101 protein-coding genes, 1 tRNA gene and 2 pseudogenes (2 of these 104 running past the window's edge) are annotated in these 115,343 nt (G+C 69.8%); 44 read left to right on the top strand and 60 right to left on the bottom strand.

What is annotated here, in order from left to right:
- Positions 1–1,466, bottom strand: partial view of an aa3-type cytochrome oxidase subunit I gene (gene ctaD / locus KALB_RS06080; RefSeq protein ID WP_042220272.1) — the 5' portion only. 250 nt of this gene lie to the left of the window's left edge; the window shows 1,466 of its 1,716 coding nt (coding positions 1–1,466); its start codon is at positions 1,464–1,466; its stop codon lies off the left edge, out of view.
- 130 nt (positions 1,467–1,596) lie between these two features.
- Between ctaD and KALB_RS06075 the strand changes: the two genes are divergently transcribed.
- The 8 genes from KALB_RS06075 to KALB_RS06040 all read left to right on the top strand — a co-directional run bounded on the left by KALB_RS06075 (position 1,597) and on the right by KALB_RS06040 (position 9,803).
- A complete protein-coding gene (locus KALB_RS06075) occupies positions 1,597–2,442 on the top strand; it encodes a phosphotransferase (RefSeq protein WP_025354833.1) in 846 nt (281 codons plus the stop codon).
- Positions 2,439–3,428, top strand: coding sequence for an asparaginase (locus KALB_RS06070; protein ID WP_025354832.1), 990 nt, complete (start codon positions 2,439–2,441; stop codon positions 3,426–3,428). Before KALB_RS06075 ends, KALB_RS06070 begins: the two co-directional genes overlap by 4 nt.
- Positions 3,429–3,433: 5 nt before the next feature.
- Positions 3,434–4,447 carry an SMP-30/gluconolactonase/LRE family protein gene (locus tag KALB_RS06065; protein ID WP_318296822.1) on the top strand — a complete coding sequence of 338 codons (1,014 nt, stop codon included), beginning with the start codon at positions 3,434–3,436 and terminating at the stop codon, positions 4,445–4,447.
- A 115-nt stretch (positions 4,448–4,562) separates the two neighbouring features.
- Positions 4,563–6,143: a sensor histidine kinase gene (locus KALB_RS43660; protein ID WP_025354830.1), complete on the top strand. Its 1,581-nt coding sequence runs from the start codon at positions 4,563–4,565 to the stop codon at positions 6,141–6,143.
- 17 nt (positions 6,144–6,160) lie between these two features.
- Complete coding sequence (locus KALB_RS06055; protein WP_025354829.1) at positions 6,161–6,808, top strand: response regulator; 648 nt, start codon at positions 6,161–6,163, stop codon at positions 6,806–6,808.
- Between the two features lie 122 nt (positions 6,809–6,930).
- Positions 6,931–7,293 carry a hypothetical protein gene (locus tag KALB_RS06050; protein ID WP_025354828.1) on the top strand — a complete coding sequence of 121 codons (363 nt, stop codon included), beginning with the start codon at positions 6,931–6,933 and terminating at the stop codon, positions 7,291–7,293.
- Between the two features lie 244 nt (positions 7,294–7,537).
- Complete coding sequence (locus KALB_RS06045) at positions 7,538–8,692, top strand: MinD/ParA family ATP-binding protein (protein ID WP_025354827.1); 1,155 nt, start codon at positions 7,538–7,540, stop codon at positions 8,690–8,692.
- 151 nt (positions 8,693–8,843) lie between these two features.
- Complete coding sequence (locus KALB_RS06040) at positions 8,844–9,803, top strand: LysR family transcriptional regulator (protein ID WP_025354826.1); 960 nt, start codon at positions 8,844–8,846, stop codon at positions 9,801–9,803.
- Positions 9,804–9,825: 22 nt separating this feature from the next.
- On the opposite strand, the gene KALB_RS06035 is transcribed toward KALB_RS06040, so the two are convergent.
- Both KALB_RS06035 and KALB_RS06030 read right to left on the bottom strand, forming a co-directional pair.
- Positions 9,826–10,575 (bottom strand): thioesterase II family protein, encoded by a 750-nt coding sequence (locus KALB_RS06035; RefSeq protein ID WP_025354825.1) that lies wholly within the window; start codon positions 10,573–10,575, stop codon positions 9,826–9,828.
- A gap of 187 nt (positions 10,576–10,762) precedes the next feature.
- On the bottom strand, positions 10,763–13,549 hold the full coding sequence (locus KALB_RS06030; protein WP_042220271.1) for an AAA family ATPase: 2,787 nt from the start codon (positions 13,547–13,549) through the stop codon (positions 10,763–10,765).
- 900 nt (positions 13,550–14,449) lie between these two features.
- On the opposite strand from KALB_RS06030, the gene KALB_RS06025 reads away from it, so the two are divergent.
- Positions 14,450–15,112 (top strand): 4'-phosphopantetheinyl transferase family protein, encoded by a 663-nt coding sequence (locus KALB_RS06025; RefSeq protein WP_025354823.1) that lies wholly within the window; start codon positions 14,450–14,452, stop codon positions 15,110–15,112.
- Here KALB_RS06025 and KALB_RS06020 read toward each other — a convergent pair.
- The 6 genes from KALB_RS06020 to KALB_RS05995 all read right to left on the bottom strand — a co-directional run bounded on the left by KALB_RS06020 (position 15,103) and on the right by KALB_RS05995 (position 21,143).
- Positions 15,103–15,747, bottom strand: coding sequence for a response regulator transcription factor (locus KALB_RS06020; protein WP_025354822.1), 645 nt, complete (start codon positions 15,745–15,747; stop codon positions 15,103–15,105). The two genes, KALB_RS06025 and KALB_RS06020, sit on opposite strands and share 10 nt — an antisense overlap.
- Before the next feature lie 5 nt (positions 15,748–15,752).
- A complete protein-coding gene (locus KALB_RS06015; protein ID WP_025354821.1) occupies positions 15,753–16,889 on the bottom strand; it encodes a sensor histidine kinase in 1,137 nt (378 codons plus the stop codon).
- Positions 16,890–17,128: 239 nt separating this feature from the next.
- Entirely contained in the window at positions 17,129–17,797 is a 669-nt protein-coding gene (locus tag KALB_RS06010) for an ATP-binding cassette domain-containing protein (protein WP_158510717.1), read from the bottom strand.
- Between the two features lie 318 nt (positions 17,798–18,115).
- Positions 18,116–18,862: a thioesterase II family protein gene (locus tag KALB_RS06005; RefSeq protein WP_025354819.1), complete on the bottom strand. Its 747-nt coding sequence runs from the start codon at positions 18,860–18,862 to the stop codon at positions 18,116–18,118.
- Between the two features lie 27 nt (positions 18,863–18,889).
- On the bottom strand, positions 18,890–20,323 hold the full coding sequence (locus tag KALB_RS06000) for an acyl-CoA carboxylase subunit beta (protein ID WP_025354818.1): 1,434 nt from the start codon (positions 20,321–20,323) through the stop codon (positions 18,890–18,892).
- A 190-nt stretch (positions 20,324–20,513) separates the two neighbouring features.
- Entirely contained in the window at positions 20,514–21,143 is a 630-nt protein-coding gene (locus tag KALB_RS05995; protein ID WP_025354817.1) for a pyridoxamine 5'-phosphate oxidase family protein, read from the bottom strand.
- A gap of 354 nt (positions 21,144–21,497) precedes the next feature.
- Between KALB_RS05995 and KALB_RS05990 the strand changes: the two genes are divergently transcribed.
- Positions 21,498–25,529 carry an nSTAND1 domain-containing NTPase gene (locus tag KALB_RS05990; protein ID WP_025354816.1) on the top strand — a complete coding sequence of 1,344 codons (4,032 nt, stop codon included), beginning with the start codon at positions 21,498–21,500 and terminating at the stop codon, positions 25,527–25,529.
- On the opposite strand, the gene KALB_RS05985 is transcribed toward KALB_RS05990, so the two are convergent.
- Together KALB_RS05985 and KALB_RS05980 are read right to left on the bottom strand one after the other, a co-directional pair.
- Entirely contained in the window at positions 25,508–26,272 is a 765-nt protein-coding gene (locus KALB_RS05985) for a glycosyltransferase family A protein (protein ID WP_025354815.1), read from the bottom strand. The two genes, KALB_RS05990 and KALB_RS05985, sit on opposite strands and share 22 nt — an antisense overlap.
- The gene (locus KALB_RS05980) at positions 26,272–27,018 is read right to left on the bottom strand and encodes a glycosyltransferase family 2 protein (RefSeq protein ID WP_025354814.1); all 747 of its coding nucleotides are present in this window, start codon (positions 27,016–27,018) and stop codon (positions 26,272–26,274) included. The genes KALB_RS05985 and KALB_RS05980 overlap by 1 nt, the downstream gene beginning before the upstream one ends.
- Positions 27,019–27,104: 86 nt before the next feature.
- On the opposite strand from KALB_RS05980, the gene KALB_RS05975 reads away from it, so the two are divergent.
- Positions 27,105–27,620 (top strand): DUF2165 domain-containing protein, encoded by a 516-nt coding sequence (locus tag KALB_RS05975; RefSeq protein ID WP_025354813.1) that lies wholly within the window; start codon positions 27,105–27,107, stop codon positions 27,618–27,620.
- 326 nt (positions 27,621–27,946) lie between these two features.
- Positions 27,947–29,029, top strand: coding sequence for an IS110 family RNA-guided transposase (locus tag KALB_RS05970; protein ID WP_025354812.1), 1,083 nt, complete (start codon positions 27,947–27,949; stop codon positions 29,027–29,029).
- 31 nt (positions 29,030–29,060) lie between these two features.
- On the opposite strand, the gene KALB_RS05965 is transcribed toward KALB_RS05970, so the two are convergent.
- Positions 29,061–29,657, bottom strand: a complete 597-nt coding sequence (locus KALB_RS05965; RefSeq protein ID WP_025354811.1) for a TetR/AcrR family transcriptional regulator — start codon at positions 29,655–29,657, stop codon at positions 29,061–29,063.
- A gap of 82 nt (positions 29,658–29,739) precedes the next feature.
- Between KALB_RS05965 and KALB_RS05960 the strand changes: the two genes are divergently transcribed.
- Together KALB_RS05960 and KALB_RS05955 are read left to right on the top strand one after the other, a co-directional pair.
- On the top strand, positions 29,740–30,681 hold the full coding sequence (locus KALB_RS05960; protein WP_025354810.1) for a patatin-like phospholipase family protein: 942 nt from the start codon (positions 29,740–29,742) through the stop codon (positions 30,679–30,681).
- 46 nt (positions 30,682–30,727) lie between these two features.
- A complete protein-coding gene (locus KALB_RS05955; RefSeq protein ID WP_025354809.1) occupies positions 30,728–31,585 on the top strand; it encodes an SDR family oxidoreductase in 858 nt (285 codons plus the stop codon).
- On the opposite strand, the gene KALB_RS05950 is transcribed toward KALB_RS05955, so the two are convergent.
- A complete protein-coding gene (locus KALB_RS05950; protein ID WP_025354808.1) occupies positions 31,560–32,837 on the bottom strand; it encodes a sensor histidine kinase in 1,278 nt (425 codons plus the stop codon). The genes KALB_RS05955 and KALB_RS05950 overlap by 26 nt on opposite strands.
- A 40-nt stretch (positions 32,838–32,877) precedes the next feature.
- Positions 32,878–33,825 carry an acyl-CoA desaturase gene (locus tag KALB_RS05945; RefSeq protein ID WP_025354807.1) on the bottom strand — a complete coding sequence of 316 codons (948 nt, stop codon included), beginning with the start codon at positions 33,823–33,825 and terminating at the stop codon, positions 32,878–32,880.
- Between the two features lie 133 nt (positions 33,826–33,958).
- On the opposite strand from KALB_RS05945, the gene KALB_RS05940 reads away from it, so the two are divergent.
- Positions 33,959–34,885, top strand: coding sequence for a catalase family peroxidase (locus KALB_RS05940; protein ID WP_025354806.1), 927 nt, complete (start codon positions 33,959–33,961; stop codon positions 34,883–34,885).
- Between the two features lie 736 nt (positions 34,886–35,621).
- Here KALB_RS05940 and KALB_RS05935 read toward each other — a convergent pair.
- The 3 genes from KALB_RS05935 to KALB_RS05925 are packed head-to-tail and all read right to left on the bottom strand — an operon-like array spanning position 35,622 to position 36,824.
- Complete coding sequence (locus tag KALB_RS05935) at positions 35,622–35,945, bottom strand: DUF1707 SHOCT-like domain-containing protein (protein ID WP_025354805.1); 324 nt, start codon at positions 35,943–35,945, stop codon at positions 35,622–35,624.
- Positions 35,932–36,252, bottom strand: a complete 321-nt coding sequence (locus tag KALB_RS05930) for a transcriptional regulator (protein ID WP_025354804.1) — start codon at positions 36,250–36,252, stop codon at positions 35,932–35,934. The genes KALB_RS05935 and KALB_RS05930 overlap by 14 nt, the downstream gene beginning before the upstream one ends.
- Positions 36,249–36,824 carry a hypothetical protein gene (locus tag KALB_RS05925; RefSeq protein WP_148309367.1) on the bottom strand — a complete coding sequence of 192 codons (576 nt, stop codon included), beginning with the start codon at positions 36,822–36,824 and terminating at the stop codon, positions 36,249–36,251. The genes KALB_RS05930 and KALB_RS05925 overlap by 4 nt, the downstream gene beginning before the upstream one ends.
- 201 nt (positions 36,825–37,025) lie before the next feature.
- Between KALB_RS05925 and KALB_RS05920 the strand changes: the two genes are divergently transcribed.
- Positions 37,026–38,579 carry an alpha/beta hydrolase gene (locus tag KALB_RS05920; protein WP_042221718.1) on the top strand — a complete coding sequence of 518 codons (1,554 nt, stop codon included), beginning with the start codon at positions 37,026–37,028 and terminating at the stop codon, positions 38,577–38,579.
- 54 nt (positions 38,580–38,633) lie between these two features.
- Here the strand turns inward: KALB_RS05920 and KALB_RS05915 are convergent, their stop codons facing one another.
- From KALB_RS05915 to KALB_RS05855, 13 genes are all read right to left on the bottom strand, one after another.
- Complete coding sequence (locus tag KALB_RS05915; protein WP_030107838.1) at positions 38,634–40,037, bottom strand: GH1 family beta-glucosidase; 1,404 nt, start codon at positions 40,035–40,037, stop codon at positions 38,634–38,636.
- Positions 40,038–40,061: 24 nt separating this feature from the next.
- Complete coding sequence (locus tag KALB_RS05910; RefSeq protein WP_030107839.1) at positions 40,062–41,057, bottom strand: ABC transporter ATP-binding protein; 996 nt, start codon at positions 41,055–41,057, stop codon at positions 40,062–40,064.
- On the bottom strand, positions 41,050–41,940 hold the full coding sequence (locus tag KALB_RS05905) for an ABC transporter permease (RefSeq protein ID WP_025354801.1): 891 nt from the start codon (positions 41,938–41,940) through the stop codon (positions 41,050–41,052). Before KALB_RS05905 ends, KALB_RS05910 begins: the two co-directional genes overlap by 8 nt.
- A gap of 3 nt (positions 41,941–41,943) precedes the next feature.
- Positions 41,944–42,924: an ABC transporter permease gene (locus tag KALB_RS05900; RefSeq protein ID WP_025354800.1), complete on the bottom strand. Its 981-nt coding sequence runs from the start codon at positions 42,922–42,924 to the stop codon at positions 41,944–41,946.
- Positions 42,921–43,901 carry an ABC transporter ATP-binding protein gene (locus KALB_RS05895; RefSeq protein ID WP_025354799.1) on the bottom strand — a complete coding sequence of 327 codons (981 nt, stop codon included), beginning with the start codon at positions 43,899–43,901 and terminating at the stop codon, positions 42,921–42,923. Before KALB_RS05895 ends, KALB_RS05900 begins: the two co-directional genes overlap by 4 nt.
- A gap of 1 nt (position 43,902) precedes the next feature.
- A complete protein-coding gene (locus KALB_RS05890) occupies positions 43,903–45,561 on the bottom strand; it encodes an ABC transporter substrate-binding protein (RefSeq protein WP_025354798.1) in 1,659 nt (552 codons plus the stop codon).
- A 144-nt stretch (positions 45,562–45,705) separates the two neighbouring features.
- Positions 45,706–46,554 (bottom strand): carbohydrate ABC transporter permease, encoded by an 849-nt coding sequence (locus tag KALB_RS05885; RefSeq protein WP_025354797.1) that lies wholly within the window; start codon positions 46,552–46,554, stop codon positions 45,706–45,708.
- Positions 46,551–47,432: a carbohydrate ABC transporter permease gene (locus tag KALB_RS05880; protein WP_025354796.1), complete on the bottom strand. Its 882-nt coding sequence runs from the start codon at positions 47,430–47,432 to the stop codon at positions 46,551–46,553. The genes KALB_RS05885 and KALB_RS05880 overlap by 4 nt, the downstream gene beginning before the upstream one ends.
- Positions 47,432–48,718, bottom strand: a complete 1,287-nt coding sequence (locus tag KALB_RS05875; protein ID WP_025354795.1) for an ABC transporter substrate-binding protein — start codon at positions 48,716–48,718, stop codon at positions 47,432–47,434. Before KALB_RS05875 ends, KALB_RS05880 begins: the two co-directional genes overlap by 1 nt.
- Before the next feature lie 75 nt (positions 48,719–48,793).
- Positions 48,794–49,789: a hydroxyacid dehydrogenase gene (locus KALB_RS05870; protein ID WP_201771884.1), complete on the bottom strand. Its 996-nt coding sequence runs from the start codon at positions 49,787–49,789 to the stop codon at positions 48,794–48,796.
- Positions 49,786–50,424 carry a ThuA domain-containing protein gene (locus KALB_RS05865; RefSeq protein WP_236650184.1) on the bottom strand — a complete coding sequence of 213 codons (639 nt, stop codon included), beginning with the start codon at positions 50,422–50,424 and terminating at the stop codon, positions 49,786–49,788. Before KALB_RS05865 ends, KALB_RS05870 begins: the two co-directional genes overlap by 4 nt.
- Complete coding sequence (locus KALB_RS05860; RefSeq protein WP_025354792.1) at positions 50,421–51,839, bottom strand: aldehyde dehydrogenase family protein; 1,419 nt, start codon at positions 51,837–51,839, stop codon at positions 50,421–50,423. Before KALB_RS05860 ends, KALB_RS05865 begins: the two co-directional genes overlap by 4 nt.
- A gap of 781 nt (positions 51,840–52,620) precedes the next feature.
- Positions 52,621–53,820: an ROK family transcriptional regulator gene (locus tag KALB_RS05855; RefSeq protein ID WP_025354791.1), complete on the bottom strand. Its 1,200-nt coding sequence runs from the start codon at positions 53,818–53,820 to the stop codon at positions 52,621–52,623.
- 126 nt (positions 53,821–53,946) lie between these two features.
- Here KALB_RS05855 and KALB_RS05850 point away from each other — a divergent pair, with 126 nt between their 5' ends.
- From KALB_RS05850 to KALB_RS05840, 3 genes are all read left to right on the top strand, one after another.
- Entirely contained in the window at positions 53,947–55,167 is a 1,221-nt protein-coding gene (locus tag KALB_RS05850; protein WP_025354790.1) for an ROK family transcriptional regulator, read from the top strand.
- Between the two features lie 231 nt (positions 55,168–55,398).
- On the top strand, positions 55,399–56,625 hold the full coding sequence (locus tag KALB_RS05845; RefSeq protein ID WP_030108784.1) for a glycoside hydrolase family 16 protein: 1,227 nt from the start codon (positions 55,399–55,401) through the stop codon (positions 56,623–56,625).
- A gap of 63 nt (positions 56,626–56,688) precedes the next feature.
- Positions 56,689–58,041: a chitinase gene (locus KALB_RS05840; RefSeq protein WP_025354788.1), complete on the top strand. Its 1,353-nt coding sequence runs from the start codon at positions 56,689–56,691 to the stop codon at positions 58,039–58,041.
- 41 nt (positions 58,042–58,082) lie between these two features.
- Here the strand turns inward: KALB_RS05840 and KALB_RS05835 are convergent, their stop codons facing one another.
- Positions 58,083–58,433: a hypothetical protein gene (locus tag KALB_RS05835; RefSeq protein WP_025354787.1), complete on the bottom strand. Its 351-nt coding sequence runs from the start codon at positions 58,431–58,433 to the stop codon at positions 58,083–58,085.
- A 240-nt stretch (positions 58,434–58,673) separates the two neighbouring features.
- Here KALB_RS05835 and KALB_RS05830 point away from each other — a divergent pair, with 240 nt between their 5' ends.
- From KALB_RS05830 to KALB_RS05810, 6 genes are all read left to right on the top strand, one after another.
- A complete protein-coding gene (locus tag KALB_RS05830; protein WP_148309366.1) occupies positions 58,674–59,048 on the top strand; it encodes a hypothetical protein in 375 nt (124 codons plus the stop codon).
- A 27-nt stretch (positions 59,049–59,075) separates the two neighbouring features.
- Positions 59,076–60,257, top strand: a complete 1,182-nt coding sequence (locus KALB_RS47485) for an MAB_1171c family putative transporter (RefSeq protein WP_052360433.1) — start codon at positions 59,076–59,078, stop codon at positions 60,255–60,257.
- Entirely contained in the window at positions 60,257–60,676 is a 420-nt protein-coding gene (locus KALB_RS47480; RefSeq protein WP_025354784.1) for a lipocalin-like domain-containing protein, read from the top strand. Before KALB_RS47485 ends, KALB_RS47480 begins: the two co-directional genes overlap by 1 nt.
- Before the next feature lie 121 nt (positions 60,677–60,797).
- Positions 60,798–62,720 carry a GTP-binding protein gene (locus tag KALB_RS05815; protein ID WP_035971140.1) on the top strand — a complete coding sequence of 641 codons (1,923 nt, stop codon included), beginning with the start codon at positions 60,798–60,800 and terminating at the stop codon, positions 62,718–62,720.
- Positions 62,721–62,827: 107 nt separating this feature from the next.
- On the top strand, positions 62,828–62,953 hold the full coding sequence (locus KALB_RS49760) for a hypothetical protein (protein ID WP_268872238.1): 126 nt from the start codon (positions 62,828–62,830) through the stop codon (positions 62,951–62,953).
- Between the two features lie 35 nt (positions 62,954–62,988).
- The gene (locus KALB_RS05810) at positions 62,989–65,916 is read left to right on the top strand and encodes a helix-turn-helix transcriptional regulator (protein ID WP_042220267.1); all 2,928 of its coding nucleotides are present in this window, start codon (positions 62,989–62,991) and stop codon (positions 65,914–65,916) included.
- 343 nt (positions 65,917–66,259) lie between these two features.
- On the opposite strand, the gene KALB_RS05805 is transcribed toward KALB_RS05810, so the two are convergent.
- Positions 66,260–67,948: an SWIM zinc finger family protein gene (locus KALB_RS05805; RefSeq protein ID WP_158510716.1), complete on the bottom strand. Its 1,689-nt coding sequence runs from the start codon at positions 67,946–67,948 to the stop codon at positions 66,260–66,262.
- Positions 67,949–69,348: 1,400 nt separating this feature from the next.
- Here KALB_RS05805 and vanH point away from each other — a divergent pair.
- The 4 genes from vanH to KALB_RS05790 all read left to right on the top strand — a co-directional run bounded on the left by vanH (position 69,349) and on the right by KALB_RS05790 (position 73,322).
- Positions 69,349–70,389 carry a D-lactate dehydrogenase VanH gene (vanH, locus tag KALB_RS05800; protein WP_081789209.1) on the top strand — a complete coding sequence of 347 codons (1,041 nt, stop codon included), beginning with the start codon at positions 69,349–69,351 and terminating at the stop codon, positions 70,387–70,389.
- Positions 70,382–71,416 (top strand): D-alanine--(R)-lactate ligase, encoded by a 1,035-nt coding sequence (gene vanA / locus KALB_RS05795; RefSeq protein WP_030107855.1) that lies wholly within the window; start codon positions 70,382–70,384, stop codon positions 71,414–71,416. The genes vanH and vanA overlap by 8 nt, the downstream gene beginning before the upstream one ends.
- Before the next feature lie 2 nt (positions 71,417–71,418).
- Positions 71,419–72,027, top strand: a complete 609-nt coding sequence (gene vanX / locus KALB_RS44790) for a D-Ala-D-Ala dipeptidase VanX (protein WP_063750690.1) — start codon at positions 71,419–71,421, stop codon at positions 72,025–72,027.
- A 185-nt stretch (positions 72,028–72,212) separates the two neighbouring features.
- Positions 72,213–73,322, top strand: a complete 1,110-nt coding sequence (locus tag KALB_RS05790) for a UDP-N-acetylglucosamine--N-acetylmuramyl-(pentapeptide) pyrophosphoryl-undecaprenol N-acetylglucosamine transferase (RefSeq protein ID WP_025354779.1) — start codon at positions 72,213–72,215, stop codon at positions 73,320–73,322.
- Here KALB_RS05790 and KALB_RS05785 read toward each other — a convergent pair.
- Together KALB_RS05785 and KALB_RS05780 are read right to left on the bottom strand one after the other, a co-directional pair.
- Positions 73,317–74,408 carry a sensor histidine kinase gene (locus KALB_RS05785; protein WP_025354778.1) on the bottom strand — a complete coding sequence of 364 codons (1,092 nt, stop codon included), beginning with the start codon at positions 74,406–74,408 and terminating at the stop codon, positions 73,317–73,319. The genes KALB_RS05790 and KALB_RS05785 overlap by 6 nt on opposite strands.
- Positions 74,401–75,096 carry a response regulator transcription factor gene (locus KALB_RS05780; RefSeq protein WP_025354777.1) on the bottom strand — a complete coding sequence of 232 codons (696 nt, stop codon included), beginning with the start codon at positions 75,094–75,096 and terminating at the stop codon, positions 74,401–74,403. The genes KALB_RS05785 and KALB_RS05780 overlap by 8 nt, the downstream gene beginning before the upstream one ends.
- Positions 75,097–75,279: 183 nt before the next feature.
- Between KALB_RS05780 and KALB_RS05775 the strand changes: the two genes are divergently transcribed.
- From KALB_RS05775 to KALB_RS05770, 3 genes and pseudogenes are all read left to right on the top strand, one after another.
- Positions 75,280–75,672 carry a M15 family metallopeptidase gene (locus KALB_RS05775; RefSeq protein WP_236650182.1) on the top strand — a complete coding sequence of 131 codons (393 nt, stop codon included), beginning with the start codon at positions 75,280–75,282 and terminating at the stop codon, positions 75,670–75,672.
- Positions 75,673–75,856: 184 nt separating this feature from the next.
- Positions 75,857–75,979 carry a hypothetical protein gene (locus tag KALB_RS49755; RefSeq protein WP_268872237.1) on the top strand — a complete coding sequence of 41 codons (123 nt, stop codon included), beginning with the start codon at positions 75,857–75,859 and terminating at the stop codon, positions 75,977–75,979.
- Between the two features lie 73 nt (positions 75,980–76,052).
- A pseudogene (locus KALB_RS05770) lies at positions 76,053–76,786 on the top strand (DUF2637 domain-containing protein).
- Between the two features lie 2 nt (positions 76,787–76,788).
- Here the strand turns inward: KALB_RS05770 and KALB_RS05765 are convergent.
- The 5 genes from KALB_RS05765 to KALB_RS05745 form a co-directional block, all read right to left on the bottom strand.
- The gene (locus KALB_RS05765) at positions 76,789–79,401 is read right to left on the bottom strand and encodes a phospholipase D-like domain-containing protein (protein WP_025354775.1); all 2,613 of its coding nucleotides are present in this window, start codon (positions 79,399–79,401) and stop codon (positions 76,789–76,791) included.
- Complete coding sequence (locus KALB_RS05760; protein WP_025354774.1) at positions 79,394–80,863, bottom strand: hypothetical protein; 1,470 nt, start codon at positions 80,861–80,863, stop codon at positions 79,394–79,396. Before KALB_RS05760 ends, KALB_RS05765 begins: the two co-directional genes overlap by 8 nt.
- A gap of 4 nt (positions 80,864–80,867) precedes the next feature.
- A complete protein-coding gene (locus KALB_RS05755; protein WP_025354773.1) occupies positions 80,868–83,099 on the bottom strand; it encodes a DEAD/DEAH box helicase in 2,232 nt (743 codons plus the stop codon).
- 283 nt (positions 83,100–83,382) lie between these two features.
- Positions 83,383–83,790: a hypothetical protein gene (locus KALB_RS05750; RefSeq protein WP_025354772.1), complete on the bottom strand. Its 408-nt coding sequence runs from the start codon at positions 83,788–83,790 to the stop codon at positions 83,383–83,385.
- Between the two features lie 17 nt (positions 83,791–83,807).
- Positions 83,808–87,212, bottom strand: a complete 3,405-nt coding sequence (locus tag KALB_RS05745; RefSeq protein ID WP_268872264.1) for a DUF6531 domain-containing protein — start codon at positions 87,210–87,212, stop codon at positions 83,808–83,810.
- 165 nt (positions 87,213–87,377) lie between these two features.
- Here KALB_RS05745 and KALB_RS45090 point away from each other — a divergent pair, with 165 nt between their 5' ends.
- Positions 87,378–87,593: a hypothetical protein gene (locus KALB_RS45090; RefSeq protein ID WP_081789206.1), complete on the top strand. Its 216-nt coding sequence runs from the start codon at positions 87,378–87,380 to the stop codon at positions 87,591–87,593.
- 123 nt (positions 87,594–87,716) lie between these two features.
- On the opposite strand, the gene KALB_RS43655 is transcribed toward KALB_RS45090, so the two are convergent.
- The 11 genes from KALB_RS43655 to KALB_RS46300 form a co-directional block, all read right to left on the bottom strand.
- Positions 87,717–88,958 (bottom strand): WXG100 family type VII secretion target, encoded by a 1,242-nt coding sequence (locus KALB_RS43655; protein WP_025354770.1) that lies wholly within the window; start codon positions 88,956–88,958, stop codon positions 87,717–87,719.
- Positions 88,959–88,985: 27 nt separating this feature from the next.
- The gene (locus KALB_RS05735; RefSeq protein ID WP_148309363.1) at positions 88,986–89,576 is read right to left on the bottom strand and encodes a DUF3558 domain-containing protein; all 591 of its coding nucleotides are present in this window, start codon (positions 89,574–89,576) and stop codon (positions 88,986–88,988) included.
- Positions 89,577–89,594: 18 nt separating this feature from the next.
- Positions 89,595–90,002, bottom strand: coding sequence for a hypothetical protein (locus KALB_RS05730; RefSeq protein WP_025354768.1), 408 nt, complete (start codon positions 90,000–90,002; stop codon positions 89,595–89,597).
- Positions 90,003–90,105: 103 nt separating this feature from the next.
- Entirely contained in the window at positions 90,106–90,882 is a 777-nt protein-coding gene (locus KALB_RS43650; protein ID WP_025354767.1) for an ESX secretion-associated protein EspG, read from the bottom strand.
- Positions 90,883–90,978: 96 nt separating this feature from the next.
- Positions 90,979–91,251, bottom strand: a complete 273-nt coding sequence (locus tag KALB_RS05720) for a hypothetical protein (RefSeq protein WP_148309362.1) — start codon at positions 91,249–91,251, stop codon at positions 90,979–90,981.
- Between the two features lie 154 nt (positions 91,252–91,405).
- Positions 91,406–91,825 carry an NUDIX hydrolase gene (locus KALB_RS05715; RefSeq protein WP_025354765.1) on the bottom strand — a complete coding sequence of 140 codons (420 nt, stop codon included), beginning with the start codon at positions 91,823–91,825 and terminating at the stop codon, positions 91,406–91,408.
- Positions 91,822–92,973: a hypothetical protein gene (locus tag KALB_RS05710; protein WP_025354764.1), complete on the bottom strand. Its 1,152-nt coding sequence runs from the start codon at positions 92,971–92,973 to the stop codon at positions 91,822–91,824. Before KALB_RS05710 ends, KALB_RS05715 begins: the two co-directional genes overlap by 4 nt.
- A 65-nt stretch (positions 92,974–93,038) precedes the next feature.
- On the bottom strand, positions 93,039–93,257 hold the full coding sequence (locus tag KALB_RS05700) for a hypothetical protein (RefSeq protein ID WP_025354763.1): 219 nt from the start codon (positions 93,255–93,257) through the stop codon (positions 93,039–93,041).
- Positions 93,258–93,318: 61 nt separating this feature from the next.
- Positions 93,319–94,128 (bottom strand): SAM-dependent methyltransferase, encoded by an 810-nt coding sequence (locus KALB_RS05695; RefSeq protein WP_158510715.1) that lies wholly within the window; start codon positions 94,126–94,128, stop codon positions 93,319–93,321.
- A gap of 603 nt (positions 94,129–94,731) precedes the next feature.
- Positions 94,732–95,094, bottom strand: a complete 363-nt coding sequence (locus KALB_RS46305; RefSeq protein ID WP_148309361.1) for a hypothetical protein — start codon at positions 95,092–95,094, stop codon at positions 94,732–94,734.
- The gene (locus KALB_RS46300; protein ID WP_148309360.1) at positions 95,087–95,335 is read right to left on the bottom strand and encodes a hypothetical protein; all 249 of its coding nucleotides are present in this window, start codon (positions 95,333–95,335) and stop codon (positions 95,087–95,089) included. Before KALB_RS46300 ends, KALB_RS46305 begins: the two co-directional genes overlap by 8 nt.
- A gap of 178 nt (positions 95,336–95,513) precedes the next feature.
- On the opposite strand from KALB_RS46300, the gene KALB_RS45085 reads away from it, so the two are divergent.
- Both KALB_RS45085 and KALB_RS45080 read left to right on the top strand, forming a co-directional pair.
- Positions 95,514–96,713: a helix-turn-helix domain-containing protein gene (locus tag KALB_RS45085; RefSeq protein WP_081789203.1), complete on the top strand. Its 1,200-nt coding sequence runs from the start codon at positions 95,514–95,516 to the stop codon at positions 96,711–96,713.
- A gap of 17 nt (positions 96,714–96,730) precedes the next feature.
- On the top strand, positions 96,731–97,270 hold the full coding sequence (locus KALB_RS45080; RefSeq protein ID WP_081789820.1) for a flavoprotein: 540 nt from the start codon (positions 96,731–96,733) through the stop codon (positions 97,268–97,270).
- 17 nt (positions 97,271–97,287) lie between these two features.
- Here the strand turns inward: KALB_RS45080 and KALB_RS46295 are convergent, their stop codons facing one another.
- The gene (locus KALB_RS46295) at positions 97,288–97,707 is read right to left on the bottom strand and encodes a hypothetical protein (protein WP_148309359.1); all 420 of its coding nucleotides are present in this window, start codon (positions 97,705–97,707) and stop codon (positions 97,288–97,290) included.
- A 3-nt stretch (positions 97,708–97,710) separates the two neighbouring features.
- On the opposite strand from KALB_RS46295, the gene KALB_RS47475 reads away from it, so the two are divergent.
- Both KALB_RS47475 and KALB_RS05685 read left to right on the top strand, forming a co-directional pair.
- A complete protein-coding gene (locus KALB_RS47475; RefSeq protein WP_158510714.1) occupies positions 97,711–97,854 on the top strand; it encodes a hypothetical protein in 144 nt (47 codons plus the stop codon).
- A gap of 239 nt (positions 97,855–98,093) precedes the next feature.
- Positions 98,094–98,783, top strand: a complete 690-nt coding sequence (locus tag KALB_RS05685; protein WP_025354759.1) for a cysteine hydrolase family protein — start codon at positions 98,094–98,096, stop codon at positions 98,781–98,783.
- 289 nt (positions 98,784–99,072) lie between these two features.
- Here the strand turns inward: KALB_RS05685 and KALB_RS05680 are convergent.
- From KALB_RS05680 to KALB_RS05670, 3 genes are all read right to left on the bottom strand, one after another.
- Positions 99,073–99,145 (bottom strand) — tRNA-Ala (locus KALB_RS05680).
- Between the two features lie 176 nt (positions 99,146–99,321).
- Complete coding sequence (locus tag KALB_RS05675; RefSeq protein ID WP_025354758.1) at positions 99,322–100,119, bottom strand: DsbA family protein; 798 nt, start codon at positions 100,117–100,119, stop codon at positions 99,322–99,324.
- A gap of 105 nt (positions 100,120–100,224) precedes the next feature.
- On the bottom strand, positions 100,225–101,154 hold the full coding sequence (locus tag KALB_RS05670; RefSeq protein ID WP_025354757.1) for an alpha/beta hydrolase: 930 nt from the start codon (positions 101,152–101,154) through the stop codon (positions 100,225–100,227).
- A gap of 102 nt (positions 101,155–101,256) precedes the next feature.
- On the opposite strand from KALB_RS05670, the gene KALB_RS05665 reads away from it, so the two are divergent.
- From KALB_RS05665 to KALB_RS43645, 5 genes are all read left to right on the top strand, one after another.
- A complete protein-coding gene (locus tag KALB_RS05665; RefSeq protein ID WP_025354756.1) occupies positions 101,257–101,967 on the top strand; it encodes a VIT1/CCC1 transporter family protein in 711 nt (236 codons plus the stop codon).
- Positions 101,964–104,405, top strand: a complete 2,442-nt coding sequence (gene hrpB / locus KALB_RS05660) for an ATP-dependent helicase HrpB (protein WP_042221704.1) — start codon at positions 101,964–101,966, stop codon at positions 104,403–104,405. The genes KALB_RS05665 and hrpB overlap by 4 nt, the downstream gene beginning before the upstream one ends.
- Before the next feature lie 16 nt (positions 104,406–104,421).
- Positions 104,422–104,940 carry a DUF2127 domain-containing protein gene (locus KALB_RS05655; RefSeq protein WP_025354754.1) on the top strand — a complete coding sequence of 173 codons (519 nt, stop codon included), beginning with the start codon at positions 104,422–104,424 and terminating at the stop codon, positions 104,938–104,940.
- Positions 104,941–105,020: 80 nt separating this feature from the next.
- Positions 105,021–105,845: a glutamate ABC transporter substrate-binding protein gene (locus tag KALB_RS05650; RefSeq protein WP_025354753.1), complete on the top strand. Its 825-nt coding sequence runs from the start codon at positions 105,021–105,023 to the stop codon at positions 105,843–105,845.
- Positions 105,846–105,957: 112 nt separating this feature from the next.
- Complete coding sequence (locus KALB_RS43645; RefSeq protein ID WP_148309358.1) at positions 105,958–109,791, top strand: glycoside hydrolase family 2 TIM barrel-domain containing protein; 3,834 nt, start codon at positions 105,958–105,960, stop codon at positions 109,789–109,791.
- A gap of 55 nt (positions 109,792–109,846) precedes the next feature.
- Here KALB_RS43645 and KALB_RS05640 read toward each other — a convergent pair whose 3' ends face one another.
- The 4 genes from KALB_RS05640 to KALB_RS05625 are packed head-to-tail and all read right to left on the bottom strand — an operon-like array spanning position 109,847 to position 114,201.
- Positions 109,847–110,461, bottom strand: coding sequence for a TetR/AcrR family transcriptional regulator (locus KALB_RS05640; RefSeq protein WP_236650181.1), 615 nt, complete (start codon positions 110,459–110,461; stop codon positions 109,847–109,849).
- A gap of 10 nt (positions 110,462–110,471) precedes the next feature.
- Positions 110,472–111,707, bottom strand: coding sequence for a glycosyltransferase (locus tag KALB_RS05635; protein WP_236650180.1), 1,236 nt, complete (start codon positions 111,705–111,707; stop codon positions 110,472–110,474).
- Between the two features lie 11 nt (positions 111,708–111,718).
- Entirely contained in the window at positions 111,719–113,311 is a 1,593-nt protein-coding gene (locus KALB_RS05630) for an ABC transporter permease (RefSeq protein ID WP_025354750.1), read from the bottom strand.
- Complete coding sequence (locus tag KALB_RS05625) at positions 113,308–114,201, bottom strand: ABC transporter ATP-binding protein (RefSeq protein WP_025354749.1); 894 nt, start codon at positions 114,199–114,201, stop codon at positions 113,308–113,310. Before KALB_RS05625 ends, KALB_RS05630 begins: the two co-directional genes overlap by 4 nt.
- Before the next feature lie 92 nt (positions 114,202–114,293).
- On the opposite strand from KALB_RS05625, the gene KALB_RS05620 reads away from it, so the two are divergent.
- Positions 114,294–114,788 (top strand): GbsR/MarR family transcriptional regulator, encoded by a 495-nt coding sequence (locus KALB_RS05620; RefSeq protein WP_025354748.1) that lies wholly within the window; start codon positions 114,294–114,296, stop codon positions 114,786–114,788.
- A 21-nt stretch (positions 114,789–114,809) separates the two neighbouring features.
- Here KALB_RS05620 and KALB_RS49060 read toward each other — a convergent pair whose 3' ends face one another.
- Entirely contained in the window at positions 114,810–115,106 is a 297-nt protein-coding gene (locus KALB_RS49060; protein ID WP_236650444.1) for a hypothetical protein, read from the bottom strand.
- 55 nt (positions 115,107–115,161) lie between these two features.
- Between KALB_RS49060 and KALB_RS49055 the strand changes: the two are divergent.
- A pseudogene (locus tag KALB_RS49055) lies at positions 115,162–115,314 on the top strand (DUF3761 domain-containing protein); the annotation flags it as partial.
- Here the strand turns inward: KALB_RS49055 and KALB_RS05610 are convergent.
- Positions 115,311–115,343, bottom strand: the final stretch of a protein-coding gene (locus KALB_RS05610) for a TIGR03086 family metal-binding protein (protein ID WP_025354746.1). Its footprint extends 522 nt past the window's final position; only the last 33 of its 555 coding nucleotides appear in the window; the start codon falls outside the window, past its right edge; it ends in the stop codon at positions 115,311–115,313. The pseudogene KALB_RS49055 and the gene KALB_RS05610 overlap by 4 nt on opposite strands.

The raw sequence follows: 115,343 nt of genomic DNA, 5'->3' as shown, positions 1-115,343 counted from the left end.
ATGAACGGCAGCGTGGAGGCGCCCAGCACGTACGCACCGATGGTGGACACCGTGTTCAGCGCGGTGAACCCGTCCATGTCCAGGTAGTCGGCGTAGCGGCGCGGGAAGCCGTTGGCACCCAGCCAGTGCTGCACCAGGAAGGTGGTGTGGAAGCCGATGAACGTGGTCCAGAAGTGCAGCTTGCCCAGGCCCTCGTCCATCATCCGGCCGGTGATCTTCGGGAACCAGAAGTAGATCCCGGCGTAGGTGGCGAACACGATCGTGCCGAACAGCACGTAGTGGAAGTGCGCCACCACGAAGTAGGAGTCCGACAGGTGGAAGTCGATGGCCGGGGCGGCCAGCAGCACACCGGTCAGACCACCGAAGAGGAAGGTGATCAGGAAGCCGACGCTGAACAGCATCGGGGTCTCGAAGGTCAGCTGCCCCTTCCACATGGTGCCGATCCAGTTGAAGAACTTCACACCGGTCGGGACCGCGATCAGGAAGGTCATGAAGGAGAAGAAGGGCAGCAGCACGGCGCCGGTGGCGTACATGTGGTGCGCCCACACGGTCACCGACAGGGCCGCGATGCCCAGGGTGGCGTAGACCAGGCCCTTGTAGCCGAACATCGGCTTGCGGCTGAACACCGGGAAGATCTCCGACACGATGCCGAAGAAGGGCAGCGCGACGATGTAGACCTCGGGGTGGCCGAAGAACCAGAACAGGTGCTGCCACAGGATCACACCGCCGTTGGCGGAGTCGAACACGTGGGCGCCCAGGTGCCGGTCGGCCACCAGGCCGAACAGCGCGGCGGTCAGGATCGGGAAGGCCAGCAGCACCAGGATGCTGGTCACCAGGATGTTCCAGGTGAAGATCGGCATCCGGAACATGGTCATACCGGGGGCCCGCAGGCAGACGATCGTGGTGATCATGTTCACGGCGCCGAGGATGGTGCCGAGACCACCGACGATCAGACCGCAGATCCACATGTCGGCGCCGACGCCCGGCGAGTGGATCATGTCCGACAGCGGGGTGTAGGCGAACCAGCCGAAGTCGGCGGCGCCACCCGGGGTCAGGAAGCCCGCCACCACGATGATGCCGCCGAACACGTACAGCCAGTACGAGAAGGCGTTCAACCGGGGGAAGGCCACGTCGGGCGAACCGATCTGCAACGGCATCACGAAGTTCGCGAAGCCGAACACGATCGGGGTCGCGTACAGCAGCAGCATGATCGTGCCGTGCATGGTGAACAGCTGGTTGAACTGCTCCTGGGACAGGAACTGCAAACCAGGTGCGGCCAGCTCGGTACGCATCAGCAGCGCCATCGCCCCGCCCACCATGAAGAAGGCGAACGAGGTGACCAGGTACAGGATTCCGATCTGCTTGTGGTCCGTCGTGCGGAACATCCGCAGCAGGAAGGAACCCTTCACCGTCGTGCGCGCCGGGTAGGGGCGCGTAGCGATCGGCTGCGGGGCTACGGCCGTCACGATGCCTCCAGCAGTGTCACTTCGGGAACGCTCCGGATCGTAGACCGCCGGGTTCCGGTCAGCTTGCTTGGGCCGCCCCTGATCGATACTCAGGTGACCACCGTCACCGCACGTGACAGCATTTGCGGGCATGGAAGCCGCCATTCGGACAGTCCTGCGGTTCGCCGCCGGGCACGGCGTGCGGTGCTCCGACCCCGCGGTGCTCAAGGACGGCAGCAACCTCCTGCTGCACCTGCGACCCGCCCCGGTGGTGGCCCGGATCGCCGCCACCACGGCCCTGGTCAGGCAGAACGTGCGGCCCTGGTTCGCCCGCGAGGTCGCACTGGCCGGGTACCTGGCCGGGCGGGGCTGCCCGGTGGTGCCGCCCAGCGCGGAGCTGCCACCCGGACCGCACGAGGTGGACGGCGTGGTCTTCGGCTTCTGGACGCACGTCGCGCACACCGACGCGGTGCCCGCACCGGGTGAATTCGCCCAGGCGATGGCCCAGCTGCACCTCGCGCTGCGTGACTACCCCGGCGAACTGGCCGCCTGCGGGCCGCTGGTCGACCTGAGCCTGGGCGTCGACCTGGTCGGCGGGCGGCACGCGGGGCTCATGCGGGCCGAGCGCGACCGGCTGGCCGCCGAGCTGGACCGGCTGGACCCGCCCCGGCAGGCACTGCACGGGGACGCGCACCCCGGTAACACCCTGCGCACCGCCCGCGGCCTGGTGTGGAACGACTTCGAGGACACCTGGTGCGGCCCGGTGGAGTGGGACCTCGCGGTGCTCGCGGGCACCAGCAGGCTGGACGGGGCGGCCGCGCTGGCCGCCTATCCGCTGCCGGTGAACCCCGAGGCGGTGGCCGTGTGCAAACGCTTGCGAACCTTGCAGGGACTGGTCTGGGTGCTGGCTTCCGCGCAACGAGCACCCGAACGCGCGGCGGAGGCCGACTCCGTGCTGGCTCGCTGGCTGGCAGATGTGGTACGCCACAAGGTGTGACCGAATTCGTGTCGGTGATCTCGATGGGCGGCACCATCGCCATGACGCGGCCGAACGGGGGTGAGACCGGGGCGGTACCCGCCCTGGACGCCTTCGACCTGCTCGACGCGGTGCCCGAACTGGACTCCGTTGGCGTGCAACTGCGCGCGCGGGCGTTCCGCTCCCAACCCGGCGCCAACCTGGGCTTCCGGGACCTGGCCGAGCTGGCGGCGCTGATCACCGAGGAGGTGGACCGGGGCGCCAGGGGCGTGGTGATCACCCAGGGCACCGACACGATCGAGGAGACCGCGTTCTACCTGGATCTGTCCGTGCTGGAGAGCGTGCCGGTGGTGGTCACCGGGGCGATGCGGCACGCGGGCATGGCCGGGGCGGACGGGCCCGCCAACCTGCTGTCGGCGGTCCGGGTGGCCGCCTGCGAGCAGGCCGGGGGCATGGGCTGCCTGGTGGTCATGTCCGACGAGGTGCACGCGGCCCGCTACGTCAGCAAGGTGCACACCACGAGCACGGCCGCCTTCGTGTCCCCGGGCAGCGGCCCGCTCGGCTACGTGGTGGAGGGCGTGCCCCGGCTGCTCAACCGGCCCGAGGACGTGCTCAAGGTGTACGTGCCGCCGGGTGCGCCGGAGCCCAGGGTCGCCCTGCTCACGGTCACGCTGGGTGAGGACGGCGCGGTGCTGGACTGCCTCGGCGACACCGTGGACGGGCTGGTCGTCGCCGCGTTCGGGGCCGGGCACGTGCCCGTGGCCCTGGTGGAGCCGCTGGCCAAGCTGGCCGAACGGGTTCCCGTGGTGCTGGCCTCCCGCACCGGGGCCGGTCCGGTGCTCACCTCGACCTACGGCTTTCCCGGCTCCGAGCAGGACCTGCTGCGCAGGGGCCTGGTCGGCGCCGGTTTCCTGGCCCCGGTCAAGGCGCGCATCCTGTTGCGCCAGCTGCTCGCGGCCCGTGCGGGCACCGAGGACATCCGCAAGGCGTTCAACGGCGAGGAGTAGCCCCCGTGCAGCGTCCCCCGATCCAGCCCGTGATGTGGCAGCCCCCGACCGCGAGCCCGCGCGCGGCACAGCGGCTGAGCACCCCGCCGATGGACCGGCCCCGGCTGCTGCCGGTGACCGGGGTCGGCACCGAGGACGTGGTGCTCGACCACGAGGGCCACGTGGTCACCGGCGTGGCGGACGGCGGCATCCTGCGGGTCAGCCCGGACGGCCGGACCGTGACGCGGGTGGCCGAGACCGGGGGCCGCCCGCTGGGGGTCGAGCTGCTGGCCGACGGCAGGCTGCTGGTCTGCGACGCCTACCGGGGGCTGCTCGCGGTGGACCCGGTCGGCGGCGGGGTCGAGGTGCTCGCCGCGGGCGCCGAGCGGGTCGCGGGCAAGCCGCTGGTGGTCTGCAACAACGCGGCGGTCGGCTCGGACGGCACGATCTACTTCACCGACTCCTCGCAGCGGTTCGGCCTGGAGCACTACACCGCCGACCTGCTGGAGCACAGCGGCACGGGCCGCCTGCTGCGCCGGGACGCCAGCGGGGAGGTCACCGAACTGCTGGGCGGGTTGCAGTTCGCCAACGGGGTGGCGCTGGCCCAGGACGAGTCCTACGTGGTGGTCGCCGAGACCGGGGCGTACCGGCTGCGCCGGGTCTGGCTGACCGGGCCGAGGACCGGGCAGGACGAGGTGCTCGCGGAGAACCTGCCGGGCTTCCCGGACAACCTGAGCACCGGCACCGGTGGCCGGATCTGGGTGGCGCTGGCCAGCCCGCGCAACCCGGCGCTGGACTGGGTCGCCCCGAAGCATCCCGTGCTGCGCAAGGGGATCTGGGCGCTGCCGCCCGCGCTGCTGACCCGCCTGGAGATCAGGACCAGCTGGGTGCTCGCCGTGGACGGCACCGGGCAGGTCGTCTGCGACCTACAGGGCGACGGCTCGCGGTTCCACATGGTGACGGGCATGCGCGAACACGAGGGCAAGCTCTACCTGGGCAGCCTGCGCGAGCGCGCGGTCGCGGTGATCGACCTGTCGTGAAAGTGCCGTTCGTGGCACCTGACACAACGAACGGCACATGACACCGAACTTTCGACACGGCCGCGCCGACTTTCTGCGGTCGCCGCCCGCCGCGGGCCGTTCCTATGATCGCGCCATGCTCGAACGCCTGCTGCGGCTTTGGGGCGTGACGGGCTGGCGCCAGGTCGTGCGCGAGGTCGTGCTGATCACGCTCACCGTGCTGACCACCCCCACGCTGGAGACCGACCCGACCTGGCCCGCCTACCTGGCGGTCGGCGTGCTGGCCGTGGTGCTGCGACTGCGCTTCCCGACGACCGCGCTGGTACTGGTCGGGCTCGGCTCCTACCTGCCGCTCGCGGTGGTCAGCTACTGGGCGGGCCTGCGGGTGCCCGCGATTCCCCGGCTGCTGGGCGGCCTGCTCGGGCTGCTGGTCAGCAGCGGGATCTACCTGGCGGTCAGCCAGCAGATGCCGCACGACTTCGGTACGTGGAGCCTGCTGCTGGCCTTCGCCCTGTTGCTGGTCGTCGTGCCGGTGGTGATCGGCCGCAACGTGGCGCAGCGCCGCCTGCTGGTGACCGCCCTGCGCGACCGCGCGTTCCGGCTGGAGCGCGAGCGGCGCTCGATCGTGGCGGAGACCAGGATGCGCGAGCGCACCCGGATCGCCGTGGACATGCACGACACGCTGGGCCACCAGCTGACCCTGATCTCCCTGCACGCGGGCGGGTTGACCGTGGCCACCGAACCCGGGTCCGAGCAGGCGCAGACCGCGGTGGTCCTGCACGACACGGCTCGCCGGGCGATGGCCGAGCTGCGCGGCATCGTGGGCGTGCTCAACGAGGGGGCCCAGGACAGCCGCCCGCACGAGGCGAAGGGCCTGGCGCACCTGCCCGAACTGCTGGAGACGGCGCGGTCGGCGGGCGCGCACGTGGAGTACACCGAGATCGGCGACCGGGTGTCGGTCGGCAGCAGGTCCGAGCACGCCGTGTACCGGGTGCTTCAGGAGGGCCTGACCAACGCGCTGCGGCACGCACCGGGCGCGCGGGTGCGGGTCCGGCTGACCTTCGAGCCGGACGCGGTGATCGCCGAGGTGACCAACACCGCCCCGCTGGTGCCGCCGCTGCCCGCCGAGGGCGGCGGCAAGGGACTGGTGGGCCTGCGCGAGCGCGCCCGGCTGGCCGGTGGCGTGCTGCACCACGCGGCCACCGAGGACGAGGGCTTCCGGCTGGCGATCGTGCTGCCCTACAACAGCGAGGCGCTGCCCGCCACGGACGAGCCCGAGCAGGTGGTGCCCGAGGAGCCGGGCGCCGACCTGGCGCCGGGCACCACCGACGTGGCCACGCTGATCAAGTCGCTGCGACCGCGCACCAGCGTGCTCACCGCGTGGATCGTGGCGCTGCTCGCGCTGGCGGTCGCCCTGATGACCGGGTTCATCGCGGTGCAGGCCCTGTGGCACGGCACCAGCGAGGTCGACGCGAGGACCCTGGACGCGCTGCACGTGGGCCAGTCCGAGCAGGACGTGCTGGCCGCGCTGGACGACCCGGCGACCGCCGAGCAACACCGGCTGACCAAGCTGGCCGACCCGCACAGCGCCCAGTGCGACGTGTTCGCCGCGAGCAACCCGACCGATCCCGAGCCGCGCTACGGCTACCGGTTGTGCTTCGCTGACGGTGTGCTGACCGAGAAGCGCCGGTTCGACATCCCCGTGCCGCCGCGATGAGCCGTGAGGAGGGTGCGGTGGTCCGCGTCGCCATCGCCGACGACGAGCCCCTGGTGCGGGCGGGCATCAAGCTGGTGCTCTCGGCCTCGCCGGACATCGAGGTGGTCGCCGAGGCCGGTGACGGGCGGGCCGCGGTGGAGGTGGTGGGCAAGCACTCGGTGGACGTGCTGCTGCTGGACATCCGCATGCCGGGCATGGACGGGCTGACCGCGCTGGGCGAGGTGGCCAGGGTCGCCCCGTCGACCAGGGTGGTGTTCCTGACCACCTTCGGGGAGGGCGAGTACATCACCAGGGCGCTGGACGGCGGCGCCGCGGGCTTCCTGCTCAAGGACTCCGCCCCCGAGGAACTGGGCCGCGCGGTGCGGGTGGTCGCCGCGGGCGAGTCCTACCTGTCCCCCTCGGTGACGACCTGGGTGATGAAGCGGGCCCGGTCCGCGGCCCCGGTCAGCGCGGCCTCGGCGCACAACAGGCTGGCCTCCCTGACCGAGCGGGAGACCGACGTGCTGCGGCTGCTGGCGCAGGGCCTGTCCAACGCCGACATCAGCAGCCGGCTGCACGCCAGCGAGGCCACCGTGAAGATGTACGTCAGCCGAGTGCTCACCAAGCTCAACTGCACCAACCGGGTCCAGGCCGCGATCATGGCCCACGAGGCGGGCCTGCGCTGAGGGCACGAGGTCCCGCGAGAACTCGACTTTCGTCAGCGTGGAATCGCCTTTCGAACGCTGGGGCAACCCCGCCCGGGTCAGTAACGTCAGAAGGGCGTTGCCGAACAGGGAGAGGGGGCATCGTGCGCATCGCGGTGCTGGTCATCGGCTTCTGCCTGACCCTGACCGGCGCGGCCTGGCTACTGCCCAAGCCCGCGCCGAGGACCGCCGTGTCCGCGTCCACCTTCGATTCGATCCACCGCGGTCAGACCGAGTCCGAGGTGCTGCGGCGCCTGCCCTCGGCGAGTCTGAGCCTGCGCGGCAACGGCGGGCGGCAGCCCGTCGGCTCGCACTGCCGGTTCTACCGCGCCAGCCAGGCGGGCAGCGGTTACCGGCTCTGCTTCCTGGGCGGCAAACTGATCGAGAAGAAGCCGTTCACCCATCGCAGGGGCACCCACGGCGGCACCGGCAGCCCCCGGCCCCCGGCGATCCGCACCGCCCGCTGACTTTGTCGCCCCCGCACAAATAGATCAAGCGGTGCTGGCACGAATGCGCCAGAAATGCTGTTCCCACAATTGACCCGAGCATTGTGACCCACGTCTCCAGTTTCCGTTCCGGCCCGTGGTGGACGACCCCGGAACGGTCCCTGAGCAGGGCGTGGACACAAACTGCCGGTGGCGCGTCCACCACTCGCGTGGCGTAATGGCGGCAACCAGCAGTCGGATCCTTGTCCTAGTCCAGGGAGGGCAAGTGGGGAACGACCCATCGGTCAGCAACGGCGTCGCACAGCACCCGATCGGCAAGCACAGCAGGCCGCCGGACACCGTGCTCGCGGGCACCCTGCCGGTGCGGTGGCCCGCGCCCACGCAACCGCCGGTGCAGCGCACGCCGCCGCTCTGGCACGGGCACACTCCCCCGCTGCCGCCCACCCCGGCGCCGCCGCCCGTCCTGCCAATGCCGCCCGCCCTGCCGCCGACCACGGCGGACCTGCTGGCCTCCCGTCCGCAGCGCAACGCGCTCGGCCCCGCCGAGTGGGGCTGGCAGGGCAAGGTCCGCAAGCTGACCGGTGGCCGGATCACGCCGAGGATGTCCGAGCACGAGCGGGTGCACCGCGAGTCGGTGCTGTCCGTGCAGCGCTCGCTGGACGGCCCCAAGACCGTGGTCGTGGTCAACCCCAAGGGCGGGGCCAACAAGACCGTCGCCACGTACCTGCTCGGCGCGACCTTCGGCGTGTTCCGCGGCGGCTGGACCCTGGCCTGGGACAACAACGAGACCCGGGGCACCCTGGGCTGGCGCGCGCAGGCGGCCCGGCACTCCAACACCGCGCTCGGCCTGCTGCGCGACCTCGACCGGTTCACCGACCTGCGCTCGGCCCGCGTCGGCGACCTGGACAACTACGTGCGCGGTCAGGGCGAGGCCCAGTTCGACGTGCTCGCCTCCGACGAGGACCCGACCTCGGCCACCGTGCTCGACGGGGCGGCCTTCCAACGGCTGCACCGGGTGCTGGCCCGCTTCTACCGGGTCATCGTCGTGGACACCGGCAACAACATGCGGGCCCCCAACTGGTTGGCGGCGCTGGAGTCCGCCGACCAGCTGGTGATCGTGTCCACCGTGCGCGAGGACACCGGGGCCTCCGCCGCCTGGCTGTGCGACGGGCTGCACAACGCGGGCCACACCGCCCTGGTGCGCAACGCCGTCACCGTGCTGTCCGCGCCCGACCCCAAGCCCGACCCCCGGCTGTCCGCCGCGCTGCGCCAGCACTTCGGGCAGCTCACCAGGGCCGTCGTGCCGGTGCCGTACGACCCGCTGCTGGTGCCCGGTGACCGGATCATCTACCGGGCGCTGTCCAGCTCCACCCGCGGCGCCTGGCTCCGTGTCGCCGCCGCCGTGGCCAACGGCCTGTGACGTGAAGGTGGCTTTCACCGCGCTGGACGCAGCGAAAGCCACCTTCACGGCGCTTCGCCTGCCCCGTTCGGCCGGTCGCTAACAGGGATTGGGCCGAAAATCTGTGAAGCGCACCTTCACCGGGCGCTGGCACGCCCGTAACGTCCGGAGGATGCGCCTGGAACTGCGGCACCTGCGGGCGGTGTGCACGATCGCCGACACCGGCAGCGTCTCGAAGGCGGCATCGGTGCTCGGCATAGCCCAGCCCGCGCTGACCGCACAGCTGCAACGGATCGAGTCCACGCTGGGGGCACCACTGTTCGAGCGCGACCGGCGGGGCGTGCGGCCGACGCAGCTGGGCCAACTGGTGCTGGAGCGGGCACGGGTGGTGCTGCCCGCGGTGGACGGCCTACAGGAGGAGGCGAGCCGGATCGCGGAGCAGGAGCGGGCGGTGCCGCGCTACCGGGTCGGCTCGGTGAACGGCCCCTTCCTGTCCGGGCTGGTGCAGCGGCTCACCGAGGCGGAGCCGCAGGCCGAGGTGATCACGCAGGTGTCCTGGTCGGCGAAGGAGCTGGCGGAGGTGGTGTTCGAGGGCGGCGCGGACTTCGCGCTGATCGGCACCTGCGGGGACGCGGACGCGCCGAGCGAGCGGCCGCTGACCTGGACCACGCTGGCCCTGGACCCGGTTTTCGTACTGCTGGCGGAGTCGCACCCGCTGGCCGGGCGCTCGGAGGTGGCGCTGGCCGAGCTGGCGGACAGCCGGTGGGCGGTCACCCCGGGGGACGGCTGCTTCGGCGACTGCTTCGCCAGAGAGTGCGCCAGAGCGGGGTTCAGCCCGCGCGCGGTGTACGAGGTGGACGTGGCCTCCTGCGTGGGCATGGCCCAGGACGGTCAGGCGGTCGTGTTGTGCCAGGCGACGTTCCGCTACACGCCGGGGCTGGTGGTGATGCCGCTGGCGGGGGCTCCGTTGAGCTGGCGGCACCAGCTGGGCTGGCGGCCGGGCAGCGTGTCGCCGGACCTGGTCGAGCGGTTGAGCGGGCACGCCCTGCACGCCTATCGCGAATCCGTTGGCCGCAACGACCGTTATGAGAGCTGGCTCATCGAACACCCGGAATTCGGCCCGCAGCGGTAAGCGCCATCCCGGGAATCATCGATCAGCGGCGGGCCACCGCGTTGTCCTGCAACAGCTGGCCGCTGATCGCCTCGGCGACCTCGAGTCGGCAGGAGTCGAAGTAGAAACGACCGCCCGGGTAAACCTGGAAGTCGAAGGCCCCGGTGGTGTGCTCGCTCCAGGAACGGCCCTGGGCCACGCCAACGGCCGGGTCGCGATCACCGAGCAGGGCGGTCACCGGGCAGCTGACCCCGCCGCCCGTGGGCATCCGGTAGGCCAGCACGGCGGCGTAGTCGGCGCGGATGGCGGCCGAGGCGGTGCGCTGCACGCAGCGGCCACCGCGCGGGGCGCGCTCCACCATCAGCAGGTCCTCCAGCAGGCCGTAGTCGCTGCCGGTGGTCGGGAACGCGCAGGGCCCCGGGCTGCCGGAGGCGAACAGGGCCACGGGCACCACCTGTGACCTGCGCTCCAGCCGCATGGCCACCTCGAAGGCCACCAGTGCGCCCATGCAGTGGCCGAACAGCGCCAGCGGCCGGTCCAGCCAGCCGGTCAGCTCCTCGTAGAGCGAGTCGGCCAGCGCGGACAGCTCGGTCAGACAGGGCTCGTGCACCCGGTCCTGGCGGCCCGGGTACTGCACCGACAGCACCTCAATGCGCGGGGAGAGCAATTCGGACATCGGGTAGAAACAGTTGGCGGTGCCCCCGGCATGCGGCAGGCACAGCAGTCGGACCGCGCTGTTCGGCGAGGGGTGGAATCGCCGTATCCAGCGGCTGTCGAGCGTGTGTCCAGCCATGGCGGTGGTGTGATCCTCTCCGGTGCCGATACCGGAATCGTACTGGTGCGAATTGATCATCAGCACCCCTATTCCCCGATGAGTCACCCGGGAAAACGAGGAAATGTGGCCCACAACACGTGTTACCGAACTGTTCGTGAATTGTGCGCGCCGGTGGTGGCCCGGGGGCGGTACCCCGGGCCACCGCTCACGCCGAATTCGCGATGGTCAGCTGCAGCCCGGCGGGCAGGTCCTTGCGCCGGTTGACGTTGAGCTTGCGGTAGACCCGGGTCAGGTGCTGCTCGACGGTGGACACGGTGATGTAGAGCTTGCCCGCGATCTCGCGGTTGGTGTGCCCCACCGCGGCCAGCGCCGCGACGCGCCGCTCCGCCTCGCTCAGCGCCGTGATCGCCTCGGCGTCGGCCACCTCGGCCTGCTCCACCGGGGTGGGCAGTTCCTCGGTGTTCCAGTTCGGCAGCAGGGTTTCGGCGCGGCAGCCCTTGGCGACGTGCCAGGCGCGGCGGGCGGCCATGCGGGCGCGGCTGGGCTCGCCCAGTGCCTGGTGCACGGTGGACAGGTCGGCCAGGGCGCGGGCCAGTTCCAGCCGGTCACCGGCGGCCTGGAGTTGGTCGACGGCTTCCTTGAGCAGGGCGGGGCGGTGGGGTTCCTCGCTGGTGGCGGCCTTGAGCCGCAGCGAGATGCCCCGGCTGCGGGAGGGCCCGGCGGCGAGCATGCCCAGCTGTTCCTCGACCAGGTCGCGGGCCTGGTCGCGTTTGCCCAGCCGCAGGTAGACCTCGGCCGCGCTGGTCCGCCACGGGACCAGGGCGGGCAGGTCCAGGTCCCAGGCGCGCATGAGTTCCCCGCAGTACAGGAAGTCCCCGAGTGCGGCGTGCAGGCGGTTGGTGGCCAGGTGGTAGTGGCCGCGGGCGTGCAGGTAGTGCAGGCCGTGGCGGGTTTGCAGCATGGCGGGGGGCACGGGCTGGGTGAACAGGGCCGCGGTGTCCTCGAGTTTGCCCATGGCGGTGGTGGCCATGAGCAGGGTGGCCAGGGGCACGCCGATGGCCACGCCCCAGGCTTGCGGGGACATGTGGTCCAGTGCGGCACGGGCGTGTCGTTCGGCCTGGGGCAGGTCGCCCTGGCGGATGCAGATCTCGGCGCGGATCGCGGCGAAGGGGGCCTGCCAGCCGGGTGCGCGGCGGGCGGCGGCTTCCTGCAGGAGCAGGTCGCACCAGGGCGCGGCCTTGTCCAACCGGTCCGCGTAGATCAACGCCAACAGGGCGCACTTGAGGGGTTCGAGGGTCGTGGCGTCCAGCCGGGTGGACTGCAGCACCTGCTCGGCCCCGGAGATGGCCTCCTCGGTGGCCCCGTGGGTCAGCACGGTGGTCAACGCCAGCGCGGCCTGCAGGCGCGGGTCCGAGCAGACCGCGGGCGCGAGCTGCACGTGCGGCTCGATCGGGGGTACCCGGTTGCGCAGGGTGGGGTAGGAGGCGGACAGCCACAGGGCGGTGATGTGCTGCTCCTCGGCGCCGTCCAGCAGCTCCAGCATGTCCCCGGCGTCGTCCATCCGGCCGTGCCACAGCAGGTTGCGCACCAGGGTGCTCGCGTCGGCGCCGGCCAGGTGGCCCGCGCGCATCGCCGCGGTCAGCCGGTTGAGGTGCCGCGCCCCGCTGGCCGGGTTCAGCCGCCACTCCAGCCCCGACAGCTGCGTCGTGATCGACGCGCGCTGCGGCCCGTCGGCGCAGACCTTCGTGGTCAGCTCCAGGCAGTCCACCGCGGGCTGCACCTGGTCGGCTACCAGCGCCTGCTCGGCGGCCTCGCGCAGCACCTGCACGCCCCACGGGTCGTCGGCGCGACCCGCGGCGACCAGGTGGCGGGCCACCGCGGCAGCGGGCTCGCCCCGGTCGTGCAGCAGACCGGCGACCCGGTGGTGCAGGTCCGCCAGCACCCGGGCCGGCATGTCCTCCACCACGGCGGCCACGGCCTGCTCGTGCCGGAACTCGCCGTCCGCGGTGAGGATGCCCGACCAGGCAAGGACTTCCAGTGCGTTGGCGACCGTGTCGGTCTCCACGTCCAGCAGCTGCGAGAGCACGGTGACGGGCGTGTCCGGGCCGGTCACGGCCAAGCCGCGGGCCACCTCCAGCAGCACCGGGTCGCCGCGGCGCAGGCAGCTGACCACCGCGCGCCCGAAGGTCTTGCCCACGGCGGGCCGCCCCGCCGGGTGCTTGGTGGCGTTCTCGTGGTCCTCGACCAGCGCGCGCACCAGCAGCGGGTTGCCCCCGCTGATCCGGTGCACGGCCCCGGCCAGCCCGGTGTCGATCCGGCCGCTGAGCAGCCGCTCGACCCCGGCCTCGGTCAGCGGGGCGACCTGCACACGGCGGAACCGAGCCTGGCGGGTCAGCTCCCCGTGGAACAACGGACGGGCCTGCACCGGACCCACCCCCTCGGCCAGCACCACACCCACCCGCGCCGTACGCACCCGCCGCACCAGGAACAACAACAACTGCAACGAGGGCACATCCACGTACTGCAAGTCATCCACCACGATCACCAGCGGACGCCCACCCGCGACCTCCACCAGCGCCGAACACAACCCGTTGACCACATTCGCCCGGACATGCTCCACCGTCTCCGACTCCGGATCCGACAGCGCCGCGGTGAACATGCCCTCCTCCAACAGGACCGTCACCCGCTCCCACACCCCAGCCGGCACCGCCACCGAGTGGAACAACTGCGACACCACCCCCAACGGCAGCGTCCGCTCCACCCGCGACCCCGTCGCCGTCACCACCACCGCCCGCTCGGCAGCCCGCTCGGCGAACGCGTACAACAGCTCCGTCTTGCCCGTCGCCACCCCACCGGCGACCAGCACCACCCCACCCCGGCCGTCCGCACAATCACGCACCAGGCAGTCAAGATGATTCAGTTCCGCGTCGCGCTCGACCAATTCCAATGGTGACGTGTCAGTCAGGTCGACCAATTCAAAAGGCAGCGCCATAGCAGTGTCCTCACCCCCCGGCAAGCCAGGGTCGCGACCGACACGGTCCCTGAGCGGCCGACAGCCAGGGCAGGTGAACACCGACACGCGGCGACACCGGCAACCCCGGCCGCGGCCACCGGGAACCCCCAGCCGTCCCCAGGCAGCACACCAATGCGGTCCGGGGCTAATTTATCGACCGACCAGATAGCCCGCAACCGGCTACGGCGGGCAGGGCCGTAAAACACTGCCCTCGCATACACCGTCGGTACCCGCCCAGGCACCGGTCGCAAGGGCCACCCGGCCCAGTCCGTACCTGCGTTTGGACACGCAAAGTAATAATCACCACAGGTGATCGGGTGATGACGCCTCGCCAAGCAATGAGCAAAGACACAGCTCAGCACCTGTGACAAAATCAGACATGGCCCAGGTTGTCGATCACCGGTGGCGGTTGGACCACTGCGTGACGTAGTCAAATCCCGGGCAGATCGATGCCAATCGGACAATGCCCCGCCACACACCCGGGAGCGCACGGACGGGCACGTGCACACGCGGTGAAGTCACGTGTGACCGGTCTCCATGCGCAACCGGAGCAGCACTCGTGGTGCTCATGCCCCAGTACGTTGGACTGAATGGCCGCAGCCACCTGGACGAGGTCCACTCACAACCGGGCCGACATGTCAAGGAAATGTGCGGGACTCTTGCCCGAACCTCGCCGTGCGCCGAAACATCCATGAAACGTCAAGGACTCTTGCCGCTCACGAGAGAGCATGGTATGACCAGTCACGCTTTCTCGGAATGTGAATTCAACCCAGTGTGAATCGCAAGCGTCCGACAGGGGTACGCGCCTCGACTTTGCCGGTTGCGTGTCGTGATCCACACGCAATAGCGTCGAAGTCCGAGCCGATGCATGGAGCAATCGTGATCGAGGACATACTGCCCGCCGAGGTCGCCTGCGCGGAAGCGTTCGACGACTCCGAGCAGGGCGAGCTGTTCGCCGAGGAGCTGGCCGTGCTGGGCGCCAGCGTGGACAAGCGCCGCCGGGAATTCACCACCGCGAGGTTGTGCGCGCGCAAGGCGATGGCCGAACTCGGCCTGCCCGCCAGCCCCGTGCTGCCCGGGGACCGCGGCGCCCCGCAGTGGCCCGAGGGTGTGGTGGGCAGCATCACGCACTGCGCGGGCTACCGGGCCGCCGTGCTGGCCCACGCGCGCGACCTGCGCACGGTCGGGGTGGACGCCGAACCGAACGAGCCGCTGCCCGAGGGCGTGCTGGACGCGGTGTCCCTGCCCGAGGAGCGGATGTGGCTGCGCCGGTTGGCCGCCGCCGACCGGAGCGTGCACTGGGACCGGCTGCTGTTCAGCGCCAAGGAGAGCGTGTACAAGGCCTGGTTCCCGCTGGCCCGCAGGATGCTGGGCTTCGAGGAGGCCAGCCTGCTGGTGGACCCCGAGGACGGCACGTTCACCGCGCGGCTGCTGGTGCCGGGGCCGCGGGTGGCGGGCCGCGAGCTGACCGGGTTCGCCGGGCGCTGGCAGGTGCGCGGCGGCCTGGTGCAGACCGCGATCGCGGTCCCGGCTCAGTCCTGAGCCAGGCCCTCCCGGTAGGCGTAGCGGATCGCCTCGCCCCGGCTGCGGGCGCCGATCTTGGCGAACGCGTTGTTGATGTGCGTCTTGACGGTGGTCTCGCCGATCACCAACCGCTCGGCGATCTGCCCGTTGCTCAGGCCCTGCGCGATCAGCGTGAGCACCTCCGCCTCGCGGGCGGTCAGCCCGTCCGGCGCGGGCCGCTTCGGTGCCGGTCGCGGCGCGGCCAGCGCGGCGACCAGCCGGCGCGAGACCTCGGCGTCGAAGGTGGACTGCCCGGCCGCCGCCGAGCGCACCGCCGCCGCGATCTCCACCCGGCCCGCGTCCTTGGTCAGGTAGCCGCGCGCCCCGGCCAGCAGGGCCGCGCTGATCGACTCGTCGTCGGCGTAGGTGGTCAGCACCACCACGGCCACCTCCGGGTACCGCTTGGCCAGCAGCCCGGTTGCCGCCACCCCGTCCAGCACCGGCATGCGCAGGTCCATCAGCACCACGTCCGGCCGCTCCTGCGCGACCAGGCGCAGCGCCTGCTCCCCGTCCGCGGCGGTGCCCAGCACCTGGACGTCGGCCAGCAGCTCCAGCAGCGCGACCAGTCCCTCGCGGATGAGCTGCTGGTCGTCCACCACGAGCACCTTGATCAACTCGATCATCCGGGCACCTCCGCCGTGACCAGCCAGCCGGTACCGCCCGCACGCGGCCCGGTGGTCAGCGTGCCGCCGGCCAGGGTGAGCCGTTCCCGCATACCGACCAGCCCGTGCCCACCCGGCTCGGCCTCGGGCGCCCGCGCGGGCGGGTCGTTGCCGACCTCCAACCGGAGCAGGCCGTCCAGGAAGCTCAGCCGCACCTCGACCGCCGCGCCGGGGGCGTGCCTGGCGGCGTTGGTCAGCGCCTCACGGGCCGTGCGCAGCAGTGCGACCGCGGCCGGTGAGCCGATCGCGCGCTCCGGGCCCACGGTGGTGAACCCGGCGCGCACCCCGTGGTCACGGCCGTGCTCGGCGACCTTCTCGGCCAGGGCCTCGGCCAGCGCGGGCACGTCCTCGCGCAACGCGGTCACCGCGCTGCGCGCCTCGACCAGCCCCTGCACCGCGAGCTTGCGCGAACGGAGCACCAGCTTGCGCGCCGCCTCGACGTCCCCGCGCTCGCTGAGCACGGCCTCGGCGACCTCCAGCTGCACGGTCAGCGCGCCCAGCGAGTGGGCCAGCACGTCGTGTAGTTCCCTGGCGATGCGCGCGCGTTCGTCCAGTGCCGCGGCGCGGGCGTGCTCGGCCTGCGCCAGGCGCGTCTGCTCCACCAGTTCCCGGCTCTGCCGCACCTGCACCAGGTACAGCCTGCGGTTGAGCCCGAGCAGCGCGACGATCACCAGCGCGGCCAGGTCGGCCACCAGCGACTCCAGCTCCTGAGTGCTGGTCCACCAGCTCAGGGTGGTCACCGCCAGCACGGTGAGCAGCAGCAGGACGATCACCGGCAGGCGGATCTCCGCCAGCGAGGCGAAGGCCGTCATGCCCAGGCAGGCCAGGATCACCGGCGTGCCCTCCGGCGCCGGTCCGATCAGCGCGGCGGCCAGCAGGGCGTTGGCCACGAGCGCCGACCTGGCCACCAGCGGGGCGCGGTTGTCGCCCAGCACGAAGACGAGCCAGAGCACGGCGCACAGCCCGTAGCCGATCCACAGCCAGTATCGGTCCCCCACCCGCGCGGTGGCCAGCGTGCCCGCGAGGAACGCGGTGCCCAGCGCCCACATGGTGAACCAGAGCGAGGTGGGCCACCACCGGGAGGACTGCCGCACAACCGGTCAGCGTAGTGGGCTGGCAACGAAGAACGGGTGGACTCCGCGGAGTCCACCCGTTCTGCCGGATGTCCGATTTTGAGTCGGTACCCGGTCCGCCCGGCTGGCGATTTTGAGTCGCTGCCCTCGCGGTGCGTTGCCGCAGACACTATGTCCACCCGATCGGGTACACAACCCCTATCCATCCCCCTGTTGCGTGACCATGACGATCCTCACCCCGGTCCTCGCGGGTGACGCGCTCAGGCGGGCAGGATTCGCTGCCCGGTCAGCCTGCCCCGGTCCAGCACGGCCAGGTGCGTGCAGGTCCGCTCGGCAAGTGCCCGCGAGTCGGTGGCCAGCAGCACGGTCCGGCCCGCCGAGACGTACCGGCGCAGCAGGGTCGTGATGATCTCCACGTCGTGCGCGCCCGCACCGGCGAAGGGATCGTCCAGCACCAGCAGGCGCGGGAAGTGCGGCATCGCGGCGGCCACCGCAAGGCGCTGCCAGGTGCCCGCCGGGCTGTCCGCGATCACCCGGTCGGCGACCTCGCCGAGCGCGAAGGCGTGCAGCAGCTCCTGGGCGTGCCTGGCGGCAACCTCGGCCTCCAGCCCGCGCCGGGTGCCCGCGCGGACCAGCAGCTCACGGGCGGTCAGCGCGGCCAGTTCCGGGGTGCGCCTCGGGGAGGAGCCGACCAGCCCGGTCACCGCGGTGGGGTCGCTGGACGGGTCGACGCCGAAGACCCGGACCCGGCCCGAGGTGGGCTGGCGCAGCCCGGCGGCGATGTCCAGCACGGTGCTCTTGCCCGCGCCGCGGGGGCCGAGCAGCCCGTACAGGGACCGGGTCGGCACGCTCAGCGTGAGGTGCTCCACCGCGGTGGTCCCGTCGTAGCGGTGCAGCACCCTGGACAGCACCAGGGCCGGCCGGATCACGGCCACACCGCCGTTCGGATCGCGTTCCCCCACAGCGCGCAAAGTCCGTTCTGCGTCGTGCCCCCCGCGGGTGCGGACCGCGCACCGACCTGCCAGGGATGCGGGGGGTTGCATGAGACGAGCCAGTACACGCCGGTTCACGGAACTGAGGTTCACGCGAACCGGCATAGCCCCGGCACATTTCCGCATGCAGCGGATTCAATCGCCGGGGACCGTTGCCGCGCCAGTCCACGAAGGTCGGCGATATGGCTGACCAAAGTGCGACGAGGGACGCCCCGCAGCGACTTTCGTCTAGGCGGGGCGGCCCGAACGGCCCACTCAGCCCAGCTGGGCGGAGATCACGCCGAGCACCTCGGCCTGGCGGGAGGCCAGGTAGAAGTGCCCGCCCGGGTAGACCTTCAGCTCGAAGTCCCCGGTGGTGTGCTCCTGCCAGGCCCGCGCCTCGGCCAGGTCCACCTTCGGGTCCGCGTCGCCAACCAGCACCGTGACCGGGCAGCTCAGCTTGGGCCCCGGCTGGTAGCGGTAGGTCTCGGCGGCCTTGTAGTCGCCGCGGATGGCGGGCAGCACCATGCGCAGCACCTCCTCGTCGCCGAGCACCTTCGAGTCGGTGCCGCTGAGCTGCTTGAGCTCGGCCACCAGCCCGTCGTCGTCGCGCAGGTGCACGAACTCCTCGCGGTGCGCCGAGGGCGCTCGCCTGCCCGAGGCGAACAGGGCCACCGGCACGCGGCCCAGCCGCTGCTCCAGCCGCAGCGCCACCTCGAAGGCCAGGGTCGCGCCCATGCTGTGGCCGAAGAAGGCGAAGGGCTGCTCGGTCTGCGGGACCAGCTCCTCGTACACCCGGTCGGCCAGCTCCGCGATGGAGTCGATGCAGGGGTCGGCCCTGCGGTCCTGGCGGCCCGGGTACTGCACGGAGATCACGTCCAGCTTCGGCGCCAGTGCCTTGGACACCGGGAAGAAGAAGCTGGCCGAGCCGCCCGCGTGCGGCAGGCAGACCAGGCGCACCGCGCCCGGCTCGGCGGGGTGGTACCTGCGCAGCCACAGGCCGCTGTCCAGTTGGGTGGTCATGGCTGTGGTTTTCCTCTTGATCGGCGGTCAGAGCGGGATGTTGCCGTGGTGGCCCCGGCCCGCTGGCGCGGTCGCCAGCGCCTCGGCCAGCCGGTGCCTGGTCTGCGCGGGCTCGATCACCTCGTCGATCACGCCGATCTCCATGCCGCGCTCCACCCCGCCCGCGATGCGGGTGTGCTCGGCGATCAGCTCGGCGCGCAGCGCCTCACGCTCCGACTCTGGCACGGCCGCGAGCTTCTTGCGGTGCAGGATGCCCACCGCCGCCTCGGCGCCCATCACGGCCACCTCGGCCGCGGGCCAGGCCAGCACCGTGGTGGCGCCCAGCGAGCGGGAGTTCATCGCGATGTAGGCCCCGCCGTAGGACTTGCGGGTCACCAGCGTCACCCTGGGGACCACGGCCTCGGCGAAGGCGTAGAGCAGCTTGGCGCCGCGCCGGATGACCCCGCCCCACTCCTGGCCGACCCCGGGCAGGTAGCCGGGCACGTCCACGACCACGGCCAGCGGGATGCCGAAGCTGTCGCACAGCCGCACGAAGCGGGCCGCCTTCTCCGCCGACAGCGAGTCCAGGCAGCCGCCCTTGCGCATCGGGTTGTTCGCGATGACGCCCACGGTGCGCCCGGCGAGGCGGCCCAGGCCGATCACCACGTTGGCCGCCCACTTGGCCTGGAGCTCCTCGAAGACCACCCCGTTGATGTCGGTGTCGAGCAGTTCCCGCAGCAGCACGCGCACGTCGTAGGCGCGGCGCGGGTTGTCCGGCAGCAGCGCGGACAGGTCGGTGCCGGTGTCCGCGGCGTCCTTCAGGTCGAACACGCCGGGCCGGGCGAACATGCCCACGATGCGCCGGGTCCTGGTGAACGCCTCCTGCTCGGTGGCGGTGGTCACGTGCACCACCCCGGAGCGCTTGCCGTGCGCCTCGACACCGCCGAGGCCGGGCATGTCGATCTCCTCGCCGGTGACCGTGCGGACCACGTCCGGGCCGGTCACGAACATGCGCCCGGTCTCCGACATGATCACCAGGTCGGTCAGCGCGGGACCGTAGGCGGCGGCACCGGCGGCGGGCCCGAGCACCACGGAGATCTGCGGCACCTTGCCCGAGGCACGGGTCATGGCCGCGAACATCTGGCCCACCCCGTCCATGGACAGCACGCCCTCGGTGAGCTTGGCCCCTCCGGAGTGCCAGACGCCGATCACCGGCACGCGGTCGTGCACCGCCCGGTTGATCGCGTCCACGATGTGCATGGCGTCGCCCCAGCCCAGCGCGCCGCCCACCCGGGTGGCGTCCGAGCAGTACGCGATCACCGGGCTGCCGTCGATACGCCCGCGCACCACGTGAATGGTGCTGGAGTCGCGCGGCTTGAGGTCCTCGATGGACCCCACGTCGAGCAACTGTCCCAGCCGGGCGAGTGGATCACGCGGGTCCAGTTCGCCGGTGACCTCCGGTTGACCAGCGAGGACAGTCATCCATCCCACCCCTTCAGGATGAGAAACAGCATTCGGGCAGCTGTTCCAGACCGGCAGAAACAATGCGAGGCTAACCAGCACGGCAGGGGTCAACAACCCCTATCTTCGCACGTGGGAGCCCCTACGAATGTCTTATCGGCCCAATATGACTGTCAAGAGATGCGGTCAGGTTTCGAGTGAATTCCCAAAATCAGCCGTACAGCTTCGACGCGTAGTCGGGGCCGTAGTAGGACTCCAGTTCGGCCAGCGAGTCCTCGGGCCGCTCCAGCAGCTTGGCGATGACCGCACGGCTGGGCACCTGTCCGGCACCCCAGGTCTCCGGCCGCCACAGGGCCGACCGCAGGAACGCCTTCGCGCAGTGGTGGAAGACCTCCTCGATCTCCACCAGCACCGCCAGCTCGGGCCGGTGCCCCTTGACCACCATCCGGTCGAAGAACGGGGCCTCGCGCAGCAGCCTGGCCCGGCCGTTGACGCGCAGCGTGTCCCCGCGGCCGGGCAGCAGGTAGATCAGGCCGATGTGCGGGTTGGTCAGCAGGTTGTGGAAGCCGTCGGCCCTGCGGTTGCCGGGACGCTCGGGCAGCACGATCGTGCGCTCGTCGAGCACCAGGGTGAACCCGGGCGGATCGCCCTTCGGGGACACGTCGCAGCTGCCGTCCGCGGCGGAGGTGGCGACCAGGCAGAACGGCGAGTGCGCCAGCCAGGCGCGGTCCACCTCGTGCAGGTGGTCACGGCCCTTCTCGGCCACCCGCTTGATCGGCAGGCCCACCACGCTCTCCAGCTCGTCGCGCGTGGTGATCTCGACCAGTCCGGTTGTGTCCACGAGTGCCACCGCCCCCTCTTGTCGAGCGGGCACTACACAGGGGGAGGACCCGCCGCGCCGCGGGTCTTCCTCCCCCCGGTGGCCCCCTCCTGACGACCGGGAACCCTCTGCTGAGGAAACCCCTCTGTTCCTCAGAAGCTACTGGACTCCAGGCCGTCTCGTGCCGCCGTTCCGGCTCCGGTTTCCCCACCTCGACGCTGTCCCCGCGGCACGCAGAGATGATGTCAACGACCGGCGGGGACCCCACCCGACGGGCCCGTCCGGAGCCCGTAAAATGCCTGATCAGCTGTAGTTCCGGAGTTTTCCGGTCCGGATCCGCGCACCAGGTTCGCAGGAAGGACGGCAGGCCAGCCGATGGGTACTCCCGCTCCCGGCAAGGGTCCTCGCGGGATGTTCGCGGAGCGGTTCGCGCTGCTCTACGCCGAGGCGGGCGACCCACCCCTCAAGCGGGTGACCGAGTCGGTGGCCAGGGCGCGCAGGGTCGACGAGCGGGGCAGGCCGCTGCGGGTGCCCGCCCAGCGGGTCAGCGACTGGCGGCGCGGCCGCAACGTGCCCGCCCGGTTCTCGGCGCTGGCCGTGGTGCTGGAGGTGCTCGTCGGCGAGGCCCGCAAGCTGCGCGCCCAACCCGTGCTGGACGGCCTGTACGACCTGGACGACTGGCGGGTCCTGTGGGAGCAGGCCCTGGCCAGTCCGGCCGTGGCCGAGGCCGGTAAGGCTGCCGGGCCCGAGGTGCAGCCGCCGCCCGCCGAGGAGCCCGCCGAGGATGTCAGTGCCTGCCCCTACCGTGGACTCGCGGTGTTCCGGCAGGAGGACACGCGGTGGTTCTTCGGCCGGGAGCGCAGCACCTCGGCGCTGGTGGCCCGGCTCGGCGCGGCCTCGGACACCGGCGGCATCGTGGTGCTGGTCGGCGCCTCGGGTGCGGGCAAGTCCTCGCTGCTGCGGGCGGGGTTGCTGCCCGCGCTGACCGAGGGCGGGTCCGGGCGGGCGGTGGTGCTGGTGACGCCCACCGCGGACCCGGTCAAGGAGCTGGCCAGGGCGGTGCCCGAGCTGGGGGCGGTACTGGGTTCGACGGCCGAGGACGGGGAGGAGGGGTTCACCACAGACGAACGGTTCACCAGCGGTGTGCGCGAGGCACTGACAGCCTTCGGCGCGCGGACCTGCCCCGGTGGCCCACGGCCGGTGCTGGTGGTCGACCAGTTCGAGGAGACCTTCACGCTGGCCCAGGACGAGGCCGAGCGGCGGGCCTACGTGGAGCTGCTGCACGCGGCGAGCACGGCGGCGGTGCCCGGCGGGGTGGCGCCCGCCCTGGTGGTGCTGGGCGTGCGCGCGGACTTCTACGGCCGCTGCCTGGACTACCCGGTGCTGGCCGAGGCGTTGCAGGAGCGCCAGATGGTGCTGGGCGCGATGACCTCGGCCGAGCTGCGGGAGGCGGTGGCCCGCCCGGCGCGGGCGGTCGGCCTGCAACTGGAGAGCGGGCTGGTCGACCTGATGCTGCGGGACCTGGGCGTGAGCACCGGGCGCGGGCGGGTCCGGGCCGGTCAGGGGGCCTACGACGCGGGCGCGCTGCCGCTGCTGTCGCACGCCCTGCTGGCCACCTGGCAGCGCAGGCAGGGCGGCCGGCTGACCGTGGCCGGGTACCGGGCGGCGGGCGGCATCCAGGGCGCGGTGGCCGCCACCGCCGAACGGGCCTGGGCCGACCTGGACAGGGCCGGGCAGGAGGCGGCCCGCCTGGTGCTGCTGCGGCTGGTGCACGTCGGCCAGGACAGCCAGGACACCCGGCGCAGGTCCACCCGCCAGGAGGTGATCGGCCAGGCGGTCAGTCCCCGGCCCGCGGAGTCGGCGCTGGAGGTACTGGCCAGGGCCCGGCTGGTGACCCTGGACGCCGAGTCGGTGGAGATCACCCACGAGGCGCTGTTGCAGGCCTGGCCCCGGTTGCGCGGCTGGATCGACCGCGACCGCGCGGGCAACGTGCTGCGGCAGCGGATCGAGGAGGACTCGGCGGGCTGGGACGCCGAGAACAGGGACAACTCCCTGCTGTACCGGGGTGGGCGGCTGGAGACCGCGTTGCAGTGGTCCCAGCAGGCGGGGGCCGCCGCGCTCAGCGCCGTGGGCCGCGACTTCCTGGGCTCCTCGGCCCGGCACCGCAGGCGGATGAAGTGGTTCACCCGCAGCGCGGTGCTGCTGCTGGTGGTGTTCGCCCTGTTCGCGGCGACCATGGCGGCGGTGGCCCAGCAGCAGCGCGATGAGGCGCAGTACGCCCAGGTGGTGGCCGAGGCCGACCGGCTGGCCGCCACCGACCCCTCGCTGTCGGCCCAGCTGGACCTGGTGGCCCGCCGACTGCGCCCCGAGGACCAGGCCGTGCGCAGCCGGGTGCTGTCCACCCAGTTCACCCCGCTGTCCAGCACCCTGGCGGCGCACCGGGGCGCGGTGTACCTGACCACGTTCAGCCCGAACGGCAAGGTGCTGGCCACCGCCAGCTACGACAACACGGTGCGGCTGTGGGACGTGACCGACCGTTCCGCGCCCACCCCGATCGGTGAGCCGATCACCGGGTTCAGCAGCTGGGTCAGCTCCGCGGTGTTCAGCCCGGACGGCACGGTGCTGGCCGCCGCCGGGGACAACCACCTGATCCGGCTGTTCGACGTCTCAGACCCGGCGCACCCCCGCGAACTGGGGCAGCCGCTGGGCGGCACGGACGGCACGATCTACCTGGTGGCCTTCAGCCCGGACGGGCACACGCTGGCCAGCGCCGACGAGTTCCACGACGTGCGGCTGTGGGACGTGCGCGACCCGGCGCACGCGGTGGCCTACAGCCCGCCGTTCGGCAGCAGGACCACCCCGGTGCGCTCGGTGGCGTTCAGCCCGGACGGCCACCTGCTGGCCGCCGGCGGGGACGACAAGTCCGTGCAGCTGTGGGACGTGCGCGATCCCGCGAACCCGGTCAAGATCGGGGAGCCGATCGGCGGGTTCGGCGGCACCGTGCACTCGGTCGCCTTCAGCAGGGACGGCCGGATGCTGGCCAGCGGCTGCGAGGACGGCACGATCCGGCTGTTCGACGTGACCAACCCGGGCCAGGTCGGCGCACTGGGCCTGCCGCTGGCCCCGGGCGCGGGTCCCGTCTGGTCGGTGGCCTTCGCCAGTACCGAGCCGGTGCTGGCCAGCTCGGGGTCCGACGGCGCCGCCCGGCTGTGGAACATCGCCGACCCGACCGAACCCGAGCAGCTCGGCCCCGCACTGGCCTCGGGCTCCAGCCAGTTCGCCGTGGGCTTCAACCCCGACGACAGCCTGCTGGCGGTCGGGGCCAACGAGGGCACGGTGCGGCTGTGGTCGCTGCCCGAGCAGGTGCTGGTGCGGCACGGCCGGGGCCCCGGCCCGATCGTGTACCAGCCGGGTGGCAAGCTGCTGGCCACCGGCTCGCCGGACGGCACCGTGGGGCTGTGGGACACCAGCGACCAGCGGGACCCCAAGCCGCTGGGCCCGCCGCTGGCCACCGGCGCGGGCGGGGCCGACAAGCTGGCCTTCAGCCGGGACGGCCGCCTGCTCGCGGCGACCACCTCCGACAAGCAGCTCCAGCTGTGGAACCTCACCGACCCCGTGCACCCCACGCGCTGGGCCCCGCCGATCCCGCTCGGCACCCGGTACTCCTCCTCGCTGGCGCTCAGCCCGGACGGTCGCCTGCTGGCCGCCGACGTGGACGACGCCAACGTGCAGCTGTGGGACATCAGCGACCGCACCGCGCCGAGGAAGGTCGGCGCCCCCATGCCCAGCAGGCACGGCTACATCTACGCCGCGGCCTTCAGCAGCGACAGCCGCACCCTGTTCACCGGGTACGCGGCCAACGACATCCAGGCCTGGGACCTCAGCGACCCGACGCACCCCCACCCGCGTGGCCCCTCGATGCGGGCACACGGCGGCGGGGTGCTGGCTTTCGCGCTGTCCCCGGACGGCCGGGTGCTGGCCACCGGCGGCGAGGACAAGCAGGTGCGGCTGTGGGACGTGACCGACCCGACCCGGTTGCGGCCGCTGGGCCCCTCGCTGGACGGCTACACCAAGGGCATCCCCTCGCTGTCGTTCAGCGCTGACGGGCACGTGCTGGCCACCGGCTCCGGTGACCAGTCGATCCGGCTGTGGGACGTGTCGAACCCGGCCGCTCCCGCGCCGATCGGCTCCTCGCTGGCCGCCCGGCCCGGCACGTACTACACGGTGGCCCTCAGCCCGGGCGGCGGCACCGTGGCCAGCTTCGGCGAGGACAAGGCCGTGCGGCTGTGGGACCTGGACCCCGCGCACGCGGAGAGCCGGATCTGCGCGGTCACCCGCGGTGTGCTGACCGAGCAGGTGTGGCACCTGCACCTGCCACAGCTGGCCTACAACCCGCCCTGCGGCTGAGCCGCGCCCAGTCGCAGGCCGACCGAGCGCTGGGCGGCCAGGCGTTGGTGCACCATGGCCACCGAGGCCGCGCGCAGCCGTCGCCAGCCCTCGCCGCGCGTGGTGCGCCGCTCGTGCTGGCGGATCAGCCAGGTGATCTCCGGGGTGATCCAGCCGGGGGTCAGCTCGGCCATCGCCGTGAACAGGGCCACGTCCTCGGAGCAGGGGTTGGCCGCGTACCCGCCGAGCGCGCGCAGCGTGGCCGTGCGCGCGGTCAGCCCGGCGCAGGAGATCGGCGGCTCGTCGTGCTCGGCGGTGAACGTGTTGATCTCACCTGCCCGCACGTAGCCGGTGCGGAAGGCCAGCGGGTAGGGCACTCGCGTGCCGTCGGGCATCAGGTCGTCGGCCTGCGCCGCCACCCAGTGGATCTCTGGGTGCCGCTCGAAGGCCGCCAGCGCCGTGGCGAGCGCGCCCGGCAGCAGCAGGTCGTCGGAGTCCAGCACGTGCACGAGCTCGCCGGACACCCTGGTCAGCGCCAGGTTGCGGGTCATGGCGATGCCGAGCTGGCCGTTGTTGGTCCACAGCCGGGCGAACACGAACTGCCCGAGGACCTCGGCCAGGTGCGGGCTCGGACCGTCCTCCTGGACAACCCACTCCAACCGCCAGCCGATCGGGAGTTGTTGCGCGGCAAGGCTTTCCCCGGCCGCCGCCAGCAGCGGGCCGCGTCCGGCGTGGGCCGCGGTCAGCACCGAGAGCACCGGCATCAGTCGGACCCGAGCCGCAGTCCCAGCTCGCGCAGCGCGGCGATGCGCTGGCGCACCATGTCCAGGGCCACCGGCAACCGGTTCGCCCACACCTGCGTGCGGCTGGTCTGTCGTTCGTGCTGGCGGTACAGCCAGGTCACCTCGGGGGCGTAGTAGCCGGGGGTCAGCTCGCCCAGTGCGGCCAGCACCATGGTGTCCTCCCCGTTGGGGGTGGCCGACCAGCCGCCGAGAGCGCGCAGCGTGGTGGTGCGCACGGCCAGGGTGTTCGGCAGGAACGGGGCGCGGTCGGTGCTGAGCAGGTAGTCGTTGACCGCACCCGGCGCGACCGGGCCGGTCGGCGAGATCGGGTCGAAGGCCACCCGGCTGCCATCGGGCATCAGGTTGTCCGCCTGACCGGCGAACCAGTGGATCTCCGGGTGCCGCTCGAAGGCCGCCAGGGCCGTGGCCAGTGCGTCCGGCAGCAGCAGGTCGTCGCAGTCGAACACGTGGGTCAGTTCACCGGACACCCTGGTCAGCCCGAGGTTGCGCGTGCTCGTCGTGCCCAACTGCTGGCCGTTGGCCTGGTAGCGGGCGAACTCGAAGCGGCCGACCACCTCGGCCAGCACCGGCTCGTCCCCGTCCTCCTGCACGACCCACTCCAACTGCCAGCCCTCGGGCAGCCGCTGCGCGGCCAGGCTCTCACCGGCCAGCTCCACGTACTCGGCCCACTGCCCGATGGCCGCGGTCAGCACGGAGAACAGCGGCATCGGTTCGCTCCCGTTCGGACGGCACTAGTGGAATCCCCTGCTCAAACTGCCTCGCAGTCACGAACTCCCTGCGTAGAGTACCCGCCATGCGTGTTCTTTCCGGGCTCGGCAGCCTGCGCTTGGCCGTGGCGGTGCTCACCGCGATCAGCACCGTGCACCTCGGTCTGATCGCGTTCGGCAACCTCACCGACTACGAGACCAACCACGCCTTCGTGGAACACGTGTTCGCCATGGACACCACCTTCAAGTCCCCGGCCATGATGTGGCGCGCGATCACCAGCCCCGGACTGGTCACCACCGGCTACGTGCTGATCATCGCCTGGGAGGCGCTCGCCGCGCTGGTGCTGCTCGCCGGGCTGGTGGCCTGGCTGCGCCGCAGCCCGGTCGCGCCCAAGCTGTCCGCGCTGGGCTGGCTGATGGAGCTCGCGCTGTTCGCGGGCGGGTTCATGGCCATCGGCGGTGAGTACTTCCAGATGTGGCAGTCCTCGAAGTGGAACGGCATCGCCTCCGCGCTGCCGCACGTGATCATCTCCGGGTTGGGCCTGGTGCTGGTGCACCTGCTCGGCAGCAGGCGCGAGGCCGAATCCGCAGCGGTGTCCTGAGGGGCACACCTTCGCGGCATCGCCGAGACGTGCTGCGAAAGTGCCTTTCGCTGCGTTCAACGCAGTGAAAGCCACAGTGATGATGTGTGTGGATGGCGAGCGTGGGGAGTCTGTCCCGGAAAGCCACTGACGCCGGCCCCCTGCGGGGGTGGGCTGTCTTGTGAGGGATCCGCCGACCCCCGTGCTCGCCCTCCACGCACGTCACCAGACCAGGGGATGTGACCTGATAGGAGCCTGTGCCAGCAGGACACCCATCACTGTGCCGTCCACCCCACCGGCCCGGTGCGTGCCACCCCGAACCCCACACAGGGATGGCAGAGACCAGAATGACCGACCAGCACACCCCCGTCGACACCAGCCACACAGACCTGGTGACCGGCGGAGTCGACACCCACAAAGACACCCACACCGCCGCCGCGCTCAACGCCCTGGGCCAACTCCTGGGCACCCAGACCTTCCCCGCCACCCACACCGGCTACACCGCCCTGACACGCTGGCTGACCGGCTTCGGCACCCTGGAAGCGGTCGGGGTGGAAGGCACCCATTCCTACGGCACCGGGCTCACCAGCCACCTCACCGACCACGGCATCCAGGTGATCGAGGTCAACCAGCCCGACCGGCACACCCGCCGCCGCAAGGGCAAGACCGATACCCAGGACGCGATCAACGCCGCCCACGCGGTCCAGTCCGGCAGGGCCACCACCACCCCCAAAACCAGCACCGGCCCCGCCACCAGCACCGCCGTCCTGCGCACCGTGCTCACCAGCGCGGTCAAAGCCCGCACCGCCGCGCTCAACCAGCTCGACAGCCTGATCGTCACCGCCCCCACCACGCTGCGCGAACACCTGACCGGCCTGCCCCGGCGGGCACTGATCACCACCTGCGCCCGGCTCCGCCCCACCCACGACCTGACCTGCCCCACCGCGGCCACCAAGACCGCGCTGCGCCGCCTGGCTCACCGGATCCACCGGCTGACCACCGAGATCGACCAGGCCAAGGCCGAACTCACCGCCGTGCTCGACCGGGTCCTGCCCCGCACCACCGCCCTGCCCGGAGTCGGCCCCGACACCGCGGCACAACTGCTGATCACCGCCGGGGACAACCCCCACCGCATCACCACCGACGCCGCCTTCGCCCACCTGTGCGGCACCGCCCCCATCCCGGCCAGCAGCGGCCGCCGCGACCGTCACCGCCTCAACCGGGGCGGTGACCGCCAAGCCAACGCCGCGCTCTACCGCGTGGTCATCGTCCGCCTGCGCCACTGCCCCCGCACCCGCGCCTACCTCGCCCGACGCACCGCCGAGGGCCTGCCCAAACGGCACATCATCCGGTGCCTCAAACGCTACGTCACCCGCGAGGTCTTCCACGCCCTGACCACAGACATGACCCACCTCGCAACCACCACTTGACTTCTATAGGAGCATCCTTCACGGCACGCCTTCAGGACATCGCCGGGCGCACGAAGGCTCTGGCGGCGTCGGTGAGCAGGCTGGGCTTGGCGTCGGGGTTGACCGAGCGCTGCAAGCCGAGGCCGGTGCCGACGGCGAGCAGGATCGGGGCGAGGTCCTCGGCGGGCAGCGCGAGCGTGATCGCACCGGCGGCCTCCTGCGCGCGGAGCAGTTCGGTCACGACGTGACAGAAGGCGGCGTCCCGCCGGGCGAGCTGGGCGCGCAGCTGGTCGGACAGGTGTGCGGCGGCGATGGCCGCCACGCCGAGCACGGTCCAGCTCGGGCTGCCGAGCACGCGCTCGGCCCAGACCTGCAACGCCGCCAGCTTGCTCTCGAAGTCCCCTGGCGGGGCGAGCGCGTCGAGCAGCTCGGCGTACTCGCGACGCTGGATCTGGTCCAGCACGGCGAGGCAGAGCTCCTCCTTGTTGCGGAAGTTGGAGTAGACCGCTCCCTTGGAGAACCCCGCGGCCTCGGCCACTCGCTCCAGCGAGGTCTGGTGGTAGCCCTCGGCGAGGAACAGCCCGCGCGCGGTCTCCACGAGCGCGGCTCGGGTGCGGGCCTTGCTCTCCTCCCTGGTCAGCCTCGGCATGGCGGACATCGTACGTATTGACCAAACCGACGCTCTCGTGATTCTCTCGGTACTCGAATATCGTCGGTATCCGGGAGGCGCCGTGACGAGCCGTGGTCTGGTCATCGGGGCGGGCGGGGTGCTCGGCGCGGCCTGGTCGGTGGGCGCGCTGGCGGCGTTGCGCGAACACCTGGACTGGGACCCGAGGTTCGCCAGGGCACTGGTCGGCACCTCAGCGGGCGGCCTGCTGGTCTCCCTGCTGGCCGCAGGCGTCAGCGTGGACGAACTCGTTGCGTGGCAAGCAGATGGCGCGCAGGACTCGGTCCGCTTCGAGCACGGCGTGGCGACCGGCGGTGCGCTGCCCCCGGTGCCGTACCCGGTGCCTGGCTCGCTGGGGCTGGCCGCGCGCGGACTGCCGTGGCGGCGTCACCGCGTGGCGCCGATGACCGCGCTGAGCGGGCTGCTGCCCCGTGGTCGCGGCGATCTGTCGGCCTTCGCCGAGGCGATCGACGCGGTGGTGCCGGTTGGCCAGTGGGCGCCGCACCCGGCGGTGTGGGTGGTGGCCTGCGACCGCGTCACGGGCGAGCGGGTGGCCTTCGGCGCACCGGGCGCGCCACCGGCGGCGCTGCGGGACGCGGTGCGCGCCTCCTACGGGGTGCCGGGCTGGTTCCCCGCCACCCGGATCGGCGGCAGGGACTACGTGGACGGCGGCGTGGCCTCGCCGACCTCGGCGGACCTGGTGGCGCCGCTGGGCCTGGACGAGGTGGTCGTGCTGTCCCCGATGACCTCGGCGGAGCCTGGACCGGCTCGCGGGGCGGCCCGGGTGGAACGCCTGCTGCGCCGGGCCATGAACCACCGGCTGGACACGGAGGTGGCGGCGCTGGAACGGGCCGGAACCAGGGTGGTGCGGCTGGACCCGTGCGCGGAGGACCTGGCCGCGATGGGGCCGAACCTGATGGACCCGAGGCGGCGGCTGGCGACCTTCCAGACCGCGCGGCGCACGGTCGCCGCCGCACTGACCGGGAACGAGGTGGTCCTGCGATGAGCGAATTCGGCACGATGCCCACGCGAAGCGCCAGCGACGTGCTGCGATGAGCCTGTTCAGGCGCTACCCGGCGCTGCGGCCCGCCGACACGATCGTGGCGATCACCGGAGGGGCCAGGGGCATCGGCCTCGCCACGGCACGGGCCTTTTCTCGAGTCGGGGCGAAAGTCGCGATCGGCGACCTGGACGGCCCCGCGGGCATCGCCGCGCTGACCGAACTCGGCCGGTCGGCCCGCGCCTTCGCGGTGGACGTGGCCTCGCGGCAGTCCTTCGCCGACTTCTTGAACCAAGTGTCGAACGAACTCGGTGCGGTGGACGTGCTGGTCAACAACGCGGGCATCATGCCCTCGGGGGCCTTTCTCGCCGAGCCCGAGGCGATCACGCGCACCCAGGTGCAGGTGAACCTGCTCGGGCCGATCCACGGCATGCAACTGGCGGTGCCCGGCATGGTGACGCGGGGTCGCGGCCACGTGGTCAACATCGCGTCCATGGCGGGCAAGCTGCCGATCCCCGGGCTGGCGGTGTACTGCGGCACGAAGTTCGGCGTGGTGGGCCTGAGCTCGGCGGTGCGCGCGGAACTGGCGGGCAGCGGGGTGAGCGTGAGCGCCGTGCTGCCCAGCGCGGTGCGCACCGAGCTGGCCTCGGGCTTCGACCTCGGTGCGGGCATGCCCACGGTGGACCCGGAAGACGTGGCCGCCGCCGTGGTGCGCACGCTGCGCACCAGGGCGGCGGAGGTGTCGGTGCCCGGCTGGGTGCGGCCGGTGGGACCGCTGGCGGCGCTCACCCCGGAACCGGTGCTGCGCCTGGCCCACCGGCTGCTGAACTCCGGCAGGGCGCTCACCCCGGACACCGCGGCCCGCGCCGCCTACGTCCAGCGGATCACTGAGCAGGCTGCGGACCGGTGAGCAGTTCGCAGGGCAGGGTGACGAACAGGGTGGTCGGGCCGCCGACCGGGCTGGTGACCATCAGCGTGCCGTCGAAGGCGGCCAGCCTGCGCTCGATGCCGTGCAGCCCACCGCCCGGCGTGATCGAGGCGCCGCCCTTGCCGTCGTCCCCGATGGAGACGCCCAACCTGCCGTCCTCGTAGGACATCCGGATCCAGCCGGTGGTGGCCCCGCTGTGCTTGAGCATGTTCGCCAGCGCCTCGGCCACCGCGAAGTACACCGCCGACTCCACCGGGGCCTGCGGCCTGCCGGGCAGTTCCCCGGTGACCTCCACGGGCAGCGGGTTGGCCAGGGCCAGTGCCCGCAGCGCGCCGTCCAGCCCGCGGTCGGCCAGCACCGGTGGGTGGATGCCGCGCACCAGGTCACGCAGCTCGGACAGTGCCTTGGAGGTGGACTGCCTGGCCTCGGCGAGCAACTCCCTGGCGGCGGCCGGGTCCCCGGCGACGGCCTCCTCGGCCATGCCCAGGCTCATGCCCAGCGCCACCAGCCTGGCCTGCGCCCCGTCGTGCAGGTCGCGCTCGATGCGGCGCAGTTCGGCGGCGTGGGTGTCCACCGACTCCGCGCGGGACTCCGACAGCTCCTGCACGCGCAGCGCCAGGCGCGTGCGCTCCGTGGGTGCCAACAGGGACTTGGCCACGTGTGCGTTGGCGCGCAACAACTTCGGGGCGCCCCACCACCACAGCGCGACCAGGATCATGCCGGCGGGCACCGCGCGGAAGGACTCGCCGAAGGTGCTCATCGAGATGACGCCCAGCAGCATCGGGTCGATGTCGTCCGCGTGGAACAGCGGCCACCAGAACGGGAACGTGAGGTAGAACAGCGAACCGGCGAGGAAGGACACCACCGTCACACCGGAGACCAGGCCGGTCACGGCGTTGACGATCAACCACAACAGGTCGCGCCAGGTCGCCGGGTCGGTGAACACGGTGCGGATCTTGCCGAACCAGCCGCCCTCGGGCAGCGGCAGGTAGGGGCGCTGGATGGGCTGGCCGAGCACGGTGCCCGAGATGGTGCGGTGCAGGTCGGTGAAGTACCGGCACAGCGCGATGGACCCGGCCAGCAGCGGGAAGCCGATCCAGACCGGGATCAGCGAGATCGACACCACCTGGAACACGAACACGGCGATGCCGAGTTGGCTGAGCAGCGCCAGCGACAGTGCCAGTCCAAGCAGTGCCGGCCGTCCCGTGAGCGGGCGCGTCGCAGTGGTGGTCACGGCCGGTTCTCCTCTCGTCCTCGTAAATTGTGCCGGGTGCTCAGGCGGCCCGGTGCGTGGTGTGGTCGATCCTGCGCGCTGCCAGCCGTTCCTGGTTGGGCCAGCGCACGTCGGTGACCCAACCGAGGCGTTCGAATGCCCTGATGACCGCGGCGCTGGGGTCGATCTGGCCGGGCAGGGCACCGTGCCTGGCGCAGGTCGGGTCGCTGTGGTGCAGGTTGTGCCAGGACTCGCCCATCGAGGGGATCGCCAGCCACCACACGTTGCGGGACTTGTCGCGCACCTCGAAGGTCTCCTCGCCGAAGGTGTGGCAGATCGAGTTGATCGACCAGGTGACGTGGTGCAGCAGCGCGATGCGGACCAGCGAGCCCCAGAAGAAGGCGGTCAGCGCGCCCTGCCAGGACATGCTCCACAGGCCGCCGATCACCGCGGGCAGCAGCAGGGAGGCGACCACGAACCAGGTGAAGCGGTCGTGCACCCAGCGGACCCGGCGGTCGGCGAGCAGGTCGGGGCAGAACTTGGCGGCCGAGGTCACCTCGGTGTCGAACATCCAGCCCACGTGGGCGTAGGCCAGTCCCTTGGTCAGGGCCTTCCAGTCCGAGCCGAAGCGCCACGGCGAGTGCGGGTCGCCCTCGCGGTCGGCGTACTTGTGGTGGCGGCGGTGCGTGGCCACCCAGTCGATCACGCCCATCTCCAGTGCGAGGCTGCCCGCCACCGCCAGCCCCACCCGCAGCGCGGGCTTGGCCTTGAACGAGCCGTGGGTGAACAGCCGGTGGAAGCCGACCGTGACGCCGAACCCGGACACGAAGTAGAAGACCACGCCGATCACGATGTCGTGCCAGCCCAGCCCCCAGCCCCAGGCCAGCGGCACCGCGGCGAGCAGGGCCAGGAAAGGCACCACCACGAACACCGCGAGCAGCACCTGCTCGACCGCGCCCTTGGGTTGCGGGTCGATGTCGGGTCTCGCGAGTGCCGGTTGAACGGTCATGCCGCCACCTCCAGGGACGTTCGTGCTGTCATAGGTGACTCTGCCGTCCCACAACGGGCTGGTCAGGAACCCTGGAACCTCGAAGTGGGGTAGGTCTAGCCCCACCTCGTGCGACACCAGGATTGGACCTCCCATGACTGCACAACCACCACTCGCGGTCGAGATCGTCGACAACATGGAAAAGGCGAGCGGCAAGTTCCCCGGCTACCGGCGGGCCCACGCGAGGGGCGCCTGCTTCCAGGCGACCTTCGAGCCCACCGGCAAGGTGGCCGAGCTGACCACGGCCGCGCACCTGACCGGCGAGCCGGTGGCGGCCACCGTGCGCTTCTCCAACGCGGGCGGCAGCCCGCACGTGCCCGACGGCTCGCGCAGCGGACGCGGCATCGCGGTGAAGTTCCACCTGGCCGACGGCACCGACACCGACCTGGTCGGGGTCAACCTGCCGGTGTTCATCGCCGCCACCCCCGAGCACTTCCTCAAGCTGCTGGCGGCACTGACCCCGGGCGAGGACGGCCAGCGCGACCCGGCCAAGTTGCAGGGCTTCCTCGCCGAGTACCCCGAGGCCGTACCGGGTTTCCAGGCGGTGGGCACCATGCCCATCCCGACCAGCTACGGCACCGCGCGCTACTGGGCGATCCACGCCTTCACCTGGGTCAACGCGCAGGGGCAGCGGCAGTCGGTGCGCTACCGGTGGGAGCCGGACCTGGGCGAGCAGTCGGTGACCGAGCAGGAGGCCGCCGACTGGGACGAGGCCTACCTGACCGAGGAGCTGGAGCGCAGGCTGGCCGACGGCCCCGTGCGGCTGACCCTGCACGTGCAGCTGGCCGAGCCCGGTGACCCGACAAACGACTGCACGAAGGCCTGGCCCGCCGACCGGCCGGAGCTGGTGGTCGGGCACCTGACGATCAAGGCCCCAGTGGCCGACCAGGCGTACTGGGCCGGGCAGGTGTTCGACCCGACCAGGGTCACCGCGGGCATCGAGCTGTCCGACGACCCGGTGCTGGCGATCCGCAAGGCCGCCTACGCCGTGTCCTACGAACGGCGCAGCCACGACGCCTGAGCCCGCGACACGCCGGGGGCTGTGACGGCCCCCGGCGTGTCACGTTCGGTGGTGCGCGAGTTCCGCTGTCGGGTGCGTGAGTCCCGGTCGCTGGCGCGCGAGTTCCGCTCGGCCGTGCGCCAGTCCCAGCCAGCCGTAGGCGAGTCCCGGCCGCTGGTGCTCGAGTCCCGCCCAGCCGTGCGCGAATCCCGCTGTCAGGCGCACCAGTCCCGGCCACCGGCACGCGAATCCCGCTCTGCCGTGCGCGAGTCCCGCCCACCGGCACGCGAATCCCGGCCACCAGCGCGCGAATCCCGCTTTCCGGCGCGCCAGTACCGCCGACCAGCGCACGAGTCCTGCTCAACCGCAAGCGAATCCCGCCCAGCAGTAGGCGAGTCCCGCCCACCGGCACGCCAGTCCCGCTGTCAGGCACGCGAATCCCGCCCACCAGCGCCCGAGTCCCGGCCGCTGGCGCGCCAGCCCCACTCTGCCGTGCGCGAATCCCGGCCACTGCGCCCGAATCCCGCCCACTTGCGCACGAATCCCGCTCTACCGTGCGCGAATCCCGCTCTCCGACGCGCCAGTCCCGGCCACCGGTGCGCGAATCCCGCGCTGCCGTACACGAGTCCCGGCCGCTGGCGCGCCAGGCCAACTCTGCCGTGCGCCAGTCCCGCCCACCGGTACGCGAGTCCCGCCCACCAACGCGCGAATCCCGCCCAGCGGCAGCCGAGTCGCACCAGCGCCCGGCCCACACCGCTCACCCACTGTGGCGCCGCCACTTCATCAGCGCGTAGATGACCGGCCCGGCCACCAGGTACACCGGGTACAGGCCGGTCGTCGTGGCCACGATCATCGCCGTGACACCGACACCGGCCAGGACGTAGACCGGAACTCGTTGCTGGACAACGGGTTCTGGCAACCCAGGCAGGTCGACGAAGACCGGCGCGAGGTCCTCCTCGGTGGTGGCGACCATGACCGCCACCGAGCGGTCGCCGTACTCCTCGGCACTGAGCCGTCCGTCGGCGAGATGCCGGTCCAGCGCCTCACGTGCCTGTTGTCGCTCGGATTCACCTATCCGCAATGCCTTCCCCCTCCTGCTGACCGGCCAGCAACGCGCGCAGGCCGTCGGTGTACCGCTCGAACGCCGCCCGGCCGGAACTGGTGACGGCCACGTGCGTGACCGGGGTGCGGCGCTCGTGCGTCTTGCTGATCCGCACGTACCCGGCCTCCTCCAGCTTGCGCAGGTGCGTGGACAGGTTGCCCGCCGTCATGTCCAGGAGTTGTTGCAGGCGCGGGAAGGTGAGCTGGTCACCGGGTCGCAGCCCGCACAGGGCCACCATCACCCGCAGCCGGGCCTGGGCGTGGATCACCGGGTCGAGTTCGGTCATCGCCTGCCCCGCAGCGCCAACCACCCGGCCTGCACGAGCATGCCGCCGCCACCGGCCAGTGACAGCACCAGGAAGTTGCCCGGCGACCCGAGGTGCACGCTGATCGCCGCGAACAGCAGCACCCACAGGCCCAGCAGGTACTGCGAGAGGTCACGCCACAGCATGCCGCCCGCCAGGTAGAGCAGGCCCACCATGAACATGGCGCTCGCGGTCCACGGCACCGTGCCGGCCCCGAGCCCGGAGTTGATCGCCGACAGGGCGAGCGGACCGGCCACCCAGCTCAGCCCGTACATCAGGCCCAGTTGCCGGGACGGGCCCCGCACCCCGCTGGCCGCCCGCGCTCCCCGCACGATCGGCACCACGACGGCCACCGCGACCAGCACCCCCAGCACCAGCCCCGCGAGCAGCCAGGGCAGCAGGCCGGTCGCGGCCAGGTAGCAGGCCCCGAACCCGGCGAGCCAGGCCAGTCCCCACGCGGCGAAGGTCGGCACCGGGCTCACCGCCCTGCGTCGGCCGAGCTCGGCTCGTTCCTGCGCGATGAGCGCCAGCATCTCTTCCGGCGAGTCTCCCACCTGCAACTTTGTAACACAAAGTACCGGCTGCCGCAAAGTGCTTTGTTCTCAAATCCCTCCGTTCGTCGCTTTTGCCCGCGCGTGCGCTCTGTGAGGCTCGATACCTACTCGAGTGAGGGGTGCGATTTGCAAGGGAACTCCACCAGCAGACGTGGTTTGGTGCTGACCGTCGCCGCGCTGGCCGCGGGCGCGAGCCTGGCGATGCCCGCCACGGCCACCGCCGCCCCGGCCGCCACCTCGGTCCCGGCGGTGTCCTGGGGCGCCTGCGCGGCCGCCGATCTGACCGCCGTGCCCGCCGCGGACAAGGACAAGTACACCTGCGCGGTCTACGCCGTGCCGTTGGACTACAAGCACCCGGACGCCGGTTCGATCAACCTCGCCCTGATGCGCAGGGCCGCCAACGACCAGGCACACCGGATCGGCTCGCTGTTCCTCAACCCCGGCGGCCCGGGCGGTTCCGGCTACAAGATGCCGATCAGCGGTGCGGCGCGCTACTTCACCTCCGAGGTGGCCGACCGCTTCGACATGATCGGGTTCGACCCGCGCGGTGTCGGCCGCAGCACCCCGCTGCGCTGCTTCAACACCCAGGAGGACTACGACCGGGTCTTCGCCAAGGCCGCCTCGGTCCCGGTCAGCCGCCAGGAGGAGAAGGACACCCTCGCCGTCTACGACGAGTACGGCGATTTCTGCAGCCGCATCGCGGGCCCGCTCAAGGAGCACATGAGCACCGCCGACGTGGCGCGGGACCTGGACCGCATGCGCGCGGCCGTGGGTGACACCAAGCTGAACTACGTCGGCTTCTCCTACGGCACCCTGCTCGGCGCCACCTACGCCAACATGTTCCCGAACAACGCGCGCGCCATCATCATCGACGGCAACGTGGACCCGAAGCTGCGGCTGTCCGACGGCCTGGAGTACGACCGCCAGCGCACCAAGGGCTTCGAGTTCGCGCTGGACGCGCTGCTCAAGCGCTGCGACGCGGCCGGTGCGGCCTGCGCCTTCTCCGGTGGGGCCCGCGCCAAGTTCGACGACATGCGCGACACGCTCAAGGCCAAGGGCCCGGTGACCCTGGCCAACGGCACCAAGATCGGCTACCCGGAGCTGGTCAACACCACCGCGAGCACCCTGTACCGCCCGGCGCAGCTGGAGTCGCTGACCAAGCTGTTCCAGGACGTCTACCAGGCGGTGCACCCCAAGCCCGCGCTGGCCGCGCAGGCGCTGTCGGTTCAGTCCACTGAGGACACCTCGGCGCTGGTGGCCGACGCCAAGCTCAACCGCTTCGACGTGCTGCCCGACGCGCTCTACACCGCCGACGACTCCTACTACGGCGTGAACTGCTCGGACAAGCCGTTCAGCCAGCCCGCCTCGCAGACCCCGCGTATCGCGGCCCAGTGGGAGAAGCAGATGCCCACCTTCGGCCGCGTGCAGGCCTGGGCCGACCCGGCGGTGTGCCCGAGCTGGCCGGTGGACAACCCGGTTCCCTACGAGGGCCCGTGGAACAAGAAGACCACCAACCCGGTGCTGGTCGTGGGCAACTACTACGACCCGGCCACGCAGTACGAGTTCGCCAAGCGCATGTCCCAGGAGCTGGGCAACGCCCGCCTGCTGACCGTGGACGCGTTCGGCCACTGCATCCTCGGCGGCAGCACCTGCGCTGACAAGATCGCCGCCAGGTACCTGGTGGACCTGGCCCTGCCCGCACCGGGCACGGTCTGCAACGCCAACGTGGTGCCGTTCCCGGCCGCCAAGCCCTGATACCGGCGGTGGCGCTCCCTCAGCGTTGCGGGAGCGCCACCTTCAGGTCTTGAACTAAGACTGAGAACCGCGCACCCTGCGGATCGTGTCCCGGTACCACAGCGCACTGCGCTTGGGCGTGCGCACCTGGGTCTCGTAGTCCACGCGCACGATCCCGAACCTCTTGGCGTAGCCGTAGGACCACTCGAAGTTGTCCATCAGCGACCACGCGAAGTAGCCGCGCACGTCGGCACCCGCCGCCCGCGCCTTGGCCACGGCACCGATGTGTGAGGCGAAGTAGGCGGTGCGCTCCACGTCGTCGACGAAGCCGGTGGCGTCCGGCTCGTCCACGAAGGCCGAGCCGTTCTCAGTGATCACCATCGGCAGGCCCGGGTAGTCCCTGCCGAGCCGGACCAGCAACTCCGTGAAGCCCTCCGGGATGATCTCCCAGCCCATGTCGGTCACCGGGTGGCCGTGCGGGATCTGCCTGCTCACCGGGTGGCCCTGCGCGTCCTCGGTGCGGCCCTGCTCGTCGGTGCCGGAGTAGTAGTGGCTGGAGTAGTAGTTCACGCCGAGCACGTCGATCGGCGCGGCGATGATCGCCAGGTCGCCCTCCTGCACCGGCAGGGAGATGCCCACCTTGGCCAGGTCCTCGACCACGTCGGCCGGGTAGCGGGCGTGCACCAGCGGGTCCAGGTAGATCCTCGCGCCAAGGCCGTCGGCCCGGCGCGCGGCGTCCTGGTCCACCGCCGCCTCCGTGTTCGGGATCGCGGTGCCCATGTTCAGCGTGATGCCCAGCTGCACCGGCTTGCTCGCCGCGGCACGCATCCGTTGCGTGGCAAGGCCGTGCCCGAGCAGCAAGTGGTGCACGGCGGCGATGGCCGAGGGCAGGTGCTGCTTGCCCGGCGCCTGCCTGCCCTCGGCGTAGCCCAGCATCGCCGAGCACCAGGGTTCGTTCAGCGTGGTCCAGGTGCGCACCCGGTCCTGCAACCGGTCGAACACCAGCATGGCGTAGTCGGCGAACCGGTAGGCGGTGTCCCGCGCGGGCCAGCCACCGGCTTCTTCCAACTCCTGAGGCAAGTCCCAGTGGTACAGCGTCAGCCAGGGGTCGATGCCGTTGCGCAGCAGTTCGTCGACCAGCCGGTCGTAGAAATCCAGCCCAGCCGGGTTGACCGGCCCGCGCCCGCCCGGCTGCACCCTGGGCCAGGACACCGAGAACCGGTACGTGTCCACGCCGAGGTCGCGGATCAGCGCCACGTCCTCGGGCATCCGGTGGTAGTGGTCGCAGGCCACGTCCCCGGTGTGCCCGCCGTCGACCATGCCGGGCACCCGGCAGTAGGTGTCCCAGATGGACGGTGTCCTGCCGTCCTCCGCCACCGCCCCCTCGATCTGGTAAGCGGAGGTCGCCACACCCCACCGGAACGACGCGGGAAGGCTGTCGATGTACTGGGCTTCGACTGACTCTGCGGTCGTGTCCACGTCTTTCTCCTCCAGTGGTGTCGGTCAACTGGCCGGGTGCAGCCAGCAGGCGACGGAGCGGTCCTGCTCCGGCCGCCCTTGTGGCGCACCGAGTTCGGGTACCCGCCGCACGCACGGGTCGAAGCTGTGCGGGCACCGCGGGTGGAACGCGCAGCCGGTGGGCATCGACCGCAGGTCCGGCGGGGAGCCCGGGATGCCGCTGAGCTCCTCGCGCGGCCCGCGCAGCGCGGGGAAGGAGTGCAGCAGCCCGTGGCTGTAGGGGTGCAGCGAGTCCTTGTGCAGGCTTGCCGTCGAGGCCTGCTCCACGATGCGCCCGCCGTACATGATGGCGATGCGGTCGGAGAACTCCACCAGCAGCGACAGGTCGTGGGTGATGAACAGCACCGAGAAGCCCAGTCGCTCGCGCAGCCCGACCAGTTGACCGAGGATCTGCCGCTGCACCACCACGTCCAGGGCCGTGGTCGGCTCGTCCATGATCACGATCTTGGGCCGCAGCGCCAGCGCCATGCCGATCATGACGCGCTGCCGCATGCCGCCGGAGAGCTGGTGCGGGTAGCTGTCCAGCCGGTCGGCCGGGATGCCCACCAGCGCGAGCAGTTCCCGCGCCCTGGCCAGCCGGGCCGCGCGCGTGCTGCCCGGTTCGTGCGCCCGCAGCACGTCGGTGAGCTGAGTTGAGATCTTGTGTACCGGGTTGAGCGAGTTCATCGCGCCCTGGAACACGATCGAGGTCTGCGCCCAGCGGAAGGCGCGCAACTGCCGGTCGGACAGGCCCAGTACGTCGAAGGGCTCGCCCTGCTCGGGGTGGTAGATCACCTGGCCGCCCCGGATGACCCCCGGCGGCGGCAGCAGCCTGGTGAGCCCATAGGCCAAAGTGGACTTACCGCTGCCACTCTCCCCTGCCAGGCCAAGGACCTCGCCCCGGCGCAGGGTCAGGTCCACGTCCCGCACGGCGTGCACGGACTGCTCCCCCAGCCCGTAGTCCACGTTGAGGCCCTTGATCTCCAACACAATCTCACTCACCGGGACCTCCCTCGCGCCGCAGCACGGGCGTGAAGCCGACGCGCATCCGCACCTTGGCCGTGCCCGCACTGGCCCGCAGGCGTGGGCTGACGAACTCGTCGATGCCGAAGTTGAGCAGGGACAAGGCCGTGCCCAGCAGGGCGATCGCCAGCCCGGCCGGTACGAACCACCACCAGGCGCCCTGGGCCAGCGCCTGCTGACTCTGCGCCCAGAACAGGATCGTGCCCCAGTTCCAGTCGGAGATGTCGGAGACCCCGATGAACGCCAGGGTGATCTCGGACAGCACCGCGAAGATCACCGTTCCGACGAAGCCCGAGGCGATGACCGCGGTCAGGTTGGGCAGGATCTCGAACCCGATGATGCGCCAGGTCGGCTCGCCGGTGGCCCGCGCCGCCTGCACGTAGTCCCTGCGGCGCAAGGACAAGGTCTGCGCGCGCAGCACCCGCGCACCCCAGGCCCAGGAGGTCAGGCCGATCACCAGCGCGATCGTCCAGTCCCCGGTCCCGGGCAGGGTGGAGGCCACGATGATGATCAGCGGCAGGGCCGGGATCACCAGGAAGACGTTGGACACCGCGGAAAGCCCCTCGGCGGCGAGCCCGGTGAGGTAGCCGGAGGCGATGCCGACCAGCACGGCAAGCACGGTGGCCACCACACCGGCCACGAAGCCGACCAGCAGCACGCCACGGGTCCCGGTCAGCACCTGGCTGAGGATGTCCTGACCCAGGTGTGTGGTGCCGAACCAGTGCTGGGCGGAAGGCGGCTGCAACAGGTCCCCGCCGCGCTCGGTGGGGTCGTACGGCGCGATCCACGGGCCGATCACCGCGAACAGCGCGAACCCCGCCAGCAGCACCAGCCCGATCTTGGTCTTCGCGTTGAGCCGCACCGGTCAGCCCTCCCGTCGGGTGCGCGGATCCAGCACCAGGTAGGCCAGGTCGGCCACGAAGTTGGCCGCCAGCACGGACAGGGTGATGATCAGGAAGATGCCCTGCATCAGCGGGTAGTCCTTGGCCCCGACCGCCTGGAACAGCTCGAAGCCCAGTCCGGGGTAGGAGAACACGATCTCCACCAACAGGGTGCCGCCGACCACCAGCCCCAGCGAGAGCGCGAAGCCGGAAACGCTGGGCAGCAAGGCGTTGCGCGCCGCGTAGCTGACCATCACCCGGCGCTCGGACAGGCCCTTGGCGTGCGCCACGGTGACGTAGTCCTCGGCAGCCACCGTCACCATCATGTTGCGCATGCTCAGGATCCAGCCGCTCATCGAGGAGAGCAGGATCGTCACGGCGGGCAGCAGGCTGTGCTGCACCGCGCTGAGCAGGAAGTCCGGGTCCCAGCCCGGTACCAGTCCCGGCTCGTAGCCCCCGGAGGACGGGAAGATCCCGTTGACCCCGGCGAACAGCGCGATGGCGATCAGCCCGAGCCAGAAGTAGGGCACCGAGGACAGGAACGTGGTCACCGGGATGACCAGGTCCAGCCAGGACCCGCGCCGCCACCCGGCGTACACGCCCAGCGCGGTGCCGAGCAGGAAGCTGGCCAGCGTGGTGATGCCGACCAGGGCCAGGGTCCACGGCAGGCTGTCGGCGATCACCGAGGCCACCGGGGTCGGGAAGAACGCGAAGGACAGGCCGAGGTCCCCGTGCAGCAGCTGCGCCCAGTAGTGCCCGTACTGCACGAAGATGCTCTCGTCCTTGTTCAGCCCGAACAGCACGTACAGGGACTGGATCGCCTGGGTGCTGAGCTGTCCCTGCGCGCGGTTGATCAGCGACATCACCGGGTCGCCCGGGATCAGCCGGGGCAGCAGGAAGTTGATCGTGATCGCGATCCAGGCCGTGAGCAGGTAGAAACCCGTGCGCCGCAACAGGTAGCTCATGAGGCCGCCTCCTCGTACAGCCAGCAGGCCGCCCAGTGACCCGGCCGGTCCCCGACCTCCAGCCGGGGCGGGGCCTGCTCTCCACAGCGGGCCATCGCCTTGGGGCAGCGCGGGTGGAACCGGCACCCGGCGGGCGGGTCGATCAGGCTCGGTGGTTCGCCGCCCACGGTGTCCGGGCTGATCCTGCGCTCGGGGTCGGGGGCGGAGTCGATCAGCAACTGGGTGTAGGGGTGGGCCGGGGCCTGCGTGACGGTCTCGCTGTCCCCGCCCTCCACTACCCGGCCCGCGTACATCACCAGCGTGTCGTCGGCGAAGTAGCGCGCCGAGGCTATGTCGTGCGTGATGTAGAGGATCGCCAGGTCGAGCTGTTCTTTCAAGTCGCGAAGCAAGTTGAGCACGCCGAGCCGGATGGAGACGTCCAGCATGGAGACCGGCTCGTCGGCCAGCAGCACCTCCGGGCCCGCGCCCAGCGCCCTGGCGATGGCCACCCGCTGGCGCTGCCCACCGGACAGCTCGTGCGGGAACTTGTCCAGGTAGCGCTCCGGCGGGCTGAGCTGCACCTGTGCCAGCAGTTCCGGCAGGTCCGCAGCGGGCCTGCCGTGCACCCGCAGCGCCCTGGTCAGGTGGTAGCGCACGGTGTGCACGGGGTTCAGCGAGGCGAACGGGTCCTGGAAAATCATCTGAACCCGGCGGCAGTAGGCACGGAACGCCCGCCCGCCGCGTACCCGCACGGACTGACCGTGCAGCCGGATCTCGCCCCCGGTCGGCGGGTCGAGTTGCGCGACCACCTTGGCCACCGTGGACTTGCCGGAGCCGGACTCGCCCACCATCGCGGTGACCCGGCCGCGGCGCAGGGTGAAACTGACCCCGTCCACCGCCCGCACCGCCCGGCGCAGTCGGGTCAGCGCCTCGCGGCCCCGCCTGCGCACCGGGAAGTGCTTGGTCATCTCCACCACTTCCAGCACGACCTCGCCCATGTCAGGACGCCGGCTTCAGGTGCAGCACGATGTCCAGCGCGTTGATCAGCGTGGGCTGCGCGGGACCGTACGGGTTCTGCTCGTCGGGCCAGCCGACCCAGTTGCGAGTGCTGTACTCCCCGCCCGCGTTGGCCGCGGAGGTGGCGATGACCGGCTGCTGCTCCACCATGATCTTCTGCACGGTGGCCAGCGCCGCCGCGCGGCCCGCGTCGTCGGCGGCCTCGGCGTACCGCTGGAGCGCCTGGGTCCCCTCCGGGCTGGAGAACCGGCCGTAGTTGCCGCTGACCCCGCCGGTGCCCACGGGTTTGTACAGGCTGGCGTCCATGATGTTCTGGTAGAGGTCGTACGGGGTGGCACCGTCGTTGGTCCAGTGCATGACGGCGTCGAAGTTCCCGGTGTCCACGGCCTTGAGCCACGCGTCCTGGTTGGCCTTGTCCACGGTTGCCGTGATGCCGATCTTGGCGAAGTTGTCCCTGAGGATCTCCAGGTCGGTGATGTAGTCAGACCAACCCGAGGGGTTGCTCAGGGTGAGCGTGACCGGCTTGCCCGTCGTGTCAAGCAGCGTGTCGCCCTGGTAGCGGAATCCGTTGTCGGTCAACAGCTTCTTCGCGCCTGCGATGTCGACCTTCATCGTCTTGCCCTGGTACTCGGGCGCGATGAAGGAGTCGCCGGCCGGGGTGGGGATGCCGGTGACGTTGTCCGCCTTGGGGTAGAAGTACCCCGCCTCACCCTGGTTGAAGATGTCGTCACGGTTGACCACCATGCTCATCGCCCTGCGCAGCACCGGGTTGTCGAAGGGCTTGCGCTCGGTGTTGAACCACAGGCCGTGCACGGCCAGCATCGCTGGGAACCACAGCTTGAAGTGCTCGGGGTCCTTGCTGGTGTAGACCGCCTTGTAGTTCGGGATGAAGGTGAAGCTCCACTCGCAGGAACCGTTGCCCAGCGCGGTGGTCTGCGCGTTGTTGTCGTTGTACGAGGTGTAGCGCAGTTCCTTGACCTTCGGCAGGTCCTGCCAGTAGCTGTCGCGCACGGTCAGCGTCACCGTCTGCGGGGTGAAGGACTTCAGCGTGTAAGGCCCGGTGCCCACCGGGTTGGCCACGGTGTCGGTGGTGGGGTTGGCCACCTTGGACCAGACGTGCTTGGGCACGACGAAGGTCCGCAGGATCTTGACCTGGTTGACAAACTGCGACTTGTCGAAGGTCAGCGTGACCTGGTTGCCGCTGACACTGATCCCGCCCAGTCGCAGCGCGTCGTAGTTCAGCCCGGGGTTGTCCTTGAGCAACTGGAAGGTGTAGGCCACGTCCTCGGCGGTCATCGGCTGGCCGTCGGAGAACTTCACCCCGTCGCGGATGGTGAGCACCAGCTTGTGGTAGTTCTCCGACCAGTCCCACTTGGTCGCCAGCCAGGGCTTTCCCGGCTCGGTGACTCTGACCGCGTTGGTCATCACCAGCGGCTCGTAGATCATTCGGCGGTACCCCAGCGAGAAGGCCGCCGAGGAGACGATGAACGGGTTGCTGTTGTTGGTCTGTGGCCCGTTGGGCATGCCCACGTTGAGCACCGCCCCGGTGTTGGCCTGCTTGGCCCCGCCACCGCAGGCGGCCAGGCCGGTCAGCGCGAGCGCACCCGCCAGCACGAGTACAACCGATCGCTTGACGCGCATGGGCTTCTCCCTACTCGTCGAGCCGCGACGGTCCGCACCGCGCCGTCCTGCCCGGGATCAGTGACGGGAGTCAACCCCGGTGACCCCCGTCACGTCAATAACGAACAGGTTACGAATTTAGGCTAAATTTAAGTCGTGAGATAACTATCCGCGCACCGCACCACTGACCAGGTCAAGCCGCCAGTAGCGTTGCAGGGCAAGGAAAAGAACGATCACTGGCAGCACGGCCAGCAGGGTGCCCGTGATGACCAACGAGTACAGCGAGGCCTCGGCGGCCCCGTGCCGCAGCAGGCTGTAGAGGCCCACGGTGAGCGGGAACTTCCCGTCATCGCTGGTCATCACGAAGGGCAGCAGGAAGTTGTTCCAGATCGCGATGAACTGCAACAGGAACACGGTCACCAGCCCCGGGGTCATCAGCCGCAGACCCACCGTGGCGAACAGCCTGAACTCCCCCGCCCCGTCCAGCCTGCCCGCCTCCAACAGGGTCTGCGGCACCGAGGCTGCGGCGTAGATCCGGCACAGGTAGATGCCGTACGGGTTGAACAGCTGTGGCAACAGCACCGCGAGGTAACCGCCTGCCAGCCCCACCTTGGACAGCACCAGGTACTGCGGGATGGCCAGCACGATCTGCGGCAGCAACACGCCCGCCAGGATCACGTTGAACAGCAGGGTCCTACCCCGGAACCGGTACATCGCCAGCGCGTACCCGGCGGCAGCGGACACCAGCGAGGCCGCGACACCGCCGATCGCGGCGTAGCCGAAGCTGTTGAGCATCCAGTGCCAGAAAATGCCGCCGTCATAGGCCGAGAGGTCGGCGAGGTTGCTCAGCAGGCCCCCGCCGAACGAGGGCAGGTAGGTCGAGGTCGAGAACAGCTCGGTGCGCGACTTCGTTGCCGCGACGAGGATCCACAGCGTGGGCACCACGCAGTACAGCGCGCCGAGCACGAGCAGAAGTGTCGGCAGCGGGGCAGGGCGCCGCCGGACCACGGTCATGATGCGGCCCGTGACTGCACGAAGCGCGAGGCCACCCAGGAGACGAGCAGCGCCGCCGCCGTGAACAGCACCGAGGTGGCCGCGGCGTGGTTCAGGTCGGAGTCCACGAAGGCATCGTCGTAGATCTTCATCAGCGGCACCCAGGTGCTGGATATGGCGTTGGACAAGGGTTTCAGAGTGTTCGGCTCATTGAACAGCTGGAGCGAACCGAGCACGGTGAACAACGCGCACATGGCGATCGCCGGTCGCAACAGCGGGATCTTGATGCGCAGGGCCATGCCCAGCTCGGTGCAGCCGTCGATGCGCGCGGCCTCGTGGACCTCGGTCGGCACCGAGCGCAGGGCGGTGCACAACACGATCATGTTGAAGCCCACCGCGCCCCACACGGAGATGTTGGCCACGGAGAAGAACACGCCAACCGAGCTGAAGAAGTCCACGTGGTCCCCACCGATCGGGCTGGTGGCCGGCAGGTACAGGAAGCCCCACATGAGCGTGGCGATCACCCCGGGCACGGCGTAGGGCAGGAAGATCGCCAACCTGGTGACCTTGGCCAGGCGCACCCTCGGCACGTCCAGCAGCAGTGCGAACAGCAGGGCCAGGCCCACCGTGGCCGGGATGACGATCACCCCGACCAGGACCATGCGCCCGATCCCTGACCACAACTCGGTGTCGGCGAGCACGGCGCGGTAGTTGTCCAGCCCGGCGAACACCTGGGTGGTGCTGGAGCCGAGCAGACCGCCGGAGACCTTGCGGGCCTGGAAGCTGAGCACCAACGCGTAGCCGCCGGGCACCAGCACGAACAATAGGAACAGCACGACAGCGGGCAGCACCAGCAGGTACGGCAGCGCGGTGCGCCTGAGCCTTCGGGTGGCGGCCATCAGCTCACCGCGAAGCCGAGCTTCTTCATGTCCGCCACTGTCGAACTCTGCACGGCGTCCAGCGCCGCACCGAACGAACCGCCGGATTGCAGCGCGGCTGCGAACCGATCGGTGTAACCGCTGAAGGTCACCGTGACGTTCGGCCCCCACATGGAGAAGCTGCGCGCGGTCGGTGCCACGCCTTTGACCAAGTCGTAGAAATTGGCCTGGTCCGGGAAGAACGCCGGAGGGGAGGACAGCACGGGCAGCGAGCGACCAGCAGTGGCCGCCGGGTAGATGTTGATCTGCCTGATCTGCGCGGTGATCGCCTCGGCGTCGGTGTTCAGCCAGGAGGCGAACTGCGCGGCCTCCGCGGGGTGCTTGGCGTCCGCGGTGACGGTGGTGGCCGAACCGCCCCAGATGCCGGTGGCCCTGTCCCCGGGGCTCCACGCGGGTAGCGGGGCCACAGCCCACTTGCCCTTGGTGGCAGGCGCGATGCCACCGAGCTGGGCCGGCGCCCAGGCCCCGGAGATCCAGGTGGCCAGCGAGCCGTCGTTCATCTGCTTGTTCCACTGCGGGGAGAACGACGGGTTCTTGGCTACCAGCCCGTCGGCCACCAGCTTCTGCCAGTAGTCGGCGACCTTCTTGGAGGCTGAGCCGTTGATGTCCACGCGCCAGGTGTCGCCGCTCGCGCTCCACCAGTCGGCGCCCGCCTGCTGCATCAGCCCGGTGAACCAGCCGGGGTCGGCGGCGTCGAAGTTGGTCATCGACACCGCGGGCGCCTTCTGGTGCAGGGTGGCCGCCGCGGTGGCGTAGTCCTGCCAGGTGGTCGGCACCTCGATGCCGTACTGCTGGAAGATGTCCTTGCGGTAGAACAACATCAGTGGGGCGACGTCCTGCGGGACCCCGTAGACCTTGCCGTCGAACCTGGTCGAGCGCAGGGTGGGCTCGTCGAACTGCCGGACGGTGTCGGCGGTGTACTGGCTGATGTCGGCGACAACCCCGTTGGACACCAGCGAGGGCAGCGACTGGTACTCCACCTTGGCCAGGTCCGGGCCGTTGCCAGCCTGGTGCGCCGTGACCATCTTGGCCACCAGCTGGTCACCGCCCGCGGGATTGGTCAGGGTCACGTGGATGTCCGGGTGGGCGGTGTTCCAGATCGCCACGACCTGGTCCATGTTGGGATCCCAGTCCCAGAAGCTGAGGTCCACCTTGCCGCCGGTGGCCGCGGCACCGCCGCCACCACAGCCGGTCACGAGCAGAGCGCCGGCCAAGACCACACCGGCGAGTCGCCACTGACTCTTCATCCTGTGCTCCCGCTCACTCCCACTTAGTACACGGCTTAACCTAAGTCGCTAGAAACACCTGGTCAACACAGACTTTCAGGCCGTCCAGGCCAGGGTGTCCGGGTCGACCGGGTGCCGCAGTGGCCGCCCGCCCACCACGCGCACCACCTCCTCGGCGGCGGCCTGCCCCAACCGGACCAGCTCGGTACCCATGGCACCGGCCACGTGCGGGGTGAGTACCACGTTCGGCAGCTCCCACAGCGGCGAGTCCGGTTCGGGCACCTCCGGCTCGGTCACGTCGAGCACCGCGGAGATCCGCCCGCTGCACAGCTCGGCCTCCAGCGCATGCTGGTCCACCAGGGAGCCGCGCGCGGTGTTGATCAGCGTCGCGCCCGTGCGCATGGCCGCCAGCCGCGCCGCACCGACCATGCCCCTGGTGCGTTCCACCGCGGGCGCGTGCAGGGACACCACGTCGCTGACCACGAAGAGCTCGTCCAGCCCGACCAGGCGCGCCCCCAGCGCCGCCGCCTCGGCCTGACCCAGGTACGGGTCGCTGACCACCAGGTCCAGGTCGAACGGCGCGAGCAGTCCGAGCACCCGGCGGCCGATCTTCGAAGCGCCGACGATGCCCACCGTGCGCCCGAAGTTGCCCACCTCCGGATAGCGCCGCACCGCGTCCACGTCGTGCCGACTGCGCCGGTACTCCACCGACAGAGCGGGTATCCCCTTGTTGGCGCTGAGGATCATCGCCACGGTGTACTCGGCCACCGGCACGGCGTTGGCGTGTGCCGCCGAACTCACCACGATGCCCCGCTCAAATACAACATCGTCCACATGGGATTTGACTGTCCCCGCCGCGTGCACGACCGAGCGCAGTTTCGGTGCTGCCGCAAGCACTTTGCCGTCGATGCGCGGGCAGCCCCAGCAGGTGAGCAGCACGGTGGCCGGAGCCAGGCGGGCGCGGGCCTGCGGCGAGTCGAACTCGGTGAGCGGGGTCCAGTCGTCGACCAACCCGGCCAGTAGGTCCATTGTGGACTTCGGGAAGAGCCTCGCGGGCAGCCAGGGCGCCATCGCGGGCACGACGGTGTTCACCGGCTCGCCCAGAGCAGGCCGCGGTGGGTCAGCGCGTGGACCGCGGGGTCGCACAGGTCGGCCACCCGGTGCCCGATCGCCGAGAAGAAGACCTTGCCCGCGCCCCACCGCCGGGTCCACACCACGGGCATGGTCGCGGGCTTGCGGGACTCGACGAGTTCGGTGCTGGCGAGCACCTCGTTGTTCGGGTCGGTGAGCATCCAGTACTGCTCGGTGGTGATCGTGAAGTCGGGCAGTCCCGCGACGATCGGGTGATCCGCGTGGGCTCGTTCGACGCGGACCCGGTACTCGACGAACTCCTCGGGGTGGTGCAGGAAGAGGCCGCCGACCATACGCAGGTAGTCCCGGCTGTCGGTGAAGGTCCCGACCACTCCGCCGTGCCAGCCCGCGAACCCGGTTCCCGCGTGCACCGCGGCGGTGAGCCCGGCGCACTGCTGTGCGGTCAGCGTGCCCTGCGACCAGCACTGCACGATCAGGTCCGTGTCAGCGAGCAGTTCCTCCTGGCAGTACACGTCGAGCGTGTCCGAGACGGTGATCTCGAACCCGGCGTCGAGCAGGCCCTGCCGGAACAGTTCGGTCGCCGCCACCGGAACGTGGCCGGGCCAGCCGCCCCGCACGATCAGCGCGCGGCTCACCGGCGGGCCGCCCAGTCCGGAATGGACAGTGGTGTGCGCTGCACGCCGATCCACTGGCGCCTGGTGAACCCCGGCATCTGGTTCTCCGCGCCGTGCCTGGCGTGCGCGTCGTTGACGTGCACCTCACCGGCGTGCAACTGCTCGGCCACCGCCATGCCGCGCATGAGGTCCGTGCTGAACACGGAGTTCATCAGCGCGGGGTGCCGGTTTGCCAACTCGACTGCTTCCCGCTCGCTGCCCACGACCGTTACCGGGATGACCGGCCCGAAGACCTCCTCGCGGAACACGGGCATCTCCGGGGTCACCTCGGCCAGCACCGTGGGCTGGTAGAACAGCCCCTCGTGCTCGGCGCCTGCGAGCACTGTGGCGCCCTGCGCCACCGAGGGCAGCACGATCTCCTGGTGCACGCGGTGGACCTGCCGCTCGCTGATCAGCGGTCCAAGGTCGGTCTCGGCCAGCATCGGGTCGCCCACGCGCAGCGCCTTGGCCCGTGCGGTAAGCGCTTCCAGGTACGCGTCGGCTACCTCGCGGTGCACGAGGTGCCTGCTGGCGCTGATGCAGGTCTGCCCCTGGAACTCCAGCGAGGCGATCACCGCGCAGGAGGCCGCCAGCTCCACGTCGGCGTCGTCCAGTACGAGGAAGGCGTTGGAGCCGCCCAGTTCCAGGCGGATCGGCCGCAGGTCTCGCGCGGCGTGCGCGGCAATGCGCAGCCCGATCTCGCGCGAACCGGTGAAGTCCATCAGGTCCAGGCCTGGGTGCGCGGCCAGTGGCTGGCCCGCGTCCGGGCCATCGCCGGTGACCACGTTGAACACCCCGGGTGGCAGCCCCGCCTCGTGCGCGGCGGCGGCGAGCACCTGGCCGCCAATGACCGGGGTCAACTCCGCTGGCTTGAGCACTACCGTGTTACCGAAGGCCAGCCCGGGGGCAACGGCCCGCATCGCCAGGTTCATCGGGTAGTTCCACGGGGTGATCAGGCCGAGCACGCCCAGTGGCACCGCGCGGGACAGCGAGAGCTTGCCCTGTTTGTAAGGCGGCAGGATGTCGCCGGCGTTCTCGGTGGCCTGCACCGCGGAGATGTGCAGCTGACGGATGCTGGTGCCGACCTCGTCCTCCGCCTTGGCCCGCACCCCGCCGGTCTCCCGGATGCTCTGCTCGACCAGTTCCGGGTAGCGGGCCTGCAGGACCTCCGCGAACGCGCGCAGGTGGCCCGCGCGCTGCGGGGCGGACAGCGCCGCCCAGCCGGGTTGCGCCGCGCGGGCCGCCCGCACCGCTCGGTCCACGTCGTCCGCGCCACCGAGCGCGTAGCTGCCGATCTGCCGACCGGTGGCCTTCTCGTGCACCGGGCCGGTCCGCCCGGACTCCGCCGCACAGAAGGCCCCGTCGAGGTAGAGCTGACCGTCACCGACTTTGTCCATGACTTAAGCTAAGTCTGAAGACAACGAGCGGTCAACAGGTCCGACCGGATGGCGGCGAGCAGGACACGCGGGTTCGGCAACGGAGCCCCGCCGCCACAGAGCGGAGCTCGGCCGCGCCAGAACGACGGTCAGCTACCGAGAGCGGTGCACCCAGGCAGCGGGACTCGCACGCCCCAGAGCAGGTCTCGGCCGCTGGGGAGCTGGGTCGATCACGCCGGGGTGGGACTCGGCGCCCGGGGGCGGGACTCGTGGGCAGGAAGCCGGGACCCGCACACCCCAGGACGGGACTCGTGGCCAGGAAGCCGGGACTCGACTGCCGCAGCGCGGGACTCGCGCACCTCAAGGCGGGACTAGACCGACGCACGGCGGGACTCAGCGCGGGACGGGTTCGGTCACGCCGAAGCGGGTCTCGCGCACCGGAGATCGGGACGCCGGCGCCCGCAGGCCGGGACTACTGGGCCCGACAGCGGGACTCGGCCCCGAAGCAGGGCGGGTTCGGCCACGCCAACGCGGGACTCACGGACCTCAGAGCGGAACTCGCACACCCCAGAGCGGGACTCGACCGCCGCAGAGCGGGACTCACCACTAGACAGCGGGACTCGCACGCCCCAGGACGGGACTCGCGGGCAGGAGGGCGGGACTCGCGCACCGGACAGCGAGACTCGGCCGCAACAGGGCGGGTTCGGTCACGCCAGCGCGGGACTCGCAGGCTGGACAGCGGGATTCGCGAACCTCAGAGCGGGACTCGGCCACCAAACAGCGGGACTCGCCGGTGGGTGGGTCAGCGCGGGACGGCGCCGCCCTCGGCGAGGAACTGGCTGATCGGCAGGGTCGCCGCGCCCAGTGCCACCGCCTCGGGCCCGAGCTGGCCGAGCTCGACGCGGGTCTGCTCGAACAGGTAGGACAGCGCGTGCCGTCGCGCGGCGTCCAGCACCCCGGGCATCATGCGCACGCCGAGCACCTGGCTGACCCAGCCGGAGAGCACCACGCGGTCCGGGGTGAGCAGGTTGACCAGGTTGGCGATGCCCACCCCGAGGTACTCAGCGGTGGACGCGATCACCTCGGCTGCCGGTCCCGGCACCGTGGCCAGGTCGGCCAGCTCCTGCAGCCGCGACTCCGTGTCGGCCGCGGTGAGCGGGGTGCTGCCGGGCAGTTCGGCGTACCGGGCGAGGATGCCCTCCGCGCCGAGGTAGGCCTCCAGGCAACCCCGTGAGCCGCAGCGACAGGGCAGGCCACCGGCCTGCACGACGGTGTGCCCCCACTCCGTGGTGCTGGTCGACCCGCGCTGACCGTCCAGCCCGGTGGCCAGCGCGGCGCCCACGCCGACCCCCAGCAGTGCGACCACCGCGCGGTTGGCACCCCGTCCGGCGCCGCGCCACATCTCGGCCTGCCCCAGGGTCCGCGCGCAGTTGTCCACGTGCAGCGGGGCGGCGATGCCGGGCGCCAGCATGTCCCCGAGCGGGACCTGCCGCCAGCCGAAGGTGGGCGCGTGCACCACCCCGCCGGGCCGCACGGAGCCGGGCACGCCCACACCGATGCCCAGCAGGCGCGCCGGGTCCACGCCGGGGGTCGCGGCCACGGCGTCGATGCCGGTGCGCACGAGCCGGGCCACCTCAGCCGGTTCGAGCCCGGTGGAGGCGATCGGGTAGGTGGCCGTCGCCACGGTGTCCAGGGTGCAGTCGAACAGCCCGACCTCGATGTGCGTCTCGCCGATGTCCACGCCGACCACGTGCCCGTGACCGGGGTTGACCCGCAGCAGGGTGCGCGGCCTGCCGCCGTCGGACTCCACCGAGCCCGCCTCCACGACCACCCCGTCGGCGATCAGGTCGGAGATGACGTTGCTGACCGTGGCCGAACTCAGCCCGGAGGTGCCGACCAGTTCCAGCCTGCTGCGCTGACCGTGCAGGTACAGACTGGTCAGCAACGCGGACCGGTTGTGCCTGCGCAGGTCTCGGGTGGTCTGTTGGACTGCTCGCGTCACGGGTCGATCCTGTCAGGGTCCGGCCGGGCGGCAGGGGCGCAGCGCTTAGTTGGCCAGTTAAATTATGGCGTAGATTTAGTGGCTGGTGCATCCTGTGGCCAGCAACAGCCGTTCGATGGGTGGCCGATGGAACCGAAGCGCACCACGGTACGCGACCTGCGCAGGCACAACCGCTCGACGCTGCTCACCAAGCTGTACTTCGACGGCCCGCTGAGCAGGCACGAGCTGAGCGGGACCACCGGGTTGAGCGCGGCGACGGTCAGCAACGTCACCGGGGAACTGGTCGAGGACCGGCTGGTGGTGGAGGCCGGGCTGGTGGAGTCCGACGGCGGCAGGCCCAGGGTGCTGCTGCGGGTCGACCCCGGCTACGCGCACGTGATCGGCATCGACCTCGGCGAGACCGGGGTCAAGGTGGAGCTGTTCGACCTGGTGATGAACCGGCTGGCCGCGGTGGACAACCCGCTGCCCGCCAGCCACCCGGACCCGGCGGCCGTGGTCGCCGAGATCGCCACCGGCCTGGACGAGGTGATCAGCACCGCCGAGGTGGACCCGGGCAGCGTGCTCGGCGTGGGCATCGGCGTGCCGGGCATCGTGGAGCAGGGCCCCACGGTGCTGGTGCACGCGCAGACCATCGGCTGGGACTCGGTGCCGCTGGTCGACCTGCTGCGCGCCGCGGGCACCGACCTGCCGCTGTTCGTGGACAACGGGGCGAAGACCCTGGGCCAGGCGGAGATGTGGTTCGGCGCGGGCCGGGGCGCGCGGCACGCGGTGATCGCGCTGATCGGCTCGGGCGTGGGCGCCGCGGTGATCACCGACGGGGCCAGCTACCGGGGAGCGACCTCCAGCGCGGGCGAGTGGGGGCACACGACGATCAGCTACGGCGGGCGGGCCTGCCGCTGCGGGGCGCTGGGCTGCCTGGAGGCCTACGTCGGCGCGGAGGGCGTGCTGGACCGCTACCGGCGTGGCCGGGGCGGGCGGGTGGCCGAGCAGGACGAGCAGTCCGGGCTGGACGCGCTGATCACCGCGGCGGGCCGGTCGAAGGCCGCGGCCAAGGTGCTTGAGGAGACCGCGGGCTACCTGGGCTCGGGCATCGCCAACCTGATCAACCTGTTCAACCCGGAGCGCATCGTGCTCGGCGGCTGGGCCGGGCTGAAGCTGGGCGCGCACCTGCTGCCGGAGATCCGGCGGGCCACACTGGCGCACGCGCTGCGCGAGCCGTACAGCCAGACCTCGATCGAGCTGTGCCAACTGGGCCCGGACGCGGTGGCGGTCGGTGCGGCCACCCTGCCGGTGGCGGCCCTGCTGGAGCAGGGTGCCGACTTCCGGCCGAGGCGCCGGGCCGCCTGAGCGCAGCCAGCTCTAGCCAAGCACTTTTCTTGAGTCTAAAATCATGTCGTGTACGTAGCCGGGAGAGACTCGGTGCGAAGTCTTGCCGACCTGGTCTAGACCTCGCATACTGGTGCCCCTTCGGCCGCGTCACAGCCCTCCGCCAGGGCACCGGTCGCAGCACGCCGCTGGCCACCCGCTGGCCGCCGCCTCAGTGGCGTTTCTCGTTCCCCTGCACGAGAGGCGAGCACGATGTCAACACGATCCACCCGAGCCCTCACCGCGCTGGCGGTGGCGGCACTGGCCGTACTGGGCGCGACCCTGCCCGTCCAGACCGTGGCCGCCGCCCCCTCGGCGGCCAGCTTCACCGACGACTTCGACGGTCCCGCGGGCAGCCCCGCCGACGGCGGCAAGTGGCAGTACGAGACCGGGGACAACGTCAACAACCACGAACTTCAGTGGTACACCTCGGGTTCGGCCAACGCCGCGCTGGACGGCCAGGGCCACCTGGTGATCACCGCGAAGAAGGAGAACCCCGGCAACAACAACTGCTGGTACGGCTACTGCCAGTACACCTCCGCCCGGCTGAACACCACTGGCCGGTTCACCCAGGCATACGGGCACGTCGAGGCGCGCATGCAGGTCCCGCGCGGGCAGGGCATGTGGCCCGCGTTCTGGATGCTCGGCGACAACATCGGCAGCGTGGGCTGGCCGAACAGCGGCGAGATCGACATCATGGAGAACGTCGGCTTCGAGCCGGGCACCGTGCACGGCACGATCCACGGCCCCGGCTACTCCGGTTCCGGCGGGGTCGGCGCGGGCTACGGCCTGCCCGGCGGACAGGCGTTCGCCGACGGCTTCCACACCTTCGCCATCGACTGGGCCCCCGACCGGATCAGCTGGTCGGTGGACGGCAACGTCTACCAGACCAGGACCCCCGCCGACGTCGCGGGCAAGCAGTGGGTGTTCAACCACCCGTTCTTCATCATCCTCAACCTGGCGGTCGGCGGCTACTGGCCGGGCAACCCCGACGGCAACACACAGTTCCCCGCGCGGCTGGTGGTCGACTACGTGCACGTGACGACCAGCAACTCCGGCGGCGGTGGCGGCGGGCGGATCACCGGCCTCGGCGGCAAGTGCGTGGACGTGGCCAGCGCCAGCAACGCCAACGGGACCGCCGTGCAGCTCTACGACTGCAACGGCACCAACGCCCAGCAGTGGACCACCTCGGGCTCCAGCATCCAGGCGCTGGGCAAGTGCCTGGACGCGGCCGGTGCCAACTCCGCGAACGGCACGAAGGTCCAGCTCTACGACTGCAACGGGTCCGCGGCACAGCAGTGGACGCGGCCCGGTGACGGCACGATCCGCGCGCTGGGCAAGTGCCTGGACGCGACCGGCAACAGCTCCGCCAACGGCACGGCCTTACAGCTCTGGGACTGTGCCGGCAGCGCCAACCAGAAGTGGACCGTTTCGGCCTGAGCACGTGAAGTCCGGTTCGGCGATGACGCGCGCCCTGATCCGCGCAGACCGCGAGGAGACATCATGTTGAAGAGGACGATCGCGCTGTTCAGCGGCGCGCTCGGCACGCTGGCGATGGCCGCCGTGCCCGCACTCGGTGCCGACGCGACCGGCCCGATCACCGGGCTCGCGGGCAAGTGCGTGGACGTGGCCAGCGCCAGCAACGCCAACGGGACCGCCGTGCAGCTCTACGACTGCAACGGCACCAACGCCCAGCAGTGGACCTTGAGCGGCAACACCTTACGCGCGCTGGGCAAGTGCCTGGACGTGGCCAGCGCCAACTCCGCGAACGGCACGAAGGTCCAGCTCTACGAGTGCAACGGGTCCGCGGCACAGCAGTGGACGGTGTCCGGCAACACCCTGCGGGCACTGGGCAAGTGCCTGGACGCGACCGGCAACAGCTCCGCCAACGGCACGGCCCTGCAACTGTGGGACTGCACGGGATCGGCCAACCAGCAGTGGCAACCCCCGAGCGGGACCACCCCGCCGCCGTCGGGCAGCTCGGGCATGGCCGTGGCGCCGTACTACTACAACGGCTGGGGCAGCCCGCCCGACCCGCGCACGATCATGTCGGCCACCGGGGTCAAGTGGTTCACGATGGCCTTCGTGCTCAGCAACGGCTACTGCGCCCCGGCCTGGGACGGCGGCCGTCCGCTGACCGGCGGGGTGGACCAGGGCACGGTGAACGCGGTGCGCTCGGCGGGCGGTGACGTGCTGCCCTCCTTCGGCGGGGCCAGCGGCACGAACCTGGAGTCCTCCTGCGGCAGCGCGAACGAGCTGGCCGGGGCGTACCAGAAGGTGATCAACGCCTACGGGCTCAAGGCGATCGACATCGACATCGAGGGCGGGACCTACAACAACGGCACGATCCAGCAGCGGGTGATCGACGCGCTCAAGATCGTGCGCGCGAACAACCCCGGCATCACCGAGTACGTGACCTTCCCCAGCGACCAGGGCGGCCCGGACGGCAGCATGATCGGCAGGGCGGCGGCCTCCGGGCTCACCGTGGACGGCTGGACGATCATGCCCTTCGACTTCGGCGGCGCGGGCCAGAACATGGCCACGCTGACCCAGCGCGCCGCCGAGGGCCTGAAGAACACCGTGCGCGACGCCTACGGCTACACCGACGACCAGGCGTACCGGCACAGCGGCATCTCCTCGATGAACGGCATCACCGACAACAACGAGAACGTCAGCCCGGACAACTTCCGAGCAATCCTCGGTTACGCCCAGCATCACCACCTGGCCCGGCTGACCTTCTGGTCGGTCAACCGGGACCGCCCGTGCGGCGGGTCCTACCCCAACGACGACACCTGCTCCGGGGTCGGCCAGCAGGCGTGGGACTTCACCCGGATCTTCGCGCAGTACACCGGGTGAGACCCGGTCGGCGGCGCGGTCCCAGCCGCGCCGCCGACCGGTCACCGCCACCGCAGCATCTGGCACAGCTCGGGTCTCCCGGCCGCGCGGACCAGTTCCTGGAACGAGCGGCAGGAGTTGTGCGCCTCGACCCGGCGTTCGTAGTACCGGCTGGACACGGCGCGGTCCACACCGCCCACCCGCAGCCGCCACGCCCAGTGCCTCGGCCCGGCACGCACGGTCGTGCTGACGGCCGAGGCGATGTGGTCGCACAGCAGGCGAATCGCCGCGGTGCAGGAGTCCACGTCGGGAAAGGCGAAGGCCGCGTGGCCGAGGTCCCTGTTGTTGGCGGACATGAAGCGCCAGCTCACCGCGCTGTCGCTGGCGAAGAGCTGGAAGCGGGGTGTGGCCACGGCAAGACCCCCGTGTCGGTGTACAACCGGGCAGAGGGCGCACAGCGTGCTGCCCGGAGGTGGCCACCAGGCATCCGCAGGTGGAAGCCCAGATTTCCGGCAGGCTCACGGGACACGGCGAGGGTTCGTTAGCATTTTTCCACCGGGTTCACCCGATCGTCGTCTCCCCCGCGAGAGGGACGCGTCGGGTCGTACCGGGGTATGACGCACTGGCACGGACCGCGCGCCTACCGTGAGTACATGCGCATCTGGGTGTCCACCGCCATCACGACCGTGGTCGTGGTGCTCTTCGGCGCGGCCAGCTTCGCCACCGACGGCTTCGGCATGTTCCCGCACGAGTACGACCTGCGCACCGAGATCACCGGCACGGGCAAGGCCGCGCGCATCGACCTGACCTGGCCCGGGCAGGTCGAGAGCAAGCCCAGCAGTGGGGACCTGCCGTGGTCGGCGCGGGCCCGCACCGGGTTCGGGTTCTTCACCCTGCTGGCCACCGGGGTGCCCGAGGACGCGACCTGCCGATTACTGGTGGACGGCAGGGAGGTGGTGCGGAGCACGGTCCGGGGCGGGGAACTCAGCTGCGAGTACTCGGTGCAGGACGAGAAGGACGCACGCTGAACCACGGGCGCGCACTACTCTGCTCGTGTGGCCGTGACCGATCTGAAGGACATCTCGTTCCCGGTCAGCGCAGGTCTGTGCGTGGCGGCGTTCGGCTACAAGCTGCCCGCGCTGTTCACCGCGCGCCGGGACTCCGCCCTGGTCGCGCTGCTCGCGGCGCTGGTGTTCAAGGCGGTGGCCTTCACGCTGTCCATCGCGGCCGTCTCGGCCTGGGTGGACGCCACCACGGGTGTGCCCAACCTGGCCGCGCTGGGCATCCACAGCTTCGGCGGGCCGCTGTTCGGGGCCGCCATGCTGGTGGTGGTCGCGCACTGGCTGCACCCGCCGGAGGTGGCGGCCCGCCGGTCCCGCTGGATCCTGCTCGCGGCGCTGGCCGTGCTGGTGTCGATGGTCGGCCTGTGGCTGACCGCCGAGGTGGGCGTGGGTGCCCGGTCGGTGCACTTCCTGGTGGACAACGCCGACCGGCCGGTGGTGGTCGCCTACCTGCTGCTCTACGTGGTGTCCGCGGCCGTGGCGCTGGTGGAGACCACCCGGCTGGCCGTGGGCTACGCGCGCCGCATCGGGGACCGCTGGCTGCGCGCGGGGCTGCGGCTGATCGCCCTGGGCTCGGTGGTCTACCTGGGCTACTACGCCAACCGACTGTCCGCGGCGGTGGCCGCCCCGCTGAACCTGGAGCCGCTGAACTGGGAGTTCCTCACGCCAGTCGCGACCGGTATCGGCATGCCGCTGATCGTGATCGGGCTGACCATCCCCTCCTGGGGTGAGCGGCTGGCCCGGCTGGGCTCCTGGCTGGCCGACTACCGCGCCCACCGCAGCCTGTACCCGCTGTGGCGCGACGTCAGCGCGGCCGTGCCCCAGGTGGTGCTGGACCCGCCCACCGGGCAGCTGGGTGAGCTGCACTACGAGCTGTACCGCAGGGTGATCGAGATCCGGGACGGCTGGCTGGTGCTGCGGCCGTACATGAGCGCGGAGCAGGCCGAGGAGCTGACCGAGCGCGGGCAGCGGGCCGGGCTGAGCGGGGACCGGTTGCGCGCCGCGGTGCGGGCCGCCCAGCTGACGGCGGCGCTGCGGGCCCGCGCGGCCGGGCAGCAGGTGGCCGCCGACGGATACGCTGCCGAGGACGAGGGCACGGACCTGCGCGCCGAGATCGCCTGGCTGGTGCGGGTGTCCCGGGCCTACGCGCGGTCCCCGTTGGACAGGAGCAACTAGTGTCGGTCGCCGGAACCTGGCGGTTGGAGTCCTTCGCCGTGCGCGACGAGCAGGGCAACGCGGTGTCCTACCCGATGGGCGAGGACCCCAGCGGCATGCTGGTCTACACCGAGGACGGCTGGATGTCGGTGCACCTGAGCCACGGCGGGCGTCCGCACTTCGCCGGGACCAGCCAGCGCGCGGGCAGCACCGAGGAGAAGTCCGCCGCGATGGAGACCTACTTCAGCTACGCGGGCAGCTACGAGTTCACCGGGGACAAGGTCTTCCACCGCATCGAGGTCAGCTCGTTCCCGAACTGGGTGGGCACCGAACAGTGGCGCGAGCCGGAGCTGGACGGGGACCTGCTCACCCTGCGCACGCCCGCGGTGGACGGCAACCGGTCCACCCTGGTCTGGCGCAGGGTGGCGAAAACCGGGTGACCGCCCGCGGCGGGCGCTGCTAGCGTGCGCCGCGACACTGGCTGCGAAGAGGAGTCCGACATGCGGGGAAAGACCGTCGAGGTAGAAGCGCAACTGACGGTCGCTCCCCCGAGGATCCCTCTTGAACATCGGAATTCTGGCCCATGTCGACGCCGGTAAGACCAGCCTGACCGAACGCCTGCTGCTGCACGCGGGCGTCATCGACCGGCTCGGCAGCGTGGACGCGGGCAGCACGCAGACCGACTCGCTCGAGCTGGAGCGCCGCCGCGGCATCACCATCCAGTCCGCGGTGGTCTCCTTCACCGTGCGCGGGCAGCGCGTCAACCTGATCGACACCCCCGGGCACTCCGACTTCGTCGCCGAGGTCGAACGGGCGCTGCGCGTGCTGGACGGCGCCGTGCTCGTGGTGTCGGCGGTGGAGGGTGTGCAGGCGCAGACCCGCGTGCTGATGCGCACCCTGCGTGGGCTCGGCACGCCCGTGATCGTGTTCGTGAACAAGGTGGACCGCGCCGGGGCACGGTACGAGCAGGTGCTCGCGGAACTGCGCGAACTGCTGGGCCTGGACTGCGTGGCCATGAACTCGGTGTCCGGGCTCGGCACCCGTGACGCCTCGGTGCGGCGGTTCTCCTGGCATGACAAGGAGTTCCTCGAACAGCTGGCACTCGCCGACGAGCGGCTACTCGCGTCCTATGTGGACGATCCGGTGCGGGTCAGCGAGCAGGACTGCCTGCGGGCGCTGCGCGGGGCCAGCCCGGTGTACTTCGGGTCGGCGGTCACCGGGGTGGGCGTGGCCGAGCTGGTCGACGGGGTGCTCCGGCTGCTGCGGCCTCAGGAGCCCACGACGGACGCGCTGCGCGCCAGCGTGTTCAAGGTCGAACGGGGCCGTGCCGGGGAGAAGGTGGCCTACGCCCGGGTACACACCGGTGTGCTGCGGGCGCGCTCGGTGGTGCCGCTGCACCGCCGCGACCCGTCCGGCGCGGTGCTGGAACTGACCGGCCGGGTCACCGGGGTGGAGGTGTTCGAGCACGGCGCCGCCACGGTGCCCGCCGAGGCCGGGCCGGGGCGCATCGCCAAGGTGCGCGGCCTGCGCGAGGTGCGGGTCGGCGACCAGCTGGGTTCGGCCGAGCCGCTGCCCGCCGGGGGCTTCTTCGCGCCGCCCAGGCTGGAGACCGTGGTGCGGGCGCCGGACCGGGCGGCGCTGCACGAGGCGCTGCGGCAGCTCGCCGAGCAGGACCCGCTGATCAACCTGAGCCGGCACGCGGACGGGGAGATGTCGGTGCGGCTGTACGGGGAGGTGCAGAAGGAGGTCATCGCCGACACGCTCGCCGAGACCTTCGGCGTGCTCGCGGAGTTCGAGCCGACCAGCACCGTGTTCGTGGAGCGGCCGGTGGGCGTGGGCGAGGCCGTGGAGGAGATGGACTTCAGCGGGCGGCTGCTGTTCTACGCCACGGTTGGGCTGCGCGTGCAGCCCGCGCCGCCCGGTTCCGGCGTGAGCTTCCAGCGCGCGGTGGAGCTCGGCGGCCTGCCGCTGGCCTTCCACAAGGCGATCGAGGAGTCGGTGCGGGACACGCTGCGGCAGGGCCTGCACGGCTGGGAGGTCGTGGACTGCGCCGTCACGCTCACCCGCACCGGCTACGCCAGCCCGATCAGCGCCGCCGGGGACTTCCGCAAGCTCACGCCGCTGGTGCTGATGCAGGCCCTGCGCCAGGCGGGCACCACCGTGCTGGAACCGCTGGACGAGTTCGAGGCCGAGGTGCCCGCCGACTGCGCCAACCCCGTGCTGCTCGCGCTCGCCGAGTGCGGGGCGCAGGTCCGCGACTCCAGGATCCGCGCGGCGACCTGCGTGATCGGCGGGGTGTTGCCCACCAGCGCCGTGCACGGGCTCGAGCAGCGCGTGCCCGCGCTGACCCGTGGCGAGGGCGTGGTGCTGAGCCGGTTCCACGGGCACCGGCCTTACCGCGGACCGGCGCCGCACCGCCCGCGCACCGGCGCCAACCCGCTGGACCGCGGCGAATACCTGCTGCACACGTTCGGCCGCGGGTAAGGGCCCTTACACCGCTGCACTGCGTGACTGCCCACTGCGGCGCAGGGGGCCTCAGCACGAATCTGATCGCACGACATTCGGAGGACAAGACCGTGTGGGGGAATATCGTGAGCCAGGACATCTACGTCAAGCAGGTCCAGCAGGAACGAAGGCAGGCCGCGGCCATCGAGCGGCAGGCCCGTAAGCCGAGGGCGAAGCAGCGCTGGTGGCTGCGCCGCGGTTCGGGAAACTGACCGGTCCGGTCACCCTGGGTGTGCCACCATGGGGTGTGCCCCGCCTCGGATCCGGAGTCCCGCTGGTCGGACGCCGTGCCGAGCTGGATCGCCTGCACGCGGCGCTGACCGCGGCGGGCACCGGCCAGGCGGGGGCCGTGCTGATCTCCGGCGACGCGGGCGTTGGCAAGTCGAGGCTGCTCGCCGAACTGGTGGAGCACGCCCGGTCGCGCGGCATGGCCGTGCTCACCGGGCGCTGCCTGGACGTGGGCGAGGTGGGCCTGCCCTACCTGCCGTTCGTGGAGGCGCTGAGCGGGCTGGACGAGGAGCACGCGCAGTCCCTGCGGCAGCGGCCGGTGCTGGGCAGGCTGCTGCCCGGGCTGGCCGCGCCCGACGGGCGGACCGGCGCCGACCAGGCCATGGAGCAGTTGCGCCTGTTCGACGCGGTGCACGGCCTGCTGGGTGAGCTGGCCGGGGAGCGCGGACTGCTGCTGGCGCTGGAGGACCTGCACTGGGCCGACGCCTCCACCCGCGACCTGGTGCGGTTCCTGCTGTCCCGGTTGGACGCGCAGCGAGTGCTGGTGCTGGCCACCTACCGGGCTGAGGACCTGCACCGCAGGCACCCGCTGCGGCCGGTGCTCGCCGAGCTGAGCCGTCTGTCCACTGTGGACCGGATCGAGCTCGCCCCGTTCGACGAGGCCGAGGCGGGCGCGTTCGTGTCCGCGCTGACCGACGGGGCGCTGCCCGAGCAGGCCGTGCGCGGCATCGTGGAGCGCTCCGAGGGCAACGCCTTCTTCTGCGAGGAGCTGACCGCCGTCTACGGTGCCGGGGGCGGGGTGCCGACCGGGCTGGCCGAGCTGCTGCTGGCCAGGGTGGAGCGGTTGAGCCAACCCGCCCGCCGGGTGATCCGCGTGGCCGCCGGCGCCGGGCGGTCGGTGGCGCACACCACCCTGCACGCCGTGTCCGGGCTGCCCGAGGCGGAACTGGAGGAGGCGCTGCAGGAGTCGGTGCAGCACAACGTGTTGGTGTCCGATCGGGACGGTTACGCGTTCCGGCACGCCCTGCTGCGCGAGACGGTGTACGGGGATCTGCTGCCCGGTGAGCGGGTCCGGGTGCACGCGGGCTACGCGCGCGTCGCGGAGGCCGAGGGCGCCTCGGCTGCGCTGGCCCACCACAGCATGCGCAGCCACGACCTGCCCACCGCGCTGGTCGCCTCGGTGCGCGCGGCCAACCAGGCCAGTGAGATGCGCGCGCCCAGCGAGGCACTGCGGCACCTGGAGCAGGCCTTGCAGCTGTGGGACGTGGTGCCCGATCCCGAGCTGTTGACCGGGTCCGCGGAGCTGTCCCTGCTGTGGACGGCCTCGGTGATGGCCTCCGCGGCGGGCGAACCGGAACGGGCCGCCGCGTACGCCAGGACCGCCGTGGCCAAAGCGGACGCCACGGCCGCACCCGAGTCGCGGGCCTACGCGCGGCACCAGTTGGCGACGACCCTGTTGCCGCTCAACGTGTACGGCTCCGAGGTGTCCACGGTGGTGGACGAGGCCTGGGAACTGGTCCGCGACCGGCCGCCCAGCGCGGCGCGGGCCAAGGTGCTCGCGCTGCGGGCCAGGGTGTGGGTGTGGACCGCCGAGCACGGGCTGACCGTGGACGAGCTGCGGGTCTGCGCCGAGGCCGCGCTGGCCGACGCCCGGCGGGTGGGCGCGAGCGCGGTGGAGGCCGACGCCACCATCACGCTGGCCGTGTTCGCCGAGTGGGAGGGCCGCACCGGCGAGGCGATCCAGCTTTGCCAGCGCGCGATCCGCAGGGCCGTGGGGATCGGCGCGTACCAGGTGGAGTACCGGGCCCGGCTGAACATGTCGATCAACCTGTTCTTCCAGGACCGGATCGCGGAGTCGGTCGCCGAGCTGGAACTGGCCTGCCGTCGCGCGGGTGAGATCGGGCTGCCCTGGGCCGACGGCGGGGTGCGGGCCCGCTGCGGGCTGGCCTGGGTCCGGTTCCTCATCGGGGACTGGGCCGGTGCGAGGGCCGCGGCCCAGGTCACCGAGGCGCCGCCGCTGGCCGCGGCACGAGTGCGCGCCTCGACGTTGTGCGTGCTGGCCGCCCAGGGTGAGTTCGAGCAGTTGGACGCCACGGTGCGCGGGTTGGAGGAGCACTCCAGGGACGCGCTGACCCGGACCACCACCGCCATCGCCGCGGCTGAGGCCGCACTGTGGCGCAACGAGCCCGAACGGGCCGTCGAACGAGCCCGAGAGGCGATGAACTGGCTCGCGGCCCAGGCCAGGATGGAGGTGCCCAACGCGCTGTGGATCGCCTGCATCGGCGTGTCCGCCATGGCCGACGTGGCCGAGCGGGCGCGCCGCCGCCGCGACCACGCCACCCTGGACCGGGCGGTCAGCGCGGGTGAGCAGTTCCTGACCATGCCGCAACTGCACAGCCACTGGCCGACCGACGGGCACCTCAGCTTCGAGCAGCGCGCGCCCGAGGCCCGGGCCATGAAGGCCAGGGTGGCGGCCGAGACGAGCCGCCTGCACGGGCACGACGAACCCGCGCTGTGGCAGGTGGCCGTACATGAGTCGCAGCGCATGCCGTACTGGCGGGCCCTCGCGCAGTGGCGGCTCGCGACCGCGCTGCTCGCCCGCGGCGACCGTCCGCAAGCCGTGCAAGTGCTGCGCCAGGCCCACGACACGGCCGTCGACCTGGGCACCGAACCGCTGCGGGCCGCCATCACCGCGCTGGCCAAGCGCGCCCGCATCACGCTGTCCGAGCAGGAGGCACCGCCCGAGCCGCCCAGCACGTTGACGCCCCGTGAGCGCTCCGTGCTGGAACTTGTCGCCAACGGGCTCACCAACCGCCAAGTCGGCGCCCAGCTCTACATCAGCGAGAAGACCGCCAGCGTGCACCTGTCACGGGTCATGGCCAAACTGGGCGCGAGCAGCCGCACCGAGGCCGTGTCCCTGGCCTACGACCGCGGGCTGCTGAGCTGAGGATTCGAATGGCGGAAAGAGTTCGGTCCGCGACCTGTGAGGCCCGGCCCCCAGAACAAACAACAAGAGGCCTGCATTCACGCTCTCCGCGAATACAGGCCTCTTGGTGCTGAGTGGACTCGAGCCCCTGTTCCTCACACTGCCAGTGGTTCAACACGCACCCCTGCTCCAGCCCGGCCAGCGTGAAGCTGGGCCACCACGCCGCACATGCCTTTGCGCCACAGCACGTTCTGGCCACTGCATCGACGCGGCTCATGACGACGAGGCCACATCACCGCCGCCGTGCTCAAGCTTGGCTATGCCATGCCGGACAGCACCTGAACCGGGAAGGTGACCCAAGGTATCAGGGCAGGTTCGCGCGGTCGAGTTCCTCGCGCAACGCTCGTTTGGGCCGGTGTGCGTCGCGCAGTGCGGCGAGATGTGACCGGAAGTCATCCGGCCGGTCACAGCGGGCGAACAGCACGCCGGCTTCGGTCAGCAGGCCGGCGGCCGTCTTGTAGGAATTCCGGTTCTTGTGGCCGATCGCTTGGTCGGCGGCGGCCAACAGGACCGGGATCGCGTCGGCAGGATGGGTCACGGCGCGCTCCCTGGCCACCCGCAGCCACAGCTCATCCCGGCAGCCACCGTCCACCGCCGCCTGCCACGCGGCCTGCGCATCCCCCTCCCACAACAGCACCTCGACCAGCACCGACCGCCCCGCCGGGCGGGCGTACGGCACCGGTGTGAACCTCGCCGACGCGGCTGGCTCCTCCCGCAACGTCGCGACCGCCCGGTCACGCCAGGCCGGGAACTGCTCGGCCATCGCGTTGTGCAACGCGATGTAGTTCTCCAGCACCGGGTGATCGGCGAAGTTCGCCCACAGCAGCTCTCCCGCCTCCGCACGACGACCGGCGCGCAGGTGGCAGTCGGCGGCCAGCGACCGTAGTCGCGAGTCGGGCGGGAACTCCGCCATGCCCCGCCCCAACCAGTCCAGGGCCTCGTCGTCGCGGCCGTCGGCACACAGCCGCTCGGCGATCCGCAGCACGTCGTAACCGCTGGACACGTCCCTGGCCAGCACCTCAATCAGCGCGTCGGCACCACCGGAACACTCGGCCAACTGTTCCATCAGGTAAGTGACGACGAACCGGCGAGTGCTGTAGTCATTCCGTTTCTTGGGTGGCAGGTCGTTCCATGCTTGCTCGACCAACTCCCGGTAGCGCGCCATGCCCGCAGGCCCCAGCACCAGCTCGTAGTCCGGCAACGCGGTCAGGAACACCTCGTAGTCACTGGCCAGCGCGCGCTCCACCAGTCGTTCCGCCAGCGAAACCGGATCGGGCTCACCGGCCGAGCAGGCGTCCAGGTGGATCTCCTCGGCCCGGCCGATGGCCTCACGCAGGCCCCCGTCGGAGTCGTCGACCCGGTCGGCCGCTTCCTCCAGCAACCCCAGCGCGTACTCGGCCAGTGTCACGGCGACATCCGGAAAACCGGCATCAACCAGCTCAGCCACCGCGTCCAGCGCTTCGCCGACACCCTGGAAATACGAATACGCCTCCCCGTACTCCACGAAGTAGCCGATCTCGATCGCCCCTTCGAGACGTTCCCGCAGCGCCCGGTCGTCGTAGGCGTCATGGACGTCTGCGCCCGCGGCGACGTCGAGCCGGGCACGCAGCAGCGGATCCGCCCGAGCCACGGCCAGCAACTGCTCCACCAGCCACGTCGGATCCTTGCCCAGCAGGAACTCCCGCAGCCGCTCGTCGGTGACCGGCTGCGGGCGGGGCTCGCCGACCTCGCCCCCTTCTTCCAGCCAGGCCAGCGCCGTCGCGACACAGTGCTTGCAGAACACGCCCTCGGCCCCATAGGGACAGCTGCACCGCCCGTCCAGCCCGGTCGAGGTGATCTCCAGCCGCACCCGGTAGACGCTGGTCCCGTCCACGATCGAGGTGACCGTCGTCCCGGCGACAGTGAGCCGACGCACCCGACCAGCCTTGAAATACGCCTGCCCCCGCTCGAAGGACCGCGCATCGGCTCGCCGCCGCACTGACCGCTCACTCACCTCGACCACCGCCACGGGCACCCATGGTGCCAGCACCTCCCGGTTCGGTCCGCCCTATCCTGTGACACATCGTGGAAAATGTCCCGAACCTGTCACCCGCACTGGCCCCGTCGTGGCGTGACCCCGCCGGGTTGATCCAGGTGGATCAGTTCACGGGGTCCGGTCATACAAGCTGCAGGCGCAGCGTGTCGGCAGGGAGTGGTTGTTTGTGCCCACGCCGATGCCAAGCACTGGCGCGCCGACCTCCGTCACGGCGGTCTCGGCCGATTTCGTTCCGACCAGTGAGCGCTGACATGCGTCGATGCCGACTGCTGGCAGGCCGAGCGGCCTGCGCCCATCTGGGCCGCTCTGGCGGCGGGACCAAGCAGGATCAACTTCGCGTCCGGTTGAGCCCTAGCTAGGCCGCAGCGGCAACAACCCGGGTCACGTCGATAGACGTCCCGGCGAGCCCGTTGAATGAGTCAGCGGGCCAGCGGGAGATTCCTCACCGAAGAATGCCCGACTGGGTGACGTAGGCCTGGAGCAAAATCCAGCCCCTGTTTCGCGGTAATCCTGACCCCTGCTCCAGATTTGCTCCAGCACGTTCAGTGTGCAGGACCGACATCCAGCCACACATGCCTTGCGGCCCGGCGGCGGGGGATCAGCCGTGTCGTGGTGAGCAGTTGTCTCTCGGGCCCGAAGCGGCGGTGGAGGGCCGGTTCACTGGTGCGCGGGTGTTTGCGGACGAGCGGGGCGATGCCGGGGTGAGGCGGTGCTGAGCCACGCTCACGCGCACCACCGGTCTCCTGTGGAGCCCTTGCCGGCAGAGCGGGTTTCCCACTGTCGCCTGGGCGCAGGACAGTACCGCCCCGCTGGGCGGCGTGATCCGGAAGTGTTGCCGGCCCCGCGGCGTGTATGCCTGCTCGGCGGCCTCGAAGTGCTCCCGCAACTCGGTGCAGTTGCCGTAGACCTCGTCCCCGCAGTGGAAATCGGGCCGGATCCCGTCTGTTCGGCAGCGGCCGCGTCGTGTCCGGCGTCCGGTCCAGGACATGCTCGGCAACGGTCCATCCGTTCCGCTTCGGCATCCCGCTCGTCACCGCCCGAGCGTACTTACGGGCCTGCACGAACGGCTCGATCCGCCGAAAACACGAGCGCGGCCGTTCCAACGCCTCGCCCAGTTTCCGCCCCGCCAGCCGAGCACCCATCCCGGCCACCCTTCGTCGAACCACACCGCCAGTCACACATCCCCGCAGGTCACAACCCGAATGACCGCCGCCATAGTAGGAAGTTCTCAAACTCGAACCCAGCCAAAAAGTCGCTGGTAAGCACCACGCACTCGATGTTACCGAATGGTAACATATTGTCGACGTATCGAAACCCGCATACGTGCTGGCAACACCGCACTGCCTTGACTGGAAGGCATGACCTACAGCGAACCGGCGCGAACAGCGGACTGCCGCACCCGATCGCTGGCGTCTTCGCCGCACCCTGTCGTCCCAACGACGGAAATTACGGTTTATGGATGCGAGCAGGACGAGGCTGTCTTGTTCCGACGGATGGCGCCTCGCTTTGGCGTAATGCCAACCATGACAGAGGCCGCAGTGTCCGAGGTCAATGTGGAACTGGCTTCCGGAAACCGGTGCATCAGTGTCGGCCACAAGACTCGAATCATGAACTCCACCCTTCTTGCACTGAGCCAAGTCGGCGTAAAATACATCTCAACGAGAAGTATTGGATACAATCATCTCGATGTGGCGTATGCGAAGAGTGTCGGCATTTTCGTCGAAAATGTCATCTATTCGCCCGACAGTGTTGCCGACTACACCCTGATGTTGATGCTGATGGCGCTACGGCACGCAAAGTCCGTCATCCGCCGCGCGGAGGTTCATGACTACAGACTGAACGAGGTGCGCGGGAGGGAACTACGCGACCTGACCGTCGGGGTCATCGGAACGGGACGCATCGGCGCCGCGGTCATGGACAGACTGCGAGGCTTTGGCTGCAGAATAATAGCCAATGACGTTTTCCCCACAACTCGCGCCGATTACGTTCCTCTCGTCGAGTTGCTGCGACGGAGTGACATTGTGACGCTTCATACACCGCTTAACGCGGATACGCACCATCTCCTCGATCGCCAACATATCGAGCAGATGAAGCACGGTGCGTTCGTCGTCAACACCGGACGCGGTTCGCTTGTCGATACCGAGGCCCTCGTTCGAGCCCTGGAAAGCGGCAAATTGGGCGGCGCGGCGTTGGACGTCCTCGAAGGAGAGGAAGGGATATTCTACGCCGACCGCAGAAGCGAACCCATCGAAAGCAAATCGTTGTTGCGGCTACACGAGCTGTCGAATGTGTTCATCAGTCCGCACACCGCCTACTACACGGACCGCGCCCTGAGTGACACGGTCGAAAATTCTATTACCAACTGCCTGAAATTTGAAAGCAGGAGTCAGCGTGGATAGGCCGAAAATCGGGATCGTGTTCGGAGGTTGTTCCGAGGAACATCCTGTCTCCGTCAAATCCGCGCAAGAGGTCGCAAAATACCTCGATACCGAAAAGTACGAGCCGTTCTGGATCGGTATCACGAACAGCGGTGCGTGGAAGCTTTGCGACAGCCCCGACACGAACTGGGAAAACGGCAGCAGCCGCCCGGCCGTTCTGTCACCTGACCGAAGCGTACAGGGACTGCTGGTCCTGGAGGAGGGGAAATACGAAACGATCCCCCTGGACCTGGTATTGCCCGTTCTGCACGGCAAACTCGGTGAAGACGGTGCGATACAGGGACTGTTGGAACTCTCCGGCATCCCGTACGCGGGCTGCGGTGTCCAAAGTTCTGCCCTGTGCATGGACAAATCCCTCACGTACCTCGTCACCAGCAGCGCGGGAATCGCTACGCCGAACTTCTGGATCGTCACGGCGGACGAGGACATTGATCCCGACCAGCTCACCTATCCCGTCTTTGTCAAGCCGGCCCGTTCGGGTTCGTCTTTCGGCGTCAGCAAGGTGTCTCGCAAGGAAGAACTCTCGCGCGCGCTGGAGACCGCAAGACAGTACGACTCGAAGGTGTTGATTGAAGAGGCTGTCGTCGGCAGCGAGGTCGGATGCGCCGTACTGGGGAACGGTCAGGATTTGATCGCAGGCGAGGTGGATCAGATCTCGCTGTCTCACGGCTTTTTCAAAATCCACCAGGAGAGCGACCCTGAAAGCGGTTCCGAAAACTCGACAATAGTCGTTCCCGCAGACATTTCGACAGAGTCGCGCGCGCTCGTTCAGGAGACAGCGAAGGCCGTATACCGCGTCCTGGGATGTAGCGGGCTGTCGCGGGTGGACATGTTCCTCAAGGAAGACGGCCAAGTGGTGCTCAACGAGGTCAACACATTGCCTGGTATGACCTCCTACAGCCGCTATCCGAGAATGATGACCGCCGCGGGACTGCCGTTTGCCGAAGTGATCGACCGGATCGTGTCGTTGGCATTGGCAGGGAAATGACGATGAGAGATGATTTCGTCCTTGTTGACGAGGTTGTATCCGGAATACGTTGGGATGCCAAGTACGCCACCTGGGATAATTTCACCGGCAAACCGGTGGACGGGTATGTGGTAAACCGAATTGTTGGCACGAGGGCTTTGTGTGCGGCCCTGGAACGAGCGCGGGAAGAGGCCGCAGCCCTTGGCTTCGGCCTGCTTCTTTGGGATGGTTACCGTCCGCAACGCGCCGTAGATTGTTTTCTACGCTGGTCGCAACAACCGGAGGATGGCCGGACGAAGCTTCGGCACTACCCGAACATCGACAGGGCCGAGATGTTCGAACAAGGATACGTGGCGGCCAGGTCGGGTCACAGTCGGGGCAGCACCGTCGACTTGACGCTCTACCACCTGGCCACCGGTGAACTCGTTCCCATGGGTGGCGACCATGATCTGATGGATTCGGTCTCACACCATGGCGCGCGAGGAATCAGTCAGGTTGAAGCGAGAAACCGTCAACACCTCTGTTCTGTCATGGCGGCCAGCGGTTTCGATTCATACGACTACGAGTGGTGGCATTACACACTGAAGGAAGAACCTTACCCGGACACCTATTTCGATTTTCCAGTCGCGTAGTCGAGTCGGTTGAGGAAATTGCAAAGCGTTGAGTTGTCAACAGGGGAAGGCATGCAGATACGATCAGCACACTCCGCCGACGCCGCGGTCACCTCGACCAAACAAGGAGTTCATCCCAGTTCCTCCGCGATCTCAACGACACCAACCGTCATGAAGATCAGTTTGCTGGGCGTCTGGGGGCGGATGTGACGGCACCGCGTGTCGTTGTCGCCGGCGGCCATTCGGCCGGGCACATCGAGCCCACGATGAACTTCGCCGACGCGCTGCGCAGGCTGGAGCCCACGGCCGAGATCACCGCCCTCGGCACCGTCCGTGGCCTGGACACCACGCTCATCCCGGCCCGCGGCTACCCGCTCGAACTCATCCCGCCGGTGCCGCTGCCGCGCACACTGAGCCGGGCCCTGCTGCGGACACCGGGCAGGCTGCACCATTCGGTGCTGGCCGCCGCGGCGGTGCTCGACCGCGTGCGGGCCGAGGTCGTGGTGGGCTTCGGCGGCTACGTGGCCATGCCGGCCTACCTCGCCGCCCGCAAGCAAGGCCTGCCGATCGTCATCCACGAGGCGAACGCCCGGCCCGGGGTGGCCAACCGGCTGGCGGCCAGGATGACGACGCACGTGTTCACCGCCTCGCCGAATGTCCGGCTGGCTCACGCCACCGCTATCGGGATCCCGCTGCGGCCGGCGATCGCCGGGCTCGACCGACCCGCGCTGCGCGACGCGGCCCGGCAGCGGTTCGGCCTGCGACCCGGCGGGCCGGTACTGATGGTCACCGGTGGTTCGCAGGGCGCCAAGGCGATCAACGCCGCGGTGTCCGGCGCCGCCTCGGCGTTGCGGGCGAACGGTGTGCAGGTGCTGCACATCACCGGGCCTGGCCACGTGGTCGAGGTGCCGGACGGCGACCCCGCCGACCCGCCCTACGTCGTCATCCCCTACGTCGACCAGATGCAGTACGCCTACGCCGCGGCCGACTTCGCGATCTGCCGCTCGGGGGCGATGACGTGCGCCGAACTGGCCGCTGTCGGCCTGCCGGCCGCGTACGTCCCGCTGCCGCTGCGCGGCGGTGAGCAGCGGCTGAACGCCGAGCCGGTCGTCGCGACCGGCGGGGCGCTGCTCGTCGACGACGCCGACCTCGACCCGGCCTGGATCGAGACCACCCTGATCCCGGTGCTCACCGATCCCGAGCGGATCGCGGCGATGTCGGGCCGCGCGTCGGCGGCCGGCGCAGCTGACGCAGACGTCGTCCTGGCCCGGCACGTGCTCACCGCGGTCGCCGAGCGACGCGGGTTCGCCTCATGACGGCGCGGCGGGTAGTCGCACCGTGACACGCAACCCCCCTGCGGGGCAGGGCGTGAGGGCGAGTGTTCCGTCGTGTGCTTGGGCGATCCTTTTGACGATCGCGAGGCCAAGGCCGACACCCGCGTGGTCACCACGTACGCGTCCGGTGCCGCGCTGGAACGGTTCGGTGAGTGTCGAGACCAGCTGTGGTGAGAGCTTCGGGCCGGTGTTTTCGACGGCCAACTCGACCGCCCCAGAGCGGATGGCGGTGTTGACCCGCACGGTGCCGTGTTCGGGGAGATTGTGGACGATGGCGTTGTGCACAAGGTTCGTGGTCATCTGCAACAGGAGCGCGTGTGAGCCGCTGGTGGGGGTGATGTCGCCGGAGGTCTCGATGGTGAGGCCGTGCTTTTCGGCGAGGGGCAGGAGCGTCTCAGCGGCCTCTTCCGCGATGAGGGACAGGTCGACGTGTTCTCGGGTGAATCGCTGGTCGGCGCGACTGAGCAGGAGCAACGCTTCGGTGAGGTCGATCGCCCGGGTGTTGACGAAGCCGAGGCGCTTGACGAGTTCGCCGGTGTCGGAGCCTGGATCGTTGCGGGCGACGTCCAGGAGAGCTTGAGTGATCGCCAGCGGAGTGCGCAGTTCGTGGGAGGCGTTGGCGGCGAATCTCTGCTGTTCGGAGACGTGCGCTTCGAGTTGCGCGAGCATGGTGTCGAAGGCGTCGGCGAGTTCGCGGAACTCGTCGTTGCGGCCCGGTAGCCGGATCCGGTGGGAGAGCGACCCGTTCGAGGCCAGGCGGGTCGCCTCCGTGATGCGAGTCAGCGGTGCGAGCATGCGGCCGGAAAGGATCCACCCTCCCACGAGACCGAACACCAGCAGGAACGCGAGCACCCCGGCGCCCGCCAGGCCGAAGGCTCGCTGTGTTGCGGAGCGACCTGGAGCGAACGCCCCGCCGATGCCGGATCTCATGTCTTCGATCAGCGGGTGCTGGAAGAACGTTTGCAGGACCGCCCACAGGGCGAGCAGCAAGGCACCGGCGAGCATGAGGAACCCGGCGTAGCTGAGGGTGAGTTTGAGGCGGACGCTCAAACCAGGCGGTCTAGTCACGGGCCCCTCCCGCACCGCCGGTGCCGGCCGCTGGGTCGATGCGGTAGCCGACGCCGGCCACAGTGGCGATGATCCAGGGTTGGCCGAGCCGTTTGCGCAGTGCCGAGACAGTTATGCGCACGGCGTTGGTGAACGGGTCGGCGTTCTCATCCCATGCTCGCGCCAAGAGTTCTTCGGCGCTGATGACACCTCCTTCGGCGGCGACGAGGACTTCGAGCACCGCGAACTGTTTCCTGGTCAGCGCGACGTACCGGCCGTCGCGGTAGACCTCGCGGCGGAACGGATCCACACGCAGACCGGCGATCTCCCGTACAGGGGGCCTGCTGTGCGCGCGCCTGCGGTCGAGTGCTCTGAGGCGGAGCACGAGCTCTTGCAGTTCGAACGGCTTGGTGAGGTAGTCGTCGGCGCCGAGCTCGAACCCGGTGGCCTTGTCGTCGAGACGATCGGCGGCGGTCAGCATGAGGATCGGCATACCGCTGCCGGAGGCGACGATGCGTTTGGCGATCTCGTCACCGGAGGGGCCGGGAATGTCGCGGTCGAGGACGGCGATGTCGTATGCGTTGATGCCCAACAGCTCCAGAGCGGTGTCGCCGTCATCGGCGATGTCGGCCGCGATCGCTTCCAGGCGCAGCCCATCGCGGATAGCGGCTGCCATGTAGGGCTCGTCCTCGACGACCAACACACGCATGCCCCCGATGCTACGGACCGGCGCATATCGTCGGCATACCGAAAACCGACTACGGGCTGGCAACACCACGCTGCCTTGACTGGAGGCATGCGCTCCAGCGAATCGGCCGTCCGGCACTCCCTTGGCAAGGCACATGGCGCTGTCCCCGTCCCCGTGTCGGTCTTCGATGACCAGACTCCGGCCGTGGCCAACCTCGAGCCCGATCTGCTCGGTGCCCTGCGCCGAGCCGCGACTGATGCCGCGGACGACGGGATCGAGTTCTTCGTCAATGGTGGCTGGCGTTCCCGGGAATACCAGGAACAACTACGCCGTGAGGCGGTCTCGAAGTACGGCTCAGAACAGGAAGCCGCCCGATGGGTGGCCACTCCCGACACGTCCGCTCACGTGTCGGGGGACGCGGTCGACATCGGGCCCTCCGATGCCACGGCCTGGCTGTCCAAGCACGGCGCCAGGTACGGGCTATGCCAGATCTACCGCAACGAACCCTGGCACTACGAACTGCGCCCCGACGCCGTCGAGCACGGCTGCCCGCCGATGTACGCCGACCCCTCGCAGGACCCGAGGATGCGGCGATAGACCAGCACGCTCAGCGTACATAATGTAGATAGCCCGCCCGACCAGCGGAAAGCGCTCGATCAGACGGACTCAAACAAAGAGTGGGCCTAACGCATCAGCATACGAACCGCTCGGTGCTGGTCGAAGGCCCTAAGATCACGATCCGCCCGGTGGGCCCCCGTCGCCTGACAGCGGGTGGTCCCCGATGAGCCGCGACACGATCATCGCCGAGCTGAGCGCGCTGCAGGCCGACGGGCTGTCCTGCGTGGTGTGCGGAGCTGACTACCTCCGCGTCCGGGTTCCGCATGTGCCGGTGGGCCGGCGGTAACCGGCTCGTAGGTGTTCGCCTGCGTCGGCTTCTGTGCGGATAATGCGCGGTACACGGCACGAGGTGTGCTGCGGTGAACGCCACGGCAACCTCGACTCGGCAGGACCGCGCGCTGGGGGTGCAGTGCGCCTGCACCGCGCTGGTCGCCCTCGACGCGGCATACGCCTCATATCGACACGGGCGGGAGTTGCGCTGCGGTTCGGCGCGGACGAGGCCACCGCGGCGATCTGGCCACTGATCGTCGACGGGCTGTTGACCACGGCCACGGTGGAGCTGTGGAAAACCGGCCACGGCCGCCGCGCCGACGGCCAGTGGGCGGCGTGGCTCGCCTTCGTCTTCGGGATCTGCTTGTCGCTGTGCGCGAACGTGGCGGCGGCCCCGGAGCTGAGCGTGTTCGCCGTGGCGGTCGCGGCGTGCCCGCCGCTGGCGCTGCTGCTGGCGGTCGAGTTGCTCAACCGCGCGCTCAAGCGGCACCGCGCCGAGACCCTGAGCGAGACCAGCACCGAGACCGGCGAGACAGGGGAAACCGATGGCCAGACTGAGCAGGTGGTGCGTCTCGCTGGCGTCCCGGACGGGTCTCGCTCGCTGGACGAGCCGACCGCGGAGCAGCGGATGTGGGCCTATTACGTGACCGAACGGTCCAATGGCCGCACGCCGACCGGCGCGGAGTTGGACCGGATCGCGGGTACCAACAACTACGGCCGTCGAGTGCTGCGACGGTGGCTACAGGCCGGGCATCTTCCAATTGCCGCCGTCGGCAAGCCCACGCGGGCGGCCAACTGTCGGACGACCTGTCCAGAGCTGTGAGCTCACACCACTGGACAGACGGGTGGCGTTGTCGGATCCAGTCCCAGCGTACGAATCAGTTCTACGGCGTCGAGGATTGGTTGTACCAGTGCACGACGAGGTACTTGCTGCGCGAGGTCGAAGTCACGAGCATGGGCGAGCGCTGATAGCGAGAGGCGTCGATCGAGGCGGTACTGTCGCCACAACACCAGTCCGCGCTTGTCCCGCTCCACTCGGTAAAGATCTGGTTTGCGCCAAACCAGCAGTGCCCAGCGTCCTTTGCTGTTGCTGGCCCACGCTGCGACGGTGTTGCCTCTGGCCACAGCCGCGATGGCATCGAGGGCTGCAACGACCGGGTTGCCAAAATCGCCAGTCACATGCAGAACGTGGGGACTGTCTGCATGTGCCTCCCTGCCTTTTTCACGAAGAGCCAGTACCGCGTCCGCCATCGGATCGGCCTGCACGATCTCATCGGCAAGCGCCAGAACGGATTCGGTGTCAACCAGTCCTCCGAATCGCGTCGTCAGCCTGGTCGCGTACTCGGCGACCAGTTCGGGTTCCGCAGCAGGCAGGAGATGCGCGACCGACTCGACTGACTCCTGGTACCGCACCGCTTCACCAGTCTGCTCGTGCCGCGGCGCATGCATCCGCAACAGCGCCAGGCCGACGGCGACCAGGCTGCCCGTCTGCGCTTCGACCTCGGCCGGCGGAGCCTCACTGCGTCCCAGTACGGTCAGCGTCTTCGCAACGAGGGGAAACCACTCGAGCTCATCGGATCGCCAGGCTCCCATGGCTGTGATCGTGAGCAGCAGGCGAGTGGCGAGCAGCCGCTCGATGGGACCGAGACTGCCGACGATTTCGACAAGTTCCTTCGCCCAGCGACGAAGTCGTCGTAGTGTGGCGGTTCCCAGGCATCCGGGATCTTCCTGAAGCTGCTCGTTCTCGGCGTGATCCGCGGTCTGCTCTACAAGATCCTCAGCGCTGTCCTCATCGAGGCCGGATTCCTCGTCGTTGCCAGAGAGGTTCTCCGACCACACAGCCTTGGAGTCAGGAACACTTGCTTCCTTGTCGAGGTGGTGCCCCAATGCAAAATTGACCAACGGCAGTCCGAGACGGTCACTGCATCTGTCCACGTAGGAGCGCCAGGTCTCGGCTTCTCCTGCAGTTTCGGAAGAGGGACGGCCGGACGTGCGCGCCGCAGAGCCCACTCGTGATGGATTGGTGACCAGGCCAGCACGCAGGCTGACGAGATCCGCGATGAATTGTTCGAGCAGGGCGTTGTCCGCGAGAAGCTCGTTCGGCTTGGTCGTGCGCTCCTGCGTCCGGACATGGGCGGGTCGTTGTGCGGCCTTCTGCGGATCAACGACGAAGACAACCGCGCTCGCAACCCGCGCACCTTCGTCGTCGACAGTAGCGAGCCTGCACCTGCTGCCCGCCGCGATGTTGCCGTAAACCACCAGCTCCAGCACCCCTGTTGGCACGTCGACCGCTTCAACCCAGTCATCCGGCGACAGGTGCGCCGGCGACAGCTCCAGCACGCCCGGCGCTCGCAGGGACCGGACGAGCTCGACGCGAGCTCCTCCGTCGATCAGGGTTGCGCCGAGAAGCGCTGGTCCCTCGCGCCGCGTCGCACGCATTGTGAACCGCTGAGACGCCACCACGGTAGGAGGAGCAAAGCGCCCTTCCGGCATCTTCGATTGCGGCACTTCGGAAAGCACCGCCAGCTCGCAGTTTCCGCCTGTGGCGGGTGTTCTGCACAACGCCGCAGAGGACAGGTTCGCGCTGCCGGTGAGCGTGAACGTCCTGCCGCTGGTCGTCCACTCGACCAGCTTCCCATGCCGGTACCTGGCCTCGTCATCAACAATCAGCTCGCCGTTGTTGTCATGCAGTATCCGCGACAACGCGGGGCCGTCGAGGACAGTCTTTTCGGGTTGAAAGGCGACCTTCAGGTTCGCCGGTGCCAACCGCGCGATGAGCGCCGTGAGCGCGACAGCGCCTGGGTCGTGGAAGGGCGCGAACACGCGCAGTTCATCGACTGGTCCTTCGGGAATCTGGTCCAGCAACGGACTCTCGAGGTTGTCCAGTACCAGCGGACTGTCCGAGGAGGGGAAGATCTCGAGTTGAGATGCGGCTGCTGACAGAGCATCCGCGACCCCGGCCGACAATCTCACGTGCCCTGGGAGGTCGCGCATCCAATGGGAAACCTGCGAGATCGCCTTTGGTGAGCCCTCGGGCGTGCCGTGAAACACGGTCCACAGTTCGGCGTTGTTCTGCCATCCCGCGAGAGTGATATTGCCCGAGACCACGGCCGCGAGGCATCTCTGCTGCCCCACCAGGACAACCAGTTTCGGATGGAATGCGCCTGGGCACTGCGCCAGCCCTGCCAGATAGGTGCGGCCGGCTTGCCGGACCGCGCGGGGGTCGGGCCAGCTCATCTCGGCATCTCCGACGACGGTGACGCGGGCGCCGGAGGCTCGGAGCGGTCCCAGTGCCATGGCCTCGAAGAAGCCGAGGTCGAGGGTGAAGCCGAGGAAGAGCGCGTGCTCGAGTTGTCGATCTCCGTGAGCTTCCTCGGCGAGAAGCCAGGTCAACGGTGACGCGACGCCGAACTCCTGCGGATCGTCGTGCTCAGGCAAGCAACTCCCTCCCCAGAGTCGTCACGGTGCATACGCCGTCTTCCCACGCGAGCACCCCGGCGCCAGCCAGCACGTTGCCCAGCCTGTCGAGCCGCATGTTCACGTCGCCGCGTCCCTCCTCGCCCACCCGGTAGAGCCAGCCGTCCTCCAGCACGCGCAGCCGCGCCGGGAACCACAGGGTGCCGTCGGCACGACGCCGGGCCTTCGCCAGGGCTACTCGCTCACTACGCGCTATCAAGATCTTGGTCAGTCTGACGGCGAAATCCCTGGCGGACGTCGAACGAGCATCGGCGAGCAGCGCCGCGAACCAGGCGGGCGTGAGCTCCTGATCCCGACGACCCGCGAACACGTCAAGTGAGTCACCGGTCAGCTCGTCAACCCTGCGCGCCCCGACGGCCAGGATCGCCAGGTCCCGGTCTGGCGCGTCGTAGCCGTTCCACAGCTGTCGCTCGGCATCGGCCGGCTGTCCCGAGGGCAGGGTGTTGCCTGGCAGGCTGTCCAGGAAGGAGCTGAGTGGGCCAGGGGGCAGACGGTCGGCGAACGCGCTGGCGACATCGGAGATGTGCGTGAGTCCGGCTACTTCGTCGACCAGCCAAGCCCACAGGCGCCGCCACGCTCCCACTGTGTGGTTGCGCAGGACAAGACCGCGCCAGACCGCGGCAACAGGGTTGCGCGTGGTCTCCTCATCTTGTACGAGGAAGTCACCGAACGCGAGAACGTCGCCCACGTCCCGCGTCAGATGCGCAACCGGATGGGTGTCGATGATGCGCGCGATCAGTTGGATCGTGTCTTTCCGCGCCTGCGTCTGCTCCCGGTCTGGTGTGCGGGAGTCGCTGCCGGCAAGGAGTCGCGCCAGCCAACGCCCATCCGGCGCCCCAGCGGCCGAACACATACACAGGTGACCGTAGTCGGCCAGGTCGCTCAAGACGATCTCGTCTCGCCGGGCGATATCCACCAACTCGCCCATGCCCGATCGCAACACCTGTACGTCGCATGCTGGACCGGGACCACGCTTTTCGTTCAGCAGGCCCAAGATGAGCTCGGATCCGAAGTACGCGCCGGAGAAGCCCCAACTGGCCTGGACGTAGCCGCCCTTGCCTGCCACCGCGGCTTCCGGCATGGACAACGTTCTTGAGCGCAAGCGGCCCGCCAACGCATCAGTGCCGTGGGCACGCCCGAGACTGGTGTCCTTGCCATCGTGATGGACGAACGACACGGCTGCCAGCGCGACCTCCATCCGCCGCAACAGGTCCTGTGCCTGCCGGCGGTCGAGCTCACGCTCTTCGGCTTCCGCCGCCGCCAGCGTGTGCAGCGCGTAGTACCGCGCATGCGGCGTCACCGTGGTCACTCCCGGCACCAGGCGAGCCGCCAGGGCCATGACGTGCTGCTCGACGGCCATGGGGTACTTGCCCGCTCCGGTGCGCAGGCCTGACGCGGTCCAGGCCGGCCCTTCCACGGTCATGGGGTCACCGCACACTCGGGTCGAGGCCGAGCCGCTGACGTTCGGAAGCAATGATCCGCTGCTCGGCGGGAACCGCCTCGTCTCTTGCCACGTCCACCGGTTGGTGCAGGGAACGGTCGGTCGCGCGAGCATCGGCCTCCTTGGCCGCGCTCTTGCGCGCGTACTCCTCGAACAACTGCTGTTTGGCCTCGATGATCTCGCGCATGCGCTCGTCGACGGAATCCTTGGCCAGCAAACGATGAACATGCACTTTCCTGGTCTGGCCCATACGGTGAGCGCGCGCGATCGCCTGCGTCTCGGTGCTGGGTTTCCACTGCGGCTCAGCGATGATCACCACCGAGGCGGCCTGTACGTTGAGTCCCACCCCGCCCGCCTCGATCTGGCTCAGCAGCACAGCATGCCCATCGAGCCGGGAGAAATCGTCGACCATCTGCTGGCGCTTGCCCGCCGCTACTGATCCCGTCAGCACGCCCGCTGTGTCGCAGGCGAGTGCTCGCTGCACCGCATCGAGGACACCGCGGAAGTAGGAGAAGACGATGACCTTCCACCCGTTGGCCTTCGACTCCTCGATGATCTCGAGCATCCGCACCATCTTCGCCGAGTCGCGGTGGTTCGGCGTGGCGTAGGCGGCCTGCCGCATTGCCATGAAGTTCCGCGACTCGACAGCCACCCGGTAGGCACGTTCATCGGCGTCGGAGAACTGGACCCAGTCCTCCATCTCCAGACACTCCGGCAACTCCTGCAGCACATCCTCCTGGTTGCGCCGCAGGTACACCGGCGCCACAGTCCGCCGAAAGCTCGCCGCGCGCGCCATCCGCCCGAACCGGTCCAACGAGGAGGCAAGGCCCGGCCGTAGATGTTCCACGAGTGACCGGAACTCCTCGACCCGGTTCTCCATCGGTGTTCCGGTCAGAAACAGAGCCCGCTCGGCGCCGGTCACCAGTGCGGCGACAGCCTGTGAGCGTTGCGATTCCTTGTTCTTGACGTAGTGCGCTTCGTCGACGATCACCAACTGGATGCCGTGATCGCGGGGAACTGGCAACTTGGCGACGGTGCCGAAGGTTGTGACGGCGACCCCGCCTCGGCTCAGCCATACTCGCGTCGCCCCGTCACGCTCCGCCCCGTGCAGCGCGTGTGCGGTCAATGTCGTGTGTTTGCCGATCTCGTTGATCCAGTTGACCAGCACGCTGGCCGGGCAGACGACAAGAAACCGCGTGCGCCCGTTCGCCGCGAGATGAGCGGCGGTCGCGAGCGCCTGGATCGTCTTGCCCAGGCCCATCTCGTCACCAATGATCGATCGTTCCTGCAGGATCGCGTACTGGGCGCCGAACACCTGGTAGCCCCGCAGCGTGGTCTTGAGCCGGTCGGTGTTGAGCGGAACCGCCTGGATCCGCTTGACCAGCTCGGCCGGCGCGTAGCCGTGAGCCGCTTCTTCGTCGGTCGCGCGGACCGCGCCAGGCACGGTGGCAAGTAGCGCGTTGATGCGCGCCGCGTCGCGTTCGTATTCGCGCCACACCTCGGGAGCCGGTCGATTCCCGTACTGTGCGACGTGCAGCACCGCGGTCGCGCGCTGGTGCAGATCAGTCGCGCTGTCGCTGTCGAGGAGCTGCTCGAGGTGCGTGAGTGCGGTGAGAGCAGCGGCACGTGCGGCTTTGCCGGAGAAGAACATTTTCGCCCGCGAGCCGGTCGGCTCCGCGGCGGCGGCGAGACGGTGCAGGTGCGGTCGGACATTGGCGGCCGACGCCTGCAGCGCCGCGACCGCGGATCGCGTGTCACGCCACGCAACGAGCAACGCCAGCAGGCTGGTCTCGCCTCGACCTGGCTGATCGGGATCGAACCGAACGGCCGCTTCGCCACGCACCTGCGCGGCCAGCTGCCGAGACGCCTTGTGGATCTCCTCCGCTGACGACGCCCCGATACCCGGCACGGTCTGTAGCACGGACGGCGGCACCGCGGCCACATCGGCCACGGTGCGAAACCGCTTCTCCAACTCCCCGAACCGCACGCCCTTGCGGACGACATCCCGCAGCCTCCCTGCGGGAAGCTGACGGAGATTGCTCGTGGCCTGCTCATTCAGCAACTCGTCGACGCGACGCCGGACCGCTTGCTCCAGTGCGGCTGGCGCCGCGGTGGCACGATCGACCAGTTCCACCAGCGCTCGCACGTGCCCCAGCACCTGACGAGCGACGCCACCGACCTTGCGCTTGGCAGCGACGAGATCAACGTCGTCTCCCATTTCTCCCCTTCCGCGGCGTGCGCGTCGCCGTTGAGAAAAGCATCGACCGTTTGCTACGCAGTGTTACTGCGCAAGGTGCAGGACGTACATCGTTGACGGGAGAGCTGCAGTCTCAAACCAGGCCACTGGCCGCGCCCGTGCTGTGGGTTCGTGAGATGGGCGCGATCTCCAGTGGCGTGACCCGTTGGGCTGATCCGGGCGGATCAGTTCACGGGTCCCTCGACTCCAGCCGAAGTCATGCCTTCATCGGCCAGATGCGGGCTACTGGCGTCACCGCCGACTGTCAGCGTCTCAAGATCCACCAACGTAGTTTCCGGCGGACCGACTCGGCTTGGAGCCAACAGGGAAGCTGCCGGAACGTGACGTACTGGAGGACGTCGTCGAGTGCGGTGGCTGCGATGCCATCGTTGCGGAAGCGGTGCAGAGCCTGCTCGATGCGCGGATCGAGGACTCCGAACAACCGGGCGGTGTGGCCGGCGGCGGTGAAGCCGAGCCGGCGGGTTTCCACGTCCTCGGACTCGATGGCCCGAACCACACGCGGGGCAACAGCATCGAGGTCCTCATTGTTCAGGGCGAGGCCGACGACGGCGATGCCCACATGCTTCTCGTTGCGGGCGAACGCGTCGTCGACCTCGATCGGGTCGTCGACGGCCAGCAAGCCCTCGCCGGTCTCCCAGTTGATCTCATCCATGGCCTTGGTGCGCTTCCTCAGTCGCTTGCCGGCGGCAGGACGTTGTTCTTCTTCCCCACCATCCCGGCCCGTTTGAGCATGGTCATGATCTTGGACGGGATCTTCGCCGGATCGGGGACGTGCCCGTGGTAGTACTCCTTGGTGATGTTGCCGTCCTTGCCGGTCTCGAAGTGATGCCGGTCGAGCACGACGATCTCATTGTTCTCGTGGTCCACACCGTAGCGGCGGAACACGGCAGGGTTGCCCGGGTCGGGGTCGATCGAACGGTCCAGCGCCGCCTGGCCGTTGGCCGGGGCGCGGCTGGCCACACCCCGCGAGGTCTGGCGCTCGGTCCGGCCGTGCTTCTTGTAGGACGAGTCGTCGTAGATCCGCTTGGGTTCGCACTTCAGACCGAGCGGGTCGAACCAGGTGACCGGGTTCGGGACATAGCCGTGCGGGTTGGGGCTGGCGTCCAGCCCGAGCGGATCCGGGGAGAGATACGCGCCGGCGGCCGGATCGTAGTAGCGATTGAGGTTGTAATCGTGGCCGGTTTCCACGTCGTGGTACTGCCCCGGGAACCGGAGCGGGCACTCGACCCGGCCGAATTGGGCCAGTGCCGTACCCCAGATCGTGGTGTCCTGGCGCCATACCAGCGCGCCGCTGTCGTCGACCAGTTCGGTGGGAGCACCGATGAGATCGGTGACGATCGCGTAGAACTCCTGGTCGATCCAGTCCTGGGGAGCGTTTCGCGCCGGCGTGCGGTCGGCCTGCGTGAGTGGGATGACCCCGTCGGGCCGGTGAGTCCAGGTCGTGGTGTGCCCGCTGGAATGTGTCTGTTCCGCAAGCGTCACGCCGTCCCAGATGAAGTCGGTCCGCTCGGCGCTCCGCCCGTCGGCGGTCAGGCGCTGCTTGTGGACGCGGCGGCCATAGGCGTCGTACCCGTAGCGCCAGGTGACCCCATCCGGGGTGGTGACCAAGGTCAGGCGGTCGTCGCCGTCCCAGGCGTAGTGCCACGTGCGGAGTTGGCCGGACAAGGTTCGCACCTGCCGCGTGGTCACTCGGCCTTGGCCGTCGTAGTCGTAACGGACGTTGCCCGCGGTGCGCAGCAGCGTGCCAGTGACCTGGCGAGTCCCAGGCGCTTCAGCCAGCTCCGGATTCGGATCGGGGCGGCCAGCCTGCTCGATGTTGCCGCTGGCGTCATAGCGGTAGCTCTCCCGGTGACTGGCACCCTCAACCTGGGTAATACGACCGAGGGGGTCGAGGTCGAAGTGCCGGACACCGGCGAGTTGGTCGACGATGTTGGTGACGGTGTCGTCAGCGCGGTAGGTGTAGGCGCGGCGCTGGAGCAGCTGCTGCTGACCGGCCGGGCTGGGTGCGGTCACTGCCTGGGTGCGCAGGCGGTGGTTGTCGTCCCAGGTCTGGGCGAGCATCACGGTGCCAACGCGTCGGGATATCTCTCGTCCGGCCGGGTCGTACGTGAACTCCAGTGTTCGTGACGCGGTGTCCAAACTGGTGAGTTGCCCGCCAAGGTTGTAGCGCCACAACGTTTCCGCGCCACTGGGCGTGATCCGCCGGACGCGGTGGCCGACCGCGTCGTAGGCGTTGGACACGGCGCGGCCGTTGGTGGTCTGGGTGACGAGCCGCCCGAGCGGGTCGTAGGCGGACACAACGTCCGCGTCTCGTTTGGTGGCACGGACAATCCGGTCGGCTGCGTCGTAGGCCAACGTGGTCACGTCATCGTCGGAGCGGCGTTCGACGACTCGCCCCAACACATCCCGGGTGAACGTGATGGTCTGGCCGGCTCCGTTGGTGCGGGAGACCATCTGGCCGGCGAGGTCACGCGCGTACCGCGTGATGCGGCCGTTGAAGTCGGTCTCGCCGATCAGGTTCCCGGCCGGGTCGTAGTCGTAGCGCCACACCAGACCCGCTGGATTTGTCACCGCGACGAGGCCGAGCTCGGTGTTGTAGGTGAACGCGGTGCGGTCGCCGTTCCGGTCGACGTGGGCGACGGGCAGGTCGAACGCACCGTACTCGGTACGGCTGACCTGGCCGAGCGCATCGATGTGCTCGACCTGGTTGCCTTCACCGTCATAGGACCAGCGCTGGACGGCGCCGTCGGGTTCACGCCGCCACGCCAACTTTCCGCCGGCGGTCCACCCCAGTTCTGTCCTGCCACCCATGGGATCCGTGACAGCGGTGATTCGCCCGAACGCGTCGCGGACGTAGGTGGTGGTCGCCCCCAGTGGATCAGTCACCGCCACCGGAAGCCCGGCCCGATCGCACACGACCCTGGTCATCGCGCCGAGCGCGTCGGTGACGGAGGCGAGGTGATGGCTCTCGTCGTAGCCGAAGCGGGTCGTCGCACCGAGCGCGTCCGTCTCAGCCACGACCGCGCCAGTGGTGTCGTACTCCCAGCGGGAAATCGCCCCGTCCGGGTTGACAATGATGATCGGCAGCTGGAAGTCGTTGTACTCGGCCACAGTCTGCGAGCCGTCGGGGCGCGTGACCCGAATTAGATCACCGGCGTCTGAACGTTCGAACCGGGTGGTGCGTCCCAGCGGATCGGTGCGCGAGGACAACCGGTCGTACCGGTCGAACTCCAAGCGGGTCTGACCGCCCAACGGGTCGGTGATCGCCGTGATCTGCAGGGCGTCGTTGAGGTGATAGCGGGTGGCGTGGCCTAGGGAGTCGGTCGCGGTCGTGACCAGGTTGTCCCGGTCGTAGTCGAAGGTGTAGCTCAGGAACCCGTCCGGGCTCTCGCCCCGTACGCAGCGCCCGTCGGCATCGTAGGTGTACTGGTAGGACCGGTCGTTGCGGTCGGTCCAGCGCGTCAGGCGCCCCTCAGCGTCGTAGCCGAGCCGCAGCGCCAGTCCAGTGCCGTTGACGACTTCGACAAGGCGGCGCTGCTCGTCATAGGCGAAGCCGCGCACCACGGTCTCGGTCTCGCCGGGCAGGACCAGTTCGGTGATCAGTCCTTCGTGGGAGCGGATGTTGACGTGGTAGCCGCCGGAATGCCTTACCTGGACGGGGATTCCGAAGGAGTCGTGGTCGATGTCGATGCGGCCGCCGGCGCGGTCGGTGATCGCGGTCAACGGCTGCAGGGACGTGTCGCCATCGAAGTGCAGGGTGTGTCCGGTGTCGGGGTCGTGGACCTGGTGGCCGTACTCGGTGCGTCGCAGGGGCCAGCGGGGGCCTTCCACCGGGAGCACCGCGTCCTGGCCTGTCGGGGTCGGGTAGGACAGGAGCATGCCGTCGGCGGCCACGAACACCACGCCGTGCTCGTCGATCTCCAGCCGCTGGTCGAGGGTGGAGGCCCAGGAGGGCCCGAACAGGCGGCCCACCCGGTAGGAGGACAGGTGAGTCCTACTCAACACCAGCGGCAGGGCGCCGGGCAAGTCCAGGTCGGTCTCGGTAAACAGCACGTCACCGGTGGCCATGTCCACCGGGTCGCCGCCGGTGCACTTCTTGCCGTTGGGGATGGCGTGCTGGCGGGGGTTGTTGCCCAGGTGCCCGCGCGCTGACGCGGTGCGGGTGCCCGAACTGCTCCGGCCACCGCGTGAACCTGCACTGTGGCCCCCGCCGGTGTGGCTACTGGTCTTGGCGTCAGGGTGCAGGCGTTTGAGCAGGCCCGCGCCGTGGTGGTCGGCTTCCTCGTGGAGGTTGGCGGTGGTGTGCAGGTGTTTGCCCGCGGTCTCCACGACGCGTCCGCCTTGGCCGAAGACCTTGCCGGTGATCTGCAGGCCACGACCGAAGGCCTTGCTGATCACACTGCCGAACCCGGACCGGTCCCCGGAGGCGTGGGAGAGCAGGTTCTGACCCGCTGACTCCAGCTTCTGCCCGCCGGAGGTGAGCTTGCCGCCGAAGTCGGCCAACTTGCCGCCAGAGCGACGCATGTGCTCCGGGTTGAGGTTGATCTTGCTCACGAGGCGGTCTCCGTCAGGCTCGGGTCAGGGCTGGTAGCCGGGGTCACCGATGACCGGGGGCACGGTGTGCTCCCCGGTGCCCCAGTGCTCGTCGGTGGGCTCCATGAACTTGTTGGTGTGCTCCAAGTCCTCCTCGCCCTTACCCTTGCCACCCCGGCCCACCTGACCGCCCACGCCGGGGCTGCCGGACGCACCAGGTCGACCCACCGCGCCAGCCGCCGCACGGCCACCGGGGGCGCCTTCGGTGACCGCACCCACACCAGATCCCGGACCACGCCCCGACAAGCCGCCACCACCGGCCCCGGCCCCCGAGCCGCCGCGAGGCCCGGAACTCGACGAGCCACCAGCAGCGCCACGTCCGCCCCGGCTGCCGCTACCGCGCTCATCGCCGAGCCCACCAGGTGGCCCTGGGATGGGGCCAGGGACAGTCGGTGGGCCGAAGACCGGCGGCGGCTCCGGCGGACCAGGAGGCAGTGGCTGCATCGGCGGCAACTGCAGGTGCGGCGGCCTCACGATCGGTGGCTCGACGTGATGCGACGGATCAGTGCTGGACGGCGGCTCCCCGCCCGGCGGCAGCGACGGCGGCACCGTGGTGACCGGCCCCGGCGTGTGAGTGTTGTGCGGCGTGTATCCGCCGCTCGGACCGGTCTGGCCGGGATCAACCGGGCCGTAGGGCACCGGCCCACCGGTCTGCTGCGGCGAAGCGACGTCCATCCCCTCGGGCTTGGGCACCGCCGGGTAGGTGGCGATGTTCGTGGTCGCCGAGGTGGTGTTGTTGCGGTAGTCGGCGTAGATGGACGCGGCGGTGTCCGACGCCTCGATCGCCTGCTGCTCCTGCTTCTCGGCGTCGGTCTTGTCGCCAGTCAGGTGCGCCCAGCCGCGGGAGAGCCAGTCGTCGGTGGCGGTCACCTGGACCGGGGGCGGCATCGAGTCCCGTGCCTTGGCGAAGTGGCCCACCTGGGTCTCGTTGGCCTTCGAGACGGTGTGCGAGGTGTCCTTGGCGTCCAGCACGAACTGCGTCATCGGGGTCGTGGTGTTCTTGAACCCCGATGCTGCTTCGCCCTGCCACACCGCGTCGGTCTGCTTCAGGACCTGGTCCAGCATCTGCTTGATGTTGTCGAAGCGCTCGCCGACCTTGGACTGCCATTCCCCGGCCGCCCGCGACAGCTCAGACGACCCGTTGCCCCCGTGGAGGTTGTCATAGACCTCCTTGTGATTGAACGCGGCGTGCGCCTCGCCCGCGACCTCGGTGCTGAACGGCCACACGGTCCTCTCCCTCTCCGATGCGGGGTTCTACTGGCCAGCGGGCAGGTTGCCCAGCACCAGACTCGCCGCCTTCTGCGCGAACAGGCAGGGATCCTGGAATCCCAGTTCGGCAGGGCGCGCGATATACGCGCTCAGCGACAGGTACTGAGAATCGGAGACTCCCAGGTCAAGTGCACACGATGACTTACTCTTGTCGGTCGTCACAGCCGGGTAGCCGTCGACAACGATAGCGGTGAAGTCGCTAAAATTGTCTTTGTGCTGGTAGAGCTGCGAGAGGCCTTTTCCGGTTTTCGTGTCCGGGGCGAGCGTCATCGAACCGTTGTCGCTGCGCCAACCGCACGCCGTCTGTCCCCACGGCGTCTGCTCGGTCTTGGAGGTGCCCTGCACGCCGAGTTGCCGCCGCTGCTGTTCGGTGAGCAACTGGCAGGAGTCACTGTTCGCTGCCAGGTTCTTCGGGTGGGTAACCTTGGGAGCGCCTGGTGCGTTGGACGGGGACTGTGAGGTCGTCGCGGACGTGGGCCCGGGTGTGCCTCCGTTGGTGCTGGTGCACCCGGTCAGCGTGACTCCCGCGACACAAACGACGACGGTCAACGTTGCTTTCATCGGTGCGTATTTCACCAGAGAGTCCGCTCGCCCTCACATCTTGAACTTGATCTCGGCACTGGTGTCCGCGACCTTGTACATTTTCATGGTCTTGTCGACCTCGTCGATGACATGCTGACAGTAGGCCACACAGTCATCAAGGGTCTTACCGAGGAACCCCTCCTCGTCCCCGGCCATCCTGCCGAGGTTCTTCACCGCCTGCTTGCTGACCTCGTCATTCCCGGGAGCGCCTACCGAGCGCAGCCAGTGTGAATCCCTCTTGATGCTGAGGAATTCCTCCTGGGCCGCGATCCAGCCAGCCTTGAGGGTAGGGAGTCGGTCGGGCGCCACCTGGAGCGCGCCTTTGGTGTAACCGCCGCTACCGTCGTGAGCCCATGTATTGATGGTCGCCATCTCTCGCCCGACGAAGACGGGGTCGTGGGTGGCGTTGAACTCGGGCATCCTCGGTGTCCTCCCCAGACGGTGGTTGCGGTCCACATACGGCGCTACTCATGGTGACAGGTCTGACGCGGGCCGCGACGCAGTTTGCCCGGACCTCAGACGGCTACAGACGCTGGCGCGTTCCCTCCAGCAACTCGCCAACGACACGAACGAGAAGAATGACGTCGGCTGGCGCGGCGACGGTGTAACCGTTGCGCTCAAACAGGGCCACCCGGCCCCGTGCGGTGTCGAACACCTTGACGATGTTCGGCGACCGGTGCCGGGCACCGGCCGAGTCACGCACGGCCGCGGCGAACTTGCCGTAGGCGGACCTCTCGCCCGCCACCAAAGCCGACAGGTTGCGGGCGGCGTCCGAACGGATGCCGCGTGCCCGCAGTCCCGCCTCGACCGCCCCGTCCGAGTCGATACCGCGCTCGGCGGCCTCGGTGACGGCGGCCTCCAGGTCGGCGGTCGGCACGCTCACGGTGCTGCCCGTGGCTGGCGGTGTCTCGGGCAGCACCCTGACCAGGGAGGCAGTGAGCGAGTGATCCGGCACCGCGTCCAGGCGCACGGAGTCACCATCGAGGACGGCCCGCACGGCGAAGGACCCGCGGGCCGCTACGCAGGCTCGCAGTTCCCGGCCCGGTGCCGGGGCGTACCGCAGGTCCAGTTCGAACGAAGCGTGCGCGACCAGGGCCAGCGCCCCGTAGAGATCGTCGTCCAGATGACGATCGAGCAGCCCTCGTGCGCGTAGCCGCGCCTCAGCCTGCTCCAGGGCTTCCTGCGGGTCAGTGGGCGGCGGGGTGTGGTTACGCCAGGTCAGGATCGTAGGGAGCGCGGGAAGCCGGGAGCGCTGCCATGCCACCCCGAGCTCGGCATAGTCCAGCTTGATGACCACCACGAGACCCCCGTCTCCGCACGTGTGCCCAACCCGCCCGAGGGTAGCCGATCAGTCACACAGCGGAGGCGAAACGCGGAAATGGCGGCGAGAGAGCCCTCACTCTGCGGCGTCGATCAGCCGCCTCACCTGGTCCAGGTACCGCACAAGCTGGGTCGCGGCCAGCGGGTCGAGCACCACCTCGTGGACCTGGTCTCCGGGCAGCTCCAGGTACAGCTGCCAGGGACCGCAGTCAGCATCCTCCGACACCTCCTCCGCGCTGGGAAGCGGGTGCACGCCGAGCAGCCGATCCCCGTGCACAGCGTGCCGCACCGGCACGTACATGATGTGGCCGCTGAGGACCGCGGTGACCAGGTCTGAGATCCCGGACACGTCCAGGCTGACCGTGAACGTCTCCGTCGGCCCTATCCTGAGGACTGCTCGATGCTGGTCGTCGGTGAGCCCGAGGAGGACCGTGCACGGTGTTCCGTCGGTGCGGTGAGCGGCTACCTCGCGGCCGGACATCGCGTCCCTTCGTGTCGAGTAATCACTGTGGTGGCGCGGGAACCCAGGTGCGGTCGGCGAAAATGCCCTCGACGATGGCCTCGCGCAGGCAAAACGGGTGCACCTCGACCCGGTGCAGCGAGTAGCCGTCGACCCACCGCGCGACCCGGGCGACGTGGACGGGGAGGGCGTCGATGTCGGTCAGCGTGACATCGAAGACGAACACCACCCCGACTCCGGCACCCACCCTGTGTTCGAGCACCCCACAGAAGTCCGCCTGCCGCACGCCCAGGCCAAGCTGGTCGTGCAGCAGGCGCCGCAGCGCGTCCTCGACCGGCTCCCCGGATCCGACGGGGCCGCCGGGGAAGGTGTAGCCGTGCGGGGCAGGCAGGGTGAGGTAGTACTCGTCGTCGCGGCCGGTCAACGCGTACACAGCTACTCGTGGGCCCGGTGCCGTGGTCACGACACCGCTCCAGCCTCGGCCGCCTGGTGCCGTGAGGGCGCTGCCGGTCGCGGGGTGGTGGGTCGGCCGCCAGCCAGGGCGCTGGCCCCGCTCGCCGTGGCCAGCGCCGTTTCCCAGCTCGCCCAGGCTGCGCTGAGGTCCTCTTCAGCGGTGTGGCATTCCGCTGCTCTGGTTTCGCGTGTGGTGTCCCTGGTCAATTCGAGGACGAGGCCGGGGTCCTCGGCGTGCTGACGGAGGTGAATCAGGACGTGGTTCTCATGGATCCGCTGGATGACGAACCGATCGCCGGGCAGGCCCATGATCGGGTGCAGCAGGAACAGCGCGGCGGCCACCGCAGGCGAGTGGCCCCCGGTCCACCGCACGCTCAACGCCTGGTCCCCGAGGGCGGTGACCTGGGCGCCCGTGGTCCCCGCGCACACCCTCTGACGGCGCAGCAGGCTGCTGGCCAGCCCGGCCAGCTCCGGCGACACCTGCGCCCGAGGCCCGGCCAGGGCGCTGGTCTCGTGGTCGTCGAGTGGTCGTAGCGCGGCTGCGTGGGAGCAGTAGGTGTGGGTGGGTAGGCCGGTGGCCTGCTGGACGAACGCGGTGGCGGCCACCCATTGCCGGTAGCTGACGGCGGCGATGTGCACTGAAGTGTCCGGGACGTGGGTCTGGACCAGATGAACCTGCCGCCGGTGCGGCCGCACACGCAGCCCCGGTACTCCGGTGAATCCGCCCTGCACGGTGTGAGGGAGCAGTTCCAGCAGCAGGACCGGCAGCGCGGCGGGCGTCAGGTGGAGGATGAGCCCGTCCGTCTGGGGCCGGACCGTCCGGAACACACCCGCCCCCTCGGGTACGTGCTGCCGCAGGTGGGCGTGTGCCCGCCCGGTCGCGAGCAGGACCGCGGCCTCCAGGTCCCGCTGGCAGGGGCTGGTGGCGTCGGGCAACAGGGCGTGGCGGATCCGGGCCGCAACCGGGTCCAGGGTGGGTTCCCCGGGCAGGCGGGCGGCGTGGTTGTGCGCGAGTGCCCGCAGTACCTGGGCACGGTCCTCGACGGAGAGTTCCTTGGCGCCGCTGGCGATGGCGGGCAGGACGCTGGAGTCGGTCTCGCCGGTGTAGCTGCTGCGCAGCACGGCCAGGCGCCGGATCAACGACGTGCGGTTGGGCATCGGGATCTCCGAGGAGGGGGACCGCGGCGGAGTATGCCGCGTGAGGGCGCGAGGGACGCGCATGGTCAGGGCGGGACGCGGAAGTCGATGACCCCGGCAGGCCGCTGACGGCACGGTGGGCCATCAGCACTGTCCATGAGCATCGCGAGCTGGTCGGTGTCGAACTGACCGTTCGTGTGCCGCATCTTCTGGTGGGAGGTGACGCCGTGGCTGGTGTGGATCTCGTGCAGTACCTGGCTGAACACCAGGAACAAGCCCGTGCTGTCCAGGTCGATGACGGTCACGGAAACATCCTTCACACACGACTTGTCTTGTAAGGACGAGAGATTCACCGGGTCCCGGTGGTCAGTCGGGTCCGCGATGCACGACAACCGACCAGGTCAGGCACTCGCTCGGCGGGCGCACGAGCGAGTGGGCGATGACCAAACGCTCGGGTTTCCACAGCGGTGGGTAGAGCGGTTCGGGTGCGGTCACCGGTCCGAACTCAGCCGCCAGCGAGGCGACCTCGGCGCGGGTGCGGGGGTGCAGATCCATACCGGCTTCGGCGTAGACCTCGACAGCCTGCTGGACCACCTGAGGATGGTCGTCGGCGGTGAGATGGGAGATCGCGGCCAGACTGCCGGGCACCACAGCGTCGCGCCAGGCGGCGAGTACTCCGGCGGGATCGCGGTCATCGGGCACCTCGTGCAGTACGGCGCTGAGCAGCACCGCGACCGGCTGGTCAAAGTCCAGCACTGTCCGCAGGACAGGGTGATCGAGCAGCGTCCTGGGCTGGGTGAGGTCAGCCTCGATGACCGCGGTACCCGGCACGTCACGTGTGTCCTGTTCCAGGCTGCAACACGCGACGAGGTCGGACTCCACGTAGACCACCCGCGCGCTAGGAACCTGGCGCCGGATGTTCTCATGCAGCGCCACGGGACCACCCACGCCCGCACCGAGGTCCACGAACTGCCGGACACCCCACTGCTGCGATGCCCAGCGGGTGACCTGATACAGCCAGGTCTGGTTCCGCCGAGCGGCCTTCTCAAAGTAGGTACGCGCCCGGCCCAGCGAGGCCACCAGGTCCCGATCGGCGGGGCAGTTCTTGCCGCACCACAACAGGTAATCCCATACTCTGCCTGACTGAGGTCGGTTCGAGCCGAGGTAGTCGGCCAACCGGTCATCATCGTGGTGCACCTGGCCTGTGCTGGTAGTGGTACTCACGCGATTCCCCGCTCCCGACTCGCCGGAACGAACCGGCCATTGCAACACAGAAGTCCTTGGACCCAAATGACTTCAGCGCCATCTCGACTGGACGCGAGTGAGCGCCCAAGTCCGTCTGGTGGGCAGCACAGTGCGTGCCGTCCGTAGACGTCCCGATCGAGCTTGTCCTGTTCCACGCGCCGCTGGAGTTCCTCCACCGTCACGTACTCCGACAGCCATCCGGCGAGCTGTCGACCGCACTGTCCAATGTGGTGCTGCCGGACGTGCTGACGCAGTAGGCGGTGGATAACCAAGCTGAAGAGGCTGGCAACGACGAGTGCACTGAAGACGATCACTGTGGACATCATCGCAACGCAAACTCCCCAAGCAGGTAGGCGGATTTCGCATTCGAGCAAGGCCACAGTGTGCCGCACTCAGCGCACGGTCGCCCGACTTGTTCGGCGCGGTGCAGGAACAACTGCATCAGCACAACAGCACTAGCCTGTGCGGTCACTGGGTCGCAGGACGGCCGAGGTACCAGTCGGTTCGACAGCCGCACCCTGGAGGCTGTCGAGGTCATCGGACTGCCTCCCGGAAGACTTCGGCCTGACAAACCGTTCCACGAACCGACCCTGTCGGGCGCAACACCTTGTGGCACAACGGCAGGCGCAGGCTTTGCGCGCCAACTGTGGCAGCCAGCCGTCCCGCGGCTCGGGTCAGAGCCCAGACGAGCCTGTATCTGCGTAGCAGCGGGAACCTGGCGTAGAAGATCCGTATCGTCTTCTCACAGTGCAACGGACCGCGCTGGTACTCGACCCCAACCTGGACGAACAGCGTGCCGACGAAGACCGTGAGCGGACAGTTGGGATTGAGAGCCGTGAACCGCTGTTCCCAACGAACCGCTACATCCTGGACGGTCAGCTTCGGGTGATCAGCCATGAGTCTCTCCCTTGGAGGTCCGCCCTGGTAGCGATGCTTGGCTTCGGCTGAGCCGGGCGCGAGCCAACTGCAGGCATCGGGAAACCTGGTCAGCCTCCTGCTCCAGCAGGAAGGCGCACTCGCCAGCAGGAACCTGCACTGCAATACGAATGTGGTCGATAACGTGGATTACCAACTGTCGATTGCGCCCCGCTGCGTCGCGGCAGGAGATCAGCCACCGGTTATCGGTGTCGTCGGGCATCTGAACTCCTCTCAGGGGCGCGAAACGGCGCGGTTGCTCACGTGCTGCGCGCTTGTTCCGATGTTGGAACGATCAGCGGTGGTGAACTCCTAGAGATGTCCTAATCGACTGCGGTCTCGTTCACCCGTTCGAGTTGTGGCATGGTGTAGGCGGACCTGTTATTACGAGGAGCAGCGCCATGGACGTCAACCCAGCCGACAGCGTCGGTCGCCGAGTCGCCAAGCTGCGCAAGCTCCGTGGCCTGACGCAGCGCCAACTGGCGGAACGCGCACACTTCAGCCACCAGACGGTCCAGGCGGTCGAACAAGGCAAGCAGCCTCCATCACCCGCGTTCACGGCTGCCGCAGCTCGCGCCCTCGGCCTTGGCGTACTCGACCTCACCGGACAGCCCTACGACTCGCTCATCAGCCGGCATGGAACCGAACAGGCCCACGTCCCAGCGTTGGAACAGGCGATCACCGAGGGGAGGCACGCCGGGGTCGAAGGTGAGCTGATGTCACTGGAGGAGCTGGCAGCGTGCATGGAGGCGGTGAACGTCCATCGACGCAACAGTCGATACGCCGACGTCGCGAAGGAATTGCCTACGCTGCTACGTCAGCTACACGTCCTCGCCCGCGAACTGCCGCTGGGCAACGCCAGCGAGCGCGCCCACGGCTTGCTAGCCAACGCGTACGCCCAGGCGATGTCGACCCTGCATCGGCTAGGGCACCTGTCGCTGGCCGGCTGGGCTGGTGAACGTTGCATGTGGGCATCGGAGCGCTGCGGGGACCCATTGCGTGTCGCTGTCGCCGATTTTCACCAGGCACTCGCCTTGCTGAATTCTGGCGGATATTCAGTCGGGCAGCGCCTTCTCGACGCCGCAGCACACGATATTCGAGACTTGCCCAGCACTTCGGAAACGCTGGCTGTACGGGGCTCACTGCATCTGCGTTCGGCCATCATTGCAGCGCGTTCGTCCAATCCTGTCGACGCCGAGGCGCACTTGACTGAGGCTCGAGAAATGGCAAGGCACGTGACTGACGGGCACTACTACGAGACATCGTTCAGTGCCGCAAACGTGGAGATCCATTCGGTTGCGGTCCCGGTCGAACTTTGCGATGGGACTACAGCGGTGCGACGCGGCGCCGAACTTCAGCTGCCTGTTGAAGTGAATAGTTCGCGACGTGGCCATCACTATATCGACTTGGCCAGGGGCTGGCTGCTGCACGGAAATCGGGAGAAGGCGCTCAAAACTCTGAACCGCGCCCGAAGGATCACGCCGCAGCTCACTCGGTACCACCCAACGGTTCGCGAAACGGTCATGGCACTTGTATCCACCGACAAGCGTTCAACGGAGTCGCTGAGCAACTTTGCCACTTGGTGCGGAATCCGTACGTGAGTTTGGTCAGGAGGGGCATGAACGACACCGGTCAGCCGGTTCTCTACGCCATTGTGTGCGGATCACCGGCCGCGCGCCACGTTGGCAAGTTGGTTGAAATCGGGCAAGCTGCCGGGTGGGATGTATGTGTAGTTGCCACTCCCGACGGTCGCAAGTTCATTGACGTGAGTGCACTCGAAAAGAAGTCGGGACATGTTGTGCGGTCTTGGTATAAAGATCCTGACGAGCCTGATGTTTTACCGCCTGCCGATGCTATGATTGTGGCGCCGGCTACCTGTAACACAGTCGCCAAGTGGGCTGCCGGCATATCAGACACGCTTCCACTCGGGATGGTTGTCGAGGCTTTCGGCAAGGGGATTCCAGTTGCTTGCGTGGTGTCTTCAAGCTCTGCGCAGTTAGGTTTTCCTGCTGTCCAGTTGGCCATTTCCAAGCTTGCCGATTGGGGTGTCAGAATGGTTGACTACCCGAGGGGAGAAGTTGCGAAGGGCGAGGACAAGCACGCGCGGTTCCCTTGGGCGGCGGCGTTCGATGCCATTCAATCCGAGGCTTCGGGGTGACATCCTATTCCCGATGCTCACCAGAACACTTGGCGTTCTGCCGATGCAAAGGGCGGCTCGGCAAACAGATCCTGCTGTCCTCCACGAAGGGTGTCGAGCAGGACGCGTGGTGCCCCGAGTCGTGAGACCGGTTCGGACAGGGTGTAGACGGCGAGGCTGGCGGCTGCGATCGCATCAGTGCCAGCGCGGGCGAGTCGTTGCTGGAAGCGGTGTTGCAGCCGTACGGCGAAAGGACGGCTCGAGGAACCGGTGGTACTGGTGTAGAGGAGGTCCTGGCTGGTCGCCATTCGCCATGCGGTGTCACCCGCTGCACTGATCTTTCGTTGGATCTTCCAGGTGTGCTGTGGGTTGAGCCCGTAGCGGATCGATTCGTCGCGCAGTGCGACTGCGCCCAGTGCTGCGACCGCCATCCCGTGTCCGTACACCGGCTCGGACACGTCATGGAAGACAAGGTCCGCCAGACCTACTCCCACGTCGCCGCCGCGGTCGAGGCACGCCTGCTGCAATGCCTGCAAGACCGCTGGGACAAGGCCGTCCTCAACTCCACCGGCGAGTTCGACACCGCCTGGAGGAAGGCCGCCTAGCCCGACGCCTCCACCCGAGCCCACGCCGCACGCGTGGGCTCGTGGCCTTCTCCCCGCGCGCACGACGGTGTCCCGAGAAGCCCTCCATCGCGGCCAACGTTATTGACCCCGACTCGGTCAACCTGACCCTGTTCGCCAGGCACGCATGAACGAAAGCCATCCCCTCAGCGGCTCCCCTCGCTGCCGCCTTCTGCCAACCTCGTGATCAACGGCAGAGTTGCAAACACGGAAGGATCGCGATGACCGGAACAGCGCTACTCATGATCGACATGCAGAACGGGTATCTCGCCGACGACGGAGTGCGCGACGCACTTGGCTGGCCACCGATCTGGCAACTCGACACAGTCATCACCACGTGCGCTGACCTCCTCGCCCACGCGCGTTCTCACGGGATCCCGGTGCTGTACTCGCGTGTCGTCGCAAGCCAGGCGGGCGCGCTGGGAGCGAACCCCCGGGCCGCCCAGCAGCTGCAGAGTCGCGCCAGCCGCATGCCTGAGGTGTCCGACGAGCAGAAGCAGTGGAAGAGCCAGATCATGGATGCGGTGGCGCCACAGCCAGGCGACCTCGTACTCGACAAGACCCGTCCCAGCTTCTTCACCTACACCGAACTGGAACCGCTGCTCAGAAACCTCGCCATTACCCGGCTCATCGTCGCGGGCTTACAAACCAACGTCTGTGTTGAAGCGACGGTGCGCGCAGCGCTGGAGCGGAACTTCGAAGTGGCCGTGCCCGAGGACGCGGTCTCCACCGACGGGCCCGCGCTGCACTTCAGCGCGCTCAACTCGATGCGGGTGCTCTACACCGAAGTCGCCCCCTGGCGCGAACTTGTCGCACCCGACGCCCCCTGGGATCGCGCCTTCCGGACCCCTGACTACGGACGCGACCCCCAGTACTGGACCGAACCCACGCCGGACGCACACCACGACTGATCCGCCAGCCGGGCCACAGCGGCGGCCACACCGCCTGCCCCTATGCCGTCCGCCTGCGGTGCCCGGTCGGCCCGTCTACGGGCGTCCCGAAGATACGTCACCGAAGAATCCCCGGTCGGGTGACATGGAACTGGAGCAAATCCATGACCCCATTTCGCATAGTGTCAGACCGCTGCTCCAGTTTTGCTCCAGTTAGGTCATCCATTGTCCACTTGGGACGGACAAACAAGATCGCCCCCAGTCCTGGTTTTCCCAGGTCAGGGGGCGTATCTAAACTATTCAACAATTGTGGAGCTGAGGGGACTCGAACCCCTGACCCTCACACTGCCAGTGTGATGCGCTACCAGCTGCGCCACAGCCCCGCACTTTGATTCGGATCTCTTGGGGAGTTCCTCATCTCGTGTGGTTCATACAGTACACGACACCTCCTGGAGAGTGAAATCGGGGGGGACCCGAGGATGTTTGCCCAGGTCAGACCCGTGAACGGAAAGCGGCCCGCCCCCAGCGCCGAGCGAGGGGCGGGCCGCACCGGGAACGGTCAGGAGTTGGCTGCTCCGTTGAGCAGCTTGTCCAGCCACTGCCCGTCCTTGAGCACGTCGATCGAGGTGTCCCCGCTGCGCACGGTGGGCGTGCCCTTGTACCAGGGCTGCTCCTTCACCGCGTCGTAGTTGGCGGTCACCTTGCTGGTGTAAGTGCTGTTGCGCACGTCGTTGGCGAACTGGTCGCCGGTGATGCCGATCCGCTGACCGAGGTTGATCAACTGGTCGGCGGTGTACCCCTCGCTGCCCTCCCTGGGCTGGGAGTTGAACAGACTGGAGTGGTAGTCGGCGAACTTGCCCGCCTTGGCCGCGGCAAGGGTGGCGTTGCCCGCGAGGGTGGAGTAGCCGGCGGGCACCGAGCTGCGGTCGAGCATGTTCACGATGTGGTAGCGCACCTGGAGCTTGCCCTCGGCCAGCGCCTTGTCGATCTGGGCGTTGTCCCGCTTCTCGAACTCACCGCAGGCTGGGCAGATGAAGTCCTCCCAGACGTCCACCTTGACCTTGGCGTCGGGCTTGCCCGCGGTGATCACACCGTCGTCGCCCACTGTGGCCTGGTACTCGCTGGCGGCCTTCGCGACACCAATGGCCTCGAGCTTGTTCTTGTCCACTTCCTTGCTCTTCAGCGTGACGGCGACAATCACGATCGCGGCGACCACGAGAATGCCGACCACACCGATGATGATGTTGCGGCGGTCCTTGTTGGCACCGCGTGCCGCTGCGACGGCCTTGGCCGCCGCGGCCTTGTTCTTGTTCGCGTCCTGCTGGCGTTGGCGCTTGCTGCGCTCCGCACCGCCCACGTGATCGTCCTCCTGTTAACGAGCCGACCACGCCTGTTCAGGGGGTCTGGTCGGTCGGACCTCGGGCCGCATGCTACCGGCCGTCGCTAAGGGCAGCCTGAGAATCTAGGCCAGGGCCGCGCGCAGGGCCGAGACCGACTCGTCCACCGCGCGCCCGCACGCGGGGATGATCGGCGCGAAGCTGGCGAAGGCGTGCACCAGGTCCTCGTGCCTGCGCACCTGGACCGGCACACCGGCCTTGGCCAGCAGCTGGCCGTACACCTCGCCCTCGTCGCGCAGCGGGTCGAACTGCGCGGTGGCGATGTAGGCCGGGGGCAGGCCGCTGAGGTCCTCGGCCAGCGCGGGCGACAGGGTCCACGGCACGGGCCCGGGCAGGCCGCCCGCGTAGTGCTCGAGGAAGGTCTCGATGTCGGCCGTGGACAGCACCGGCGCGGTGGCGTTCTCGCGCCGTGCGGGCAGGTCGTCACCGGCGCCGGTGGCCGGGTAGTACAGCAGCTGGAAGCACAGCCGCGGGCCGCCATTGTCCCTGGCGAGCAGGGCCGTGACGGCGGCGAGGTTGCCGCCGGCACTGTCCCCGGCCACGGCGATCCGCGCGGGGTCCCCACCCAGCTCGGCGGCGTGCTCACCGACCCAGCGCAGCACCGTCCACGCGTCGTCCACGGCGGCGGGGAACGGGTGCTCGGGAGCGAGCCGGTAGTCCGCGGACACCACCACGGCCCCGGCCCCGCTCGCGATCCGGCGGGCGAGGTCATCGTGCGTGGTGGTGCTGCCCATGCACCAGCCGCCGCCGTGGAAGAGCACGACGACCGGCAGCGGCCGCGCCCCGGGCAGCGGGCGGTAGACCCGGACCGGGACGGGCGGGTCGCCGGGCACGGACCGGTCGGTGACCGAGGCCATGTCGACCATCGGCTGCACGCGCTGCCAGCGACCTTCCAGCTCGGCCCTGGCACGCAGGATGTCCACGCCGGGGGCGGAGACCGACAGCGGCGGGAAGGCCTCGAGGAAGCGCTTGAGGTCCTGGTCGATGTCTGGCACGCGATCACGGTAGCCAGCGGGCCGGACTCCGGTAACCCCTAAGGCTAGGCAAGGCTTCCAGAGGCTGTCCTCAGTCCACCGTGGACGAATAGAGTTCCCGCTGTGACTGAGGGCGTTGAGGAGATCGGGCACACGCACAAGGACCTGTCCGGCGGCTGGCTGCGGCCCGCCGTGTTCGGCGCGATGGACGGCCTGGTGACCAACATCTCACTGGTCGCCGGTGTGGGCGGCGCGCACGCGGAAGCCCACGTGATCGTGCTCACCGGGGTGGCCGGACTGGTCGCGGGCGCCTTCTCCATGGCGCTGGGTGAGTACACCTCGGTGCAGACCCAGAACGACTCGGTGCGCGCCGAGGTCGCGGTGGAGCGCCGCGAGCTGCGCGAGAACCCGGAGGCCGAGCAGGAGGAGCTGGTGGAGCTGCTCACCGCGCGCGGGCTGAGCAGGGACACCGCCGAGGAGGTCGCCAAGGAGGTGCACAAGGACGAGGACCTGGCCGTGCGGGTGCACATCGAGCAGGAGCTCGGCGTCAACCCGGACGAGCAGCCCTCACCGCTGGTGGCGGCGGTGTCCTCGTTCCTGTGCTTCGCGGTGGGCGCCCTGTTCCCGCTGGTGCCCTTCCTGTTCGGCTGGAACTCGCTGACCGCGGGCCTGGCGGTCGGCGCGGTCGGCCTGTTCGCGGCGGGTGCGCTGGTGGCCAGGTACACGACCCGATCCTGGTGGCTCAACGGGGTGCGGCAGCTGCTGTTCGGGGCGATCGCCGCGGGGGCCACGTACCTCGTCGGTGCGCTCATCGGGGTGTCCACGGCAGGCTGAGGGGCGTGGAACTGCCCCAACTGCCGCAGCTGCCAGTCAGCGCGGTGCTCGACGAGGTCACCGGCGCGCTCTTCGCACACGGCACCGCCGTGCTGGTGGCCCCGCCCGGCACCGGCAAGACGACCCTGGTCCCGCTGGCGATGGCTGCCGCCTGCACGGGCAAGGTGCTGGTCGCCGAGCCACGGCGCCTGGCGGCGCGGGCCGCGGCGGCGCGCATGGCGCACCTGCTCGGCGAACGGGTCGGCGAGACCGTCGGCTACGCGGTGCGCGGCGACCGCAGGACCTCGGCGCGGACGCGGGTGGAGGTCGTGACCTCCGGGCTGCTGCTGCGCCGGTTGCAGGGCGACCCCGAACTGGCCGGGGTGGACGCCGTGCTGCTCGACGAGTGCCACGAGCGGCACCTCGACGCCGATCTGCTGCTGGCCCTGCTGCTGGACGCCCGCGCCGGGCTGCGGCCGGACCTGCGCGTGCTGGCGACCTCGGCCACGGTGGCCGCCGACCGGCTCGCCGGGCTGCTGGGCGCGGACACCCCCGTGGTGCGCGCGCACGTGCGGACCCACCCGGTGGAGGTGAGCCACGTGCCGCCGGCCAGGGGCGAGCGCGTGGAGCGCTGCGTGGCCAGGGCAGTCCACAAAGCACTGTCCGAATCGGACGGTGACGTACTGGTCTTCCTGCCCGGTGTCGGCGAGATCCGCCGGGTTTCGGCCCTGCTGGACGGCGTGGACGTGGTGCCGCTGCACGGCAGGCTGGCCAGCGCGGAGCAGGACCGCGCGCTGCGGCCGGGCGGCGGGCGCCGCGTGGTGCTGGCCACCGCTGTCGCCGAGTCGAGCCTGACCGTGCCTGGGGTGCGCGCGGTGGTGGACGCGGGTCTGACCCGTACGCCGAGGGTCGACCACCGCCGCGGGCTGTCCGGGCTGGTGACCGGCCGCGTGTCGGCGGCGGTGGCCGAGCAGCGCGCGGGGCGGGCGGGCCGTGAGGCGCCGGGCCGGGTCTACCGGTGCTGGCCCGAGCAGGAGCAGGCGACGCTGCCCCGCTACCCGGAACCGGAGATCAGGACCGCCGAGCTGACCAGGCTGGCGCTGGAACTGGCCTGCTGGGGCACCCCGGACGGCGAGGGCCTCGCGTGGTGGGACGCGCCGCCGACGGGGGCGCTCGCGGCGGGCCGCCAGGTGCTGGCCGCGCTGGGCGCCGTGGACGCCTCGGGGGTGACCGGGCGCGGCAGGCGGATCGCCGAACTGGGGCTGCACCCCCGGCTGGCCAGGGCCCTGCTGGACGGGGCGCCGGAGGTGGGCGTGCGGGCGGCGGCCGAGGTGGTGGCCCTGCTGGACGACGACACCCTCGCCGAGGGCACGGATGTGGAATCCGCGCTGCGCAGGCTGCGTGCCGACCAGGGCAGCGACCGGGCGCGGCGCTGGCGGCGCGAGGTCAAGCGACTGACCGACCTGGCGCGCCCGCTGGTGGCCGACGGGGCAGCCGCGGCGGCGGACCCCGCGCTGGTCGTGGCGCTGGCGCACCCGGAGCGGCTGGCCCGCAGGCGTGGGCCGGGCTCGGCGACGTACCTGATGGCGGGCGGCACCGCCGTGGAGCTGGCGGCCCCCGGGGAGGCGGAGTGGCTGGCGGTGGCGGTGGCCGATCGCGAGCCCGGCCGGGCGCACGGCCGGATCCGGCTCGCGGCGCGGGCGGACCGGGCGCTGGCCGAGCGGGCGGCCCCCGCGCTGCTGGTCAGCGAGCAGGAGGTGCGCTGGGCCGAGGGCGACGTGCTGGCGAGGCGGGTACGCAGGCTGGGCGCGATCGTGCTGGAACAACGCCCGCTGGCCGACCCGGACCGGGCGGCGCTGCACGCGGCGTTGACAGATGGACTAAGTCGTGAAGGAAGTGCCCTGCTGCGGTGGAGCCAGGACGCGCTGCGGCTGCGCCAGCGGCTCGCCCTGCTGCACCGCGTGCTGGGCGCCCCCTGGCCGGACGTCTCGGAGCGGGCCCTGCTGGCGGACCCGGACAGCTGGCTGGGTCCCGAGCTGGCCACCGCGCGGCGCAGGGCCGACCTGGAGCGGATCCACGCGCACGAGGCGATCTCCCGGCTGCTGCCCTGGCCACAGGCGACCCGCCTGGACGAGCTGGTGCCGGACCGGGTGCTGGTGCCGTCCGGCTCGCGGGTCAGGGTGGACTACTCGGCGGAGGAGCCGGTGCTGCCGGTGAAGCTGCAGGAGACCTTTGGCTGGGCGCGAACCCCGCACATCGTGGACGGCAGGGTCCCGGTGCTGCTGCACCTGCTCTCCCCGGCGGGCCGACCGGTGGCGGTGACCGCCGACCTGGCCTCGTTCTGGCAGGTCGGCTACCGCCAGGTCCGCGGCGAACTGCGCGGCCGGTACCCGAAGCACCCCTGGCCCGAGGACCCGACCACGGCCACGCCCACCCGTCGGACGAAACAGAGCAAGTAGGTCCATCCTGGACGGTGTGACGAGCAAACCCAGCACCACCACGGACAAACTGTTCAAAGTGGCCGTAACGCTCAAGGGGCTGGACGGCCTGAGCCAGCTCGTCCTGGGCATTGTGCTGATCTTCATCCCGCCGACGGTGATCACCGGGCTGGCCAACGCCGTGGTCACCAGGGACCTGCTCGGCGACCCGGGCGGGACACTGTCGGAGCACTTGGAGACCGCCGCGCACAACTTCGCCGACGGCAGCAGCCGCGGGTTCGCCATCGGCTACCTGCTGCTGCACGCGGTCGTCAAGCTCGGACTGGTCGCCGCCCTGCTGCGCAAGGTCGTGCCGCTCTACCCGATCGCCGCACTGGTGCTCGGTGCCTTCGTTGTCTACGAGCTGTACCGCGCCGTGCACACTGGTTCGATCGCGCTGCCCTTCTTCGCCGCACTGGACATCGTGATCATCGTGTTGGTGCTGCGGGAGTACCGGCAGTTGCGCCAAGAGGCCGCAACACCGGGCGGCCGAACCGGTGCCGACGGCAACGCGTAGACATCAATTGGACAGTTGAGCACCGCTGACTTACTTTTCGGGCACCGCCGCCAGCGACTGAGAGGGATCCGCACATGAGTCTGCGCGTGACGCGTCTCGTGGCCGTGGCGCTGGCAGCTGTTGCCGCACTGTCCGCCTGCGGCAGCTCCGGCGCACCGGACACGGTGCTGGGCTCGGCATCGGACGGCAAGCTCACCGTGGGCATCCGGTTCGACCAGCCGGGCGTGGGCTTCAGGACGCTCAACGGGGACTACCGCGGTTTCGACGTGGACGTGGCCCGGTATGTGGCGCAGGAACTGGGCGTGTCCGCGGACAGGATCGAGTGGAAGGAGGCGGAGCCCGCCGACCGCGAGAAGCTGATCACCAGCGGTCAGGTGGACTTCGTCGTCGCCGCCTACACGATCAACGACAAACGCAAGCAGCAGGTGGACTTCGCCGGGCCCTACTTCAGCGTGGGCCAGGACCTGCTGGTGCGCCAGACCGACACCTCGATCACCGGCCCGCAGTCGCTCAACGGCAAGCGGCTGTGCTCGGTGGCCGGGTCCACCTCCGCGCAGCAGGTGAAGGCGAAGTTCGCCCAGGGCGCGAGCCTGGTCGAGTACGGGCGCTACTCCGACTGCGTCACCGCGCTGCTGGCCAACATCGTGGACGCGGTGACCACCGACGACGTGATCCTGGCCGGGTACGCGGCGCAGAACCCGGAGCTGCTCAAGGTGGTCAACCAGCCGTTCACCAAGGACTCCTACGGCATCGGGCTGCGCAAGGGGGACCAGGACAGCCGCGTGAAGATCGATGACGCCGTGCAGAAGATGATCAGTTCCGGCGCCTGGCAGCAGGCCCTGCAGACCAACCTGGGCAAGTCCGGCTACAAGATCCCGGACCCGCCCAAGGTCACCGAGCGCTGACGCGCGAAACTGCTCTCACAAGCGTTCATGTACGCAAAATCGTGCATCTTTTCAGGGGTCTGATCGCTCGAAACCATTGAATTGATCACGCACGCGGTCACAGACTCGGCCCGTGATTCGTCTGGTGATCGGTTCGCTGCTCGCCGTGTCCGCCGCGCTGCCCACCGGCGGCGGCGTGGTGCTGCACGTCTCCCCTACTGGTGCGGGCGATGCCTGCACGGCCGCCGCCCCGTGCTCCCTGACCACCGCACAGGCCAGGACCGGCCCGCACACCGTGGAACTGGCCGGTGGCCGCTACCGGCTCACCGAGCCGCTGCGGCTGGTCGCGGCCAACTCCGGGCAGGTCTGGCGGGCCGCGCCCGGTGAGCAGCCGGTGCTCGACGGCGCAACCCGCGTCACCGGCTGGCACCGGCACGAACAGGACAGGTGGGTCGCCGACGTGCCCGTCGGCAGCACGGCGCGGCAGCTGTTCGTCAACGAGGTGCGCGCGGTGCCCGCCCGTGGACTGGGCTGCGCGAAGTCGCAGTGCACGGCCTCCGCGACCGGCCTGAGCGGGGTGGACCCGCGCGTCGGCTTGATTCACGACCTGAAAGATGTCCGGGTCGTGCTCAACGCCAGGTGGCGGGACTTCCACTGCGGCATCGAGTCGGTCAGCGGCACGACGGTGACGATGCGCCAGCCCTGTTGGGGCAACGCCAACACGCCGACCCAGACCGGGTGGCAGAGCGCGAGCCCTACCGGCTCCGCCTACCAGGGCGTCGACTGGTTCGAGAACGCCTACGAGCTGCTCGGCACGCCTGGGCAGTTCGCGCTCGACAGCGGTGCGAGCAAGCTCTACTACGTGCCGCGGCCCGGTGAGGACCTCGCCACCGCCGACGTGGAGCTGCCGCGCACCGAGCAGTTGCTGACCGTCACGGGGGCCAGCGACCTCACTGTCAGCGGGATCACGTTCGCCGACACGGCTTGGGCGAACCCCGAGGGCTACGTCGGCGCGCAGGCGGGCTACTACGTCAACGGCACCAGGACCGGCACGATCTCCGGCGCTGGCGAGGACTACGCCCGCACCCAGACCGCGGTGACGGTCAGTGCGGGCAAGGGCGTTCGGTTCAGCGGGAACAGGTTCACCCGGCTCGGCGGCGCGGGCATCGCGCTGGACAAGGCCACCAGCAGCAGCGTGGTCGAGGACAGCGGGTTCACCGACCTGTCCGGCGGCGCGATCTTCGTCGGGGACGTGCTGCACAGCGGTGTGAAGACCGCGGACAACGTGGTGCGGGACAACGCCATCAGCCGGATCGGGCAGGAGTTCCGCGACGCGGTGGGCATCTTCGGCGGCTACAACGAGGGCCTGACCGTGGACCACAACACCGTCAGCCAGGTGCCCTACACGGGCATCTCCGTCGGCTGGGGCTGGAACTTCGTCGGCGACGGGGACACCCAGCACAACGTCCTGGTGTCGCACAACAAGGTCAGCGATTTCATGCTGACACTGCACGACGGCGGCGCGATCTACACACAGGCCCAGTCGCCGGGTTCCCGCGTGTACGCCAACGACATCGCGTTCGCACCGGGCGTCTCGGCGAACGGGATCTACCACGACGAGCGCAGTTCCTACTACACCACGGCGAACAACGTGGTCCGCGACGTGCCGCAGGCCGGGACCGGTACCAACTGGGTGTCCTCATGGGCCTCCTGGAGCGCGTTCCTGATCGTCAGGGACAACTGGACCGACGCGCCGGTCGCCGCACCGCACAACGGGGGCAAGACCAACCAGTACGGCCCGAACAGCATGGGGCTCAAGGACTTTCCCACCGAGGCGAAGGCCGTGATCGACCAGGCCGGTGCGCACGGCGCCCGCGAGTCCCGCGAGGTGCGGTTCACCGCGCCGACCGCCGACCAGCTCGACGGACTGACCGACATCGCGGTCACCGCCCCGTTCGACACGCGCTCGGTGCGGTTGTCCATGGACGGCACGGCATTCGCGGAACTGACCCGCGACTACGCCAACGCCACCGGCCTGGCGCCCACCTGGTCCACGGCCACCGACGCCTCCTGGTTCAGCCCCGGCAAGCACGTGCTGACCGCCACCGCGGTCACCGGCCAGGGCGAGGTCACGGCGACCAGGTCGGTGGTCACGCACCGGCCCGCCGACCCGCCCGGGGTCACCAACCTCAACGGGACCTGGACCTTCGGGGACGGCACTCCCGTGCTGGTACCGGACAGCTTCGGGGCGGTCCGCGCGCGCTGGAACGAGGACAACGGCATGGTCGCCACGTATCGGCGCGAGTTCACGGTGCCCGGGCTCAGGCCGGGGCAACACGTCACGCTCCAGTTCGACTCCTGCTACTTCGCCTGCCAGTACACGGTGAACGGCCAGCAGGTCGGGCAGTCAACCGGTGGCAACGTGCCCACCCTGCTGGACGTGACCGCAGCGGTGCACCCCGGCAGCAACCAGATCACCGTCAGCGCCGACAACCGCGTGTCCACGATCAGGCCGTACGGGATCAACACGGACCTGTACTGGAACTGGGGCGGTCTCACCCAGGGCGTGCGGATGCGGATCGGCGCGCCCGACCAGTTGAGCGAGCTCACCGCGACGGGCAGCGCCGACGGCAAGCTCACGCTGCACGCCTATACCGCCGCCGCGGGCGACACGCGCCGAGCCATCACGAGGAGCGTCCGGGTCGGCGACTACCGGACCTCGGTGACGTTCACCGTTCCTGCTGGCTCCGACGCGGCCGATCCCGTGACGATCACCGTGCCGCACCCGCACCTGTGGACACCGCAGGACCCCTTCCTTCACGAGGTGAAAGTAGGGGAACTGAGCACGAAGGCCGGGTTCCGCACGGTGTCGGTGAGCGGCTCCGACCTGCTGCTGAACGGCTCGGTGCTGGCGGACCTGCGCGGCTTCAACCGGCACGCCGACTACCCCGGGCTCGGCCGCACCCAGCCCGACCAGCTGGCGGAGCGCGAGCTGAAGACCATGCGGGACAAGGGGTTCACCCTGTTCCGGCCCGCGCACTACCCGACCACTCCCGGTGAGCTGGCCGCCGCCGACCGGCTCGGGCTGCTGGTGATCGAGGAGATCAACGTCACCCAGGCCAACGCCACGCAGCTGGCCAGCGCCAAGACCCAGGACTACGCGAAGGACCAGCTGTCCCGGGAGATCCGGCGCGATCGCGGTCACCCCTCGGTGATCGCCTGGTCGGTGGGCAACGAGAACGCCACCAACACCGAGGCGGGCGCCCAGTACGTGCACACGCTGATCGACCACGGCAGGGCACTGGACCCGAGCAGGCTGTTCACGCACGTGACGGCCTGGCACACCAGCGACAAGGCCTTCGGCTACGACGACTTCGCCGCCGACAACAACTACGACGGCTGGTACTACGGCAAGGCCACCGACATCGGCAAGGACATCGACGCGATCCAGGCCGCCGCGGGCGGCAAACCGCTGGTGCTCAGCGAGTACGGTGCCGAGGGGGTGAAGGACCGACCCGGTACCGGGCCCGGCACCGAGTACTACCAGGCGCAGCTGATCGACACCTACAACCGGCAGCTCGCGCGGCGACCGCACCTGATCGGCCAGATGTACTGGACCTCAACGGAGTTCGCGCTCACCCCCGCGGGCAGCCCGTACAACCCCTCGCCCCCGCTGCGGGGCTACCACAACAAGGGCCTGCGCACCTACGACCGCCAGGACAAGCTCGCCTGGCGGGTGATCACCAGCCCGGTGCGGATGGACCTGTTGCCCGGCAACCAGATTCAACTGTCCAATGTGGCCGGTCAGCAGGTTTCGGGTACGGTCGAGGTCGCGGGCGGGAGCGTGACCCCGTTCACCGTGCCACCCGGCGGCGCGAGCACCCTCGCCGTCACCGGCCCGCACGGGGCCGAGGTCCGTGCCGTGCTCACCGCGCAGACCGAGGCCCTGCCGGTGTTCCTGCCGTAACGCCGTAACGCCGTGAAGGTGGCTTTCACTGCGCTGGGCGCAGTGAAAGCCACCTTCACGCCACGAGCAGCCCCGTCAACAAGATCGACACGAGGCGGTCGATCCTGGGCTGGCCGCAGGAGGAGTTCTCCGCGGCCCAGGCGATGCCGTTGGCCAGGACGAGCAGGTCGACCGCCTCCGCGTCGGGGCGGACCACACCGGCGCGCCGCGCGGCGGCCAGCACCTCGGCACCGGCCCTGCGCATGACCGCGCAGGACACACCCAGTTCGCTGGTCTCGTCGAGCATGCCGACCATCAGCGAGGCGGCGACCCCGTGGTAGGTCATGGAGTGCTGGACCACGGCGCGCAACCACTCGGCCAGGGCGCGGGCGGGCGGTTCGGTGGCGAGCAGCCGGTCGGCCAGCGCGCCGAGGTCGAGCATGCGTTGCCCGAGCAGCGCTTCGAGCAGGGCCTCACGGGTCGGGAAGTGCCGGTACAGGGTGCCGATGCCCACCCCGGCCCGCCGCGCCACGTCCTCCAGCGAGGTCTGCACCCCGCGCTCGCCGAACGCCTCGTGTGCGCTGCCGAGCAGGCGTTCGGCGTTGCGGCGGGCATCGGCACGCATCGGTCGCTGGGCGGCACTCGTCGTGACACCTCGCTGACGCGGTGATTCGCTCGCAGGCTCGCTCACGCCACCCAGCCTAAGCCGGGATGCGCTCCAGCGCCTCGGCTACGCGGGCGGCACCGTCCTCGGCCCGGACCCGCGCACCGACCTCGGCGGCCCGCGCCGCGTAGCCGGGATCGGTCACGGCCTGCCGGATCAGCTCGGACAGCGACTCCGCGGTGAGCTTCTTGAACAGCACGCTGCCGGGGCTGACGCCGATCGCACGCAGCCGCGCCGCCCAGAAGGGCTGGTCGCCCAGCACCGGCGTGAGCACCGCGGGCACCCCGGCCCGCACCCCGGCGCCGGTGGTTCCGGCCCCGCCGTGGTGCACGACCGCCGCCATCCTGGGGAACAGCCAGCCGTGCGGCACGCTGCCGATGGTGAGCACCTCGTCCCCGGCCACCCGCATCCCGGCCCACCCGGCCTGCACCACGGCACGCACCCCGGGCAGTCGGCGCAGGGTGGCCGAGATCAGCTCGGACAGCCGCTCCCCCTCACCGGTGGCCATGCTGCCGAAGCCGATGAACACCGGGGCCGGTCCCGCGTCGAGGAAGTCCACCAACTCGGTGGGCGGCTGCCAGTTCGGATCCTGGTAGGACCACCAGTAGCCGACGACATCGGCGCCGCGCCGCCAGTCGGCGGGCCTGGGCAGCACGGCGGGGCTGAACCCGTGCGGCATCAGGAAGTTCTCGTCGTCGAGCATCTGGAACCGGGTCCTGGTCAGCCCGAGCTCGGGCAGCCCCAGCTTGCGCTGGAACTCCTTGAGCACGCCGTCGATCGGCGTGGGCAGCGGGGCCGCGAGGCGCACCAGCTCGCGGTTGGCCCAGCGGCCCAGCGAACGGGTGCCGAACATCGGCGGCGGGAACTCGGCGGTCGGCATTCCGGGGAACAGCTCCAGCCCCATCGCGGGCACACCGGTGGCCTTGGCGATCAGGTACCCGTGCACCATCACACCCCGTTGCAACATAAGGACATCAGCGCCCTCCGCAGCGGCCAGCGTGCTCTCGCCGAGCGAGTGCATCATGCGCTTGCCGATGGCCAGGGTGGCCCTCAGGTTGCGCAGTCCGGTTCCGTTCTCAGTCCACTTGCGACCGTCCTCAGAGGCCAGTTCGGCCTTCATGTCCCCGGACAGGTGCCGGTATTCCGCGCCGCACTCGCGCGCCATGTCGGCGAACGGCTCCTGGGTCGCGATCGCCACGTCGTGCCCGCGCTCCCGCAAACTCGCGGCGAGCCCGGTGTACGGCGCGATGTCCCCCCTGGAACCGATGGCCATGATGACCACCTTCACCCCAGATCCCTCCTCCTGAAACCGATCAGCCCCACCGCGGTGAGCACCACGGTGACCGCCACCATCCAGCAGAGCGGCTGCGCGGTGAACTCGCCACCGGGCAGCTTCGGCACGTGCGTGAACGGCGAGACGTCCAGCAACCACTGGCTCAGCTGCAACATCTGCCCGAGCTGACCCAGCAGGAAGAACACCACCAGCACCGCCCAGGCCAGGCCAACAGCCCTGGGCAGCACTCCGGTCAGGGCCGCCGCCAGACCGGCGAGCACCCAGGCCGCCGGGATCTGCACCAAGGCCCCGGCCAGTACTCGCGGCAGCTCGCCGCCGAGGTCCCCGGCGCGCAAGCCGTGCGCGAGCCCCATGGCGGCACCGACCACGGCCATCAGCAAGGCCGTACCGCCGAAGGCGAAGACCAGGTGCCCGCCGAACCAGCGGGTCCTGCCCACCGAGGCGGTCAGCACCGGCTCGGCGCGCTGCGCGGACTCCTCGCCGCGCGCCCGCAGGGTCGACTGCACGGCGTACACCGCGCCAACCAGACCGACGATGCTCAGCATGGCGGCCAGGAACAGGTCGACAACTCCCTCGCTACCGCCCAGGGCGGCGAGGATGCGCTGCAACTGGTCGCTGGTCCTGAGCACGTCGCTGACGCTCTCCGCCAGCGCGCCGAGCACGAGGCCCAGCACCACGACGGAGATCAGCCAGCTCAGCAGCGAAGCCCGGTGCAGCCGCCAGGCGAGGCCGAACGAGCCGCGCAACGAGGCCGAGGCGCGCGCGGGGCCGGGCCGCGTGGCCAGCAAGCCGCCGCCGAGGTCACGCCGCGCCACCAGCACGTACGCGAGCGCGACGAGCAGCGAGGTCGTCACCAGCGGCAGGGCCAGCACCCACCAGCGCTCGTCGGCGAAGGCCCGCACCTGCTGCGTCCAGCCGATGGGGCTGATCCAGCTCAGCCAGTCCGCACCGGTCGAGTCGCCGAGCGCCCGCATGAGGAAGGTCAGGACGACCACACCCGCGGCGATCCCGGTCGCCGCGCGGGCACTTTGGCTCAACTGCGCGGTGACGGCGGCCAGCGCGCCGAAAACCCATGCCGCACCGGCGAATCCGAGCCCGAGCGCGAACGAGCCCGCGGCGGGCAGGCCCTTGGCGGTCAGTGCGCCGCCGACCACCACCGCCAGCACCAGCCCAGCGCCGAACACCGTCAGCAGGGGGGCGGTCAGCGGCGCGCGCCTGCCGACCACACCGGCGCCGAGCAGTTCCAGACGGCCGTTCTCCTCGTCGGCCCTGGTGTGCCGCACCACGGTGAACACGGCCATGAACGCCGCCAGCAGGCTGCCGATCCCGGCGACCCGCCACGCGGTCATGCCGCCCAGGGTGGTCAGGTCGAACATCGGGCCGGTCAGCGCGAGGAACACCGGGTTGCCCTGGAGCGAGGCGGCGAACTCGGCGCGGCCCTGCTGCGTGGGGTAGAGCTGCGCGAAGGAGGCCTCGGTGCCGACCGCGAGCAGCGCGATGACCGCGAGCCACGCGGTGAGCTGCACCCGTTCCCGACGCAGCACCAGCCGCGTCAGGAAACCCGTGCCCACCAAGGTGTTCATGCCCGCACCTCGTCGGTGTAGTGGCGCAGGAACAGTTCCTCCAGGGTGGGCGGCTGGCTGGTGAGCCCGCGCACGCCGAACTCGGTGAGCCTGCGCAGCACCGCGTCGAGCTCGGCGGTGTCCACCTCCAGCTTCACCCTGGTGCCCTGCACGTCCAGGTCGTGCACCCCGGGCAGCTCGGCCAGGCCGGTGGGCTCGGCGCCCAGTTCGGCGGTGATCGAGGTGCGGGTCAGGTGCCGCAGCTCGGCCAGGGTGCCGGTTTCCACCGTCTGCCCGTTGCGGATGATGCTCACCCGGTCGCACAGCGCCTCGACCTCGGCCAGGATGTGGCTGGACAGCAGCACTGTGCGGCCCGCGTCGCGCTCCTGCGCCACGCACTCCCGGAAGACCTCCTCCATCAGCGGGTCCAGCCCGGAGGTCGGCTCGTCCAGGATCAGCAGTTCGGCCTCGGAGGCCAGCGCGGCGACCAGCGCGACCTTCTGCCGGTTGCCCTTGGAGTAGGTGCGGCCCTTCTTGGTGGGGTCCAGCTCGAAGCGCTCCAGCAGTTCGGCGCGGCGGCCCTGGTTGAGCCCGCCGCGCAGCCTGCCCAGCAGGTCGATCACCTCGCCCCCGGTCAGCGAGGGCCACAGGGTGACGTCCCCGGGCACGTAGGCGAGCCTGCGGTGCAGCTGGGTGGCCTCCCGCCAGGGGTCCCCGCCGAGCAGTTCGGCGGTGCCGCCGTCGGCGCGCAGCAGCCCGAGCAGGACGCGGATGGTGGTCGACTTGCCCGCCCCGTTGGGGCCGAGGAATCCGTGCACCTCACCGGTGGTGACCGTGAGGTCGAGCCCGTCGAGTGCCCGCGCGCGCCCGAAGGACTTGCGCAGGCCCGACACCGAGATGGCGGTGGTCATGGCGCCAAGCTACACTCTTTTCACAAAGTCGTGAAGATAATGAACCGTATAAACTCGATGGGGTGGGACACACCAGACGAGGGGGACAGAGCGTGACCGCAGCAGCCGACCGTGACGACGAGGCCGTATCGAGGTTCATCGAGCGGTTCGCCCTCGTGCTCAGCGAGGCGGGCTTCGCCCGGATGCCCGCGCGGGTCTTCGTCGCACTGCTGGCCACCGACTCCGGTCAGCTCACCGCCACCGAGGTTGCCGAGTTGCTCGCGGTGAGCCCGGCCGCCGTGTCCGGGGCGGTGCGCTACCTCACCCAGGTCGGGCTGATCGTGCGCGAGCGCGAGCCCGGCTCGCGGCGCGACCACTACCGGGTCCGCGACGACAGCTGGTACGAGTCGGCGATGCGCCGCGAGCAGATGCTGGTCAACTGGGTGGACACGCTGGCGATGGGGGCGGACGCGCTCGGCAGGGACACCCCGGCCGGTGCGCGCCTGGAGGAATCCTTGGCATTCATGGAGTTCATGACCACCGAGGTGCCCGGACTGCTGGACCGTTGGCGCACACACCGCGACCAGTTGCGGGCACAACGGGCGTAACACCGCTTCAGAACCGGGCGATCAGTCGAAGGTCACACCGCCGATCCCCGGAGGAAGCACCATGCCGAGAGCCCGCACGCTGGCCGGAACCCTTGCCGCACTGGCATTCGGCGCCGCCGCGCTGACCGCCTGCGCCCCACAGGTCCCGGTGAGCCCGACCGGGGACAGCACCCCGTTGACCAGCACGGTCGGCACGACCGCCAGCACCACGACCACCACCGCGCCGACCAGCACCACGGTCACCACCACACTCGCCACGACCACGACGACAAGCACCACAACAGCCGTCGCCGCGCCGCCGCCGCCTCCCCCGGTCACGCACCAGACCACGGCACCGCAGCCCGCACAGACTGCTTGTGGCGCCAACGAATACCGCAACGTCGACGGCAACTGCGTGCACCGCCCCGAGGCAGCACCCGGCCCGCCCGCGGGCGCCACCGCGCAGTGCAAGGACAGCACGTACAGCTTCAGCCAGCACCGGCAGGGCACCTGCTCGGGGCATGGCGGCGTGTCCCGCTGGCTCTAGGCGCGCCAGCCCGGGTCGCGCCCGGTGAG

It is taken from the genome of Kutzneria viridogrisea DSM 43870 (assembly GCF_000525635.1).
Lineage (GTDB): Bacteria > Actinomycetota > Actinomycetes > Mycobacteriales > Pseudonocardiaceae > Kutzneria > Kutzneria viridogrisea.
The sequence above is the reverse complement of the archived record's forward strand: the minus strand, read 5'-3'. Positions and strand labels throughout refer to the sequence as shown.

Bases quoted from the DNA above. Each gene is read 5' to 3' on its own strand.
- KALB_RS05710 (WP_025354764.1), bottom strand. From the start codon at position 92,973: ATGCCCAACCGCACGTCGTTGATCCGGCGCCTGGCCGTGCTGCGCAGC.
- KALB_RS06035 (WP_025354825.1), bottom strand. From the start codon at position 10,575: ATGGCTGGACACACGCTCGACAGCCGCTGGATACGGCGATTCCACCCC.
- KALB_RS05955 (WP_025354809.1), top strand. From the start codon at position 30,728: ATGAGCCTGTTCAGGCGCTACCCGGCGCTGCGGCCCGCCGACACGATC.
- KALB_RS05980 (WP_025354814.1), bottom strand. From the start codon at position 27,018: ATGCCGCTGTTCTCCGTGCTGACCGCGGCCATCGGGCAGTGGGCCGAG.
- KALB_RS05630 (WP_025354750.1), bottom strand. From the start codon at position 113,311: ATGAACACCTTGGTGGGCACGGGTTTCCTGACGCGGCTGGTGCTGCGT.
- KALB_RS05860 (WP_025354792.1), bottom strand. From the start codon at position 51,839: ATGGACAAAGTCGGTGACGGTCAGCTCTACCTCGACGGGGCCTTCTGT.
- KALB_RS05840 (WP_025354788.1), top strand. From the start codon at position 56,689: ATGTTGAAGAGGACGATCGCGCTGTTCAGCGGCGCGCTCGGCACGCTG.
- KALB_RS05965 (WP_025354811.1), bottom strand. From the start codon at position 29,657: ATGCCGAGGCTGACCAGGGAGGAGAGCAAGGCCCGCACCCGAGCCGCG.
- KALB_RS46305 (WP_148309361.1), bottom strand. From the start codon at position 95,094: ATGGCTGATCACCCGAAGCTGACCGTCCAGGATGTAGCGGTTCGTTGG.
- KALB_RS05685 (WP_025354759.1), top strand. From the start codon at position 98,094: ATGACCGGAACAGCGCTACTCATGATCGACATGCAGAACGGGTATCTC.
- vanX (WP_063750690.1), top strand. From the start codon at position 71,419: ATGAGAGATGATTTCGTCCTTGTTGACGAGGTTGTATCCGGAATACGT.
- vanH (WP_081789209.1), top strand. From the start codon at position 69,349: ATGACCTACAGCGAACCGGCGCGAACAGCGGACTGCCGCACCCGATCG.
- KALB_RS05845 (WP_030108784.1), top strand. From the start codon at position 55,399: ATGTCAACACGATCCACCCGAGCCCTCACCGCGCTGGCGGTGGCGGCA.
- KALB_RS05750 (WP_025354772.1), bottom strand. From the start codon at position 83,790: ATGGATGAGATCAACTGGGAGACCGGCGAGGGCTTGCTGGCCGTCGAC.
- KALB_RS05730 (WP_025354768.1), bottom strand. From the start codon at position 90,002: ATGCCCGAGTTCAACGCCACCCACGACCCCGTCTTCGTCGGGCGAGAG.
- KALB_RS43660 (WP_025354830.1), top strand. From the start codon at position 4,563: ATGCTCGAACGCCTGCTGCGGCTTTGGGGCGTGACGGGCTGGCGCCAG.
- KALB_RS06000 (WP_025354818.1), bottom strand. From the start codon at position 20,323: ATGACTGTCCTCGCTGGTCAACCGGAGGTCACCGGCGAACTGGACCCG.
- KALB_RS45085 (WP_081789203.1), top strand. From the start codon at position 95,514: ATGGACGTCAACCCAGCCGACAGCGTCGGTCGCCGAGTCGCCAAGCTG.
- KALB_RS06075 (WP_025354833.1), top strand. From the start codon at position 1,597: ATGGAAGCCGCCATTCGGACAGTCCTGCGGTTCGCCGCCGGGCACGGC.
- KALB_RS05985 (WP_025354815.1), bottom strand. From the start codon at position 26,272: ATGCCGGTGCTCTCGGTGCTGACCGCGGCCCACGCCGGACGCGGCCCG.
- KALB_RS05930 (WP_025354804.1), bottom strand. From the start codon at position 36,252: ATGACCGAACTCGACCCGGTGATCCACGCCCAGGCCCGGCTGCGGGTG.
- KALB_RS05635 (WP_236650180.1), bottom strand. From the start codon at position 111,707: ATGGCCATCGGTTCCAGGGGGGACATCGCGCCGTACACCGGGCTCGCC.
- KALB_RS06030 (WP_042220271.1), bottom strand. From the start codon at position 13,549: ATGGCGCTGCCTTTTGAATTGGTCGACCTGACTGACACGTCACCATTG.
- KALB_RS05940 (WP_025354806.1), top strand. From the start codon at position 33,959: ATGACTGCACAACCACCACTCGCGGTCGAGATCGTCGACAACATGGAA.
- KALB_RS05975 (WP_025354813.1), top strand. From the start codon at position 27,105: ATGCGTGTTCTTTCCGGGCTCGGCAGCCTGCGCTTGGCCGTGGCGGTG.
- KALB_RS05990 (WP_025354816.1), top strand. From the start codon at position 21,498: ATGGGTACTCCCGCTCCCGGCAAGGGTCCTCGCGGGATGTTCGCGGAG.
- KALB_RS05895 (WP_025354799.1), bottom strand. From the start codon at position 43,901: ATGGGCGAGGTCGTGCTGGAAGTGGTGGAGATGACCAAGCACTTCCCG.
- KALB_RS47475 (WP_158510714.1), top strand. From the start codon at position 97,711: ATGGAAGACAAGGTCCGCCAGACCTACTCCCACGTCGCCGCCGCGGTC.
- KALB_RS05625 (WP_025354749.1), bottom strand. From the start codon at position 114,201: ATGACCACCGCCATCTCGGTGTCGGGCCTGCGCAAGTCCTTCGGGCGC.
- KALB_RS06040 (WP_025354826.1), top strand. From the start codon at position 8,844: ATGCGCCTGGAACTGCGGCACCTGCGGGCGGTGTGCACGATCGCCGAC.
- KALB_RS45080 (WP_081789820.1), top strand. From the start codon at position 96,731: ATGAACGACACCGGTCAGCCGGTTCTCTACGCCATTGTGTGCGGATCA.
- KALB_RS49755 (WP_268872237.1), top strand. From the start codon at position 75,857: ATGAGCCGCGACACGATCATCGCCGAGCTGAGCGCGCTGCAGGCCGAC.
- KALB_RS05780 (WP_025354777.1), bottom strand. From the start codon at position 75,096: ATGCGTGTGTTGGTCGTCGAGGACGAGCCCTACATGGCAGCCGCTATC.
- KALB_RS05830 (WP_148309366.1), top strand. From the start codon at position 58,674: ATGCGCATCTGGGTGTCCACCGCCATCACGACCGTGGTCGTGGTGCTC.
- KALB_RS05875 (WP_025354795.1), bottom strand. From the start codon at position 48,718: ATGAAGAGTCAGTGGCGACTCGCCGGTGTGGTCTTGGCCGGCGCTCTG.
- KALB_RS05755 (WP_025354773.1), bottom strand. From the start codon at position 83,099: ATGGGAGACGACGTTGATCTCGTCGCTGCCAAGCGCAAGGTCGGTGGC.
- KALB_RS05760 (WP_025354774.1), bottom strand. From the start codon at position 80,863: ATGACCGTGGAAGGGCCGGCCTGGACCGCGTCAGGCCTGCGCACCGGA.
- KALB_RS05900 (WP_025354800.1), bottom strand. From the start codon at position 42,924: ATGAGCTACCTGTTGCGGCGCACGGGTTTCTACCTGCTCACGGCCTGG.
- KALB_RS05880 (WP_025354796.1), bottom strand. From the start codon at position 47,432: ATGGCCGCCACCCGAAGGCTCAGGCGCACCGCGCTGCCGTACCTGCTG.
- KALB_RS05920 (WP_042221718.1), top strand. From the start codon at position 37,026: ATGCCCGCCACGGCCACCGCCGCCCCGGCCGCCACCTCGGTCCCGGCG.
- KALB_RS05945 (WP_025354807.1), bottom strand. From the start codon at position 33,825: ATGACCGTTCAACCGGCACTCGCGAGACCCGACATCGACCCGCAACCC.
- KALB_RS46300 (WP_148309360.1), bottom strand. From the start codon at position 95,335: ATGCCCGACGACACCGATAACCGGTGGCTGATCTCCTGCCGCGACGCA.
- KALB_RS05970 (WP_025354812.1), top strand. From the start codon at position 27,947: ATGACCGACCAGCACACCCCCGTCGACACCAGCCACACAGACCTGGTG.
- KALB_RS05890 (WP_025354798.1), bottom strand. From the start codon at position 45,561: ATGCGCGTCAAGCGATCGGTTGTACTCGTGCTGGCGGGTGCGCTCGCG.
- KALB_RS05885 (WP_025354797.1), bottom strand. From the start codon at position 46,554: ATGACCGTGGTCCGGCGGCGCCCTGCCCCGCTGCCGACACTTCTGCTC.
- KALB_RS06005 (WP_025354819.1), bottom strand. From the start codon at position 18,862: ATGACCACCCAACTGGACAGCGGCCTGTGGCTGCGCAGGTACCACCCC.
- KALB_RS05850 (WP_025354790.1), top strand. From the start codon at position 53,947: ATGGAACCGAAGCGCACCACGGTACGCGACCTGCGCAGGCACAACCGC.